This is a genomic window from Ruegeria sp. AM9 (assembly GCF_056540565.1).
The window spans coordinates 1-113162 of sequence record NZ_JBQFWY010000003.1 but is presented as its reverse complement, the minus strand read 5'-3'; the positions used below and the strand labels follow the sequence as shown (position 1 = coordinate 113162).

Below are 113162 nucleotides of genomic sequence, written 5' to 3'. Positions count from 1 at the left end.
GATCTGGCCCGAAAGGCAGGGTTCGATCCCAACGGCCTGTCCGATTTCTTCGAGCTGCTGGAACAGGAAATCGGCGATCAGGAAATGGACTGGCTCAGCACCCATCCCCGTTTCGAGGACCGTCAGCAAAACCTGAAATCCATGACCCAAGGTCACTAGGCGCAGACTATTGCCTGCGCCCCGACTGCCCCCTAACCCTTTGGGCTGAAACAGGAGGGACCCTATGACACTTGCCGCTATTGCCGATGGTATTCAGAAAAACCTGGTCGGGCGCAGCTTTGAAGGCTCGTTGAAATTTGACTGCGGCGATGACGGTGTCATCGTGCTGGCCGACAATCAGGCCTCGACCCAGGATCAGGAAACCGACTGCACCATCCGCATCTCGCAGGACAACCTGACCAAGCTGCTGACCGGCAAGCTGAACCCGATGACCGGGGTGGCATTGGGCAAGCTCAAGATCTCGGGCAATATGGGGGTGGCGATGAAGCTGGGGCAACTATTGGGCTGAGGCGATAAATTCGTCTCACCACCGCGTGACAAACCATGTCAGCGGATTGCGCCGGTGCATAAGTCAGGGCAGCCTGATCCCGAAAGGAGCCCTGCCATGACCCGCATCGCCTATTTCGACTTTGTCAAACCGACGCTGCTGTTTGTGCTGATCGCACTGGCCGCCCTGCTGCGCGCCGCGCCCGCACCCGCCGCCGGAACCGAGACCCTGACGGTTGCGGGGGGCTGTTTCTGGTGTGTCGAATCCGATTTCGAATCCGTCCCGGGCGTGATTGGTGCGGTGTCGGGCTTTACCGGCGGCAAAACTGCCAACCCGACCTATGATCAGGTCACCAAAGGCGGCACCGGCCATTACGAGGCCGTCCAGATCAGCTTTGACCCGGCCCGCGTTTCCCGTGAAACGCTGCTGAACATGTTCTTCCGCTCGGTCGATCCAACCGATGCGGGCGGTCAGTTCTGTGATCGGGGCAGCAGCTATCGCACGGCGATTTTCGTCTCTAACACAGGGGAAAAAGCGCTGGCACAACAGGCCAAGGCGGATGCGCAGCGCGCTTTGGGGCAAACGGTTGTCACCCCGATCCTGCAGCAGGGCGCGTTCTATCCGGCCGAGGCCTATCATCAGGATTACTACAAGGGCACCAAGCTGGTCCTGACCCGCTTTGGCCCCAAGCGCCAGCACAGCGCCTACAAAGCCTATCGCAAAGCCTGCGGCCGCGACGCCCGGGTCAAACAGCTCTGGGGCAGCGCGGCACCGTTTGCCGGGTCTTAATCGAACCGCGCCTCGTGCACCTCTTTGAGGTCGGGGATCACATCCGCCGTTCCGTGCCGCGTGACCATCAGGGCCGCGGCACGATTTGCCTGAGCAATTGCCTGCGCCATCGGCATGCCCCGATCCATTCCGGCCAGAACATAGCCAGTGAACGTATCACCGGCACCCGTGGTATCCACCGCCTGCACCTTATGGGCGGGAAAATCCGAGGCCTCGCCGCGATGGTAATACCGCGCGCCTTTTGAGCCCAGCGTGACGATCACGTGTTCGATCTTCAGGTCGGTCACCGATTGTCCGGTGGCATCGCGCAACTGCTCGGCCTCGACCTCATTCAGGATCAGGAAATCCAGATAGGGCAGCACGGCCTGTACTGCCTTAGCCTGAAAGGGGGCTGCGGCGTAACAGACTGTCAGGCCCAGCGCGCGGGCCATCTTTGCGGCCTCGACCTGCAGGGTGGTTTCGTTCTGCATCACCAGCAGATCACCCTGCGAAGCAGAGGACAGCGCCTGCCCCAGCTGGTCCGGCGTGATTGCGTGGTTCGAGCCGGGAAACAGGATGATGTTGTTTTCACCCTGCGCATCCACCGCGATGATGGCGTGACCGGTGGGCACTTCGACCCCGGCGATATGGCGCGTGTCCACGCCATATTCCGTCAACCGATCCCGCGCCCAGCGCCCGTCCGGCCCGACCGCGCCGATATGCGCCACCTGCACCCCGGCCCGGGCGGCGGCCACGGACATATTCGCACCTTTGCCGCCCAGAAACCGATCCAGTCGATTGGCCGAAAGGGTTTCGCCCGGCCCGGGCAGGTGCGGCACGTCATAGATCATGTCCGCGTTGATCGAGCCGAGATTCCAGATCGTCATGGTTTGCCCGAGATATCGCACGAGGCCAGGATGGCCATGTTCAGGATGTCATTCGCCGTCGACACGGTCGAACAGATCTGGATCGGCTTGTCGACACCCGACAGGATCGGGCCAATGACAGTCGCGCCGCCCATTTCCTGCATCAGCTTGGTCGAAATCGACGCCGAGTGCCGCGCCGGAACGATCAGGATATTCGCCGGTCCGGTCAGACGCTGGAACGGATAGCTTGCCTGCTGATCCACGTTCAGGGCCACATCCACGGTCATCTCGCCTTCGTATTCGAAATCGACGCCGCGCTGGTCCAGTACGGCGGGCGCGCGGTGCATTTTCTCGGCCCGTTCCGATACCGGATAGCCGAAGGTCGAGAAGCTGACGAAGGCCACCCGCGGCTCAAGCCCCATGTGGCGGGCCACGGCGGCGGAACGCTCGGCGATATTGGCCAGATCGTTTTGATCGGGCCATTCATGCACCAGCGTATCGCCGATCAGAACAATCCGGCCCTTGTGCAGCAGCGCGGTCACCCCAGCGGCACCATGCGCCGCGTCGGCGTCGAAAACGTGATTGATCCGGTCCAGCACATGCGCCGATTTGCGGGTGGCCCCGGTCACCAGACCGTCACCATGCCCATGCGCCAGCATCAGCGAAGAGAACACATGCCGGTCGCGCGCCGCCAGCCGGTGAATGTCCTTGCGATCAAACCCCTTACGCTGCAGCCGCTTGTAGAGAAAGTCGTTATAGGTATCGAGATGCGTGGTATTGGCGGCATTCACCACCTCGAGCTCGCGCACCGCGTCGCCCAGACCGGCCTCTTCCAGCTTTTGTCTCACGTCCTCGGGACGACCCACAACCAGCGCCTTGCCGAAACCGGACCGCTGATAAGTCACCGCCGCGCGCAGCACGCGGGGATCGTCGCCCTCGGCAAAGATCATGCGGCTTTGCGCCTGACGGGCGCGGGCGTTCAGACCGCGCAGAATGCTTGCGGTCGGGTCCATGCGGGATTTGAGGCTCAGCTCATAGGCGTCCATGTCGATGATCGGACGGCGCGCCGCCCCGGTTTCCATCCCGGCCCTGGCAACGGCGGGCGGAATGCGGTGGATCAGGCGCGGATCGAACGGAGTGGGAATGATGTAGTCGCGGCCAAAGGTCAGCGACTTGCCATAGGCCATCGCAACCTCGTCCGGCACATCCTCGCGCGCCAGATTGGCAAGTGCGTGGGCACAGGCGATTTTCATCTCGTCATTGATGGCGCGGGCGTGAATGTCCAGCGCGCCACGGAACAGGTAAGGGAAGCCCAGAACGTTGTTCACCTGGTTCGGATAGTCGCTGCGCCCGGTGGCCACGATGGCATCTACGCGAACCTCATGCGCCTCTTCCGGCGTGATTTCCGGGTCCGGGTTCGCCATGGCGAAAATCACCGGATTGTCGGCCATGCTGGCAACCATATCCTGCGTCACCGCGCCTTTGACCGACACGCCCAGGAACACGTCCGCGCCTTTCATGGCCTCTTCCAGCGTCCGCAGGTCGGTGGTGATCGCGTGGGCCGATTTCCACTGGTTCATCCCCTCGGTCCGGCCCTGATAGATCACGCCCTTGGTGTCACAGACGATACAGTTCTCATGCCGCGCGCCCATCGATTTGAGCAATTCGATACAGGCAATCCCTGCCGCACCCGCGCCGTTCAGAACGATTTTCACGTCCTCGATCTTTTTGCCCGAGATATGCAGCGCGTTCAGCAGACCCGCCGCACAAATCACCGCCGTGCCGTGCTGGTCATCGTGGAAGACGGGGATATCCATCTCTTCCTTCAGGCGCTGTTCGATGATGAAACATTCGGGCGCCTTGATGTCTTCCAGATTGATGCCGCCAAAGGTCGGACCCATCAGGCGCACCGCGCGGCAGAATTCATCCGGGTCTTCGGTGTCCAGCTCGATATCGATCGAGTTCACATCGGCGAACCGTTTGAACAGGACGGATTTCCCCTCCATCACCGGTTTCGAGCCCAGCGCGCCAAGGTTACCAAGGCCCAGAACCGCCGTCCCGTTCGAGATCACGGCCACCAGATTACCCTTGTTGGTATAGTCATACGCTGTCTCGGGCGCCTCGGCGATGGCTTCGCAGGGAACGGCGACGCCGGGGCTGTAGGCCAGCGACAGATCGCGCTGGGTGGTCATGGGAACGGTGGCCTGCACCTCCCACTTGCCGGGGGTCGGGTCCAGGTGAAAGGCCAGCGCCTCTTCTTTGGTGATCTTCGTTTTGGGCATCTTTTCGGTCGTTTCCATGACTTCGGGGCTGATGCGTCATAGCGCAGGCCGGGGCGCGCCTCAACGACAATGCGTTTTCACCTTTCGTCACGGTTGGGGGATTTGTAAGGTCGCCCCCGAACACGCCAGAAGGGAACAGCCTTGTCCACAGTCACGCCGATGATGGCGCAGTATCTCGAGATCAAAGAGGCCCACGCGGACGCCCTGCTGTTCTACCGCATGGGCGATTTCTACGAGATGTTCTTCGAGGATGCCGTCAACGCCGCCGAGGCGCTGGATATCGCTCTGACCAAACGCGGCAAGCACAACGGGGACGATATCCCGATGTGCGGCGTACCGGTCCATTCCGCCGAGGGTTATCTGCTGACCCTCATCCGTAAAGGCTTTCGCGTGGCCGTCTGCGAACAGATGGAAAGCCCGGCCGAGGCGAAGAAAAGAGGCTCTAAATCGGTGGTTCGGCGGGATGTCGTGCGGCTGGTGACACCCGGCACGCTGACCGAAGACGCGCTGTTGGAAGCCCGCCGACACAACTTTCTGGCCACCTATGCCGAGGTTCGGGATCAGGCCGCGTTGGCCTGGGCCGATATCTCGACCGGCGCGTTTCACGTGATGCCTCTGACCTCGGTCCGCCTCAGCCCGGAATTGGCGCGGCTGGCCCCGTCCGAGTTGATCGTGGCCGACGGGTCTGAGGCCGCGCTGCACGAACCCACCCGCGATCTGGGCATCTCGCTGACCCCCATCGGACGCGCCAGTTTCGACAGCACGGCGGCGGAAAAACGCATCTGCGGCTTGTTTCACGTGGGTGCGCTGGACGCGTTTGGGTCGTTTGGTCGCGCCGAGGTGTCAGCGATGGGCGCGCTGATCGACTATCTGGAGATCACCCAAAAGGGCAAACTGCCCCTGTTGCAGACGCCGCTGAAGGAATCCGAAGACCGTGTGGTGCAGATCGACGCCGCCACGCGCCGCAACCTGGAACTGACCCGGTCCCTGTCCGGAGGCCGCGCCGGATCATTGCTGTCCGTGGTCGACCGCACCGTGACGCCGGGCGGCGCGCGCCTGCTGGAACAACGCCTGTCCAGCCCCTCGCGCAATCTGGACGTGATCCATGCCCGGCTCGACGCGGTGAGTTTTGCCGCCGAAGACAGCCTCACCGCCTCGGACCTGCGCGAAGCGCTGCGCAAAACCCCCGATCTGGACCGCGCCTTGTCTCGCCTGTCGCTGGACCGCGGCGGCCCTCGTGATCTGGCCGCAATCCGCAACGGGCTGACCCAGGCCGCAGCGATCGCCGGGATTTGCGAAGGTCAGGACCTGCCGGTTCTGCTGGCGACCGCCCTGCAAAACCTCGTCGGCTTTGACGATCTGCTGAACTTGCTGGACGAGGCCCTGGTCGCCGAACCGCCCCTGCTCGCCCGCGACGGCGGCTTCATCGCCCCCGGTTTCGACACCGAACTGGACGAGGCCCGCACCCTGCGCGACGAAGGCCGCTCGGTCATCGCCGGGTTTCAGCAGAAATACGCGGAACATACCGGCATCACCTCGTTGAAGATCAAGCACAACAACGTGCTGGGCTATTTCATCGAAACCACGGCCACCCACGCCGAGAAGATGCTGAACCCGCCGTTTTCCGAAACCTATATCCACCGCCAGACCACGGCCAATCAGGTGCGGTTCACCACCGTAGAGCTTTCGGAAATCGAAACCCGCATCCTGAACGCCGGGAATCTGGCGCTGGAGATTGAAAAGCGGCTCTATCAAAGGCTTTCTGACGAAATTCTGACCCTCGCCGCCCGCCTCAACCAAGCCGCCAGGGGGTTGGCCGAACTGGATCTGACCACCGCGCTGGCTGATCTGGCACGCGAAGAAAACTGGTGCCGCCCGCAAGTGGACGCATCCCGCGCCTTCAATGTTCAGGGTGGCCGCCACCCGGTCGTCGAACACGCGTTGCGCCAGCAAAGCGGGGATGCATTTATTGCCAATGATTGCGACCTCAGCGCCGATCAGGGCGCGGCAATCTGGCTTCTGACCGGTCCCAACATGGCCGGTAAATCGACCTTCCTGCGCCAGAACGCCCTGATCGCCCTACTCGCCCAAATGGGCAGCTACGTCCCCGCCGAGCAGGCCCATATCGGCGTGGTCAGCCAGCTGTTCAGCCGAGTCGGAGCCTCGGACGATCTGGCCCGTGGCCGCTCGACCTTCATGGTCGAAATGGTCGAAACCGCCGCGATCCTCAATCAGGCCGATGACCGCGCGCTGGTCATTCTGGACGAAATAGGCCGCGGCACCGCCACCTATGACGGCCTGTCGATCGCCTGGGCCACGCTGGAACATCTGCACGCCGCCAACAAATGCCGCGCGCTGTTCGCCACGCATTACCACGAACTGACCGCGCTGGCCGGTAATCTTGAGGGCGTCGACAACGCCACAGTCGCCGTCAAGGAATGGGAAGGTGAGGTGATCTTCCTGCACGAGGTTCACAAAGGCGCCGCCGACCGGTCCTATGGGGTGCAGGTCGCACAGCTGGCGGGCCTGCCCGCTTCGGTCGTCGACCGCGCCCGCGTCGTTCTGGATCAACTGGAAAAAACCGAGCGGGAGGGAGGCAAGCAAAAGGCCCTGATCGACGACCTGCCCCTGTTCTCGGCGGCCCCGCCACCTCCGCCCCCCGCACCCAAAGCCTCACCGGTCACCGATATGCTGGACGAGATTCTGCCGGATGAACTGACCCCGCGCGAGGCGCTGGACCTGATCTACAAACTGAAAGAGGCGGCCAGATCCTGACCGCCCCTTCACTTTTTCAAAAATACTCTCGCCGAAGGCTTGGCTTCTTTGAAGCCAATCAGCTGGCTGGCGTCGAAGACACACCCACCTGCGCCGGGCGCAGCAAGCGGTCATGCAGCATGAAGCCTTCGGCCGAGACCTGAATGATGTCACCGGCACGGGTGCCCGGGACAGGGGCTTCGAACATCGCCTCATGCACATTCGGATCAAAGCGGTCGCCAACTTCGGGCGTGATCACCTCGATCCCGTGCTTCTGGAACACGTCTTTCAGCGCGCGCATGGTCAGCTCGACCCCTTCCAACAGACCGGCGGCAACTTCCTTCTGCTCATCGGTCGCGGCCTCAAGCGCGCGTTTCATGTTGTCATAGACCGGCAGCATGTCACGCGCCAGTTTCGACCCGCCATATTGTTCCGCATCGCGGCGCGCCTTGTCGCCGCGTTTGCGCGCATTCTCGGCATCGGCCAGCGCGCGCATGAACTTGTCTTTGTAATCGTCCCGCTCGGCGCGCAGCTCATCCAGCTCCAGCGCTTCATCGCTGAATTCCGCGATTTCTTCGGCCAGCTGTTCCGCCTCGGCGGTTGCGATATCGTCCAGAAATTCTTCGTTCTTGGGCTCTGCCATCTCTTACCCTCTAGCTCCGGTCGGATATCAGCTTGCCGACCAGTTGCGCCGTATAATCCACGATCGGCACGATCCGTCCATAATTCAGACGCGTGGGTCCGATGACCCCGACCGCACCAATTATCTTTCGATCAGCGTTCATATATGGAGACACCACCAAAGAGGAACCCGAAAGTGAGAAAAGTTTGTTCTCAGAGCCGATAAAAATGCGCACACCTTCGCCTTCTTCGGTCAATTCGAGGAATTCTGCGATGTCACGTTTGCGTTCCAGATCGTCAAACAGCGTGCGAATGCGATCCAGTTCCTCTTCCTGCGCAGGATCATGCAGCAGATTCGCCCGCCCCCGCACGATCAGACGGGCCGAGTCGCCCCCGTCCCCGTCCCAGGCGGCCATGCCACTTTCGACCATTTCACGCGCCAGCACGTCGATCTCTTGCTTGCGGGCATCAATCTGCGTCTGCATCTGACGGCGCACTTCGCTCAGCGTGCGCCCCTCGATCAACGCGTTCAGGAAATTTGCCGCCTCGCGCATCGAGCTGGGTGTTTGCCCGGGTGGTGGCGTGAACAGGCGGTTTTCAACATGTCCATCGGCAAACACCAGAACCACCAATGCACGATCATGGGCCAGCGAGACAAACTCGATATGTTTGATCTCGGATTCATGCTTGGGCGTCAAAACCAGCGAGGCCCCATGTGTCACGTGTGACAATGCCGACCCCACCCGGTCCAGCATCCCGCCCACATCGCCCGCGTTAGAGCCTAATGTCTCATCCAGTTTCTGCCGATCATCCGCGCCCAGATCGCCGACTTCTAACAACCCGTCGACAAACATCCGCAGCCCTTGTTGCGTCGGAATGCGCCCCGCGCTGACATGAGGGCTATCCAATAGGCCCAGAAATTCCAGATCCTGCATCACGTTGCGGACCGTCGCGGCGCTGACCTTTTCCGACAAAGTACGGGTCAGGGTGCGGCTGCCAACAGGTTCACCGCTGTCCAGATAACTTTCGACGATCAGCCGGAACACTTCACGCGACCGGTCATTCATCTCGTTCAGAATTTTGCTCGCTTCGCTCATCGGCGGTCCCCTGCTGGGTCGTCATTAAATCGCAGGCAGATGAAAGGTCAATCGGGGTTGCATCGTAACGCCGCGGGGCGTTATCCCCAACCCAGCAAACAAAGGATTTTCCATGCGACCCTCAGGACGTGATCTAAACGAAATGCGCGCCGTTTCAATCGAGACGGGCTTTACCAAACATGCCGAAGGTTCCTGCCTGATCAAAATGGGCGACACCCACGTGCTGTGCACCGCCACGATCGAGGATCGCGTGCCGCCGTTCATCAAGGGCTCGGGCCTGGGCTGGGTCACCGCCGAATACGGCATGCTGCCCCGCGCGACCAACACCCGGATGCGGCGTGAGGCCGCAAGCGGCAAACAAGGCGGCCGTACCGTGGAAATCCAGCGCCTGATCGGCCGCGCCCTGCGGGCCGGCGTGGACCGGGTTGCGCTGGGTGAGCGTCAGATCACCGTCGACTGCGACGTGATCCAGGCCGACGGCGGTACCCGTTGCGCCTCGATCACCGGTGGTTGGGTGGCGCTGCGCCTGGCGGTGAACAAGCTGATGAAGGCAGGTGACGTGATCTCTGACCCCTTGGTAGACCCTGTTGCGGCTGTTTCTTGCGGGATTTACGCAGGTCAGCCGGTGCTGGATCTGGACTACCCCGAGGACAGCGAAGCTGGCGTCGACGGCAACTTCATCATGACCGGTTCCGGCAAACTGATCGAAGTTCAGATGAGCGCCGAAGGTTCCGTCTTCAGCCGCGCGCAGATGGATCAGCTGATGGATCTGGCAGAAAAAGGCGTATCTGAACTGGCCGCCGCACAGAAAGCCGCCACCGCATGACCCGCAAGTTCGACGGCGACAGGCTGCTGGTGGCCACGCATAACAAAGGCAAGCTCGAGGAGATGGCGCATCTCCTCGAACCCTTTGGCGTGACCGTTGTTGGCGCGGCAGAGATGAACCTGCCCGAACCGGAAGAGACCGAGGATACCTTTGTCGGCAACGCCCGGATCAAGGCTCATGCCGCGGCCAAGGCGACCGGCCTGCCTGCCCTGTCGGACGATTCCGGCATCACCATCGACGCGCTGGACGGTGCACCCGGCGTCTACACCGCCGATTGGGCCGAAACCGGCAATGGCCGTGATTTCCTGATGGCAATGACCCGCGCGCATAATGAGCTGGAGGCGAAGAACGCCGCCCATCCCCGCACCGCACAATTCCGTAGCACGCTGGTTCTGGCCTGGCCGGACGGCCATGACGAGGTGTTCGAAGGCATCGCCCCCGGCCACTTGGTCTGGCCGATCCGTGGCGAAGGCGGGTTTGGCTATGATCCGATGTTTGTCCCGGACGGGTACGACGTTACCTTCGCGGAAATGGATCGCTGGGAAAAGAACAAGATCAGCCATCGCGGCCGCGCGGTGGATATGTTCGTGAAAGGCTGCTTTGGCGGATGATTGGCGCAACGGGGGCTTTGGCCTGTATGTGCATTGGCCTTTTTGCGAGGCCAAATGCCCCTATTGCGATTTCAACAGCCATGTATCCCGTAAAATTGATCAAAAACAATGGCTTAACGCATATTTGAGTGAGTTGCAGCGATCGGCCGCTGAAACGCCTGACCGCGTTCTGAACACCATCTTTTTTGGCGGCGGCACCCCATCCTTGATGGAGCCTGACACCGTTGCTGCGGTAATTGATGAAGCCCGCGCCCTCTGGCGCCCGGCCAATAACATGGAAATCACGCTCGAAGCCAATCCAGGCTCGGTCGAGGCCGGTCGCTTTGCCGCCTATCGCGATGCTGGCGTCAACCGCATCTCGATGGGTGTACAGGCCCTGAATAACGAAGACCTGCGCCGCTTGGGCCGCATTCACACCGTGGCCGAGGCCCGCGCCGCCTTTGACATTGCCCGCACTTGTTTCGACCGGGTGAGTTTCGACCTGATCTACGCCCGCCAGCATCAGACATTGGATGCCTGGCGCGCGGAACTGACCGAGGCGCTGTCGATGACCGCCGATCACCTGTCGCTGTATCAACTGACCATCGAGGATGGCACTGCATTCGGCGACCGCTATGCCATCGGAAAGCTGCGTGGCCTGCCCGAGGATGACAGCGCCGCCGACATGTATCTGGCCACGCAAGAGATCTGCGAGGCGCACGGCCTGCCCGCCTATGAGGTTTCGAACCACGCCCGGCCCGGCGCGGAATCGCAGCACAACCTGATCTATTGGCGCTATGGCGATTATGTCGGTATCGGGCCCGGGGCACATGGGCGCATCACACTGAACGGTCGAAAACTGGCAACCGAAACCTATCTGTCTCCAAAAGCGTGGTTGAACGCAGTCGAAAGCGGGTCCGGAGAAAAACAACGCGCCGCACTTTCATCGCAAGATCAGGCAAATGAATACCTTATGATGGGTTTAAGGGTTGCTGAAGGACTAGATATTGATAGGTTCAACGCATTGTCTGACCAAGCTCTGCCACGGGACACGCTTTCTGATCTGGCCGAATTTGGCATGATCGAACAGACAAATGGGCGGCTGGTTGCGACCAAAGACGGGCGCGCCGTGCTGAATGCGGTGATCCGGGAATTGTTGGGATAATTGATGCAATATATCTGGGCCATTCTGGGATTGATCTGCGTCGGGCTTGCGATGGTGGGCATCGTGCTGCCGCTGTTGCCGACGGTGCCGTTTCTGCTTTTGGCGGCGTTCTTCTTCGCCCGCTCGTCCTCGCGCCTGCATAATTGGCTGGTCACGCATCGCTCATTCGGGCCGCTGATCGTCGATTGGCAAAGCTCTGGCGCCATTCGTCCAGGCGCAAAAAAGGCGGCGACCCTTTCGATCGCCGCCGTGTTCGGGCTGTCTGTCCTGCTGGCCCTGCCCTCCCATGTCCTGATCATTCAGGCCGTGGTGCTGAGCGCGGTGATGATCTTTATCTGGACCCGTCCTAACGGCTGAGCTTGGCGCAAAGATCGTCCAGCTGATCCAGGTTTTCATAAGTCAGCACCACCTGACCGGTTTCGGTTCCGGCCTTGTGGTTGATCACAACCTTCATCGCCAGGATCGCGGAAAGGTCCTTTTCCAACGCCCGCGTGTCCGCATCCTTGCCCGCATCCAGGTTTCTGGACCGTGGCGCAGACTTGGCCGGATCACCCTGCTGTTTTTTCACCAGTGCCTCGGTCGCGCGCACCGAAAGCCCATCCCGCACAACGATTTTTGCCAGTTCAGACGGGTTTTCCGCCGTAATCAGCGCCCGCGCATGGCCTGCGGACAGCTTTCCTTCAATCACCAGCGTCTGCACATCCAGCGGCAGGGACAACAACCGCAGCAGGTTTGCGATATGGCTGCGGCTTTTACCCAGCGCTTCGGCGAGTTTTTCCTGCGTGTGCCCGAACCGGTCCATCAGTTGCTTGTAACCTGCCGCCTCTTCGACGGCATTCAGGTCTGCGCGCTGGATGTTCTCAATAATCGCGACTTCCAGCACTTCGGTATCGTCAAATTCGCGGACGATCACCGGAATATCGTGCAGCTGCGCCATTTGGGCAGCCCGCCAGCGGCGCTCACCTGCGACGATTTCATATTCACTGCCGTTGATTTCGCGCACGATCAGCGGCTGAATGATGCCCTTTTCTTTGACCGAGGCAGCAAGCTCGTCCAGTTGGTCCGGCGAAAACGTCCGGCGCGGCTGGTTCGGGTTGGCGCGCAGCTTTTCAATCGGGACTTTCATGTCCGGTCGACGAGGTTCTACCGGAACCAGACCTTCAGCTTCCTGCGTCACATCTGCCATCAGGGCCGACAATCCGCGGCCCAAACCTCGGGGTTTTGATTTCTTGACGGCCACTGAGCCCTCCTCACTGCCGCTCAGGCGGCGGCTTTCTTATTCTTATGAATGACTTCGCGCGCCAGATGCCGATACGCCATGGCTCCCAACGACCCCGAGTCATACTGCAGAACCGGCAAAGCGTAAGACGGCGCCTCACTGACCCGCACATTTCTGGGTATCTTGGTTTTAAATACCATCTCACCCAGATTGTCACGCGCGTCTTTTTCGACCTGACGGGACAAGTTGTTGCGGTTGTCATACATGGTCAACACAACACCTTCGATTCTCAGGTCCGGATTCGCGGTTTGGCGGACCTCTCGTATCGTCAGCATCAGCTGGGACAGGCCTTCCAATGCAAAGAACTCGCTTTGCAGCGGTACCAGAACGGAATGGGCCGCGACCATGGCGTTAACGGTCAGCAGATTTAACGATGGTGGGCAGTCGATGAGCACAAAATCCAGCTCGAACTTGTCGATTGGCGTCTGCCGCAGCGCATCATGCAGTAAATAGCTGCGCTTTTCGTTGGAAATCAGTTCGATATCTGCTGAACTCAGATCGACGGTCGCGGGGATCACAAAAAGACCTTCGATTTCAGTCTCTTGTACCACTGCCTCTAGCGGGGCATCGTCAAGGATCAGATCATAGGTCGTCCAATCCCGGTCCTCGACACCCAGACCGGTTGATGCATTGCCCTGCGGATCAAGGTCGACAACCAACACCCTGCACCCGGCTTCGGCCAGACCTGCAGCCAGATTGATCGCCGTCGTCGTCTTTCCCACCCCACCCTTTTGATTGGCAACCGCAATTATCCGGGGCCCTGAGGGACGAGACAGATCAACCACGCGATACTCCTTTGATCCTTAGGATAACAGCTTGGGGTTCAGTTAAACTTGTAATCGGCTCACACTCGAATTTCCATTCCTCGCGTGCGGCTTCCAGCTCTTTTTTCCAGCTTGCACCTTTCGGCAACAAAGCAATACCGGTTTTTCCTAAATGTCTGTCACAAAATGACAATAATACCTTAAGATCGGCAAGCGCCCGCGCAGACAAGACATCTGCCTGCAACGGCTCCACGGTTTCGATTCGCTTTGAAATGACAGTGCAATTTGCGCCGCATTCCCGTGCCACGCTGCGCAAGAACGCCGATTTGCGCTGATCGCTTTCCACGAATGTGAATTTGGATTCTGGCGCTTCTTCTATGGCCATGATTGCGCAGACCATACCGGGGAACCCGCCCCCGCTGCCCAAATCCACCCAGGTTTTGAACACATCTGCACAGCGGTAAACCTGTACGGAATCCAGAATGTGCCGCGTCCAGATGTCCATTAAACTGTTGCGGGATACCAGATTGATCTTGGGATTCCAGCGTTGCGCCAGATCTACATAGGTCTCGAGCCGCTCGAATGTTTCACGTGAAACACTCAAACCATCAAAGATCTCATGGCTCATGCCTTGCGTACCTTTTGCCCGCGCCTCAACTTGGCCAACAGCAACGTAAGTGCGGCTGGTGTCACCCCTTCGACGCGCCCGGCCTGAGCGATGTTCACCGGCCGGGCCTGAGAAAGCTTCTGTTTCATCTCGGATGACAGACCTTCCAGCGCAGAATAGTCGAAGTCCCGCGGTATTTCATAGGATTCATCGCGTTTCATCGCTTCGACATCCTTTTGCTGACGCGCAATGTAGTTCGCATAAAGCGCGTCCCGCTCGACTTGAAGGCGGATATCCGTTTCAACCTCTTCCAATTCCGACATAAGGGGAACCAGATCATCAAAGGAAACGTCGGGAAACGCCAGAAGCGCCATCCCATCCCGGCGGTTTCCATCCTGATTGACGTTGATTCCAACGGCGCGCACCTCTTTCGGCGTATATGTGCGATTGGTCAGCATGGATTTGGCGGCAGTGAGTTTTTCCATCTTTTCGCCGAACCGAATTTGGCGTTCCTCTCCGACACATCCGAGATTCGCGCCCAAGGGTGTCAGCCGCTGATCCGCATTATCCGCGCGCAAAGACAGTCGGAATTCTGCCCTTGAGGTGAACATACGGTACGGTTCGGCTACACCGCGCGTAGTCAGATCGTCGATCATCACGCCGATATAGCTGTCGGCCCGGGTGAAATGAACCGGATCGCGACCCAAAACGGACAGGGCGGCGTTAAGTCCGGCGACTAGGCCTTGCGCTGCGGCCTCCTCATATCCTGTGGTACCGTTGATCTGGCCCGCAAGATATAGACCAGGTGCATCTGGCAAGGACAGCGACGATGTCAGAACGCGGGGATCGACATAGTCATATTCAATCGCGTAGCCCGGTTGCAGGATTTCGGCCTTCTCCAATCCCTTGATTGAGCGCACATAATCCTGCTGCACATCCTGAGGTAAGGACGTTGAAATTCCGTTCGGATAGATCGTGTGGTCATCAACCCCTTCAGGCTCCAGAAATATCTGGTGCGTGTCCTTTTCCGCAAATCGAACGATCTTATCCTCGATCGAAGGGCAATATCTGGGCCCTACCCCATCTATATGCCCCCCATACATGGCGGAGCGGGACAGGTTCCTTTCGATGATCTCATGGGTGCGGGCGTTTGTATGCGTGATACCGCAGGAAATCTGCGGCGCAACAACCGAGGTGGAGAGAAATGAAAACAGCGTAGGATCGTCGTCCCCGTCCTGACGTTCGAGATCGGACCAATCAATTGTCCGACCGTCCAGCCTTGGCGGTGTCCCTGTTTTCAAACGCCCCATCGACAAATCAAGACTGTCCAAGCGTTCCGCCAGCTTGACTGAGGGCCGGTCCCCCATTCGCCCGCCCGGCCGGGAAACATCGCCAATATGGATAATGCCACGCAGGAAGGTCCCCGAGGTCAGGATAACTGCACCAGCGTGGATTTCGGAATCGTCGGCCAGCCTGATTCCAGCCACTCTGAGCCCGTCCATCAGAAAGTCGACCACCTCGCCCACTACGACCGTCAACCGATCCTGCGCCTGCGTCTCTTCTTGCATGGCAGCCCGATACAATGCACGGTCCGCCTGGGTTCTGGGACCCTGCACCGCTGGGCCCTTGCGACGGTTTAGCAGGCGGAACTGAATGCCTGCCTGATCCGCAACCCGGCCCATGACACCGTCCAGCGCATCAATCTCGCGTACCAGATGCCCTTTCCCCAAACCTCCGATGGCCGGGTTGCAGGACATCACGCCGATATCTGATGCGGACAGAGTGACCAAAGCCGTCTCGGCCCCCATCCGTGCGGCAGCATGTGCGGCTTCGGTTCCGGCATGACCGGCGCCAACTACAACAACATCGAACTTCGAATGTTTCACGTGAAACACTCCCTACTTACCCAGGCAGAAACTGGAAAATATCTCATCCAGCAGGTCTTCGACCCCAATCCTGCCAACCAGTGTTTCCAAGGCACGGATCGCCGTGCGCAGCTCTTCGGCAGCGATATCATACAGGTCCGGGCCCGATTCCAGAACCGCCATCGCCTCACCCAATGCTGCACTGGCATCAATCAGCGCGACGCGATGCCGTTCACGGGTCGCAATACCATGGCTAGTAGATCTCTCACCCAACACACACGATATATGGGATATTAGCTGATCAATCCCCTGCCCCGTTTTACCGGAAATCCCGCCATTGCCATCCTCACGGAGATCAGATTTCGGCAACATCTGAATGTCGCCCTCCAACATCTGAACGCCAAGCTCCGAGGTATCTTCGGTTAAAAACACCCGCAAATCGGCCGCATCGGCGCGTTTGCGGGCCAGTTCGATCCCAAGGTTTTCGACGTGATCCTCGGTTTCGCGCAATCCCGCCGTATCCAGCAGCGTCACAGGCAATCCACCAAGATCCATCCGAACCTCGATGACATCGCGAGTCGTCCCGGCATATTCCGACGTGATTGCCGCCTCACGCCCAGCCAAGGCGTTCAGCAAGGTCGATTTGCCCGCATTTGGCAGGCCAACGATGGCCACCTCGAACCCGGTCCGGATGCGTTCAGCGATCTTCACGCCATCCGCTTCGCGCTGCAGGTCCTGCATCACGCCGGTCACCAATGCGCGCACTTCCGGCGTAACGTCGGTGGGCACCTCTTCGTCGGCAAAATCAATGACAGCTTCCAGCAAGGAGGCCGCCCGGATCAGATCACGGCGCCAGCGTTCGGCCAATCCGCCCAGTTCCCCGGCCAGAATGGTCTGCGCCTGTTTCCGCTGCGCCTCGGTTTCGGCATCGATCAGGTCGGCAAGCCCTTCGACCTGGGTCAGATCCATCTTGCCGTTTTCCAACGCACGGCGGGTGAACTCTCCGGGTTCCGCCAGCCGCAGCCCATCCGTGTCCGACAGGCAGCGCATCACTGCATTGACCGAGGCGGTGCTGCCGTGAATCTGTAACTCAGCCACGTCCTCGCCGGTGAAACTGGCCGGAGCCCGAAAGGTCAGGATCAACCCATCGTCTAAACGCGAGCCATCGGTCGCATGCAAGCACCGAACCCGCATACCGCGGGGCGGCAACGGGCTGCCGGTCAGTCCAGCCGCAGCAGAATGCGCCAAAGGGCCAGAGAGGCGGATGACTGCCACCCCTGCTTTGCCCTGTGCGCTGGCCAAGGCGAATATCGTATCCATTCGAAGGCCTCGCGTCAGTTAAGACCTGTGTCAGGTATTCATCGAATCGAAGAACTCGCCGTTTGTCTTGGTTTGCTTCAACTTCGACAACAGGAATTCGATCGCGTCGGTGGTGCCCATCGGGTTGAGGATGCGGCGCAGGACAAAGGTCTTGGCCAGATCGCCCTTGTCGACCAGCAGGTCCTCTTTCCTTGTGCCGGACTTGAGGATGTCGATGGCCGGGAACACACGCTTGTCTGCAATCTTGCGATCCAGAACAATCTCCGAGTTGCCTGTACCTTTGAATTCTTCAAAGATAACCTCGTCCATCCGGCTGCCGGTATCGATCAGCGCGGTGGCGATAATGGTCAGCGAACCGCCCTCTTCAATGTTCCGTGCCGCACCGAAGAACCGCTTGGGCCGTTGCAAAGCGTTCGCGTCCACACCACCGGTCAGAACTTTACCGGATGAGGGTACCACAGTGTTAAATGCCCTACCAAGTCTTGTGATCGAATCAAGCAAGATCACAACATCTCGTTTATGCTCGACCAGGCGCTTGGCTTTTTCGATCACCATCTCGGAAACCGCAACGTGGCGCGTTGCCGGTTCATCGAAGGTCGAGGACACAACCTCACCCTTCACCGAGCGCTGCATGTCGGTCACCTCTTCCGGGCGTTCGTCGATCAGCAGAACGATCAGATAGCACTCGGGGTGATTTTGCTCGATCGAATGCGCAATATTCTGCAGAATCACGGTCTTACCGGTCCGTGGCGGTGCCACGATCAGCGAACGCTGGCCTTTCCCGATGGGCGAGACCAGGTCAATCACACGGGCCGACTTGTCCTTGATGGTAGGATCTTCGATCTCCATCTTCAGACGCTCATCCGGGTACAGAGGCGTCAGGTTATCGAACAGAATCTTGTGCTTGGCCTTTTCAGGATTTTCAAAGTTGATCTTGGTGACCTTGGTCAGCGCAAAATACCGCTCGTTCTCGTCTGGTGCCTTGATCTCACCTTCGACCGTGTCGCCGGTGCGCAGCGAATGCTGACGGATCATGTCGGGCGAAACATAGATGTCATCGGGACCCGGCAGATAGTTCGCCTCGGGCGAGCGCAGGAAGCCGAAACCGTCCTGCAGCACCTCAAGCACACCATCGCCACCGACGGTCCAGCCCTCATCCGCGCGTTCGCGCAGAATCTGGAACATCATCTCGCCCTTGCGCATGGTCGAGGCGTTTTCGATCTCCAGCTCTTCGGCCATTGCCAGAAGGTCTTTGGGGCTTTTGGCCTTCAGGTCGGCCAGATTCAGGGCATCAGTTGTCATGATATATACCTTCACCGCTGACAGCGCGGCACGAAGTGGAATTTCAGTACGGAAAATACGCCGCCCGGACGGGCGTGTTGATCCCTACATAAGCGCGGCAGCCGTCGGAGTCAAACCACTGCTCAGAACTTCAGAATGACCGCCAGAACGATGGCAACCATCAGAATGGTCGGAACCTCGTTCATCATGCGGTACTGCCGCCCAGTGAGCTTGTTTCGGCCCTCTACGAAGTCCTTGCGCCGCGCCATCAGCCAATGATGGAACCAGGTCATCCCAAGCACCGCTGCGCCCTTGACCCAGGGCCAGGACCAGTCCCAGCCGACAATGCCCGGCGTGAACACCATGATCAGCCCGCACACCCATGCCACGTACATCGCAGGCCGCATGATCACGCGCAACAGCTTGTCTTCCATTTCAAAGAAAATGGTCTCTGCCCCGTCGACGCTCTGGGCCTTTTCCACGTGATAGACGAACAGTCTGGGCAAATAGAACAGCCCCGCCATCCACGAGATCACGGCCATGATGTGTAAAGACTTCACCCACGGGTAAATCGTGAAAAGAAGATCGGTCATTCTGGCTCCGGGCGTTGCTCGGAACTCTCCCTAATAAAAAAATAAGAAAAGAAAAAGGATGATGGTTTTGTAGGGTGAACAAAATCCGTGGATTACTTTTTTACACATGTGTTTTCCCCAGGTGGAAAGTTACCCAGTTCAGCGGAGTGATTCTGTGAATGACAAAAATAACCATTTAATTTCATACAATTAACAATTACGCTCCATGATCTGTCTGGGGATAAAATCCTGGGTATCTGTGGAGTTCCCGCTTATCCCACCCATCCGACTTATCCTTGTCCCGGATGGACAGTGTTCGAGCGACTCAGGGAAGTTTTGGGCGAAATTCCCGGGGTTGCGTGTCAATCGGAAAACCATACAAACCGTTCAGGAACGCTCAACGATTTACACACGGGGTTGTCCACATGTCTGTCCCCATCATCCTGGCCTCAGGCTCATCCATTCGCGCGCAGTTGCTGGAAAACGCAGGCGTGCCATTTTCCGTTCAGGTCGCGCGTGTGGACGAGGATACCATGAAACGCGCGCTGCTGGCCGAAGGTGCCCCGCCCCGCGACATCGCTGATGCGCTGGCCGAGATGAAGGCCCGTAAGGTTAGCGACAAAACCCCCGGCGCGATGGTTCTGGGCTGTGATCAGGTGCTGGATTTCGACGGGCAGTTGCTGTCCAAGCCCGAAACCCCCGAGGACGCGCTGGCGCAGCTCAAGATGATGCGGGGTAAACGGCATATGCTGTTGTCGGCGGCGGTGATCTATCGGGATGGCGAACCGGTCTGGCGCCATGTCGGCCAGGTGCGTCTGCGGATGCGGATGAGTTCGGACGCTTATCTGCGTGACTATATCGACCGCAACTGGGACAGTATCCGCCACGCGGTGGGCGCCTATAAGCTGGAAGAGGAAGGCGTCCGCTTATTCGCCACCATTGACGGCGACTATTTTAATGTCTTGGGTATGCCCCTGTTGGAACTGCTTGATTTTCTGGCCGTCAAAGGGGTGATCGATCAATGACGCATAACCGTATTCCATTGGCCGGGGTGATCGGGCATCCGATTGCGCATTCCAGATCGCCGCAACTGCACGGACATTGGCTGAAGAAATATGGTCTGGCCGGGCATTACGTTCCGATGGATGTGGCTCCCGAAGATCTGGAGACGGTGCTGCGTACTCTGCCCAAAGCCGGGTTTGTCGGGACCAATGTCACGGTTCCTCATAAAGAAGCAGTGTTGCGCTTGGCCGACCATGTGACGGAACGCGCATCGCTGATAGGCGCGGCGAATACGCTTGCGTTTCAGGAGGATGGTTCGATCCACGCGGACAACACCGACGGCTATGGGTTTCTTGAGAACCTGCGCAGCGGTGCGCCGGACTGGACGCCCTCGGGCGGCTCGGCCGTGGTGTTTGGCGCAGGTGGCGCGGCGCGGGCGGTGTTGCAGAGTTTGCTGGAGGCCGGTGTGTCCCAGATCATGCTGACCAACCGCACCCGCGAACGTGCGGATCAGCTGCAGGAGGAGTTCGGCGACCGTGTTGCCGTGGTGGATTGGCTGCAGGCGGGAAATGTCATCGAAAACGCAGAACTGGTGGTCAACACGACCTCTTTGGGGATGCAGGGGCAGCCGGAATTACGCGTGCCGCTGGATGGGCTGCAGCCGGGTGCCGTTGTCACCGATCTGGTCTATGCCCCGCTGAAAACCCGCCTGCTGCAATCGGCGGAACAGGCCGGCTGCACCACCGTCGACGGGTTGGGCATGTTGCTGCATCAGGCGGTGCCCGGGTTTGAACGCTGGTTCGGCACCCGCCCCGAGGTGACAGATGATCTGCGCGCGGCGGTTTTGGGATGAGTTTCGCGCTTGGCCTGACGGGCTCGATCGGAATGGGCAAAAGCACCACGGCGCAGATGTTCGTGGACGAAGGCTGTGCGCTGTGGGATGCGGATGTGGCTGTACATAGACTCTATTCAAGGGGCGGAATAGCTGTCGAACCGATGCGCGCGGCTTTTCTGGACGCGATTGTCGATGGTGCGGTCAGCCGCGATGCGCTGAAACGGATCATCGCGCAGGACCCGTCTGCGTTGAAACGTATCGAGGCCATTGTGCACCCGCTGGTCGCAGCGGATCGGGCTGCGTTCCGGGAGCAGACCAAGGCGGATATTCTGGTATTCGATATCCCCCTGCTGTTCGAAACCGGTGGCGACGCGGCGATGGATGCGGTTGCCTGTGTGTCGATCCCCGCGGACGAACAAAAGCGCCGCGTGATGGAGCGCGGCACCATGACCGAGGCACAGTTCGAACAGATTCGCGCCAAGCAGATGCCGAATGACGAAAAATGCGCGCGGTCGGATTATGTTATCGTGACAGATACGCTGGACCACGCCCGCGCGCAGGTGCAGGATATGGTCAGGCAGATACGGGCGGGGCTGGCAGATGCGTGAGATTGTACTCGATACCGAAACCACAGGGTTTGACCCCGAAAGCGGCGACCGGATCGTTGAAATCGGTGCGGTCGAGCTGTGGAACCACGTGGCCACCGGTGAGACCTATCACGTCTATATCAACCCCGAACGCTCGATGCCCGAAGAGGCGTTTGGCGTGCATGGCATCGGCCCTGACCTGCTGGAAAACCCGCGCCCGCCGGAAAAGGGTGAGGTGACGCTGAAGGACAAGCCGGTCTTTGCCAAGGTCGGTCAGGGCTTTCTGGATTTCATCCAGGATTCCAAGCTGGTGATCCATAACGCATCCTTCGACATGAAGTTCCTGAACGCAGAACTCAGATGGTTGGGTCTGCCGCAGATCCCGATGGATCAGGCGCTGGATACGCTGGCGATTGCGCGCAAACGTTTTCCGGGTTCGCCCGCCTCGTTGGATGCTTTGTGCCGACGGTTCAATATCGACAACTCGAACCGGACGTTGCACGGAGCGCTGCTCGACTCGGAAATTCTGGCCGAGGTCTATCTGGAACTGATCGGCGGGCGGCAGCCGGATTTCGGACTGTCCACCTCCGCTGCTTCGGGTGCCGGAGGACAGGACGATTGGCGCCCGACGGCGCGCCCGACCCCGCTGGCGTCGAAGATCACCGACGAAGAACGTGCGGCGCATGAGGAATTTGTCGGGAAACTGGGCGAAAACGCCCTGTGGACCCGCGCCTGAGACCGATCCCGGCGCGGGTCAAACCGATCAAGCTTCGGCTTTTTGGGCTTCGGCCTGGCGACGCATCAGTTCGTTGCGATACAGCGAGACGAAATCGATGTTGTCCAGATTCACCGGCGGATAGCCACCGTCGCGGGTAATGTCGCTGACGATGCGGCGCAGGAACGGGAACAGCATCCGCGGGCATTCGATCATCAGGAACGGATGCAGCTGATCCTCGGCCACGCCTTCGATGTGGAACAGGCCGCAATAGTCGATCTCGCACAGGAACAGAACGTCCTCCATGCCCTTGGCTTTCGACTTGAGGTTCAGCTTGATCGCCACCTCGTACTGATGCTCGACCGAACGCTTTTTCGCGTCCAGGTTCACCTGAACCGCGATCTCGGGTTGAACGTCACCGGACACGCCTTTTTGCGCCATCACGTTTTCAAAGGACATATCGCGAATGAACTGTCCCAGAACGCGCATCTGAATTTGCGGGGCGGCCTGTGCCGCGGTGTTTTCTGCAGGGCTTTCGTCAGCCATGGATCTACTCCGAAAATGAAATTCGCTACTGCTTAGCAAGTTGGGCGCGGCACCTCAATGCGGGTCACGGGCCTTCGACCCATTTGGATGGCTTTGAGGGGTCCTGACGGGGCCGGACTTCGGTAAATTCGCCGTCGATCACATCATCATCGGTCGGCGCCGGCCCGGACCGGAACTGCGCCCCGCTGCCCATCTGGAATTGCGTGATCGTGACTTTCGACTTGAGATAACGGAAAACGGCCACCCGAATGCCCGGTACAAGCAGCGCAAAGCCGACCGCATCGGTGAAAAATCCCGGCGTCAGCAGCAGAACACCGGACAGCAGGATCATTGCACCATGGGCCAGAGGTTCGGTCGGGTCGTCCAGTTCGGCGAAGGATCGCTGCAGGTTGGCCAGTGCCATGCGACCTTGTGTCCTGACCAAAGCGGTACCCAGAATTGCGGTCAGAACCACGATCGCAAGCGTTGGCCACAGGCCGATCAGACCGCCAACCTGAATGAACAGGGCGATCTCGATGATCGGAACCAATAAAAATGCCAAGAACAGGTACATTTGCGTTATCCTTTACCTAAGGCCGGGCGGTGGACTTGCCACGAACTGTCACCTACATAGTGGCATGAGGCTGCGTATACAAAGCCGCAGTCTGAAAAGAGGATGAAATGAACGAACCGATGATCCAGTTGCTGGTCCTGGCCGGAATTGCCGTTTTCCTGATCCTGCGCCTGAAAAGCGTGCTGGGCACGCGTGAAGGTTTTGAAAAACCACCCGTGCAGCAGCAGCCCGATACACAGAACGCCCGCCGCGGGTTCGAGGTGATCGACGGTGGCCCGGATCACGACATCACAGACCACGTCGCCGAAGACAGCGAGCAGGCACAGACCCTGGCCGCGATGAAGCGGGTTGAGCCCAGCTTCTCGGTCAGTGAATTTGTGCAGGGCGCGCGCGGCGCCTATGAAATGATCGTCATGGGGTTCGAAAAAGGAAATCTGGACGAAATCCAGCCTTTCCTGTCCGAAGAGGTGTTTGACACCTTCGTTTCCGTTGTGGCCGCCCGCGAAGATCAGGGGCTGACCATCGAAGCCGAGTTCATCGGTGTCCGCGAAACCTCGCTGACCGATGCGAAATTCGACAAGGATACCAATCAGGCCGAGATCACCATGAAATTCGTGGGTGAACTGACCTCGGTCGTGCGGGATCGCGGCGGCGACATCATCGAAGGCAGCCCGAACACCGTCAAACGCCAAAAGGACAGCTGGACCTTTGCCCGTGTCATGGGCTCGGACGATCCGAACTGGCTGCTTGTTGCCACGGACGCATGATTGCCGCATTCCGGTCGCTCTTACTGGTGGGCGCAATGACCACCGCAAGCGCCGCCGGAGCCGAGGCGACGCGCTTGATCCTGTCTTTTGATGATCTTGAGGGCTGGGCCGCCGATGATCACGGCGCGGCCCTTTCGGTATTTCTGAATACCTGCGGTGATCTGGACGATCCGGACTGGCGTGCGCTGTGTGGTGTGGCACAGACCTATGAGGCCGATGCCGCACGCTCCTTCTTTGAGTTGTTTTTCCGGCCGGTTCTGGTCGAAGACGGCCAGGATGCGCTGTTCACGGGGTATTTCGAACCGGAACTGGACGGGTCGCGCACCCGGACGGATCGCTTCAAATACCCGATCTACAAAATGCCGCCCGAGGCGCGGACCGAAGGGCCGTGGCTCAGCCGCCGGGACATCCTGACCGGAGATGTCATGACCGACCGGGGCCTTGAAATTGCCTGGGTCGATGACCCGGTCGAGCTGTTCTTTCTGCAAATCCAGGGCTCGGGCCGTATTCGTCTGGCCGATGGCGGGGCTTTGCGGGTCGGCTATGGCGGGGCCAACGGGCATCCTTATCGCTCGATCGGCTCGGAACTGATCCGGCAGGGCGCGCTGGGGGCGCATCAGGTCAGTGCCCAGATGATCAAGGCCTGGGTGCGCAAGAACCCCGAGGCCGGGGCGGAATTGCTGTTTCACAACCCCTCTTACGTGTTCTTTCGCGAGGTGACCCGCGTCGCGCCAGAGTTCGGGCCGCTGGGCGCGATGAATCGGTCGGTCACCACCATGCGCAGCATCGCCGCCGATCCGGCTTTTACGCCGTTGGGGGCTCCGGTCTGGGTGGAAAAGGACGGGAAAGAACCGCTGCGCCGGCTGATGATCGCGCAGGATACGGGTGCGGCCATCAAAGGTGCACAGCGGGCGGATATCTTCTTTGGCACCGGGGATGCGGCGGGACAGGCCGCCGGACGTCTGAAAGATCCGGGCCGGATGATCCTGCTGTTGCCGACCCAGCGCGCCTATGCCCTGATCCCGGATGAATTCTGATGCCCCGCCGCAAACTGACCTCTGAAGAGATCGAGCTGTGGCGCAAGGTCACCAAACAGGCCGAACGCCTGCACCCCGAGCTGCCGCAATCGGTGCATCCGACCACCCTGCCCAAGCCAAAACCGTCGAAATCGCCAAAGATGCGTCTGGAGGGGTTTGAAGTCGGCCAGACCGCGCGGATCAAGCCGGTGCGTCATGCGCTGAAGCCGTCGGTGACTGACAGCCTGCGGGCCAGCCCGGTGCAGATGGACACCAAGGCCTTCGGGCGGATGAAACGCGGCAAGCTCAGGCCCGAAGGCAAGCTGGATCTGCACGGGATGCGGGTCGACACGGCGCATCCGGCGCTGATCCGCTTTGTCCTGACATCACAGGCGCAGGGCAAGCGGCTGGTTCTGGTCGTAACCGGCAAGGGCAAGGACCGGGATGAGCCCGGCCCGATCCCGACCCCGCGCGGCGTGTTGCGCAATCAGGTGCCGCACTGGCTGTCGATCCCGCCGCTGGCGCAGGCGGTGCTGCAGGTGACGCCCGCGCATATCAGCCATGGCGGCGATGGGGCCTATTACGTGTATCTGCGGCGCACCCGCTAGAACTCGGTCCGGGCGCGGCGGATACCGATCCATGCCAATACGCAGACCAGCACAAAGAAGACGGCGATCCACAGGAACTGAGTGCTCAGCGAAACACCCCGGTCGATCAGCACTCCGGTCAGCGCCGGGCCGATGGCTGATCCCAGCACCATAACCGCTGTGGCCAGCGCCTTGATCGCACCGATATGCCGGGTGCCGTAGAACTCGGCCCAAAAGGCGCTGGGAAGGGTGTTGTTGGCGCCGACGGTCAGGGCCAGAAAGATCAGGCCGATCAATGCTCCGCCGATCGTGTCCGTGACCGAGAGGATGGCAAAGCCGACCGCCATGGGCAGTTGGTAGAACGGCATGATCCGCGCGGTGCCCCATTTGTCCAACGCCCAACCCGCCGCAAACATCGACAGGATCGAAACCCCGGTGAAAACCGGGAACAGGGCCACCAGTTGGATATGCGGCCAGTCTTTGACCTCGGCCAGATGGACCTGATGAAAGAAGAAGGCGGTGATGAAGGCCGATGGTCCAAGGATCGCAGGCGCCATGAACCAGAACAGAGGATGAAGCAGCGCCGCACGCCGGGTCCAGTGCCGGTGCTGCATTCCGGTGGCAGCGTGATCGCCCGCCAGGCTTTGCGGCGTGCGTTCCTGCCGCAGCAAACGCATCAGGACCGGGATGCCCAGAATTGTCGCGCCTGCGGCTACCACCCACAACCAGCGCCAGTCCAGAAAACCCATCGCAGCCACAAAGATCAGCGGCAGCAGGGATTCCCCGATCGCATAGCCCAGCGAGGCGATGGACAGCGCCTTGCCCCGTGTCAGGGTGAACCAGCGCGCCATCGCGACCTGCGCCAGATGGACGCTCATCCCCTGCCCGAAGAGGCGCAGCAGAAAGATCACGAGGGGCAGCAGGAATAGCGCGCTGTTCGTTGCCATCGCCAGAGCCGCAAGCGCCAGACCGGACAGAACCACTGGCCCCAGCACCCGAACGCGGAAGATGTCCGTCAGCCCCCCGGCCCAGATCATCACAACGGCCGATACCGTGGTACCAAGCGAGTAGATCGCGCCCCATGATCCGTGGCTCAGGCCGAACTCGGCGCGAATATGGCCCGAGAAGATCGAGATGAAGAAAGTCTGCCCAAAGCTGGACATGAAGGTCAGAAGAACACCCGCGCTCAGCCAGTTCGCGTTTTCGGCCAGATACCGACGCAGGCTGAACGACGTCACGGAGTGGTCACCTGCGCCTGCCCGGTTTCCGTCAGCACAATCTCGGTCGCGCCATCGGGGTTGCGTTGGCTGCGCGGCACCAGAACGTCTATGCCGGGCCGCTCATCGGGGCCGAAGGTGCTGCTGACCCGCCGCACCGAACTGAGGATGGCCAACAGCGCCGGAGAGGTGGCGGCCACGAAATGCGACGACTGCGCATCGCTGTTGAACGCGGTGGTGTCGATCACGTTGATCGGAAACTCGGCCAGATCGTCGATCGAGCTGATATTGCCCAGCCGTTCGCCCCTGGCCGTTCCCCGCAGACGGGCCGAGATGTTCAGGATTTTGTCCTTCTGCGAAACCATGACCACAAACGGATCGGGCGGCGTGTCGATCCGCTCCATCTGCGAGCGGAACAGGTCCACGTCCAGATCGGGCGAAATCAGGATAATCCCTTCGAGGTTCCTGTTGGACCAGCCGGGTTCCTGCAACTCGGCCTGTCGCATCATCTCCATCGACAGGGCGCTGCCCATCGAATGCGCCACCAGAATGACGCGCTTGACGCCCATGGATTTCAGTTCGCGAATGGTCTGTTCCAACCCGTCGCGGGCATACAGCATACTGTCCAGATCGTAGGCATACCCGTACCCTGTCGCGCGGCTGGGCCAGGAATAGACAAGGATCTGTCCGGGCAGTCCGATGTCATGGGACAGCTGAGCGGCGCGGAAGATGGTTTCCGTCTGGGTCGAGTTATAGCCGTGCACAAAGATGGTAACGTCATCCTGACCGCGCAGATGTTCCCGCAAGCCTTGCGGGCCGTCCAGTTCAGTTATGCCTGCCAGAACAAATTCCTTTTGCGGATTCGGGTTAGCATAAGAAAACTCCAACGTCCCCGGCGTGTGGTTCGGAGGGATCGAAACCTTGGTTTCCAGGAATTGCAGCGTTTCGCCTCGCTGGAAACCGTATGATCCATCCGCCTCGCGGGCGCGGGTGGTGCTGGCAAACACGGTCAACGGCGTTCCCACGTTCACGGCCGAAGGCACGGTTTCCGTGATCGTCCGGTCAACGCAGGCAGTCAGGGACAGGGAAGCAATCAGAATGATAAAATAGCGCAGCACGGGGCAGACCTCGGAACCTTTTGCGCCAAGCTATCGATTTCTCGCCCCACGTCCAGCGACATGGGGCAAGGGGGGCGGCGAAAACCGGCTGGCGGTGTTACAGAACGTAACGGCTGAGGTCGGTGGACTTGGTCAGCTCGCCCAGATTGTCGTCCACGAACTGCGCATTCACGGTGATCTCGGCCCCGGCCTGATCGGGCGCGGTAAAGGACAACTCTTCGAACACCCGTTCCATCACGGTATAAAGCCGCCGCGCACCGATGTTTTCGATGGTCTGGTTCACATCTGCGGCGATGCGGGCCAGTGCCGCGATGCCGTCTTCGGTAAAGCTGACGGTGACCTCTTCGGTGCCCATCAGGGCGGTGTATTGCAGGGTCAGCGCGTTGTCGGTTTCGGTCAGGATGCGCACGAAATCCTCCTCGGTCAGTGCACGCAGTTCCACGCGGATCGGCAGACGGCCCTGCAATTCCGGCAACAGGTCCGAGGGTTTGGCGATGTGGAACGCACCCGAGGCGATGAACAGGATGTGGTCGGTTTTCACCGGGCCATGCTTGGTGCTGACGGTGGTGCCCTCGATCAAAGGCAGCAGGTCGCGCTGCACGCCTTCGCGGCTGACATCACCACCGCGTGCATCAGAGCGGGCGCAGACCTTGTCGATCTCGTCCAGGAACACGATGCCGTTCTGTTCGACCGACTCCAACGCCACCCGGTTGACGGTTTCATCATCCAGCAGCTTGTCGGCCTCTTCCCCGATCAGCGCGTCATAGCTTTCGGCGACGGTCATGCGTTTCTTGACGGTGCGCCCGCCGAAGGCTTTGCCGAAGATATCGCCCAGGTTCATCATGCCCATCTGGCTGCCGGGCTGGCCGGGAATGTCGAACATCGGCATCGGGTTCGAGCTGTCGGAAAGCTCCAGCTCGATCACCGTGTCATCCAGTTCCCCGGCTTTCAGCTTTTTGCGGAACATCTCGCGCGTGGCCTCGCGGGCGTCGGCACCGGCGATGGCTTCGATCACGCGATCCTCGGCAGCCTGATAGGCGCGCGCCTTCACATCCTCGCGCATGTATTCTCGGGTCTGGATGATGGCGGCATCGGCCAGATCACGGACGATCTGTTCCACGTCCCGGCCAACATATCCGACCTCGGTGAACTTGGTGGCCTCGACCTTGATGAAGGGCGCGCGGGCCAGTTTGGCCAGACGGCGGCTGATCTCGGTTTTGCCGACTCCGGTGGGGCCAATCATCAAGATGTTCTTTGGGTAGACCTCATCGCGGATGTCATCGGACAGTTGCTTGCGCCGCCAGCGGTTGCGCAGCGCCACGGCCACGGCCCGCTTGGCATCCTTCTGGCCGATGATGAAACGGTCCAGTTCCGAGACAATCTCGCGCGGGGTCAGGTCGGTCAAGGCGCAATCCTTTCGGTCGGCATAGCAAAACTTGGGCTTAGGTAATCACCGTTGAGGCGAAAACAACCAAGCCTTTTTCATTGGCAGCGTTGGTTAGCAATGCCCCACCCGGTTTGCAAATGCTTTCCATAGGTGAAACGTGCCCGCTCTGATACAATGATTTCAAGGCGTTGAGGGTCAGGAGCGCGGACATGACGAAAATTGCCAAGATCACCTTGCTGTTTGTGGTGTTTGTCGACCTGATCGGACAGGGGTTGGTTTTCCCGATCATCAACTCGCTGATCATGGAGACAAAATCCGGTTTCCTGCCCGAAAGCACGGCCATGGGCACGCGGCATCTTTACTATGGCCTGGTGATCGGATGTTTCTTTCTGTCCTGGTTTCTGGGCGTGGTCTACGTCTCGAAAGTGTCGGATTCGATCGGCCGCAAGAACGCGCTGCTGGTCTGTCTGAGTGGCGCGCTCGCCGGGTATGCGCTGACGATTGCGGCGCTTTATCTGAACAGCCTGCTGCTGCTGATTGTCGGGCGTTCGATCACCGGATTCACCGCCGGGAACCAACCCATCGCACAGGCGGCGATGATTGACGGCAGCACCGATGCCGCCGACCGGGACCGCAATATGGGCTATATCATCACCGGCGTCAGCTTCGGCCTTGTCGGCGGGCCTATCATTGGCGCGGTGTTGTCCGATGCAACGTTGCTGGGCAGCTTCGCGACGCTGAAAACCCCCTTTTACGGTGCCTTTGTTCTGGTGCTGATCGCGATTTTCCTTGTGTTGTTTTTCTTCAGGGACATGCGGACCGAGCGGACGGCCTTTGTCTTTCGCCCGCGCGACGTAACCGACAGCCTGATCGCCGTGCGCGAACATCCGATGGTTCTGAAAATCCTGCCGGTCTATGCGCTGTTCATGATCGCCAACGTGACCTTCTATGTGTTCGTTGACAATTTCCTGACCAGCGCCTGGGGATACGGTGTGATCGGCGGCAGCATGGCGATGGTGGTGATCGGCTTTGCGCTGGCGTTTTCCAGCACATTCCTGGTGAAACCGGCGCAGGAGAGGTTCAGCAAGCACCAGATCATCTATACCTCGCTGGTGGTGATGGTGATCTGCGGTTTTGGCTTTGCGTTCAGCCCCAGCGGCGTGCTCAGCTATGTGCCGGTGTTTTTCTTCTATTTCTTCTTCGGCGTGTCCTACCCGACCCTGCTGGGCCTGTTTTCATCAGCCGTCAGCGAGACCGATCAGGGTTGGGTCATGGGGGTGACCACGGCGGTCTTCTGCCTTGCGGGCGGGGTCATGTCCCTGATCGGCGGTGGATTGATGAGCTTTGATATCCGCCTGCCCTACTACATCGTCATCGCGACGGCCCTGATGGGCCTGATCGGGATGCACCTGCGCTGGAAGGGCAAAGAGATCAAGGCGCTGTTAGCTTGAAATAGTCTCAACCGTCAGATTGCCGTTGGTATAGACGCAGATATCGGCGGCAATCGCCATCGCCTCACGCGCGACCTGTTCCGCCGGTTTGTCCCCATCCATCATCGCACGGGCCGCGGCCAGCGCGAAGTTGCCCCCCGATCCGATGGCTGCCACGTTGTGTTCCGGCTCAAGCACGTCGCCTGCTCCGGTGATCACCAGCAGATCCTTGCCATCGGTGACGATCAACATCGCCTCAAGCTTTTGCAGGTACTTGTCGGTGCGCCAGTCCTTGGCCAGCTCGACCGAGGCGCGGGCCAGTTGACCGGGCGTCGCCTCAAGCTTGGCCTCCAGCCGTTCCAGCAGGGTGAACGCGTCGGCGGTCGATCCGGCGAAACCGGCCACAACCTCGAACCCGCCCGGCGACAGGCGGCGCACCTTGCGGGCGGTGCCCTTGATCACGGTCTGGCCCAGGCTGACCTGTCCGTCGCCGGCAATCACCACATGGCCGCCCTTCTTGACGCCAATGATCGTTGTGCCATGCCAACCGGGAAAATCGCTGTCTGCCATCAGGGCCTCCGTTCTTCGCTGGCATCCTATATGGGCCGGACCCGCCCGCAGCGCAACAGTTCACAAACTGCCTAAATGATATGCACAGAACGCAAATCGGGGTTACCGGACTAGCAATTGTGAGACTCAGCCCGCGGTCCTAAATGAAGCTCACAACCGACGAAGGGTCGGCTGTTTCAGTTTTAAGGAATGCGCAAATGGCAACCACCGCAAATATCCATGCGCCGCTCGGAGCAGCTACCATCCTGCATGTAGTGGACGCGTTCACCGCAGCTTTTGAAAAAGCAGCCGAATGGAACGAAGCCCGCAAGACACGCGCGCTGTTGGCCGAGCTGAGCGACGCACAGCTGGACGACATCGGCCTGTGCCGCGCGGATATCGACAATATCTGATCCGCGATCAGGACAACCGCAGAAGATGAGCCGCTCTTTCGAGCGGCTTTTTCTTTGTCAGGACAGTTTGTATTGGCCAGACAGATCGGGCAGGAACGCCTCGATGGCAGCGGTTGCCACGACATGCCGGGTTCCGGCCTCGATATCGGCCACGTCCAGACCACCCTTGACGGCCCGCACCTCGGCCCGGCCGCGGGGCAGATTTGCAGCGATCAGGTCGCAATCCACTTGATCCGGTTCCTGTACGCCAATCGTGACCATCACCCGCATCTCGGCATGATCGATGCCCAGCTTGGAAAACAGCGTGATCGAGGAATGGTGCAGCGCATCCTGCACCGCCCGCCGCGCCGCCTTGGTGTAATCCTGGCCGTACAGGTCGTTGCCGGTACCCATCTCAAGAATGATGCGTTTTTCGCTCATGCCACCGGCTCCATGTCGAATGAGACAACGACCGCCGCATTGGCAATGACGGTGTGCCCCCCGGTATGGGGTTTTTCGATATCCAACCCGCCCTGCGTGACAGTGATATTGGGCTGGCCATAGGGAAAGATGGCTTTCAGCGCATCCCGATCCACCTGATCGGGTTTCTGCACCCCGATCTCGGCATCGATGATCATCGCTTCCTTGGGGAAATCGAACAGCTCGGCCATGTTGACCGAGTTGTGCCACAGCGCGTCCTTGATCGCCCGCCGAGCGGCCTCGGTGTAATCCTGGCGCCGCAGCGATGTGCCCATGCCGAATTCAACAAGAACCCGTGTCTTTGCCATCTGACCCTCCGGCGAAAAAAAGGCGCCCGGTGCGGGGCGCCTTAGATCTGTGTGATCCAAACGGATCAGATGGATTCGTCGATCCAGCTTTGCAGCGCCGCTTTCGGAGCCGCACCAGCGCGGTTCGAAACAACCTGACCGTCCTTGAAGATGAACAGCGCCGGAATGCCGCGCACGCCCATGGCGGCGGCTGCGTTCGGGTTGCTGTCCACGTCTACCTTGGCGATTTTGATCTTGTCACCATATTCAGCGGCCAGCTCTTCCAGAGCGGGGCCGATCTGCTTACAGGGGCCACACCATTCGGCCCAGAAATCGACAACAACGGGGATGTCGGAATTCTTGACTTCTGCGTCAAAGGTATCGTCGGTTACGGCTACGGTCGACATTCTCTGTCTCCTGAATGGGGTAAACTCGGGAACAGAACGTAGGGGCCGGGCATGGTAAGGTCAAGATATCTGGGTGCAGGTCAGTGCATCCGTCACAAGATCGTGTGGCAACCACATGAGCTCTGCCGTTCGCGTCCACAGGATCGCCGTGCGGATTTCACGATCCGGATAGATCTGCGCAAGCGCCTGCGCATAGGCCCCCATCTGCCGCAGCAGGCCTTGGGGACAGGCCGCCGGGCTGTCGGGAACCGTGGCATTTGATTTGAAATCAATCACCTGCACGTCCACCTCGGTCATGATCAGCCGGTCGATCACGCCGTGCATCCGCCGCCCGTTCAGCGCGGCGGTGACCGGAACTTCGGCCAGCGCGTCAGCAGCAAATACGGCTTTCAAATGGTCCGCCGTCAGCACGGTTTGCGCTTCGGTCAGCAACTCCTGCCGGTCCGCGTCCTGCATATCGGGCAGAACCCGGACGCAGAGCTGAGGCCAGTTTTCCTGCGCAACCGAGGGCAAATGTTCCAGCAGCAAGTGCAAGCGCGTGCCGCGCAGCTTGGCAGCCTCTTCATCCTGACCGGTATCGCCGGGCAACGCCTTGGCCCCGCCCAGGTCCGATGGGCTGAGCGTTTCAGGTGCCGGCTCGGGCATCGCGGCAGGGGTCTGGAACCGGTCCGGCAAGGGAGTTTCTGCAATTTCGGTTTCCGCCTGTTCGACAATCGGCAGCGCGTCCCAATCCGCGTGGGACAGGCGCAGCGTGCCCGAGTCTGGCAGTTGCGTGGCCCCTGCCCGCGCCATTGCGGCCTCAACCATCTGATACCAGCTGGTTCCGTCCTTGCCGACATCCCCCGCTGCGCCCACGATCAACCACTTTTCAGCCCGTGTCAGAGCCACATATAGCAGGCGAAGACGTTCATTTTCCTCCCGCGCCCGCGCTTCGGCCCGCGCCTGGGTGATCAATGCCGGAGAGGCGTCGCCCGGGACTTTCCACAGCGGCGTACCCTCACCCACCATGATCTCGGCGTCACGCGGGGCCTGTCGTTTGCCGGTATCCGGCAGGATCACGATCGGCGCCTCAAGCCCCTTGGAGCCATGCACCGTCATCACCCGGATCATGTTTCCGACGCCGCTCATCTGCCGTTTGATTTCCAGATCGTCGGTCTGCATCCACACAAGGAATCCGGTCAGGCTGGGGATATCGGTCCGCTCATAAGCCAGCGCCTGCGACAGCAGCGCATTTATGCCGTCTTCGGCCTCGGCCCCCAACCGGCCCAGCAGTTTGCGCCGCCCGTCATGGCGGGTCAGGATGCGTTCGATCAGGTCATAGGGGCGCAGAAAGTCGATCTGACCGCGCAGATCGTTGAGGATGTCCAGCGTGTCCGGAAAGTCGTCGGCCCGTTGGCGCAGCGCTGCCCACAGGAATTGGTCCTGCCGCCTGTGCGCCAGATCGAACAATTGCTGTTCCGTCCAGCCAAACAGAGGCGATTTCAGCACGGTCGCCAGTGACAGGCTGTCCTCGGGCGTGGCCAGAAAGCTGAGCAGCGCAGCCAGGTCTTTCACGGCCAGTTCCGCACCCACTTTCAGCCGGTCGGCCCCGGCGATGGGCAGGCGCAGGGCCTTGCAGGCGCGGATGATCTCGGCAAACAGGTCAGATCGGCGCTGCACGAGGATCAGGAAATCCCCCGGCTGCACCTTGCGGCGAACAAATGTGCCGGGCGTGGCGCCATCCTCGGGGATCGTCTCACCCCTGTCGATCATGTCCTTGATCGACCGGGCCACCTTCTCGGCCAGAATGACGGTATGATGCCGCGCACCGGGGCGGTCGACCGGATCGGTCCAGTCGCCATCATCGTCGTCTTCGACTTTTTCAACCACCGGCCACAGATCGACCCGACCGGGCAGATCGGCCTTGAAGGCGCGGTGCAGGCTGTCTTTGTGAAATCCGGCCTCAGCCCGGTTTTCGAACAGAATATCGACCAGAGACAGGATCGCACTGGAGGACCGGAACGAGTATTCCAGCGTTGAATCCCACAGTTTAGAGCCTGATTCCGTCAGCCTGCGCCCAAATTCCTGCTGCATTCGGTCAAACGCCGCAGGGTCGGCCCCCTGGAAGGAATAGATCGACTGTTTCTTGTCGCCGACCACGAAAATCGTGCGCTCAACCCCGGATCTGGCTCCTTCCCCGCTGGTGAATTCCTGCGCCAGTTTCTCGACCACATCCCATTGGTCGGGACTGGTGTCCTGCGCCTCGTCGACCAGAATATGGTCAATGCCGCCGTCAAGCCGGTACAGGACCCATTCCGCCACCGCTGGATCGTTCAGCACCTGCCGCGCGCGCAGGATCAGGTCGTCGAAGTCCAGCCAGCCGCGCAGCTGTTTGCGCCGTTCGTATTCAGGCAGGAAGGCGGCTGCGAACCGGTGCAGCACATGTGTCTTGCGCGCCGCAACCAGCGCCAGCCGCTGCTCGCGCGCGGCCTCGACCCGCAACATCAAGGATTCCAACTGCGGCATCTGCGCAGCCAACACCCCTTCGCGCAGGGCTTTGGTGGGGAAACCGTTGATCTTGGCGGTAAAGGGTTCCTTTGCGGATTTTCCGGTCAGAAACACGCTTTCTAATACCGGCAGGTTACCGACATGCGCTTGGGTAAAGGTCGCCAGCTTGGCCGCCACTTTGGCGTTATTGCCGCCGCTTTCAGTCAGCGCGGGCAGGATCGAGCGGATCAGATCGACCTCACCGCCCATGAAAACGCGGGACTGCAGGGCGTCTTCGTCAAACTCCTCTGGCAGATCGAACCGGCGCAGCAGGTCGCGCCAGCCCAGCGGCTGTGCAAACAGGTTACGTTTATGGGTGATGGCGGCGGTCAGGTTGTCGAACCCCGTGTCGGTGACAAACCGGGCGGCATCCTCGATCAGCGCGGCCTGCGGGCCTTCGGCAAAATCCTCTACGATCTCTTCGCGCAACAGGGCGGCGGCGCGGTCCTCCATCTCGGAGAACTGAGGGCTGACCCCGGCCTCCAGCGGAAAGCGCCGCAGCAAAGAGGCGCAGAATGAGTGGATCGTCTGGATTTTCAACCCGCCCGGCGTCTCAATGGCGCGGGCAAATAGCGTGCGGGCCTGCGCCAGCCGGTCTGGGTCAATCACCCCGGGCACGCCCAGATCGGTCAGCTGGGCCAGCAGCGTGTCGTCGCCCAGCATTGCCCACTCACCCAGCCGTTTGAACAGCCGGTTCTGCATCTCGCTGGCGGCGGCCTTGGTATAGGTCAGGCAGAGGATGTGCTGCGGCTGCACCCCGCCCAGCAGCAGACGCGCCACCCGATCGGTCAGAACCCGCGTTTTGCCCGAGCCCGCATTGGCCGCCAGCCAGGTCGAGGCATCGGGCCGTGCGGCCTGCACCTGCCGTTCGGTCGCGTCGTTGCGCGCGTTCATTTCAGCACCTCTGGATCGGTCTCATCGGTGCGGTCCCATTCGCCGAAACGGGCCAGATGGTCATAGTCGCCAATGTCGGTGTCCTTGTGCAGCATCCGGCGGGATGTGAAGCCTTGATCAGGCTCTAAATAAGCGGAAATCAGCTCTTTCAGTTCGGTCAGGACCTTGTCTGGCGGTTCCTTGGCCAGCGGCGCTGCGACCTCTTTGTAGGTGCCGCCCATGCCGATAAAGACCGCCTCAGCCACGGGGAGCGGGTCGACCCCTTCAATCGCGCCCTGCTCGGCCATCGCCGCCTCGATCAGCAGCTGTTTGTCGAACTTGGACTGCTGGCTTTCGGTCGGAGGAGTGCCAGTCTTGTAGTCCACAATCCGCAGCGCACCGCGACTGTTGTGGTCGATCCGGTCAGCGCGACCGGCGATTGTAAAATCCAGCGGGCTTAGCACCAGTTTCATCCCGGCCTCGAACGCCACCGGCCCGCCGTCGCCGCGCCGGGCGGTTTCGGCGGTCAGGAAATCAACGGCAATGCGTTCCAGCCGGGCCAGCCATAATTTGCGGGCCGTGGGCCAGGCGACATGCTGATCCAGCAGGGTCTCGGCGCGCTTCAGGAAATTCTCGCGGGTCAGCAAGGCGCTGTCCAACACGCTGTCCTTGACGAAATGTTCAAGGATTTCATGGATGACGATCCCGCGCAGCAGGGCATCCGGGGCCTGCACCAACGGGTCCAGTGGCCGCAGGCGCAGCACATGCTTGGCGTAAATCGCATAAGGATCACGGATCAGGCGTTTGATCTCGGTCACGCTCAGACGGCGCGGGCGCGCGGCAACCGGCGGGCGCGGAGACGGGCGCGGGGCCGGGTCGATCCGGGGTGCGGCCTCCAGCTGTTCTGTCCACCGCAGATAAGTTTGCCCGCGGGCGCGCATCGCCGACAGGGCCTGTGGACCACCCTGCCCCGGCAAGCCCTGCAACAGGTTGGTCATCCGGTTCAGCCAGCGTGACGGCACGGTTTCGGCGTCATCCGACCGGGTTGCGCGGGTCAGCCAGACTTCGGGCGCGCCGACCGCTTGTTGAAAATCATGGGCCGACAGGCCGATCCGGCGTTCGGGCAGCAGTAAACCGGCCTTGTCACGCATCTGACGGTTCAGCCACGGGTCCGGCGCGGCGGCCTCGGGCCAACTGCCTTCGTTCAGGCCGCCGAGGATCAGCAGATCGGCGCCCTGCACCCGTGCCTCGAGCGTGCCCCAGATCATGATATGCGGATGCGGCGCATCGCGGTCGCGGACTTCTTCTCCGGCCAGCAGAGCGCCCAGCAGATCGGCGAAATCATGGGCGGTCATTGGGCCGCCATGTTCGGCCTCGTCTTCCAGCGCGGTCAGAACCTTCAATGCCTTTTGGCCGGCGTTCTTGTCCCATAGCGGCCCGGTATCGCCCTCGCTGCCGACAGAAATCGCTTCGGCCAGCGCACGCAGCCGCGCCACCCAATCCGACAATGGCAGTTCACCTGTCACATGCTGACCGCAGAAATGCGTGGTAAGCCAGCGCATCCAGCCCTCGGGCACTTCTTTGCGGATGGCAAAGGCGGTCAGGCTGGCGCTGTCGGGAAACGGAGGGCCATGCCGCCGCAGATCCAGCTCCAGATCGCGGCTGTGCAGCAGATGTGCGCCGCGATCGCCGCCACCATGGCAGAGCGGGTGCTTCAACAGAGTCAGCAGCGCCTCACCCTCCAGCCGCCGGGCGAACAGGCCCGCCACATGGCGCAGGAACCGGCCCGGAGGCGACAGCTGCAACGGCAGGCCCGCACTGTCATCGGGCAGGATGTTCCAGCGATCCAGCGCGGCGCTGACCTGACGGGTCAACATCCGATCCGGGGTGATCAGCGCGGCCGTCTGGCCGGTTTCGGCGGCTTCGCGCAGACGCAGCGCGATGGCCAGCGCCTCGGCCCGCGGCGATTGCGCCTCGACCAGTGTGAGGTCTTTTGTCGCCGCATCCAGATCGGTCAGTTGAGGACCTTCGGACATCCAGGCATCGGTAATCGGAGCGGGGCGTAGGGCCAGTGAAATCAGTCTGTTACGCGCAGGTGAGGGGGCCGGTGCATCAGTCCAAGGCGCGATTTGACCCGGGTGCATGTCCAGCCGCGTCATCAGCTTGCGGAACCGGTATTGCGGGTGATCTTCCGAGGTCAACGCGTCCTCCAGCCCCCGCCAGACATGATCCGGTTGGTCGAAATCATAGCCGGGCAGGATCAGCGCCCCTTGCGGCAGGCGGGCGACGGCCTCCATCAGCATCAGTGTGGTGCCGCGCGAGCCGGTGGACCCCGCGAGGATCACCGGATGCTGCGGTGGCGCCACTTGCCAGCGGTCGATCAGGTTTTCCACCACGCGCCGCTGCCGCGCCTGCGCGTCCAGCGCATCGGGGCCGGAGTCGATGAAGTGATCGGCAATCCCGATAAACGCCTGCGCGCGCGCCCAATGGCCGGACATGTCGCTGACATCCAGCTGACGGATGGCATCGGGGGGGACACCTTCGCCCTGCATCTCGTCAATCAGCGCGGCCAGACTGTCGGACAGATCAAACAGTGAGGACCGCGCGGCCAGATCAGGTTGTTGCTCCAACAGCTTGGCGATCAGTTGGGTCAGCTCCAACCGGCGCCGCAGGGCCGGGATGGCGGGCGGAATCTGTGCCAGATCGACGCTTTCGCCCAGATCGGTGACCAACGATAGGCGCGGCAACAGGCAGGCCGGGCCCTGATCGAAAAGATCGCGCACGCGGCGGGCCATGCGGCGGGTGTTCACGACAAGCTGCACCCGCGCCAGCGCCTCGGGCGGGTGTTGGGCGCTGCGTTGCCGCAGCCCATCCACCAGCACTTTGGGAAAATCCGATCCCGGCGGAACGGCAAAGACGCGGGGCGCGGCGCTGGGTTCAAACATCCGCGATCAGCCCCTCGGCCAGGGCAATCCCTTCGGGGCGGCCCACGTCACACCAGCGGCCGGGATAGGTGGCTGCGAACAGGCGGCCTTGGCTATGTATCTGATCCCACAGCAGGTTCAGCGAGAATGCTTTGTCGGGAATGGTCATCAGCCCTTGGGTCTTGAGGATCTGCGCCCCGCCATAAACCAAGCCGGGTCCGCGGCTGATCCGGCCGTCGGCATCGGCGGTGAAATCACCTGCGCCGGTGTGTCCGAGAGTCTGTTTGGTTGGAATACACATCAGCAACGCATCCATCCGATTCGGATCCCAGGCCTCGCGCAACAGGGTCAGAGGGTTCGGCCCGGCCCAGATTGCATCGGTGTTCAGGGTATAGACCGGGTCCGGTCCCAACAGGGGCAAAGCCGCCCGCAACCCGCCGCCGGTTTCCAGAATCTCGGGCTCTTCACGGGACAACAGCACACCTTTGGGGGCCAGATATGCCTCAAGCTGATCGGGCAGATAGTGCAGATTGGCCACCACGCGATCCGGGCCCAGATCATCCACCAGATCCAGCGCGTGATCGATCAGGGGGCGGCCCGCGACCTCGATCAGGGGTTTCGGGCGGGTTTTGGTCATCGCGCCCATACGGGTGCCGAACCCGGCGGCGAACAGCATCACTGCTTCGGGGTGTCGGGTCATGTCTGTCTGAGCCTGTCCAGGTTTTCCGGGGTTGGGGCGGGCAGGGCCGTGCGCAGCAGATCGGCCACGGTGGCCAGCGCCGGGTGATCCAGATCGCGCATCAGATGCGCCCATGTGGCCGGGATCAATTCAACATACTGAGGTTTGCCGAATTCTGTCGCCAGACGGGCAAACACGCCCAGAATCCGCAGGTTTCTCTGCGCCCCCAGCACGGCATAGGCGGTGCGAAAGTCGTGATCGTTCACGCCGGTTGCGGTGATATAGTGGTTGACCATCCGCATCTCGGTGCCCGGTGCCACATCGCGGCGGACATCCTGCAGCATCGACACAAGGTCATAGGCCGGATGCCCCAGCATGGCGGTCTGAAAGTCCAGCAGACCCACCCGCTTGACGTCGTCCCGGTCCGGCAGCCAGATCATGTTTTCGGCGTGGTAATCGCGCTGGATCACCACTTTGGTCCCCGAGGTTTCCCGATGCAGAATGTCCGAAAACCGGAATTCGAACTGTTCCCGCGCATCCCTGTCGTGCTGACCCTGAACCGCCTGCGCGTATTTGGTAAAGGACAGCGCCGCAAGCTCGGTCATCAGCGCCGGGCCGTAAGAGGGCAAGGACAGGGTGGGGGCCTTGTGCAGTGTGATCAGAACGTCGGTTGCGGCCTCGTATAGCTGCCGCTCCATCTTTGGGTCGTGTTGCAGGACGCGGGCAAACAGGTCGTCGCCGAGGTCCTCAAGCAGCAGAAAGCCGAATTCCGTATCCTCGGCGTAAATCTCGGGCGCGCTGAGGCCGACAGAACGCAAATGGTTCGCCATGCGCACAAAATCCTCGACCGGTTCGGCCTTGCCCGGCGGGGAATCCATCAGCACGGCGGTCCGGCCGGTATCGGGGTCGGTCAGACGCTCGTATCGACGGTTCGAGGCGTCCCCGGCCAGCGGTGCACGCCTTGCGTTGGCCCAAGGTGTTTGTGCAATCAGCGCCTCGGCCAGTACAGCCCGGTTGGTCATACGGCGCTCTCCAGCTTTTGGGGCCATTTCGGATCGGACCACGACAAGGTCAGGTGACGGTTTTCCATCGTATCAGAGTCTGTTTCAAAGCTCAGTTTCAGGGCGGTGTCAGGGCTCAGCGGGCCCAGTTTGTCGGGCCATTCGATCAGGCAGATGGCTGTTTCAAAGGCTTCAGTCAGACCCAGTTCCTCAATCTCTTCCACGGCGCTCAGCCGGTAGAGATCGCAATGCCAGATCTCACCCGCCGATGTGTCATAAGCCTGTACCAGCGTATAGGTGGGCGAGGGCACATCCTCGGGCACGGTCATCAGCGATTGGATCAGACTGCGGGCGAAATGGGTCTTGCCGCTGCCGATCTCACCTTCAAGCAGCACCACGTCGCCAGAACGCAATTCCGACCCCAGCCGGGCGGCGAATTGCGATGTTTCTTCGGGTGAAGTCAGGGTGATCGAACGAGAGTGCAACGTCATGGCGCCACAATGACCTCAGGCCCTGTCGGCTGCAACCCGGTTCAGGCGCTGATTTGGCGTATCGGCTGTGACGGCGCAAGCCGGTCCACCACGAACCGGACAATCGTTGCGCCGTTCTGCATCGGGCTGACAACACAGGTCAGTTCGGTGCCGTTGCGCATACGTATGTCACCGGACCATTCGGCACGATTGTCGCGCATCTCGACAAAGTCGCGCACCTCACCCAGCAGCGGCGTGGCGGCACATTGGTCCTGCCAGCTGCGGGTCACGTCCAGCACCGAGTCCGGTTCGAACCCGGCCTCGTCGGACTCGCCCCACAGTTTCTGATAAGCGCGGTTGGTGAAGGCCAGGGTTCCGTCATCGCCGAACACCGCGATGGCATCGGCCAGTTTGTCCAGAACCGATTGCATCAGGTCCATCTCTGACCGGAACCGGCGGGTCAGGGTAATCTCGGCCGTGATGTCTTCGAACAGGAATGCCACCGCCCCGTCGGGATGCGGGCGGCCGCTGACCGAATAGACCGACCCCGATGGCAGCGACCAAGTTTCCTGATAATTCCCGTCTTCGGCGGCCTCGAGCAGGTCGTTCATCTGGCTGCGCCAGCTACGGTAATTCTTGGGTTCCGGCATCATGTGCTGATCGCGCAGCCGGTCGAAAAAGCTGGACAGGCTGGGGCGGCAGCTGAGGAAGTCCGGGGGCAGGGTGGTCAGGTCGATCAGGGCCGGGTTGAACAGCGCCAATTGCCGGTTGCGGTCGAAGATCGCCAGCCCGATGGACAATTGTGCAAAGGTCTTCGTCATGGTCTGGACGAATTTTCGCTGGGCGGTTTCGGCAGCAACAATGGCATTGATATCAACCGCATAGCATAGGTGGCCTTCGGGGTGATCGACCAGCGTCAGGTCGAACCAAAGCTTGTTTTCGCTGCTCTCGGACGAGATCGAGATGCGGGTTTTTGCGCTTAGCCGCGCATCGCCATCCGCCCCGGGAAACAGTGGTGCGGTCAGATCGGTATCCGGACCACGGACCTTTCGGACCAAGGCGACATAGGCGGCATTGCACCAACGGACATTGCTTTGATGATCCAGCAGCCAAACGGGGTAGGGCGCCTGTTCCATCGCCAGACGGATCGGATCCTGCGCGTCACGCTGGACCGGGGTGGGCCGTTCGGCACTGTCGCGCAGCTGGACCCGGACGATACCGTCAATCCACTCGCACAGGATGTCCCGTTCGACGGTGCAGTCGATGGCCGGAATGACCAGCATGCCCTGACGCCGGATATGGTCGGGTGTTTCGGGAAAGCTGGGAAAATCCCGCTGCAGCAGACGGCGCAGGTCGGGCCAGTCGCGGACGGCTTCGAACCCTTCCAGCGCGATGTCGGAATGGCTGATCAGGCGGTTGCCGTCGAACAGAAATACCGCATCATACAGCGATGCAGGAGCGGACAAGCCGAAATTGTCGCCCCGCTGCCGGCGGCGGGGCAAAAGCCATTGCACCGCCAGGCTGGCAGACACCAGGCTGATCGCGGCCAGAATGATCCAGTCGACCATGCGCCCTCCGGAACTGATACCGGGGGAACTATGCGTGTTAATGGTTAACGGGGTCTTAACTCAGACCCGGATGTGCTGGTTTTCCCCGGACGGCACAGGGGTGTCCCCGGTCTGGGCATCCACCAGATTGCGCGGCCACGATACCTGCACAATCGCGCCTCGGCGTTCGGGGTTGTCACACAGCGTCTGGTAGGGGTCCGAGCCGTTGGCAAAGTCCAGCTCGGCGCCGCTGCGTTCCAGCAGGGTCTTGGCGATGAACAAGCCCAGCCCCATGCCCTCGTATTCCGGGCGGGTTCTTTGATCTTTCTCGGCCCGGCGGCGGCGCATGAAGGGGTCGCCGATGCGGCCGATCATCTGCGACGGGTATCCGCGCCCGTCATCCATGATGTTGACGGTGATCTGATCCGTGGTCCATTCGGCCTCGACCCAGACATTGGCGCGGGCGAAATCCACCGCGTTCTGGATCAGGTTGCGCAGCCCGTGAATGATCTCGGGCTTGCGCAGGATCGAGGGTTGCTGCACATCTCCGTCCCCGGCCGGGCCTTCGGCAAAGTGGACGGTCTTGCCCCGGTGGATATGCGGCTCGGCGGCTTCATGCACCACGGTGGACAGGGGGGCCTGCCGCAAATGCAGATCGTCTTTGCCTGCCCGGCCCATATCGCGCAGGATGTCGCGGCAGCGGTTGGCCTGTTCGCGGATCAGGGCGGCGTCTTCCTTCAGGTCGGGGCGGTCCTCCAGTTCCTCGATCAGTTCGGAACTGGTCAGCTTGATGGTGGCCAGCGGTGTGCCCAGCTCATGCGCAGCCGCCGCAACAACGCCGCCCAGATCGGTCAGCTTCTGCTCGCGCGCCAGGGCCATGTGGGTGGCGGCCAGTGCCTCGGACATGGACTGCACCTCGGAGCTGACGCGGTGGGAATAGGCGCCGATGAAAACGATGGCGATAACAACCGCCGCCCAATTGCCGAACAAAAGCAGGTCCGGAATCTGCAGTATGAGACCTTGTTCGGTGCGCAAAGGCAGGTGAAATTCAGCCAGCATGCTTGTCAGCGCAATTGCCACGGCGCCAACAATCACGGTCGAGCGTGTGCTCATCACATTGGCGGAAATCGTCACCGGACCCAACAGCAGCAGGGCAAAGGGGTTGTTCAGGCCACCGGTCAGGTACAGCAGGATGGCCAGCTGCGACAGGTCGAACAGCACCATCAGGAAGTTTTCGAACTCGGTCAGGCGCTTGTTTTTCGGGAACAGCAGAATGGCGGTCATGTTGCCCATGACCGACACGCCGATGGCCAAGTAACACAGCGCCAGCTCCAGCTGCACCTGAAAATACCGCTGCGCGACCGTGATGGCGGTGAACTGACCGATAATGGCCACCCAGCGCAGCAGGATCAGCGTGCGCAGCCGGATCCAGCTGCTGCGTTCCTGACTGCGCCATAATGTGATGTTGGAATTTGCCATCGGTCTATTATGTCCTGTTGCATCGGCTGATCATCTTGATAGGTGTCCCGGCCGAAACGATCAACAACCCCTCATCTCAGGATTGATGTCATGATCCGCCTTTACGCCATCCTTGCAACCGTTGTTCTGGCCGTCGGTCTGGGCGCCATGTGGCTGCTGACGCGGGGGGCGGGGTCGGACGATCAGTTCGCACAATGCCGGTCGGCCCAGATTGCCGGCGGCACGGCTGCAATCGGCGGTCCGTTCGAGCTGGTCAACGGCAAGGGCGAAACCGTCACCGACACCGATGTGATCACCGAGCCGACGCTGGTTTATTTCGGCTACACCTTCTGCCCCGATGTCTGCCCCTTTGATATGTCCCGCAACGCCGAGGCCGTGGATATCCTGGCCGAGCGTGGCCAGTCGGTGACACCGCTGTTCATCTCGATCGATCCGGATCGGGACACGCCGCAGGTGGTGGATGACTTTGCCTTCAATCTGGGCGGCAAGACCATCGCGCTGACCGGCTCGCCCGAGCAGGTCAAGGCCGCCAGCCAGGCTTACAAGACCTATTACCGGGCGCATGACAAAAGCGACGAGTTCTATCTGGTCGACCATTCCACCTTTACCTATCTGGTGACGCCCGAGCAGGGATTTCTTGAATTCTTCAACCGCGATGACACCGCCGAGCAGATGGCCGACAAGGTCGGGTGCTTTCTGGACAAGCTCTAGGACGCAACGGGTTGTTTGACCTTTGGAATGGCGCTGCTATTACTCATGTTTAAGCCAAAGGCGTGAAATAGCGGAAAGAACAGAATATGGCGGACAGCTCTGACCTCGATATCGGCCCCGATAAATCCCTGCTTTTGGTGGATGATGACGAGCCGTTTCTGAGGCGACTGGCGAAGGCCATGGAAAAACGCGGGTTCGAGGTTGAAACCGCAGGTTCCGTCGCCGCAGGCCGCGCCATCTCCACCGCCCGTCCCCCTGCTTATGCGGTGGTCGATCTGCGGCTTGAGGATGGCAATGGGCTGGATGTGGTCGAAGTGCTGCGCGAAAAACGCCCCGACAGCCGGGTTGTGGTTCTGACCGGATATGGCGCAATTGCCACCGCCGTGGCCGCCGTCAAGATCGGTGCGACCGATTACCTGTCGAAACCCGCCGACGCCACCGACATCACCAGCGCATTGCTGGCCAAGGGCGACGAACTGCCCCCGCCACCGGAAAACCCCATGAGCGCGGACCGCGTGCGCTGGGAGCATATCCAGCGGGTCTACGAGCTGTGTGACCGGAACGTCAGCGAGACTGCCCGCCGCCTGAACATGCATCGCAGGACGCTGCAGAGGATTTTGGCGAAGCGCAGTCCAAGGTAGAGAGCCGCCAATTGTGCCACTCTGAAACATGATCCCGTTCGGAGGATGCCAAGCAAGCTGGCTTAGGGGTCAAAGGTAACGTTCATTGGATGGTCCCAAGACTTAAGAAATTGAACTCGTAAATTCTTGAATTGAACAAAAACATGTTTTTATTGGATTGGCGGACGAAGGCTATAAAATGACCGAAACCAATAACAATAATCGCCCGAACTCGAACGACGTCGAAAAAACCAAAGGTTGGTTTTCATTAGGTGTTGCTTTGATTTCGGGGATATTTGGTGTTTTGGTTGCGCTTATTGGCGCAAGAACTCTGGGTTGGCCACCAAACGGCGAGAGCCAAGCATCGCACGAGTGCAGTTTTGAGCGCTTGGAGGGAAAAATTACAGGTTCTTCAATTGACGAATGGCAGTTTTCGCTGGTGAAAAATACTGGCGAATTCACAATGACGCGCAATGACATAGGCGGTAGAATGTCAGGAAAAGCCCCAATTGTCTGCGAGGGCGGAAAAATTGCGTTTGTCAGAAGTGGGTTGGCAGTTTGGAAGGATACCTCACCGGTTCAGAGAACTTGCTTCCATTTCGGCGAAATAAAAGGAAACAAGGTTTTCGGAAGCTGGGCTTGCCAAGAAGTACCAAGACAACAGGGGGAAGATTGGACATGGCAAGCGAGCATTGTTGAACCAAAAGAGTAGACAGAGTTCTGGAACTTGTATGCGGCTCATTTGTATATTGTGAGACCTTAACACATAGACGCAGAGAGCGTCTCAGGGTCGACACTAAATTAAGTTGGTATTCTAGAGAAGATTTATCAACGCCTTGTGCCGCGCCATATATGCCTGCCTGACCTCAACCGGCGGGCGCAAGGTAATCTCCAACCCCTCCATCACCGCCTTATCCGGGCGGCCAAAGAACTTTGTCGCCTCGGCCTCGGAAAAGCCCGCGATCTGGGTGGCCTCCATCCAGGCGCTGATCTTGTCGGCCTTTTTGATCTGCCGTTTCACCGTTTTCGGCACTGCCGCGGGCAATCCGAACCGGATATGGATCGCTGCCGCCAAGCGGTCATCCAGTGCGCCATAATCGGGGCCGACGGCGGATTTGACCGGTGAGATCATATCTCCGATCACATATTCCGGCGCATCATGTAACAAAGCCGCGAGGCGCCATTTCACCGGTGCTTTGGGCGCAATCCGGCCAAAAAGCTCCTCAACCAACAGGGAGTGTTCGGCCACGGAATAGGCGAAATCGCCGCGTGTTTGGCCGTTCCAGCGGGCCACAAAGGCCAGTCCGTGGGCGATATCTTCGATTTCGATGTCCACCGGGGTCGGGTCCAGCAGGTCCAGCCTGCGCCCCGACAACATCCGCTGCCATGCTCGTGCTTGTGTTGCCATTCTGCCATGCCTTGTGAAGTGGGACACGTAAGTTTCGCGTTTTTGTGTTATGATGTACCTGTCGAGATCACCGGCTGCCAACTTTTTCTTGACCAGACGTGCTTTGAACCGGCGCGTGGTGATACCGACATTTGTGCTGAGGGGGGTGCATGCTCCTCCTGGTGTGCCCCTCTCGGAACGTAACTCGTATCGGAAGGAGCTAGCTATGTTTAAGCGACTGTTTGGAATTGCCCTGGCCTTTGGAATGGCCGCCACTGCCCCACCCGCATTTGCCCAAAGTTGTGCACAGCGCGAACATGTGATCGCCAAGCTGCAGGACAGCTATTCAGAAGAGCTGGTCTTTGGCGGATTGCAGAAAACACGCGGTGCGCAGGCGGTCATGGAGGTCTGGACCTCGAAGGAAACCGGAAGCTATACGGTTCTGGTGACCCAGGCGAACGGCATTAGTTGTATTGTCGCCGTTGGCACCGATTTTTTTGAAGCGATCCCGAAGATTGCACTAAAGGGTGAGCCCAGCTGATTTAAGCGGCGGAAAACCCCGTTTCAGGCCATTCGCGTTGCCACCTGCCCCAAGTGATGCTAGGGGCAGCCCGTACGTGATTTACCTCAATGGAGCACCTGATGGCCGGGGACTATATAGTCAAAGACATTTCATTGGCCGGGTTCGGCCGCAAAGAGCTGGACATTGCCGAAACCGAGATGCCGGGCCTGATGTCCCTGCGGGCCGAATATGGCGAGGCCAAGCCGCTGAAAGGCGCGCGTATTGTTGGCTCGCTCCACATGACCATTCAGACCGCGGTTCTGATTGAAACGCTGGTCGCACTGGGCGCGGATGTGCGCTGGGCGTCGTGCAACATCTTCTCGACCCAGGACCATGCGGCGGCGGCGATTGCCGAAGCCGGTATTCCCGTTTTCGCCATCAAGGGCCAGACGCTGGAAGAGCATTGGGATTATCTGGACAAGTCCTTTATGTTCGAAGATGGCCCGAACATGATCCTGGACGATGGCGGCGACGCAACGCTGTACATCCTGCTGGGCGCACGCGCCGAAGCGGGTGAGGACATCATCCCCGTTCCCGGTTCGGAAGAGGAAGAGGTGATCAAGAAGCAGATCGCCAAGCGTATGGCCGCTTCCCCCGGCTGGTTCACCAAGATGCGCGACCAGATCAAGGGCGTGTCCGAGGAAACCACCACCGGCGTGAACCGCCTGTATCAGCTGGTGAAAGAAGGCCATCTGCCGTTCCCGGCGATTAACGTCAACGACAGCGTCACCAAGTCGAAATTTGACAACAAATACGGCTGTAAGGAATCGCTGGTCGACGGTATCCGCCGCGCCACCGACACCATGCTGGCCGGTAAGGTTGCCGTGGTCTGCGGGTATGGCGACGTGGGCAAAGGCTCGGCCGCTTCTCTGGCCGGTGCAGGCGCCCGTGTGAAAGTGACCGAAGTGGACCCGATCTGCGCCCTGCAGGCTGCGATGGACGGGTTCGAGGTCACGCTGCTGGAAGACGAAGTTGCCTCTGCTGACGTGTTCATCACCACCACAGGCAACAAGGACGTGATCCGCATCGAGCATATGCGCGAGATGAAGGACATGGCCATCGTCGGCAATATCGGTCACTTCGACAATGAAATTCAGGTGGCCAGCCTGAAGAACCACAAATGGACCAACATCAAGGAACAGGTGGACATGATCGAGATGCCCTCGGGCAACCGCATCATTCTGCTGTCCGAAGGCCGTCTGCTGAACCTCGGCAACGCCACCGGCCACCCGTCCTTCGTGATGTCGGCCTCGTTCACCAACCAGGTTCTGGCGCAGATCGAGCTGTTCACCAAAGGCGACGCGTACAACAACGACGTCTACATCCTGCCCAAGCATCTGGATGAGAAAGTTGCCCGCCTGCATCTGGACCGCATCGGCGTGAAACTGACCAAGATGGACGCCGAGCAGGCCGCCTATATCGGCGTGAAACCCGAAGGTCCCTACAAGCCCGAGCATTACCGCTACTGATTGCGGGTCGGGTATGACCAAACGCACGGGACGCCGTCGGATCTTGCATCTGGCGGCGTCTTTTCTTTTTACCTGTCTTGTCTTGCTGATCCTTGTGGGTGGTGGCGGGTGGTTGCTGCTCTCCCATCCGAAAACACCCCTACCGGCACATTGGAACCCGTTGCGGGATTTGGCTGTGACGGCCCCGGTGACCCCGATCACCCGATACCAGCTGAACCGGGCGCTGGCGGATGACGCCCAATGCCGTGCGGTTTTGTCAGGGGCCGGTGTTGCGTTCGCGCCGATGGGCGATCTGGTCGTCGATCGGAATTGCGGGGTTTCAGGCCGGGGAGAGTTGTCACAACTTGGCACGGCCCGCCTTGCACAGGTTGAGACCCGTTGCACCACCGCCCTGCGGTTGGCGATGTGGGAACACCACGTGGTTCAGCCCGCCGCCCGGGATATTCTTGCGACCAAAGTTCAGAGAATTCGCCATCTGGGCAGCTACAACTGCCGTCGCATGCGCACCGCTGAGGGTGAAAACAACCGGTGGAGCAGTCATGCGACAGCGGATTCGATCGATATCATTGGGCTGGAGCTTGAGGACGGGCGGAAGCTCAGCCTGCTTCACGACTGGTCAACACCCGGTCCCGAGGCCGAGTTTCTGCACCGCATCGGGCAGGGCGCCTGTGATTGGTTCCGGGTGGTGCTGAGCCCGAATTTCAACCGACTTCACGCGGATCATTTCCATCTGCAAGGACCCGGCTGGGGGTATTGCCGGTAACCCCTGCCATCGGCTGCCTCAGCAGGGGGGAGAAACTGCCGATTTTTTTCCTTTTGGGATGGCCATAGTCGCGGCTAGTCTTTTCCGGAACGGCGCAATGCGCCGTAACAACACAAGTTTAGGAGAATTGAATATGGGAAAACGCGACGAGCTGATCGCCAAATACGCTGAAGATCTGAAAGGCAAATGCGGGATGGACCCCGATATGGACCTGCTGACCAAGGTCACCATCGGTTGCGGTCCGGCGATCTATGACGCCGACGCGTCGACCGTGGCGGCCACGCAGGAAGCCGAGCTTGAGACCGTCAAGAACAACTACCTGATCAAGAAACTGGGTCTGTCGGACGGGCCGGAACTGATGGAAGCGATCAATTCGGTTCTGGAAACCTATGGCATGTCCGAGCGCAACAAATACCGCGCCGTGGTCTACTACATGCTGACCAAGCGGTTCGGAAAAGAGTCGGTCTACGCCTGATCCTTTGGTTTTCTGGCGCCCGCCCTGTGGCGGGCGTTTTCAATTTTAAGCACTTGGCGTTTGTGCCGGCCGCCAGAAATGGGCTAGTGTCAGAGTGCGACCAGGACGGTCAGAGCCAAAGATTTCCATATGCGTGTGGTGAGTAGGGAGCACGCGGGGTAGGGAAGGTTCTGCAACCGTCAGGGCCTTCCCTTTTAATCAATCCGCCAGCGTGCCACCCAAGGCGCAGATCACCTGCCATTCGGCCTCGCTGACCGGCTGAACCGACAAGCGCGAGTTCCTCACCAGCACCATCTCGGCCAAACGCGCGTCCGCCTTGATCTGGTCCAGTGTCACCGGTGTTGTGAACGGCCGCACCGCCTTGATATCCACGCAGTCCCAGCGCTCGTCATCGGTGGTGCTGTCGGGATGGGCCTCGGCGCAGACCTCGACGATACCGACAATCGCCTTGTCCTTTTGCGAGTGGTAGAAAAACCCACGATCCCCAACCGCCATCTGCCGCATGAAATTGCGCGCCTGATAGTTGCGCACGCCGTCCCATTCTTCGCCCGCATCGCCTTTGGCAACCTGCTGGTCCCAGCTCCAGGTCGACGGCTCGGATTTGAACAGCCAGTATGCCATCAGCCCACGACCTTCTTCCACGGGATCAGGTCGACGGATTGGAACAGCCCTGCCTTGGCATAGGGATCATTTTCGGCCCAGGTTTCCGCGGCGGCCATGTCCTCGACTTCGAGGATCACCAGCGAGCCGATCATCGCGTCACCATTCAGCAACGGACCGGCCTGCGAAACGACGCCGGTTTCCTCGACATAGGCCAGATGGGCGGCGCGGTTGTCCAGCCGGGTCTGCAGGGCGCCGTCCTTGTCACGGGCGATGAGGGCGATCAGCATGTTATTCCTCCTTCAGGGGGCGGTTGAGCAGGGTTTCGATGGCTTGCGCGACACTGTAGGCGCCATGGCTCAGGTCTGCCACTGTGGCACTGATGGGCATGTCCAGCCCCTCGTTTGCGGCAATCTCGGACATGGCCCGTGCCGTGGCGACGCCTTCGACCGTTGTCTGGGTGTCAAAGGGACGATTCAGACCCAAACTCAGGCCAAAACGATAGTTTCGGGACAATTCGGACGAGCAGGTCAATACCAGATCCCCCAGCCCGGACAGCCCCATCAGTGTTTCGGGTTGCGCACCGCGCATCAGGGCAAACCGTTGCATCTCGGCAAAACCACGGGTCATCAAGGCAGCGCGGGCGCTGTCACCGAGACCCGCCCCGATGGCGGCCCCGCAGCCAATGGCCATCACGTTTTTCAACGCGCCCCCCAGTTCCGCCCCGATCACATCGGTGGTGCGATAAAGGCGCAGGTTTGCGGTGGTCAGTTCGTGCTGCAGGGTCTGGCTGAGATCGTCATCGGCACAGGCCAGGGTCAGGGCCGTGGGCAGGCCGCGCGCGATGTCATCGGCAAAGCTGGGTCCGGTCAAAAGGGCTGGGTGCGCGTCCGGGATGGTTTCGCGGATCACGGAAATGGGGCCGAGGCCCGAGGACAGCTCGATCCCCTTGCAGCAGGCGACCAGCGTCTTCCCGGCCAGAACCGAGGCGTGTTCCTGCAACGCGCTGCGCAGTTTCTGCATCGGTACGGCCAGCAACAGCACGTCAGCGGCAACCGCGTCTTGAATATCGGCCGTCACCGATACCGCACCCGGCAGTGTCACATTCGGCAGGCGCGCAGTATTTTCGCGGCTGTTCTGCATGTGCCGGGCCTGTGCGGCGTCCCGTGACCACAGAGTAACTGGCCCGTTCCCGGCCAGTGAAATCGCCAGCGCGGTGCCGAAAGCACCCGATCCCAGTACCGAAACACTCATGCCTTGGCGCCTTTCTTGCCGCTTCCCAACATCGCGGGGCTGGTCCGGTCCAAGGGCCAGCGGGGCCGGGCCGTCAGGTCCAGACCATCGCGGGCACCGGAGCGAAAACGCTCCATCCCGGCATAGGCGATCATGGCCGCGTTGTCGGTGCACAAGGCCAGCGGCGGCGCCGTGAAACGCGCGCCTTTTTCGGCGCAAACAGTCTCTAACGCGGCTCGAATGGCAGAATTTGCCGCCACGCCGCCGGCCACGGCAATCACCGGATCAGAGGGGTTTTCCTCAAGATACAGATCCATTGCGCGGCGGGTTTTCTCGGCCAGAGTGTCCACGATGGCCTGCTGAAACCCGGCACACAGATCGGCACGATCCTGACGGGTCAGGCCGCCTTTTTCGGCGACGATCTGATCCCGCATCCGCATCAATGCGGTCTTGAGCCCCGAGAACGACAGGTCACATCCCGGCCGGTCCAGCAGAGGCCGGGGAAAGCGGAAGCGTTTGGGATCGCCCGCGCGGGCCTCGGCCTCGACCGAGGGGCCGCCCGGTTGCGGCAGGCCCAGCAAACGGGCGGTTTTGTCGAAGGCCTCGCCCGGTGCATCGTCGATGGTGCCGCCGAGGCGGGTAAATTGCTCTGGCCCGTGGGCGATCAGGTATTGGCAATGGCCGCCTGACACCAAGAGCATCAGATAGGGAAAGGCAATCCCGTCGGTCAGGCGTGGCGTCAGCGCGTGGCCCGCCAGATGGTTCACCCCGATCAGCGGCAGGCCGGTTGCGGCGCTCAGCCCCTTGGCGCACATCACGCCGGACATGACGCCGCCGATCAGGCCCGGCCCGGCGGTCACGGCAATGGCGTCCATATCCGTCAAAGCCAGGCCCGCGGCCTCAAGCGCCTGTACCACGCAGGTATCCAGTTTTTCCGCATGAGCACGGGCCGCGATCTCGGGCACCACACCGCCAAAGGCGCTGTGCAATTCGGTCTGGCCGTGCACGATGGATGACAGCACTTCGGCCCTGGCGCCATCGGCCTGGCGCACGACGGAGGCCGCTGTGTCGTCACAGCTGCTTTCCAGTCCGAGGACGGTAAGTGTTTGCACCATTGGCCCGATCCGTTACACCTTGATTGCCAAGCGGGGTATCACCCCGCGCGGATGCAAACAATCCCAAGGCGGAAGGCGCCGACTGTTGTATTTGCTGATGACCCGCCCGCGCGCTGCCTCTGAACGGTTTGTTGCGCAGCTGCCGACCCGCATCAGATCGCAGGTCGAGGTTATCTATTCCCCGATCCTTAAGATCAAACCCCTGCCGATCAGCGTCGATACCAACGGTGTGCGCGGGCTGATATTCACGTCGGCCAACGGGGTGAATGCCGCGGTGTCTCTGGGTTTGGCGCGCGACATGCCTGCCTTTTGCGTCGGCCCCGCCACCACCGGCACCGCAAAAGGCGCCGGGTGGGACGCGCAGATGGTTGGTGCCACCGCCGAGGAACTGGTGGCCCATCTGCTGAAGCATCGCCCTGAAAGCCCCTTGTTGCACCTGCGGGGTGAACATAGCCGGGGCAATATCGCCATCCGCCTGACCGAGTCGGGCCTGACCGTGCGTGAACAATCCGTCTATCAGCAGCGCCTGTTGCCGCTGACACCCGAAGCCGCTGCGGTCGCTGACGCAGATATACCGGTTGTCGCGCCGCTGTTTTCACCCAGAACGGCGCGACAATTTGCCGATATCTGGACCGGTTCAGCGCCCTTGTGGCTGGTCGCAATCAGCCAGGCGACGGCGGAACCCCTTTATTCCTTGGACTATGCGCATCTGAAGATCGTCAACGAGCCGACCCCGAAGAAAATGCAGAAAGCCGTTAAAAAACTTGTGAAACATGCGATGCGGGTTGAGGGCAGCGAGACCACCGACTAACCTAGAGTGGCCTGTTATTCATGTGAAATTGGATTCGATAAGGGGAACGTTGCGGTGGCTGGTAAGAAGAAAACCGATCGAAAGCCGGTGGAAGACCCCAAGTCGGATGAGGCGGTTGAAACCGTTTCCACACAGGATGATGCGCCTCTTGACGCGGTCGAGACTGTAGAAGAGGCCCTTTCCGAAGCCGAAGCCGAAGCCGAAGCCGAAGCCGAAGCCGAAGCCGAAGCCGAAGCCGAAGCCGAAGCCGAAGCCGAAGCCGAAGCCGAAGCCGAAGCGGTTGTGGAAGAGCCCGTCGCGGCGGTCGCAGACAAATCCGCCGAACCTGAACAGGAAAAACGCGGCGGCTTTGTGCCGGCGCTGCTTGGTGGTGTACTTGCGGCCGGGATCGGGTTTGCCGCGGGCAGCGCGGGCCTGTTCGGGTCCGGCGAGTCCGACGGCCTCGCGGCGCTTGAGGCGAAGCTCAATGATCAGTCCAGCCAGATCGAGGCGCTGACAAAATCTCTGGCCGACAGCTCGGACAGTTCTGATGTGGACAGCAAAATCGCCGCCCTGACCGATCAGGTCACACCGCTGGGTGCGGAACTTGAGGCGGTGAAATCCGGCCTTGACGGGTTGGCGGGCAAGATCGACCCTCTGGCCAGCCGTCTGAGCGATCTGGAAAGCGGTGCGCTGACGCAAGGCGCCTCTTCCGAGGCCTCGGCCGCGTTTGAGGCCGAACTGAAGAAACTGCAGGATTCGCTGGCCGCGCAGCGGGCCGAGGTCGAAAAAATGGTCACGGACGCACAGGCGCTAGAAGCGCAGGCCGCGGCCAAGGCGCAAGCGGCGAGCAATGCATCGATCCTGTCTCAGGTTCACAGCCAACTGGACGCGGGCCTGCCTTATAATGATCTGGTGGCTGAACTGACAGCTGGTGGCATGAGCGTGCCTGATGCTTTGTCAGCCCCGGCAAAAGAAGGTGTTGCCAGCCTGGCCGCGTTGCGAGAGTCTTTCACGCCCGCTGCCCGCGCAGCACTGGCCGATGCGCGCAGCGCGGACAAGGCCACGGGTCTGGTCGCCTTCCTGCAGCGCCAGACCGGCGCGCGCTCGGTCACCCCGCAAGAGGGCGACAGCCCGGATGCGATCCTGTCGCGGGCCGAGGCTGCGCTGGCTGGCGGTGATGTTGCAGCCGCGCTGAGCGAACTGAAATCCCTGCCCGAAGCGGCCCAAACAGCGATGGCCGATTGGGAGCAGGCGGCTCAGACCCGTGAGGCCGCCGTGGACGCCGCAAATGCGCTGCAATCCAGCGTAAACTCGAACTGAAGGACCTGCCATGCTGTGGTCATTGTTTAAGATCCTTGTTTTTGTAGCGATTATCGGCCTGCTGGCCATGGGCGCCATGTTCCTGATGGAAACCAGCGGCGGCGTACAGGTCACGGCGTGGGGCCAGGAATTTACCTTGGGGCCGCTGCAATCGGTGATCGCGCTGGGCGTTCTGGTTGTCTTGATCTGGGTGTTCTTCAAGCTGCTGACCCTGCTGATCGCGACGCTGAAATTCCTTAACGGAGATGAAACTGCGCTGTCGCGTTATTTCGATCGCAACCGCGAAAAACGGGGCTATCAGGCGCTGTCTGATGGTCTGATGGCGCTGGCCTCGGGTGAGGGGCGTGTGGCGATGAACAAGGCCTATAGAGCCGAAAAACTGCTGAACAAGCCCGAGCTGACCAACCTGCTGGTGGCCCAGGCGGCTGAGATGAACGGCGACACCAAAAAAGCCTCCGAGACCTACAAGAAGCTGGTCACCAACAATGCCACCCGCTTTGTCGGGGTGCGCGGTATCATGAAACAGAAACTGGCTGAGGGCGATGACGACACAGCCCGCAAGCTGGCCGAAAAGGCGCTGGCGATCAAACCGCGCCATGCCGAGACGCAGGACATTTTGCTGGGTCTGCAGACCAAGTCGCAGGACTGGGCCGGCGCGCGCTCGACCCTGACCGCCAAGCTGAAGGCCGGCCATCTGCCGCGCGACGTGTTCAAGCGCCGCGATGCGGTTCTGGCGCTGTCCGAGGCCAAGGATATTCTGGCCGAAGGCGCCACCGTCGAACAGCAGGAACACGCGATCGAGGCCAACCGCCTGTCGCCCGATCTGGTACCTGCGGCGGCCATGGCTGCGCGGGCCTATATCGAAAAGGGCAAACCGCGCGCCGCGACCAAGATTCTGAAAAAGGCGTGGGAGGTGCAGCCCCACCCCGATCTGGCCCATGTCTTTGCCGAAATTGCACCGGATGAAACGCCCCAGGCGCGGATCAAACGCTTTACGGCGCTGACCCGCATTCACCCGGAAAACCCGGAAACCCGCCTGATCCTGGCCGAGCTGAACATCGTCGCCGAGGATTTCCCCGAAGCCCGCCGGGCGCTGGGCGATGTGGTCGAAAAGCAAGCAGATGCACGCGCCTATACGCTGATGGCGGCGATTGAGCGGGGCGAGGGTGCCTCGGACGCGGTGGTGCAGGGCTGGCTGGCCAAGGCGCTGAACGCGCCGCGCGGGCCGCAATGGGTCTGCGACAACTGCCACGACATTCAGCCAGAATGGGGTCCGGTCTGTCAGAACTGCAGCAGCTTTGACACGCTCAGCTGGCAAACCCCGCAAACGCCCGAGATCGCAACGGCCACCGGCGTTCACATGCTGCCGCTGATCGTCGGCGCGCTTGAGGAAAAACCCGAGCCAGAACCCGAACCCGAGCCGGAGCCCGAAACCGAAGAGGTCGAGGAGACGGTCGAGCCTGAGGTCATCGAGATCGAGACGGAACCGGTCCGGCCCGATGTCGAGCCAGCGGTCAATGCCGAGGGAGAGCCCGTGGTCGAGAAACGGGCCTAGCGCGCGGTTTCCACGTCAAAGGCGTCGTTCCACAATTTGAACAGCTCTGCCCGGCGGTTCTGGTCCCGTGCGACCAGCAGCGCCGGGGACAGCGCGATAAAGCGGCGGGCGCTGGGGGTCAGGCCGGTCTCGGCCGCGTCCATCTGGGCCACAAGGCCCGAGGCTGCCAGCAGGTTCTGCGCCTCGGGTGACAGCAGGAAATCCAGAAACCCGGTCGCGGCATCCTTGTTGGCCGCCTGCGCCGGGATCATAAGGGCGCGGGACAGGACCAGCGTGTAATCCTCGGGCAGGATCACCCCCACGCCGGGCGCATCGGCATTGGCTACGTAGGACCCCAGAACGTTATAGGCGATCAGGAATCGCCCCTCGGCCACGTCGCGGATAATCTCGGATGAACAGCAGGTGGCCACGGCGTCGATGCGGGCAAACCCTTCGATCAGGGAACCAAAGGTCGTGGCCTCAAGGCTATCCCCATAGGCGAACAGATACCCCAGACCGGATGCCGCTATATCATAGGTCGCCACCCGACCCCGCAGCAGATCGGGCTGCGTGCGCATTGCGTCCAACAGGGCAAAGCGGTTGCGGGGGACGTGCTGATCGTCCAGCAGGGCTTTGTTATAGGCGATGACGGCGGGTTCGGTGGTGATGCCCCACAGCTCGTCCCGCCAGCGCCGCGCGTCCGGCAGGGCCTCGGTCAGGGGGGAACGGTAGCGGTGCGCGCAGGCGGAATTGACCAGCCACACCATCTGCTGAATGGCCGAGGAAAACACCACATCAGCGGGGTTCTGACCGTCCTTGCAGACCGTGCGGCTGTGCTGGAACAGCGCGTTCGAGCCCCATTGTTCATAGGTGATCCGCAAGTCGGGGTTCAGTTCGGCAAAGCGCTCCAGCACCGGGGCGATGATGGCGATATCGGTGGTCGACCGGATCAGCATCGGATCATTGCTGCGGCCGAAGCTGGCCGTGGCTTCTTGCGCCTGCAGGGTGCCGGGCAGGGCAAACAGAAGGCAGATCAAAAAGGTGCGGATCATTCCATCTCCCTTGTGGTCGGAAAACTGAGAGCTGCGCGAAATCCGGTATCGTTGCGGGCCATCTCAACCGTGCCGTCAAAGGCCTCGGCGGTGGATTTCACGATCGACAGACCCAGGCCGCTGCTGTCCTCGCCCGATCCGGTGGTGCGGTTGAACCGGTCTCCAATGTGATTGGCAATGGGCGTGGCGGGTCCGGGTCCGTGATCGCGCACCCACAGGACGGCGCGGGAACCTTCTTGCGTTGCGCCGATGCTGACAGGGGGTTCGCCATGTCGCAGCGCATTGCCCAGCAGGTTCTTGGCCGCCTCGCCAAGGGAAAAGGCATCCGCGTTCACCAGCACCGGGGATTCTCCGATCTCGAGCCGCACTTCGACGCCGGGGGCAACCAGTTCGTGGTCGCTCTGTTCCAAGACGTCCAGCGCCACCTCGCGCAGATCGACGGGGCGGCGGGGGGCGCTGTCGATGCGGTGGATCACCATGGCGCGCGATAGCAGCTGATCCAGCAGAGTGCCTAGTGACCGCGTGCGCCTGAGCAGCCGGTCCAATGCGCGTGCGCGGGCCGGGGCATCGGGGTCGTCCTGCGCGATCTCGGCCTGTACCCGGATGGCGGCGACCGGGGTGCGCAGCTGATGGGCGGTGTCGGCGATCAGGTTGCGCATCGTGTCCACCTGCCGGTCGAGCCGCCCCATGAAACGGTTCATCGCGGTCAGCATCACCTGCAGCTCTCGCGGCAGCCCGTCGCTGGCCATCGGCGTCAGGTCATGCGGGTCGCGGCGGGTGAGATCGTCGGACAGCGCCTCAAGCGGGCGCAGGGCGGATCGGGTGACGAACCACGACATGATCAGCAGCAAAATCCCCGCGACGGCCATCGGCAGCAGCGCGTCGCGCATCAGTCCGGCGGTCATCATCTGGCGCGCGCGCAGCGTCTGGCCGACCAGCACCTCGACCTCGCCCGAGAACTCCCGCTCGGCAAATAGGCGGGCCACGCGGACGAAACGGGCGGGTTCTCCGTTCAGGTCGGCGGTGAAATAGAAGGGCACGGCGCCGGGTTGTTGCGGCACTTCAATTATCGTATCGCGATCCAGCCCGGTGATGAACGGGCCACCGGGCACCTGCACCGCATAGAATATCCGGTCATCCGGGGCCTGTGCCAATAACTGAAAGGCCGAGACCGGCAGGTCGACAAAAGGTTCTCCGTCCTGAATGCGCACCGATTCCGCGATATCCGTGGCCGCGCCCAGCAGCAGCCGGTCATAGGCTTGCCGCGCCGCCAAGCGGCCATTGGCCCAGATCGACAGCGCCACCAGACAGCCACCGAGTATCAGGATCAGCAGCATTGCGCTGAGAACCCGCGCTGTCAGGCTGTGGGGCAGATAGGGCCTAGCCATCCAGACCGATCCGATACCCGACCCCGCGCTGGGTGGTGATGCTGACCGTGCTGCCGGCGAACTTCTTGCGCAGCCGGGCGATATACAGCTCGATGGCGTTTTCACCAACGTCGGCGTCCTCGAACCCGTAAAGAGAGTCATACAGCCGCGTTTTTGACAGGAACTGCCCCTCATGCCGGATCAGCGCGTCCAGCACGGCGGCCTCGCGCGCGGTCAGGTTCAGGCGTTTTCCGTCCAGCGCGGCGCTGCGGTCCTTGGGGGCGTAGATCAGCGGCCCCAGCGTAATCTGTTCACTCTTGCGGTCGGCATCGCGACGGACGAGGGCGCGCAGCCGGGCCTCCAGCTCGCGCTGATCAAAGGGCTTGCCCAGATAATCGTCGGCGCCCTTGTCCAATGCGGCGACGCGATCCTCGACCGAGGTCAGCGCCGTCAGCATCAGCACCGGCGTGCGATCGCCCGAGGCGCGGATCTTGCCCAGGAAATTCAGACCCGACCCGTCGGGCAGGTTGATGTCCAGCAGCATCGCGTCATAGCTTTGCACCGCGCGGAAATCGCGGGCAGATTCGACAGTGGTCGCCAGATCACACACCACGCCGGACCGGGCCAGATGGGCCACGACGCCCTCGGCCAGGTCCTCGGCATCTTCGATCATCAAAACGCGCATGACCCCTCCCCAAAGTCGGACGCCGGAACCGTGACAGGTTCATGACAGCATTATTCGGTAAACGGGTACGACCTGCAAGGACACGCGCCTGCGGGGATCGGTTTCGGCCGCTGGAATGCGGACCAAAAAGACCCAAGGAGGAGACACGAATGAAACTGTTTGGAACCAGTGGCGCGATTGCGGCTGCTGTCTTTGCCCTGTCCGGCGTGGCCGCCAGCGCACAGGAATGTATCGCACCGGCCAACCCCGGTGGCGGCTGGGATTTCACCTGCCGTCAGGTGGGTAAGTCGTTGCAGGATCTGGGCCTGATCGACCAGACCATGCAGGTGGTGAACCTTGCCGGTGGCGGCGGTGGCGTGGCCTTTGCCGAAGTGGTGAACAAGCGCGGCGAAGATAACGAGCTGATCGTTGCGGCCAGTGCCGCCACCGCAACCCGGCTGGCGCAAGGCGCCTATCCGGGCAACACCATGGATCAGGTGCGTTGGCTTGCAGCCATTGGGGCCGATTATGGCGTGATCGCCGTGGCGGCTGACAGCGCCGTCAACACCCTGCCCGAACTGCTGGACCAGATCAAAGCGGACCCGGCCTCGGTGTCGGTTGCAGGCGGTTCGGCCGTGGGTGGCTGGGACCACCTGAAAGTGCTGATCGCGGCCAATGCTTATGGCATCGAGGATGTGCGCTCGGTCAAATACATCGCCTTTGACGGCGGTGGCGAGGCGGTGACCCAGCTGCTGGCTGGTTCGGTTCAAGCCTTTACCGGCGATATCTCCGAGGCCAAGGGTTTCGTGGATTCCGGCGACATCAAGGTGATCGCAGTGCTGGCCCCCGACCGCCTGCCCGGCGAGTTCGCCGATTTCCCGACCGCCAAGGAACAGGGCGTTGACGCCATCGGTGCCAACTGGCGTGGGTTCTATGCTCCCGGCGGCATGACCGATGAGGCCTATGGTGATTGGGTCGGCAAGATCGGTGATCTTTACGCCTCGGACGAGTGGAAAGAGGTCATGGCCGCAAACGGTCTGGCCCCGCTGGACCTGCAGGGCGCGGACTTCCAGAACTTCGTGGCGGAATCTGTGGGCCAAATCCAGACCATCTCGAAAGAGATCGGGATCATCAAGTAACACCACTCACAGTGATCCGGGCACCGCACCACCGAACCGTGCCCGGATCCACCCTTTTACCCGAACAATAGGAGACACCGATGAGTGACCGTATCTTCGGGGTCGTCGGACTGCTAATCGCCATCGGATTTGCCTTTTCCGCATTGGCGATCGAGGAAAGCTTTCTGTCCGATGCCGTCGGACCCAAAGCCTTCCCGCTGATCATCGCCGCCATTCTGGGCCTGTCGAGCCTTGTCATCGCCATCCGCCCGGATGCTGAACCCGAATGGCCCGCGCTGGGCCGTCTGGTCGAGGTCGGCGCGGCAGTGGTCATGATGATCCTTTACGCCGAACTGCTGCCCGAAATCGGCTTTGTCATCGCCACCGCCTTTGCCGCCGCCTATCTGGCCTGGCGTCTGGGTTCTGGCCCGATTGAAAGCGTGCTGGTGGGCATCGGCACGTCCGTCGGCATCTACGTCATCTTCCATCTGGTTCTGGGCCTGTCGCTGGCCCGCGGCCCGCTGGGGTTCTGAGGAATAAACATGGAAACTCTTGCATCCCTCGGAGACGGGTTCGCCATCGCGCTGACATGGCAGAACCTGATGCTGGCCCTGCTGGGCTGTTTTCTGGGCACGATCATGGGCGCGCTGCCCGGTCTTGGCCCGTCGAACGGCGTGGCCATCCTGATCCCGCTGGCGTTCACGCTGGGGCTGGGGGCGACGCCCTCGCTGATCCTGCTGACCAGTGTCTATTACGGGGCAATGTATGGCGGGCGGATATCTTCGATCCTGCTGAACATTCCCGGCGATGAACCGGCCATGATGACCTGTCTGGACGGGCATCCCATGGCGAAAAAAGGCTTTGCCGGTGAGGCGCTGTCGCTGTCCGGTATCGCATCCTTTGTGGGCGCCTTTCTGGCCACATGGGGCCTGATCTTTCTGGCACCGCAGCTGGTAAAGATCGCGCTGCTGTTCGGACCGGCCGAGTATTTCGCCCTGTTCGCGCTGGCCTTCATGACGCTGGGCGGGGTGTCTTCGACCAATCAGGCGAAATCGGCCTTTGCCGCCGCGCTTGGCCTTGGGTTGGCGACCATCGGGGTGGATACCCAAACCGGCGTGCCGCGCTTCACTTTTGGCGAGGTGCATCTGTATGACGGGCTCGATTTCCTTGTGGCCATCGTTGGTCTGTTCGCCCTGTCCGAAGTGTTCATCTTCCTCGAACACCGCCACGGTGGATCGGATGCCGAAGGCCGCAAGCTGAACATCGGCCGCCTCTATCCGCCGATGTCGATGGTCAAGAAATGTACGCCAACCATGCTGCGGACCTCGTTCCTGGGCTTTATCGCCGGGGTTCTGCCGGGGGCGGGGGCGTCTTTGGGCTCGTTCATCTCGTATTCGATGGAGAAACGGCTGGTTGACAAGGAAAACACCTTTGGCACCGGCGATCCGCGCGGGGTTGCGGCACCCGAGGCCGGGAACAACGCCGCTGCTGGCGGAGCCCTGGTGCCGATGCTGGCGCTGGGCGTGCCGGGGTCGGGGACCACGGCCGTGTTGCTGGCAGTTCTGCTGGCGCTGAACATCACACCCGGTCCGCTGCTGTTCACCCAGAACCCGGATGTGGTCTGGGGCCTGATCGCGGCACTGTTCATCGCCAACTTCATGCTGCTGGCGATGAACATCCCGATGGTGGGGCTGTTTACCCGCGTGCTGATGATCCCCTCGCGCATCCTGATGCCGATCGTGGCAATGGTCAGCTTTGTCGGCATCTACGGCATCTCGGGCTCCAGCTTTGATCTGCTGGTGATGATCGGGTTTGGCGTCATGGGCTGGGTCCTGCGCAAGCTGGACGTGCCGTTGGTGCCGATCATTCTGGGCACGCTGCTGGGCAATTCGATGGAGAACAACCTGCGCCGCGCCGTGACCATCGACAACGGCAACTGGTGGACCCTGATCGACAGCCCGCTGTCCATCGCGCTGTGGTCCATCGCCATCATCGGCTTTGTCCTGCCCCTGATCGTGGGTGCACGGGTCAAGGCCAAGATGCACCAGCGCAAGGATGAGGAAGGCGCGATCAGCGACTGACACATCGGGCGCCGCCGGTCGGGGATTGGCGGCGCCGAAACAGACTCTGGAAAGATGCGGTGGAACCTGTAACTTTGCTGAACAAGGCAAGTCACCGATCAGAGGAAGCGCGCATGGACCTGAGTGATGAAATCCGCATCTCGGCACCACGGGATGTCGTGTACCAAGCCCTGAACAATCCCGAGATCCTGCAGGAGTGCATTCCGGGCTGCGAGGAGCTGACCCAGAACGCGCCCGATGAACTGGCGGCTAAGGTTGTGCTCAAGATCGGCCCGGTCAAGGCAAAGTTCGCCGGTGAGGTCACGCTGGACACATCCAATGCCCCCGACGGGTTTTCCCTGTCCGGCGAAGGCAAGGGCGGGGCGGCGGGCTTTGCCAAGGGCGGGGCCGACGTGACGCTGACCGAAGACGGGAATGAGACGGTGCTGTCTTACACCGCCAAGGTTGAAGTCGGCGGCAAGATCGCCCAATTGGGCAGCCGCCTGATCTCGGGCACCGCCAAAAAGCTGTCGGGCAAGTTCTTCACCCGGTTTGGCGAGATCGTGTCCGAGCAATCGGTGTCCTGACCGGCAGGACACCCCTCCCGCTACATGTGATAGAACTGCTGCGCGGTGCGTCCGAAAACCTGATCGTGATCGGCGTCGGGTACCAGCGCTTTGTGTCTGGCAATCAGGTCCGCGTATGTGGATGACAGGCTGTCGACCGGAAAGTTCGACCCGAACATGCACCGATCAGGCCCGAACTGAGTCAGGCAGGTTTCGACGATGGGCCTGACGCTGTCGGCGCTCCAATTGTGATCGAACATGCCAAGGCCCGAGAGTTTGCAGGTGACCTGCGGCAGTGTCGCAAGCGATTGCAGCGCCTTGGCCCAACCTTCCAGCCCCTGTTCGGATCGGTCATGCGGCGACCCGGCATGGCACAACGCCACTTGGGTTGCAGGTGCCTGATCTAGCACGGCGGCGGTCCGCTCCATCAATTCGGGTAGCAATTGCAGGTCAAAGGTCAGGCCGCGATCGCCAAGTTGTCTCAGCCCGACCAGAAACTTTGGACTGTCCAGCAGATCGTTGGTGCCCGATAGCTGATCCTCGCCCGGGGCGCGGCCGATGATCTGGCGCACGCCGCGCAGTGAGGGCAGGGATTGCAGCCGGTCCAGCTGTTCGGTCAGGTCGTCTGCGGTCAGGTCGCAATAGGCGACTTGCACCAACGGCCAGCCGGGAAACTGATCGGCGACGGACTGCACCCATTGCGCCTCGGCCCAGGGATCGGCGGCGCCAACCTGAATGTGGACCGAGGCCGAAAACCCTGCGGCCCCCGCATCTGCGCGAAACTCAGGCAGCAGATAGTCGCGCTGAATCGGGGTGGGATCGCCAAAGAACCGTACTGCGCCCTTTTCCATCAGCCACGGGTAATCCACAGCGTTCAGGTTCCACAGGTGGTGATGCGCATCGATCCTCATGGCGTTTCAATCCCTGTTGTGCGGGCCAGAATATCGACGCCCTGCTGTTTCCAGAAATGTAGCAGGTCGATGAAAATCCAGTTCTCGGCCAGTTTGTCCCCGGCGCGACGATAGATGTCGATCACCCGGAATTCGCCGGGTTTTCCGGTGGCGGGCATGCCCATGAATCCGCCCTTGGGCACGGCGGTGAAATTCGGCCAGCCAAAGAAACCGCCATAATGCCCTTCGGCCAGTCGGCAGATATGTTTGGTCTTGGAGCGGTCGGTGAACCCGGCGCGGAACGGGCCGGAATGTTGCTTGGCATAGCGTTCGATCGTGTAGGTGGCGCCGATCCCTTCGGGACCCCACCAGATCATGTCGTCATGCCATGTGCGGGCCAATTCGTCTTCCAGCGACAGGCCGCTGTTCCACTGACCAAGGTCCGAGATCATGGCGTTAATCGCTGCCAGCGTCTTGCGGCCTTCTTCCTCGGGCCGGTCTTCATACAGCAGACCGTCATGGGTCAGCGGCCCGGGTTGGATCAGATGGGCTGCGGTTTGCGGCGGAAACGGGTTTTGCCCGGCCTGCACCATCAGATGGGGGATGTCGAAATACAACGCTGTTTCGGCAATCTTGCCGCCCGCGACCCGGTGAAACTCGCAATAGCGCAGAAAGGCCATCTTGCCGGTGGGGCGAATCCCCAGCCATGGGGCATCGAACAGGCCCATCAGATGACCCATCGACACCACCCAGACATCGGCGCCCGGTTCCAGAGAGTTGCTGCCGGCGAAAAACACATCCTGACGGCGCTGCATCCGTTTCAGGCTGGATTTCAGCGGCTGCCAGAACCTCTGCGCTACCGTGTCTGGGCCGGTGATTTCGTCGAACGGGTGAAAGCCGCGCCACAGCAAATCTTCGGCGCAGAACTGCCTGAAGACGTCAGGCAGATTCGACTCACGGGCTGAGTCGAGGGTCCCGAAGAACGAGGAGACGAGTGTTTTTTCTTCCTGAAAGCTCACGTTTGCACCGTTTCGTTGATGGCTTGCTTTGGATTTAAGCGATTGAGAATCGCGGGTTAGGTCTTTTTTGCATACGTATGCAAAAATGTCTTGCCAGAAATGATGAGCGAAGAATACAGTTTTGCAAACGTATGCAAAGCGAATCCTTGCAGGGGGCACCATGGCGGAAATTCAACTGCGCAACGTCGGCAAACGCTGGGGGTCATTTGTCGGGGTCCACAATTTCGACCTGACCATCGCGGATCGCGAGTTTCTGGTTCTGTTGGGTCCGTCCGGTTGCGGCAAGACCACCACGATGCGGATGATCGCCGGTCTGGAAGACGTCACCGAGGGTGAAATTCTGGTCGATGGCAAAGTGGTCAACGATCTTGAGCCCAAGGACCGCGACGTGGCGATGGTGTTCCAGAGCTACGCGCTTTACCCGAACATGAACGTCTATGAGAACATCCGCTTTCCGCTGAAAGTGCGCGGTATCGATCCGGCGACCCATGATGAAAAGGTTCGCCGCGCCAGCGCGATGGTTGAGCTGGACGAGTTCTTGCACCGCAAGCCCGCCGAATTGTCTGGCGGTCAGCGTCAGCGTGTGGCTTTGGCCCGGGCCATTGTCCGCGAACCCAACGTGTTCCTGATGGATGAACCGCTGTCCAACCTCGACGCCAAGCTGCGGGTTTCAACCCGAGCGCAGATCAAAAACCTCAGCCACGAGCTGGCGGTGACTACCATCTATGTGACCCACGACCAGATCGAAGCGATGACCCTGGCCGATCGCGTTGTGGTCATGAAAAAAGGCGTGGTGCAGCAGGTCGGCAGCCCGACCGAGATTTATGACCGCCCCGCAAACACTTTCGTGGCCAGCTTCATCGGCTCTCCAGCGATGAACCTGATGGACGGTCAGGTTTCGGCCGGCGTGTTCCGCGCCGAGAATGTGGAGATTCCGGTCGATGCGCCGGACGGCCCGATGACGCTGGGCTTCCGCGCCGAGGATGCCAGCCTTGCCGAAGGGCAGGGTCAGATCACCGCACCGATTTACACGCTGGAATTGCTGGGCGACGCGACCATGATCTCGGTCCGGGTCGGCGGCGCGCTGGTGTCGGTCAAGGCCGACAAAGCTTTTCGCGCCGAGATTGGCGAGGCGGTCTCGTTCTCGGTGCCGACGGAAATCTGTCACCTCTTTGAAGCTGAAAGCGGTGCGCGGATCGGGGAGCAACCCCACAAGCAGCCCATTCGGGCATAACAGCGGTCCGGACGTCGACGACGGACCGATCCTGACAGGGAGAAACGCATGAAACTCAAATCACTCTTCATGGCAGGTGCCATGTCCCTCGCAGCAACCGGCGCATGGGCCGAATGTGCGTATGAAAACGAAGTGCCGCTGAAATCGCTCTCGGCTGGATTCGAGGCGTGGAAAGCCGTCACCGACGCGATGGCCGAGTGCGGCAACTTCAGCGCTTCGCTGGATCAGGAATTCCGCGAAAAGCAGCCCGAGGCCTTTGCAGCAAACCCCTCGCTGTATCAGATCGGTGGCGTTGCCAACGAGACCATGATCCCACTGCTGAACGCAGGCTCGCTGCGCCCTCTGGATGATCTGGTCGAGAAATACGGTCAGGACCTGCTGCCGAACCAGCTGATCAAGGTGGACGGCAAGGTTATGGCGATTGCCATGATGGTGAACGCGCAGCACCTGATGTATCGCAACGACGTTCTGGCAGATCTGGGCATCGAAGAGCCCAAGACCTATGACGACGTTCTGGCCGCCGCTGCCAAGATCAAAGAAGCCGGCGTCATGGAGTACCCGATCGGCGGCACCTTCAAGACCGGTTGGAACCTGGCTCAGGAATTCGTCAACATGTACATGGGCGAAGGCGGTCAGTTCTTTGGCGAAGGCAACATGCCGGCGATCAACAACGAACAGGGCGTCAAGGCGCTTGAGACCATGAAAGCGATGACCGAGTTCATGGACCCGGAATTCCTGGTATCCGACTCGACCTATGTTCAGCAGCAGTTCCAGCAAGGCAAGATCGCCATGGCGAACCTGTGGGCCAGCCGCGCCGCAGCGATGAACGACGAAGCCGAAAGCCAGGTTGTCGGCAAAGTGACCATGGCGTCGGCGCCGATGGGTGCAGCCGCTCCGTCGACCACCATCTGGTGGGATGGTGTCGTTCTGGCTGCAAACATGAGCGACGAAGAAGCGGATGCTGCGTTCCGTCTGGTTCTGGAAGGTATCGACGGTGACATGGTCAGCGCCAACAACGACGTCGCTGTCTGGCTGAGCCCCGCCTATACGCCGGGTGAACTGGCAGCCGGTGCCGCAGCTTCGGCAGAGAACGGCGCCAAGGCGTACCCTGCGTCGGCCCCGATGGGCGTTCTGCACAGCGCGCTGGGCAACGGTCTGGCCGACTATCTGACCGGTGCCAAGGATGCGGCGACCACTCTGGCCGATATCGAGGCCGCGTATGTGACCGCCGCCAAAGAAGCCGGCCTGATCAACAACTGATCCTCCCGGGGGGAGGGCTCCGGCCCTCCCATCCCCTCCTGATCCCTCGAGAACCATGAGAAAGGCAGAGCCATGAATTTCCGGACATTTGCCGCCTTTGTCGGCCCCTCTGTCTTTATGATGCTTCTCTTCATCGCTTTCCCGCTGGTCAGCGTGTTCAAGCAGAGCTTTTACATCACCCAGCCGATCTATGAGACGGTCGAGGTGGAAACCTGCACCCCCGGTTTCCTGACCCAGACCTGCACGACCGAGCTGAAATCGCAACCGAAGCTGGACGAGCGCGGCGAGGTCATTACCCAGACCCAATATGTGGGGCTGCAAAGCTATCGCAACGTGCTGGAACCCGAACGGGCCTGGCGCGCAATCAGCGAAGGCAGCCTGAGCGTTCTGTCCACCATCAACTTCTGGAAGGCGCTGCGGTTCACCCTGACTTTTACGCTGATCACGCTGCCTCTGGTGATCGTCTGCGGGCTGGGCATTGCGGTTCTGATCAACAACGCGGCGCGGTCGATCCGCGGGCCGGTGATTTTTATCTCGCTGCTGCCCTTCATCATCACGCCGGTGATCGGGGTGTTGTCGATCAACTGGCTGTTCCGGGGCGATGGTATCCTGACCGCGCTGATCGAATGGTGGCTGAACCGCGATATCGCCTTGTTTGCACAGGCGTGGACCATTGAAATCCTGATGATGCTTTACCGCGTGTGGCACGTGGCACCCTTTGCCGCCATCGTGTTCTATGCCGGTCTGCAGACCGTCAATCAGGACAGTCTGGAAAGCGCCGTGATCGACGGGGCCACCCGCTGGCAGCGGATGAAATACATCGTCATCCCGCACCTGATGCCGCTGATCATATTCGTGGCGATGATCCACCTGATGGACGCCTATCGCGTGTTCGAAGAGATTGTCGGTTTCTCAAGCCAGGGCTATGTCATCTCGTTGCAGTGGCTGACTTATGACTTCCTGGTGCCGGATCAGGCCGGTAACCGGTCGATCAGCCGGGCCTCGGCCAGCGCCATGCTGACCATGATCGGCATCGTCATCCTGCTTATCCTTCCGCTGCGCCGGACATGGCGCGATCACAAAGGGGGTCACTGATATGTCCTCGCGCGCGCTTCGCCAACCGTTCGGCCTGCGGCTGACCTCCAACGTCTTCCTGGTCTTCTGGTGCCTGGTCGCCGCCTTCCCGATCTTCTGGATCGCGGTGATGAGCTTCAAATCCCCCGTGGATGCCTTTGACAGCAACGCGCTGAACGTGATCTTCGGGCCTGAGACCCTGTCCAAGGGCAACGGCCTGTCGCTGCTGGATATCATTCTGGGCATCGCGGTGATCTGGGGCACGATCATTGTGGCGACCAAGACCCTGCCCTCGATGGTCAAATCCTATTCCAAACCCGGTCAGGAATGGATCGGTTGGATCATCGGAGTGCTCGCCGTCGCCCTGGGCTTTCTGGTGGTGTTCTTCGTGATCCTGCCTGCGATCCTTGGCGTGCTGAACCCGCTCTTTGGCCCCTTGGGCCGGGATGTGCTGGGCCTGACAACCGAACATTATAAAACCGTCTGGATCGACCGCGGTTTCTCGGACAACTTCCGCAACTCGCTGATCGTGACCATCGGGGTTGTGACCGTGTCGCTGACGGTTGGGACGCTGGCGGGCTATGGTCTGGCGCGCTCGGGGTCGACCTTCGCCTTCTGGATTCTGATCGTGGCGCTGGTGTTCCGCGCCCTGCCGCACTCGGTTCTGGTGGCGGGCTATTTGCCGGTCTTCATCAACTCGGCCGAATGGCTGAGCCCGATCCTCGGCGAAAACGCTCCGACACTGTACGGCAAGCCGTTTGCGGTGATTGCGGTTCTGGTTGCGATCAACCAGCCCTTTACTATCTGGATGCTGCGGTCGTTCTTCCAGAACATCCCGTCTGAGCTGGACGAGGCCGCCCGCGTCGATGGTTGCAGCCACTTCCAGGCCTTCCGCCGTGTCATCATGCCGGTGATGTGGCCGGGTGTGATTACCACGGGGCTGTTCAGCTTTTTGCTGGCGTATAACGACTTCCTCGTGACCTCACTGCTGCTGGACGCGCAGAACCAGACCATGGTTCCGGCCATCGTCGGCATGTTCAACCGCGAGACCACCACAACCGATCAGGTTGTCGCCGTGGCTGCCGCTGTCTCGATCACCGCGCCGCTGATCTTCCTTGTTCTGATCTTCCAGCGCCAGATCGTCAGCGGTCTGACCGCAGGCGCGGTGAAGGGCTGATGAGCAGTCGGTCGCGCAACAGTGCAGTATCGCGCCATCCGGCGCTGAACAGGATGCCGAGGGACTTTTTGTGATGGCGGGTCAGTGACCCCCTTACACACTCTTGCGATCTGAAAGGATAGAAAATGAAAGGTTCCCGTCCCGAACAAGCGGTTCTGACCCGCGACACGGACCTGAGCAAAACCGAAGACACCCGCCGCGTGATTGAAACCATGGTTGACGGTCTGAACGACCACCGCATCGACGACATCGGCGAGTTCTTCTCGGAAGGGTTCCGTTGGCTGGGCAATCAGGGCTGTGGCACCAAAACCGGCCTGAAAGAGTTCCAGGACAACTGGCAGCGCCCGTTTCAGGCCGCGTTTTCGGACAAGACCTGCATTGATGAGGCGCGCCTGTATATGGGTGAGTGGGCAGCGGCGTTCGGTCGCCAAGAGGCCACGCATTCCGGTGAATTCCTCGGCATCGCGCCCACCGGCAAGCGGGTCGAGATTCGCTACATGGACTTCTGGAAAGTGGTTGATGGCAAGATCGTCGACAACTGGGTGAACGTTGATTTTGCCCATGTCGCCGCCCAGTTGGGCGTCGATATCTTCAACGGCGAAGGCTGGGAAGCCTATGACCGTGGTGAAAAGACCGCTCCTCGTCCTGAATAAGAAGGGTTTAGACAATGGCAATTGAGTATCTCAAACGCGGTAAGTCTGATGCCGACCGGGCCGAGGATGACGCCAGGACCCGCGCCGTGGTGGAGGCCACGTTGAAAGACATCGAAACCCGCGGCGATGCCGCCGTGCGTGAGCTGAGTGAGAAGTTCGACAACTACTCGCCCGCCTCGTTCCGGCTGTCGCAGCAAGAGATTGACGATCTGATCGGTCAGCTGACCGAGCGTGAGCTGGCGGACATCAAGTTCGCGCAAGAGCAGGTGCGCAATTTTGCACAGGCGCAGCGCGACTCGATGCTGGATATCGAGGTCGAAACCCTGCCGGGCGTGATCCTGGGTCACAAGAACATCCCGGTGCAATCCGTGGGTTGCTATGTGCCCGGCGGCAAGTTTCCGATGGTGGCTTCGGCGCATATGTCCGTGGCGACGGCTTCGGTCGCGGGTGTGCCACGCATCATTGCCTGTACGCCTCCGTTCAACGGCAAGCCAAACGCGGCTGTGATTGCAGCAATGCATCTGGGCGGCGCGCATGAGATTTATGTCATGGGCGGCATTCAGGCCATCGGTGCGATGGCGATTGGGACTGAGACCATCGACCCGGTTCATATGCTGGTTGGCCCCGGCAACGCTTTTGTGGCCGAAGCCAAGCGCCAGCTGTTCGGCCGCGTGGGCATCGACCTGTTCGCAGGCCCGACCGAGACCATGGTCATCGCCGATGAAACCGCAGCGGATGCCGAGCTGTGTGCCACCGACCTGCTGGGTCAGGCCGAACATGGCTATAACAGCCCCTGCGTGCTGCTGACCAATTCTCGCAAACTGGCCGAGGACACTCTGTCTGAGGTCGAGCGCCTTCTGGGTATTCTGCCGACGGCTGGCACTGCGAAAGTGTCCTGGGACGAGTATGGTGAAGTGATTGTCTGCGACACCTATGATGAAATGCTGCAGGTCGCCGACGACATCGCGTCCGAGCACGTTCAGGTCATGACCGACCGCGACGACTGGTTCCTTGAGAACATGACCTGCTATGGCGCCCTGTTCCTTGGGCCGCGCACCAATGTGTCGAACGGGGACAAGGTGATCGGCACCAACCACACGCTGCCCACCAAGAAAGCGGGTCGCTATACCGGTGGTCTGTGGGTTGGTAAGTACCTGAAGACGCACAGTTATCAGAAAGTTCTGACCGATGAGGCGGCGACACTGATCGGCGAGTATGGCTCGCGCCTGTGCATGCTGGAAGGGTTTGTTGGCCATGCCGAGCAGTGCAACATCCGCGTGCGTCGCTATGGTGGGATCAACGTGCCTTACGGTGCGCCTGCGCCCTATCGGGACGCTGCAGAATAGGGGGCTTTGCCCCCGGCTTTCAGCCTCCCCCAGAGTATTTGGAAAAAGATGAAGTCTGATACGCATACCCGGAACAAAGCCGTAGTTTCGCCGCTGCGGGCGGCCATGTATGATTTTACGGAAACGGGTGTGCGGCGGGCGCTGGCAGATGTCAGCGCCCCGGATGCTGTTTACAGGTTGTGCCATCCTTTTGGGGACAGCACCGGCAGCGACGCGTACTACGATACCGCCTACAAAGATCTGCTGTCCGCGTGGCCTGATCTGGAACGCCGCGACTATATCGTTATCGCTGGCCCGGATGAGCATGGGGCTGATTGGGTCGGGTGTGGCGGCTATTACACCGGCACTTTCACCGGGCCGTGGCTGGATATCCCGCCGACCGGCCATCAAGTGACCATGCGGTTTCACGAGTTCTACCGTTTCGAAGACGGCAAAGTGGTCGAGATGCAGGCCCTGTGGGATGTCCCCGAGGTCATGATGCAAGCGAATGCCTGGCCGATGGCCCCCAGCCTTGGCCGCGAATGGCATGTGCCCGGACCAGCGACGCAGGACGGTTTTGTGCCCGGCCCCTACGATGCAGCCAAGGGTCAGGCGACCTGTCAGCACATTATTGACATGCTTGAATACCTCAAGAAGCACCCCTCGCAGGGCGGGCCGGAGGTGATGGAACCCGACCGGTTCTGGCATCCGCGCATGAATTGGTACGGCCCGGCGGGCATCGGTACCGGGCGCGGGTTTTCCGGGTTTCGCAACTGGCACCAGATTCCGTTTCTGAGCGGGATGCCGGATCGTGGGCAATATATCGACGACATCACCTATCACTTCTTCGGCGATGGTGATTATGCCGCCGTGACCGGCTGGCCCAACATGATCCAGACTGTGACCCATGATGGCTGGATGGGGATCGCGCCCTCGGGCATGCGGATCACCATGCGCAGCCTCGATTTCTGGCGGGTGGAGAACGGCAAGATCCGCGAAAACTGGGTACTGGTCGATCTTCTGGACGCGTATCGCCAGCTAGGCGTTGACGTTTTCGCCCGACTGCGGGAATTCAATAAGGCCCGCAACATGAGGCGTATCAATATACCGGATGGAATGAGCTGATGAGTGATCTGCCCCGCACCCCTTCGTTTTCCTTGGCGGGCAAGACCGCCCTTGTCACCGGCGCGTCCTCGGGCATCGGGCAGGGCTGTGCCGTGGCCTTGGCCGAAGCGGGTGCGCATGTGGTCTGCGCCGCGCGTGGCGCGGATCGTCTGAACGAAACCGTCGCCGCGTTTCAGGCGCAGGGCTGGTCGGCCGAGGCCGCCGTGATGGATCAGGGCGATCTGGACGCGCTGCGCGGTCTGTTCGACGGCCGCGTCTTCGATGTGGTGGTGAACTCGGCCGGAACCGCGCGTCATGGCCCGGCGGTTGAGACCACGCCCGAAGATTTCGACGCGGTGACCAACGTCAACCTGCGCTCGGCTTATTTCCTGTCATCCTATGCGGCCAAGGCGCTGATGGTGGCGGGTAAGCCGGGGTCGATCATCCATATCTCAAGCCAGATGGGTCATGTGGGTGGCGTTGACCGGGCGCTTTATTGCGCCACCAAGCACGGGTTGGAGGGTATGGTCAAAGCCATGGCGATCGAATGGGGCAAACAGCGCATCCGTATCAACACGGTGTGCCCGACTTTCATCCGCACGCCCCTGACCCAATCCACCTTCGACAACCCCGAACGGGCTGCGTGGATCATGGAAAAGATCAAGCTGGACCGGATCGGTGAGGTCGAGGATATCATGGGTGCGGTGACCTACCTGGCCTCGGACGCCTCGGCGCTGGTCACGGGCACCTCGATGCTGATTGACGGGGGTTGGACGGCGGACTGATGGTTGAAAAAGTCACCTCTCTTCAAGTTGCGCAACTGGCCGGTGTCAGCCAATCGGCGGTCAGCCGGGTGTTCACGCCCGGCGCGTCGGTCAGCAAGAAGACCGAAGAAAAGGTGCGCAAGGCCGCGGCCGAGCTGGGTTATCGCCCCAATGTTCTGGCCCGCGCGATGGTGTCGGGCAAAAGCCGGATCATCGGTTTGGTGGTCGGGTATCTGGACAACTACTTTTATCCCGAAGCGCTGGAGAAACTGTCGAACGCATTGCAGGAAAAGGGCTATCACGTCTTGATCTTCATGGCCTCACGGACGGCTGGAAACATCGAGGATGTGATGGCGGAAATCCTTGATTATCAGGTGGATGGCGTCATTCTGGCCTCGGTCGCGATGTCGTCGGAAATTGCCATGCGCTGCCAGCAGGCCGGGGTACCTGTGGTGCTGTTCAACCGCAGTCAGGATATCGAGGGCATCACCACCGTCACCTCCGACAACTATTTCGGCGGCCGTAAAGTGGCCGAGTTCCTTCTGGCCGGAGGGCATCAGCGCATCGGCTATATCGCCGGCTGGCAGGGTGCCTCGACCCAGCGCGACCGCGAGGCCGGGTTCCGCGCCGCACTGACGGAAGCCGGGCAGAGCCTGTTTGCCCATGATGTCGGTGACTTTCACACCGAAAAGGTGCGGGCGGCGGCGCGGCGTATGTTTGACGTCCCGCCCGAAAGCTGCCCGGATGCGGTTTTTGTTGCCAATGACCACATGGCTTTGGCGGTGATGGACGTGATCCGGTTTGAATTGGGTCTGCGCGTGCCAGAGGATGTCTCGGTCGTGGGATATGACGATGTGCCGCCTGCCGGATGGCCTGCGTACAACCTGACAACGATCCGCCAGCGCGCCAATCTCATGGTGGCGGAAACCGTCACCGCGTTGCTTGAACATATTGACGCCCCGGCATCGGCGAAGCCGCGCAAAGTGGCCATTGACGGGCCGCTGATCGTGCGGACCTCGGCCCGGTTGCCCAAAGGATGGACCCCACAAAGGACAGAGACATGAAGGGCTTTGACGCCAGGTTTCGGGATTTTCCCGACTATATCATCGGCATCACCAAAGAGATTTGGGAAGACCGGGGGATTTCCACCCTGCACGATTATTACGCGCCGGATATCGTGGTGCGGATGCCCGGCAGCGTGTCGACCGGCAATCAGGGTGTGATCGGCGCCACCATGGCCACGCTGGCCGAATTTCCCGACCGCACCCTGCTGGGCGAAGATGTGATATGGTCCGGCACGCCCGAAAAGGGGATGCTGTCGAGCCACCGCATCATGTCCACTGCCACCCATCTGGGCGATGGCATGTTTGGTCAGGCGACCGGTGCCAAGCTGCGCTATCGCATTCTGGCCGACTGCCATGCCCGCAACAACGCCATCGATGACGAGTGGCTGATCCGCGACAACGGCGCGGTGGTGCGTCAGATGGGATGGGACCCGCAGGATTTTACCCGCGATCTGATCGCGCGCGAAGGCGGGCCGGAAAACTGCGTCAAGCCGCTGACCCCGGCCAACGATCTGGAGGGTCCATATTCGGGCCGCGGTAACGACAATGAATGGGGTCAACGCCACGCCGATCTGCTGACCCGGATGATGGGCGCGGATATGGGCGCGGTCGAGCGTGACTATGACCGCGCGGTTCAGACCGAATATCCCGGTGGCGCAAGCGGTCATGGGCGCGGGCCGGTTGACCGTTTCTGGATGTCGCTGCGCGCGGCGATGCCCAGCGCGACCTTCACCATCCACCACCAGATCGGGCGCGATGACCCGAACATGCCGCCGCGCTCGGCCATCCGCTGGAGCCTGCACGGCAAGCATGACGGCTGGGGTGCCTTTGGCGCGCCCACCGGGGCCGAGCTGTATGTTCTGGGCATCAGCCACGCCGAATGGGGCGAGCTGATCGGCGGCGACATCCGGCTGCGCCGCGAATGGACCCTGTTTGATGAGACGGCGATCTGGAAACAGCTGTTTCTGGCGACCGGGGACGTGTAATGCAGGGTCATCTGACACACGGCGAAGGATCCCGGCGCTATCACTGCCACCGGGCCTCTTTGCGGGCGCGGCGGTTGAACAACCACCCTCCCGGGGCAACGGGTTGATCCCTGTTGCAACACAAATCCCGTCAGGAGACCAAAATGAGCACCATTCAACACCGCATTGTCCGCTATGGCGAGCTGCAGCCCTGCAAAACCGCCTTTATCGACGCCCACACACCGGGCAGCGATCAGAAAGAGAACTTTACCATCATCGGCGGCGGCGTATCGGAATCCCCCGATCAGCATGTCCACATCACCGACAAGATCGGCTTTAACATCGGTGCGGCGGGACAACCTCCGAAATGCCGCAACTCGCTGCACAGCCACACCACGGCCGAGGTCTTTTTTGTCGCCAAAGGCCGCTGGCGGTTCTTCTGGGGCCGCTACGGTACGGCGGGTGAGTTCATTGCCGAGGAAGGCGATATCTTCAACATCCCCACCGGCATCTTCCGCGGGTTCGAGAATGTGGGCGACGACTATGGCATGATCATGTCGATGCTGGGTGGTGATGACGCTGGTGGCGGTGTCACCTGGGCACCGCAGGTGATCGAAGACGCGCAGGCGCATGGTCTGATGCTGGGCGACAACGGCGTGCTGTATGACTCGAAAAAAGGTCAGGAGCTGCCGCATAACGTGCGCCCGATGCCTCTGCTGACCGAAGAAGAGCTGAAAGCCTATCCCGAAGTGCCCGTCGACGCCGTGATCGGCAAATACGTCGCCCGCTATTGGGACCTGATGGCGCTGGCCGCGGACAAACCCGCAACGGTGATCGGTGAGAATGGCATCATCAAAGACAAACCGGGTTTCGAGGTTGATTTCCTGACCCGTGGCTCGGCCGTCAATGATCTGGTCAAAGCCGAGAAGCCTGTGGTTCTGATGCCGGCCAGCGGCCATTGGCGCGTCGCGGTGGACGGGTATGAAACAACACTCTCCAACGGCGATACCGCGCTGGTGATGCCGGGTGAGGCCTACAGCGTCACGCCCTCCATGACCGGTCAGGCAGGCCTGTACCGTATCACGGCCACCGACGATCCCGCCGGTGCGACCTGGGTCGGATGACCGTCGATCCCGACGATACTCATGCCGTCTATGAACGGCAGGCCAGGGCCTATGATGAGCAACGCTCGAAGGCCCTGTTCGAAGCGCGCTGGCTGGCGCGCTTCACCGCCACCCTGAAACCCGGCGATCACGTGCTGGATCTGGGCTGCGGAACGGGAGAACCCATCGCCCGATGGTTCAAGGCCGAAGGGTTCACCGTCACCGGCGTCGATTTCTCGGAAGCCATGCTTGAGATCGCCCGCAGCCGTTGGCCCGATGGCGACTGGTTGCAGGCGGACATGCGGGACTTCGAATTGAATCGCCGCTTTGATGGCATCATCGCCTGGAACAGCTTTTTCCACCTGACGGCGGACGAACAGAAAGACTGCATCGCCCGCATGGCACGCCATCTGCGCCCCAGCGGGATGCTGATGCTGACCGTCGGCCCCAGCGCCGGTGAAGAGCAGGGAACCGTTGGCGGAGAGCTGGTCTATCACGCCTCCCTCTCGCCCGCAGCCTACGCCACCTGCCTTGAGGAAAACGGGATGATCCTGACCGGGTTTCTGGCCAAGGACCCGGAAACCCAACGCCACACCGTGCTGATGGCACGCAAGACATAACGGAGGTTCCATGACCGTAAAGACAACACATGTCGGGTCGCTGCCCCGCTCGCAAGAGGTGGTCGATTTCATCTTTGCCCGTGAACGGGAAGAACCTTTCGATCCGGCTGCTTTTGATGCGAGCATGGCCGCAGCCGTGTCCGAGACCGTACGCAAACAGGTTGAGGCCGGGGTGGATATCGTCAGCGATGGTGAGACCTCGAAAATCTCCTACGCCACTTACGTCAAGGATCGTTACACCGGGTTCTCGGGTGACAGCCCGCGTAATGCGCCCGCCGATCTGAAGATGTTCCCCGGCTTCCTGCAACGTCTGGCTGACGACGGCGGCACGCCGCAATATGCCCGCCCGCAATGTACTGGCGACGTCCGCTCCAAAGGGCAGGGTGAATTGGAGAAGGACATCGCCAACCTCAAGGCTGCGATGGCGCAGCACGGGGCCGAGCGCGGGTTCATGAACGCCGCATCTCCGGGTGTGATTTCGTTGTTCCTGCAGAACGATTTTTATCCCACGCGCGAGGCGTATCTGGCCGCGCTGGCCGACGCGATGAAGGACGAATACGAAACCATTGTGGCCGCCGGGCTGGACCTGCAACTGGATTGCCCCGATCTGGCGCTCTCGCGTCATATGCTGTTCACCGATCTGTCCGACGCGGAATTCGTCAAGATCGCTGACATGCATGTCGAGGCCCTGAACCACGCGTTGCAGAACGTGCCGCAGGATCGTGTGCGCGTGCATATCTGCTGGGGCAATTACGAAGGGCCGCATTGCTGTGACATCGCCATGGACAAGGTGTTCACGACCCTGATGAACACAAAATCCCGCTATGTGCTGTTCGAAACCTCGAACCCGCGCCACGCGCATGAATGGACCGTGTTCCGCGACCGCAAGGCTGAGATTCCGAACGACAAGGTTCTGGTGCCCGGCGTTGTCGACACCACAACGAACTTTGTCGAACACCCCGAGCTGGTTGCGCAGCGCATCGCGCGGTTCACCGATATCGTCGGCGCGGACCGTGTGATCGCGGGCAGTGACTGCGGTTTCGGCACATTTGCGGGCTTTGGCGCGGTCGATCCCGACATTGCTTATGCCAAGCTGACCGCGCTGTCCGAGGGCGCGAAACTGGCCTCGGCATGACACCACTGGTTCTTTTGCCCGGTATGATGTGCGACGCGCGGCTGTATCAGCCGCAGATCGCCGCCCTGTCCGGGTCCAGACCTTTGCTGACCTTCCCGTTGGCGATGCAGGACAGCGTGCAGGCGATGGCCGCCGATATCCTGGTCAACACGCCGCCGCTCTTTGCGCTGGCAGGGCTGTCGATGGGCGGCATCGTCGCAATGGAGGTCGTGCGGCAGGCCCCCGACAGGGTCGAAAGACTGGCCCTGCTGGACACCAACCCGCTGGCAGAAAAGCCCGAGGTCAAGGCGCGGCGCGGCCCGCAGATGGAGGCCGTCCGCAAAGGGAAACTGCGGCAGGTGATGCGGGACGAGATGAAGCCCAACTATCTGGCCGATGGACCCAATCAGGGCGCCATTCTGGACCTGTGTATGGCGATGGCCGAGGATCTGGGCTCTGACGTGTTCCTGCGCCAGTCTCGCGCTCTGATGGATCGTCCGGACCAGTCTGAAACCCTGAAAGCCTATACCGGCAAAGCGCTGGTTCTGTGCGGCCGCGAGGATGGCTTGTGTCCGGTCGAGCGGCACCAGTTCATGCACGATCTGCTGCCCGACAGCCGCTTTGATATCATCGAACAGGCCGGGCACCTGCCCACTCTGGAACAACCCAACGACACGACAGCGGCCCTGATCCGCTGGCTGGAGGCCACATGACACCGTCCCTTCTGACCCTGTTGCGCAAGGTCGATACCCCCACCGTCTGCAACGCCATCGAGGTGGCGCAGGGCAAGCGCGGGTTCGATGCGTTCACCCGCGGCACCATGCTGTGTTCGGCCCCGTCCGAACCCGCGATCGTGGGCTATGCCCGCACCGCCAAGATCGCCGCGGTACAACCGCCGTCCGAGGCATCAGAGGTCATCCGGGAACGCCGCATGGCCTATTACAAGTACATGGCCGAAGGCCCTGCGCCCTCGGTCGCGGTGATCGAGGATGTTGATTTCCCCAACTGCATCGGCGCCTATTGGGGCGAAATCAACACCACCGTACACAAGGGCTTTGGCATGTCGGGCGCCCTGACCAACGGCGTCATGCGCGACCTCGGCGATTTGCCCGAAAGCTTTCCGGTGGTTGCCGGATCGGTCGGGCCAAGTCATGGATTTGTCCATGTGCGTGAGATCGGTACGCCGGTGTCAGTTTTTGGTCTGACGATCAATCCCGGTGATCTGATCCACGCCGACCGTCATGGCGCGCTGGTGGTGCCGGTGGATGTTGTCGATCAGCTCGAGGCCGCGATCCGGAAATTGCTGACCACGGAACGCATCGTCCTGGATGCCGCCACCCAGCCGGGCTTTGATTTTCAGGCCTTTCAATCGGCCTGGGAGAAATTCGAAAAATCACGGGTGTGAAATAACCCCGGTCGCGCAATAATACCGGGGATCAGAAAGGTCGGGCGCGGACTACTTGCGCCCGGCTGGAAGGTCGTCGCGTTTTTCTTCCAGAACGGTTTGGAACAACGCGGTCAGTTCGGATTTCTTGATCGGGGGAATCCTGCGACCCAGTGCTGACGTGGTTTCCACATCTTCTGAAACAGCGCCCCGCCCCGGTTTGGCCGCTTTGAAGCGATTGAGAAACGTTCTGATCTGCATTGTCACTTTCCTCCAAAATTCCGGACTTAAAAAACTTGCCGCTGCGGACCTGATCCGAACCCGCTGGTTCCGGGCTCGAGGATCAATGATCCGTGAGCGGTGATCCGCAGCGACAGGGCGCATTTACGCACCGTGTTTTTTCGAACAAGGGGGAAGAAATTGACCTTTTGCGTCATTTTTTAACCGTTCAATCAAAAAATGATTTCAAACCTTACCTTTAGGTAAAGACGTTGAAGGAGAGGTTTACGTTTCGCGACGCCACGTCACTTTTGGAACAGCCGTTACAAGCGCCTGTGCGGGGCATTCGGACCAAAAGGGCTTGGCCGGAGTCGAAAGCAGAGTATTTGCCCCCGTTTGTGCAACACGAATGACAAAACCAGAAGATAAATCCCGCAGACGCAGGGGACCTCCGCATATGCGGATTGGTCTTTTTACTTTGTCGGGGATTTGGTGCCCAGGAGAGGACTCGAACCTCCACGTCCATACGGACACTAGCACCTGAAGCTAGCGCGTCTACCAATTCCGCCACCTGGGCAGGTGTCGTGGAGGGGCGTTTAAGCCTACTGGCGGGGGGCGTCAACAGGATTCGGGAGGATTTTTGAAAGTTTTTTGACCCATGCTTCAAACAGCCCGGATTCAGACGGTTTTTTCCCGGACGCGCGGCGTTATTGCGCCTTGTTTGCCGGGGCTTTGGGCGGTAGATCGGATCAAGACCCATCAGCAGGAGCCCTCGCATGTCCAAACTGGTCACGATTTACGGCGGATCGGGATTTGTCGGTCGTTACATCGCACGTCGCTTGGCGAACGAAGGATGGCGCGTGCGGGTCGCGGTACGCCGCCCGAACGAGGCGATGTTTGTCAAACCCTATGGTGTGGTCGGTCAGGTCGAGCCCATTCTGTGCAACATCCGCGATGATGCCTCGGTGGCTGCGGTCATGCAGGGCGCCGATGCGGTGGTGAATTGCGTCGGTGTGCTGAACGAACTGGGCAAGAACGAATTTGACGCCGTGCAGGCCGAAGGGGCCGAGCGCATCGCGCGGATCGCGGCCGAACAGGGCGTTGCGCGGATGGTCCATATCTCGGCAATCGGGGCGGACGCGGACTCGAACAGCGAGTATTCCCGCACCAAGGCGCAGGGTGAGGCTGGCGTGCTGGCGCATATGCGGAACGCGGTGATCCTGCGGCCCTCGATCGTTTTCGGGACCGAGGATCAGTTCTTTAACCGCTTCGCCGGCATGACCCGTATGGGGCCGTTCCTGCCTCTGGTCGGTGCCGACACCAAGTTCCAGCCCGTTTATGTGGATGATGTGGCCAAAGCCGCCGTTCAGGGGGTTCTGGGCCAGGCAGATGCCGGCATCTACGAACTGGGCGGACCCGAGGTGAAATCCTTCCGCGCGCTGATGCAGCAGATGCTGGGGGTGATTCACCGCCGCCGTGTCATCATCGGGGTGCCGTTCTTTGCCGCCCGGATCATGGCGGGTGTTCTGGATATCGCCAAATTCGTCAGCTTTCAGCTGTTCCCGAACCACATCCTGACCCGCGACCAGCTGAAGAACCTGCGCCGCGACAACGTGGTGTCCGAGGACGCCAAGGGCTTTGGTGATCTGGGAATCGAGCCGGCCACTTTGGAATCGGTGTTGCCGGATTACCTGTGGAAGTTCCGCCCGGCCGGTCAGTATGACGACATCCAGAATTCGGCCGACAACCTGCGGACCTGATCAGCTGTAGGCGATCACCAGCAGGATCGCGCCCAGGATCACGCGATAGATGACATAGGGCGTGAAACTAACGCTGCGCAGCAGGCGCATCATCAGGGACAGCGCCAGCAGGGCCGAGATAAAGGCGAAAAAGGCGGCAATCGCGCCGTCTTTGGCCAGCTGCACGTCCGCCTCTCGGATGACCTCTGCCGACAACAGCACGCCTGACGCCAGAATCGTCGGAATCGACATCAGCATCGCGATCCGGGCGCCGTCTTCGCGGCTGTAGCCCAACTGTCGCGCGCCGGTGATGGTGATGCCCGACCGCGAGGTGCCGGGGATCAGTGCCAGAACCTGCCACAATCCCATGATAAAGGCGTCGCGCAGCCCCCAATCTCCGGCTTGCTTGGTCTGAGGGCCTTTCTGGTCCATCCAGTACAGAAGCAGCCCGAAACCCAGCATGGTCCAACCGATCACCGCTATTGAGCGCAAGGATTGGCTGAGACCGGTTTTGAACAGGATGGTGCCGGCGATGACGGTGGGAATCGTGGCGATGATCAGGCCCATCGCCAGCCGGGCCTGCGGGGTATCGACCCGCCCGGTCATGGCGCGGGGCAGGCCCGCGACCGCCTGTTTCACGTCGGACCAGAAATACAGAACCACGGCCCCCAAAGTGCCCACATGTACCGCCACATCGATGGCCATCCCCTGATCGTCCATGCCGGTCAGGCTGGGCAGCAGGATCAGGTGGCCCGATGAGGAGATGGGCAAAAATTCGGTGATACCCTGAATAATTGCCGCGAGAATCAGTTGGAAAAAGCCCATTTAACCTGCCGTGCTGCCGTCACGTGTTCTTTGCGCGCAATGGGTATAAGTGTGGTGCCGAAAAGGAAAGCGCGTAAATGGGTCCGAATCGGAACTAAAAAACTGAGTATTTTTCATCAATTTCGGTTTTTGGCTCAGATTTTTTCAATTTAGGTCAGTATGATTGACTTTTCATCCGGAGCGGTATCTCTTAAAGAAACCCGACCAAGCCAATTCATGGAGTCTGACCCGTGGCCAAGCAACCGATGCTGAAATTTGTGCAGATCGACCGCGTCATGCCGGAAAAGCGTGCCGCCGATGTGCGCAAAGAAGACTTTGACGAGATTTATGCTGAGTTTGCGTCGGCCAAGGCGGAAGAACAAGCCAGCCGCTGCAGCCAATGCGGTGTGCCTTATTGCCAGTCGCACTGCCCGCTGCACAATAACATTCCCGACTGGCTGCGCCTGACCGCCACGGGCCGTCTGGAAGAGGCCTATGCGACCAGCCAGGCCACCAACACCTTCCCGGAAATCTGTGGCCGCATCTGTCCGCAGGACCGTCTGTGCGAAGGCAACTGCGTGATCGAACAGTCCGGCCACGGCACTGTCACCATCGGCACGATCGAAAAATACATCACCGACACCGCCTGGGACAAAGGTTGGGTGAAACCGGTTGCTCCGGGTGTTGAACGCAGTGAAAGCGTTGGCATCATCGGCGGCGGCCCCGGTGGTCTGGCTGCGGCGGATATGCTGCGTCGGGCTGGCATTCAGGTCACCGTTTATGACCGCTATGACCGCGCGGGTGGTCTGCTGATGTACGGTATTCCGGGCTTCAAGCTGGAAAAAGACATCGTGCAGCGCCGCAATGACCTGCTGGCCGATGGCGGCGTCGAATTCGTCTTGAACTGCGACGTGGATGCCGAAAAGTTTGCAGAAATCCACGCCAAGCATGATGCGGTGATCATCGCGACCGGTGTCTACAAGTCGCGTGACCTGTCCATGCCGGGCAGTGGCCTGACCGGAATCGAAAAAGCCATCGACTTCCTGACCGCGTCGAACCGCAAAAGCTTTGGCGATGACGTTGAGGATTTCGACAACGGCCGCCTGAATGCCGACGGCAAGAAAGTTGTCGTGATCGGCGGTGGCGATACGGCAATGGACTGCGTGCGCACCTCGATCCGGCAGGGTGCGACCTCGGTCAAATGCCTGTACCGCCGCGACCGCGCCAACATGCCGGGTTCGCAGCGTGAAACCCAGAACGCCGAGGAAGAAGGCGTGATCTTCGAATGGCTCAGCGCGCCCAAGGGCTTTACCGGTGACGACAAGGTCGCGGGCGTGATGGTGCAAAAGATGCGTCTGGGTCAGCCCGATGCGTCTGGCCGTCAGGCACCCGAAGTGATCGAAGGTGCGGATTACGTTGAAGAGGCCGATCTGGTGATCAAGGCGCTGGGATTCGAGCCCGAAGACCTGCCCACCCTGTTCGGACAGCCCGACCTGCCCGTGACCCGTTGGGGCACCGTCAAGGCGGCGTTCCAGACCGGAGAGACCGAGATGGACGGCGTCTATGCCATCGGTGACATCGTACGCGGTGCCTCGCTGGTGGTTTGGGCGATCCGTGACGGCCGTGATTGCGCCGATGCGATCATCGACCGGTTCAATGCCAAGGCTGCCATCGCAGCCGAATAACCCAATGCCCAGCGACAGGAGGGTTCGAATGCCCGAATTGCAAGGCCAATGCATGTGTGGCGCGGTCACCGTGACCGCAACCCCGGCGAAGGACTCGCTGGGCGCGTGCCATTGCGACCAATGCCGGCGCTGGACCAGCTCGATGCTGGTGACGTTTCAGGCCGAGCCCGGCTATGCCGCTTTGGGCCCGGTCAAAACCTATACCTCGTCTGACTGGGCCGAGCGCGCCTTTTGCGCCGACTGTGGTTCGGCGCTGTGGTACCGGGTCACCCTGCCGGGCGAGATGCACGGACACACTCAAATGGCAGCAGGCCTGTTCGAAGACACGGGAAACCCGCTGCAACTGGAACTTTATATCGACAAAAAGCCCGATGGGTACGCGTTCGCAGGCGAGCGCAAGCAGATGACCAAAATCGAGGTCGAAGCCATGTTTGCCCAGCCGGAAGAAGGAGACAGCCAATGACCAAATATGATGCCGATTGGGTGCGGGCCGAGGAAGCCAAGCGCAAATGGATGGCGGAAAACGGTCTCTATTCCGAGGAAGAAGAGCATTCCTCCTGCGGTGTGGGTCTTGTTGTATCCGTTGACGGCAAGCCGTCGCGCAAGGTGGTGGATGCCGGGATCGATGCGCTCAAGGCGATCTGGCACCGCGGTGCCGTGGATGCTGATGGCAAAACCGGCGACGGCGCGGGTATCCACGTGCAGATCCCGGTTCCCTTCTTCTATGATCAGATCCGCCGCACCGGCCACGAGCCCAACATGGATGAACTTGTCGCGGTTGGTCAGGTCTTCCTGCCCCGCACCGATTTCGGCGCACAGGAAAGCTGCCGGACCATCGTGGAAACCGAAGTTCTGCGCATGGGCTATTACATCTATGGCTGGCGCCACGTGCCGGTCGATGTCACCTGCCTGGGCGAAAAGGCCAACGCGACCCGTCCCGAGATTGAGCAGATTCTGATTTCGAACTCGAAGGGCGTGGACGAAGAGACGTTCGAGCGTGAGCTGTATGTCATCCGCCGCCGCATCGAAAAGGCCGCGCTGGCCGCGGGGATTTCCGGTTTGTATCTAGCCTCGCTGTCTTGCCGGTCGATCATCTACAAGGGCATGATGCTGGCCGAGCAGGTCGCCGTCTTCTACCCTGATCTGATGGACGAACGCTTTGAGTCGGCGTTCGCGATCTATCACCAGCGTTATTCGACCAACACCTTCCCGCAATGGTGGCTGGCTCAGCCGTTCCGCATGTTGGCCCATAATGGTGAGATCAACACGCTGAAAGGCAACATCAACTGGATGAAGAGCCATGAGATCCGCATGGCGTCCTCGACCTTTGGCGACTATGCCGATGACATCAAGCCGATCATCGCCGGTGGTTCGTCGGACTCGGCCGCATTGGACTCGGTATTCGAGGTTCTGGTGCGTGCGGGCCGTTCGGCTCCCATGGCGAAAACCATGCTGGTGCCGGAAAGCTGGTCCAAGCAGGCGGTGGAGCTGCCGCAGGCGTGGCGTGACATGTACTCCTACTGCAACTCGGTGATGGAGCCGTGGGACGGTCCCGCCGCGCTGGCCATGACCGATGGCCGTTGGGTCTGCGCCGGTCTGGACCGGAACGGCCTGCGCCCGATGCGCTATGTGGTGACGGGCGATGGCCTGGTTATCGCGGGTTCTGAGGCTGGCATGGTGCCGATTGACGAGGCATCTGTGACCGAAAAAGGCGCGCTGGGTCCGGGTCAGATGCTGGCCGTGGACATGAAGCGTGGCAAGCTTTACCGCGACACCCAGATCAAGGACAAGCTGGCACGCGCGCTGCCGTTCGGCGAGTGGGTCGGCAAGATCAACGATCTGGACGACACGCTGGGCGAGTTGGTCGAGGCGCCGATTTTCTCGGGCGAAGAGCTGCGCAAGCGTCAGATCGCGGCGGGCTATTCGATTGAGGAACTGGAACAGATCCTCGCCCCGATGGCCGAGGACGGCAAGGAATCGATTGCCTCGATGGGCGACGATACCCCGTCGGCGGTCCTGTCCAAGCAATACCGCCCGCTGAGCCATTTCTTCCGCCAGAACTTCAGCCAGGTGACCAACCCGCCGATTGACAGCTTGCGCGAATACCGCGTGATGTCGCTGAAAACGCGGTTCGGAAACCTCAAGAACGTGCTGGACGAAGACAGCAGCCAGACCGAGATCATCGTGCTCGGCAGCCCCTTTGTCGGCAACACGCAATGGGACAAGCTGGTTGAGAATTTCAATTCTCCGCTGGCCGAGATCGACTGCAGCTTTGAGCCCGGTCGAGGCGCGCTGAGCGCCGCTTTGGCCCGTGTTAGAGCCGAAGCAGAAGAGGCTGTGCGCTCGGGCGCTGGGCATCTGGTGCTGTCCGACATGAATTCGGGCCAGGGCCGTGTGGCGATGCCGATGATCCTGGCGACCAGTGCGGTGCATTCGCATCTGACCCGTCAGGGGCTGCGGACCTTCTGCTCGTTGAACGTGCGCTCGGCGGAATGTGTCGATCCCCACTACTTTGCCGTGCTGATCGGCTGCGGCGCGACCGTTGTGAACGCCTATCTGGCCGAGGATTCGCTGGCCGACCGTATCGATCGCGGCCTGCTGGACGGCACCCTGACCGAAAACGTGGCCCGTTTCCGTGAAGCCATCGATCAGGGTCTGCTGAAGATCATGGCCAAGATGGGCATCTCGGTGATCTCGTCCTATCGCGGCGGTCTGAACTTTGAGGCCGTGGGCCTCAGCCGTGCGATGGTGGCCGAGTATTTCCCGGGCATGACCAGCCGGATTTCCGGCATCGGTGTCACCGGCATTCAGACCAAGGCCGAGGAAATCCACGCCAAAGCCTGGACCAACGGTCTGGACGTGCTGCCCATCGGTGGTTTCTACAAGGCGCGCAAATCGGGTGAGACCCACGCGTGGGAAGCGACCTCGATGCACATGATGCAGATGGCTTGCAACCGCGCTTCGTACGAGCTGTGGAAGCAGTATTCGGCCAAGATGCAATCGAACCCGCCAATCCATTTGCGCGATTTGATGGATTTCAAACCGCTGGGTAAGTCGGTACCGATTGAAGAGGTTGAATCGATCACCTCGATCCGCAAACGGTTCGTTACTCCCGGTATGAGCCTCGGTGCGCTGTCGCCCGAGGCGCACAAGACGCTGAACGTGGCGATGAACCGGATCGGTGCGAAATCCGACAGTGGCGAGGGCGGCGAAGACCCGGCGCATTTCGTGCCGGAGCCGAATGGCGATAACCCCTCGGCCAAGATCAAACAGGTGGCCTCGGGCCGGTTTGGTGTGACTGCCGAGTATCTGAACCAGTGCGAAGAGCTTGAGATCAAGGTCGCCCAAGGCGCAAAACCCGGTGAAGGTGGTCAGCTGCCGGGCATGAAGGTCACCGACCTGATCGCGCGTCTGCGTCACTCGACCAAGGGCGTGACGCTGATCTCGCCGCCGCCGCACCACGATATCTACTCGATCGAGGATCTGGCGCAGCTGATCTATGACCTGAAGCAGATCAACCCGCGCTGCAAGGTGACGGTCAAGCTTGTGGCGTCCTCGGGCGTTGGCACGATTGCTGCCGGTGTGGCCAAGGCGAAGGCGGATGTGATCCTGATCTCGGGCCACAATGGCGGCACGGGCGCGTCGCCCGCGACCTCGATCAAATATGCTGGACTTCCGTGGGAGATGGGCCTGACCGAGGCGCATCAGGTTCTTGCCATGAACAACCTGCGCGACCGCGTGACTCTGCGCACCGACGGCGGGTTGCGCACAGGCCGAGACATCGTCATGGCCGCGATGATGGGGGCCGAGGAATACGGCATCGGTACCGCCGCGCTGATCGCGATGGGCTGTATCATGGTGCGCCAGTGCCAGTCGAACACCTGCCCGGTTGGCGTGTGCACGCAGGACGAAGACCTGCGCGCCAAGTTCACCGGCAACGCCGACAAGGTCGTAAACCTGATTACCTTCTACGCGCAGGAAGTGCGCGAGCTGCTGGCCAGCCTCGGCGCACGTTCGATTGATGAGATCATCGGCCGGGCCGATCTGCTGGCGCAGGTCAGTCGAGGCTCGGCGCATCTGGATGATTTGGACCTGAACCCGCTGCTGATTACCGTCGATGGCGCACAGGACATCGTCTATGACCGTCGCAAGGATCGCAATGCGGTGCCGGATACTCTGGATGCCGAGATCGTCCGCGATGCGGCACGGTTCCTGAAAGACGGTGAAAAGATGCAGCTGTCTTACGCGGTGCAGAACACGCACCGGACCGTGGGGACGCGGGTGTCCAGCCATATCGTGCAGAATTTCGGGATGCGGAACACGTTCCAGTCCGACCACCTGCATGTGAAACTGCAAGGTTCTGCCGGTCAGTCCTTGGGGGCCTTTGCGGCGCCGGGTCTGAAACTGGAAGTGTCGGGCGACGCCAACGACTATGTCGGCAAGGGTCTGTCGGGCGGCATGATCGTCGTGCGCCCGCCGCAGGTCAGCCCGCTGAAGGCGGATGACAACACGATCATCGGCAACACGGTGCTGTACGGTGCAACGGATGGGTACCTCTTCGCCGCTGGCCGCGCCGGTGAGCGGTTCGCGGTGCGCAACTCGGGCGCAACGGTGGTGATCGAGGGCTGCGGTTCCAACGGTTGTGAATACATGACCGGTGGTGTCGCGGTGATCCTGGGTGACATCGGTGCCAATTTCGGCGCGGGCATGACGGGTGGTATGGCCTATTTGTACGACCCCGAAGGCAAGGCCGAAAAGCTGATGAACATGGAAACACTGGTGACCTGTCCGGTGACCGTCGACCATTGGGAAGAGCAGCTGAAATCGCTGATCGAAACCCATCAGGTTGAGACCTTCAGCCGCAAGGCTGCGGACATTCTGCAGCACTGGGATGTTGAAAAGGCCAACTTCCTGCAGGTCTGTCCGAAAGAGATGCTGAACAAGCTCAGCCATCCTCTGACCATCGAGGTCGAAGCCGTCCCGGCTGAATAAGCCGCCAGCAGGGCCCTGCATCGAGAAACCCGCGTGTCACCTGAAACACGCGGGTTTTTTCCGATTTGGGGCAGCTTGACCGAGTTTATTGCGTTTTTTCTCCGTTCACGCCTAGCTATGGCCATAGTTTCTTCGGGATTTGCAGGCACACTGCTGTCCTACGCGACGAATAGGCAGGAGCAGACACATGCCAACGACCTATACAGACCAGTTTTTTGATATGGACCCGGCGAACCCGCCCGCGGCGGGCACGACGCTGACGGTGCAGAAATACGATCTGGTGGATCAGAATGACGACGGCGATATTGATCGGTTCAACAACGATACCGTCAACGGCGTGGATGTTACCCGCTCGTGGCCAGGGGATACGGTTACAATTAACGTACCCGGTCAGGGAAACGTAACCTACATCGGAACAACCTTTTATCTTGCGGACGGAACGCGGGTTTTTACTCCGACTGACGGTAAGGTGTTGCAAAGCGGCACCTTTGTCTCGTCGACCTTTGTCACCACGCAGGGGCCGCTGGATGTTGGTGATCTGGGCCCGCCCTGCTTCACGCCCGGCACCCTGATCGAAACGCCGGACGGTCCACGCCGGGTCGAAGACTTGCAGCCGGGGGACATGGTCACCACCGCCGATCACGGCGCGCAGCCTTTGCTGTGGGTGGGCAGCACCCGGGTGGAGGCGCGGGACAAACTGGCCCCGATCCGGTTCGAGGCCGGTGTGCTGGGGCTGGATCGTCCTCTGACCGTGTCGCCGCAGCACCGGATGCTGGTCGCGGATTGGCGCGCGCCTTACCTCTTTGGCCATTCCGAGGTTCTGATCGCCGCGCATTGTCTGGTCAATGACGACACGGTGACCCGCGTCGAAAGCGATGAGGTCGAATATATCCACCTGCTATTCTCGCGGCATGAGATCGTCATTGCCAACGGGGCGAAAAGCGAAAGCTATTACCCGGGACATGCGGTGACTCAGGCGGATCGTGACGCACAGGCCGAGGTACTGCGCCTGTTTCCGGAACTGCGCAGCCGCGATCCGGTGATGCCGGAAACCGCGCGCCCGGTCATCCGCCCGCGCGAGGCGCGCGCGCTGGCGATATAAACCGTTTCAAACCTCAACGCCGCGTCGTATAGCAACAACATGGCAAGAAAAGCAGCGCGCAAGTCGAGCAGTAAGAAAAGCAAGGCGTCAAAGGCAAAGAAACCAACCACATTGCGGATTCGCCGTTGGGTGACCCGGGCTGTGGTGGGGGGGATTGTCTTTGTGGTCGGGCTGGTGGCGCTTTATTCCGTTGTGAACCCGCCCGTGACCCATACGATCTGGTCCGAATGGCGTCGGCTGGGCAAGGTCGAGCGCGATTGGGTGCCGATCGAAGAGATCTCTCCGGTCATGGCCCGCTCGGTTGTGGCGGCCGAGGATGCCAATTTCTGCCTGCACTGGGGCTTTGACGTCGAAGCGATCCGTGATGCGCTGGAAAACGGCGGAACGCGCGGGGCATCGACCATCACGCAGCAGGTGGTGAAGAACGTGTTCCTGTGGCAGGGCCGCAGTTGGGTGCGCAAGGCGCTGGAAACCTCGATCACGCCGGTTGTCGAGATTTTCTGGAGCAAGGAACGCATTCTCGAGGTCTATCTGAACGTGGCCGAGACCGGGCAGGGCGTGTTCGGGGTCGAGGCCGCAGCCCAACGCAATTTCAGCGTACCCGCCGCTCGGCTGAGCCCGGTCCAGGCGGCCCGGATCGCGGCGATCCTGCCTTCGCCCCGCAATCGGTCGGTTACTGACCCCTCGGTGCGCACCCGCAGGCGGGCTGCGTCGATCCTGGACGGGGCGGCCACCATCCGCGCAGATGGTCGCGCGGATTGTTTCGAGGATTGAAACTCATCGCCCCTCAAGGCTAAAGCTGATGGGGTATTCACTGGTTCGATTAGGAAGCCCATGGCGCGTCTGTTTCACGTTCCCCTGTCCCCGTATTGCCGCAAGGTCCGCCTGTCCCTGGCGGAAAAGAAGATCGAGGTTGAACTGGTCGAGGAACGATATTGGGAGAAAGACCCGGATTTCCTGCGCCGCAACCCCGCCGGCAAAGTGCCGGTTCTGCGTCTGGACGGGCGGGTGATGTCGGAAAGTGCGGCCATTTGTGAATATATCGAGGACACCCGTCCAGAACCCCCGCTGATGCCCAAGACGCCCGAGGCCCGATACGAGGTGCGGCGTTTGGTCGGCTGGTTCGATGACAAGTTTCATCACGAGGTGACCTCGAAACTGTTGTATGAGCGGGTGAACAAGAAGGTCACCGGTGAAGGCTATCCGGACAGCAAGAACGTCAAGGAAGGTGCCCGCGCGATCAAATACCATCTGGATTACATGGCCTGGCTTTTGGATCACCGGCGCTGGCTGGCGGGCGATCAGATGACTTTGGCGGATTTCGCCGCCGCCGCGCATCTGTCGGCGCTGGATTATATCTCAGACGTGGATTGGAACCGGTCTGCCGCGGTCAAGGACTGGTACGCCAAAATCAAGTCACGCCCGGCGTTTCGGTCGATCCTGGCGGATCAGGTGCCGGGGTTCCGGCCGCCGGCCCACTACGCAGATCTTGATTTCTGATAAGGTGGCAGGGGGCTGTCTGCCCCCCATCGCGCCGGGGCGCGATTCCCCCCGAGGATATTTTTAGACAGATGAAAAGCGGATCGGGTTTAAAGGACAAGCTGGTGGCGCAGGCGCTAGGCGAGGGGTTCGTCTCATGCCGTGTGTGTCGGCCTTGGGATGTGCCAGAGGTTCCGGCCCGGTTGGAGGCGTTCCTGCAGGCCGGATACCACGGGCAGATGGGGTGGATGGCCGAGCGGACCCATTGGCGCGGCGATCCGGCGGCACTGTGGCCCGAGGCGCAATCGGTGATCATGCTGGCCGAAAGCTATACGCCCGAACATGATCCGACCGAAGTTCTGCAGCACTCGGACAAGGCGGCGATTTCGGTCTATGCGCAGAACAAGGATTACCATGATCTGGTCAAGAAACGGCTGAAACGGCTGGCGCGCTGGCTGATTGCCGAGGCCGGGGGCGAGGTGAAGGTTTTTGTCGATACGGCTCCGGTGCCGGAAAAGGCTTTGGGCCATGCTGCCGGCCTGGGTTGGCAGGGCAAACACACCAACCTTGTAAGCCGGGATTGGGGAAATTGGGCCTTTATAGGGTCTGTTTTCACAACTTTGGAATTGCCGTCAGACGTGGCTGAGGTGGACCATTGCGGCTCGTGCCGGGCCTGTTTGGATGCCTGTCCGACCGATGCCTTTCCGGCGCCGTATAAGTTGGATGCAACCCGGTGTATTTCCTATCTGACCATCGAGCACAAAGGCCCGGTTGACGAAGAACTGCGCGCCAAGCTCGGCAACCGTATCTATGGCTGCGACGATTGTCTGGCAGCCTGCCCTTGGAACAAGTTTGCCGTTGCGGCCAGCGACATGCGCTATGCCGCCCGGGAGGATCTGAAAGCGCCTGCGCTGACGGAGTTGGCGGTGCTGGATGATGCGGCGTTTCGTGCGAAATTTTCCGGATCCCCGGTCAAACGCATCGGGCGGGATCGGTTTGTGCGCAATGTGCTCTATGCCATCGGAAACTCGGGCCGGGCCGAGCTTCGGCCCGTCGCGCAGGGTTTGACGGATGATCCGGACCCCACGGTTTCCGACGCGGCGCGCTGGGCGGTGCAACGATTGCCATAAGTGCCGCAAACAGGCTGGACGTGTCGGCCCAAACCGCTAAACCCATTCGCAGCGAACAGGAAGGAGATCCCGATGGCGTTGGCTTTGGGGGTGGATACGGGTGGAACCTATACCGACGCGGTGCTGGTCCAGGATGAGCGTGAGGTGATCGCCTCGACCAAGTCGCTGACCACGCGGGCTGATCTGGCGATTGGCGTAGGCAAGGCGATTCAGGCGGTTCTGGACACGGCGCAGGTGGCGCCGGAACAGATCTCGATGGCGTCGCTGTCGACCACGTTGGCGACAAATGCTCTGGTCGAAGGGCAGGGTGGGCGCGTCGCGTTGGTCTATATCGGGTTCAGGGATGGTGATCTGGACAAACACGGGTTGCGGGACGCGTTAAAGGGTGATCCGGCCCTGGTTGTTGCGGGCGGTCATTCCCATGCCGGGGGCGAAGCTGCGCCGTTGGATGTGGCGGCGCTTGAGGCGTTTTTAGACTCTCATAAAGGTATTTCTGGCTATGCCGTCGCCGCGCAATTCGCCACGCGCAACCCGGCGCACGAGCTGAAAGCGGCACGGATCATTGCTGAACGGACCGGCGCTCCGGTCACCTGTTCGCATCACCTGTCGGCCAAGCTGAACGGTCCGAAACGGGCCGTAACTGCCGTGTTGAATGCCCGGCTGATCGGGATGATCGATCGGTTGATCGGGCGGGCGCAGGACCGGTTGCTGGAATTGGGTATCACTGCGCCGATGATGGTGGTGCGCGGGGATGGCGCCCTGATGAGCGCCGGGCAAGCCCGTGAGCGCCCGATTGAGACGATCCTCAGCGGCCCGGCCGCGTCGATTGTCGGCGCAAGCTGGCTGACGGACACCGAGAACGCCCTTGTGTCGGATATCGGCGGGACCACTACGGATGTGGCGCTGATCCGTGACGGTAAGCCTGCGATTGACCCGGCAGGTGCGCGGGTCGGTGGGTTTCGTACGATGGTCGAGGCGGTTGCGATGCGCACCCATGGTCTGGGCGGTGACAGCCAGGTGCATGTGATGACCGAGGGGCTGGGCGGTGGCGTCTTTCTGGGGCCACGGCGGGTGTTGCCGGTCTCGCTGATCGCATCTGAGGCGCCCGAGGCTGTCCATGCCGTGTTAGATACGCAACTGCGGGCAACAGCGGTGGGTGAGCATGACACCCGTTTCGCACGCCGCGTTCCCAGCATTCACGCCGAGGGGCTGGGCGCCCGGGAAGAGGCCCTGCTGGACCGGTTGGGTGACAAGGTCATGCCGCTCAGTGACCTGCTGCGGACCCGGATGGAAAACGGGGCTCTGGCGCGGCTGGTGGATCGCGGAATCGTTCAGGTCTCGGGGGTGACGCCATCGGATGCCAGCCATGTTCTGGGTCGGTTGGATGCCTGGGATCGGGATGCCGCGCACAAAGCGCTGGAACTGATCGCGCGCAAGCGGGTTGGCACCGGAGACCGGCTGGCCAAGACGCCGGAAGAGCTGGCACAAATCATTGTGGATCAACTGACCGAACAAACCACATTGACCTTGTTAGAGACTGCTTTTGCAGAAGAGGTCGAGGCGTTTGGTGTGCCATCGACCGAATTGGCGCGGCATGTTCTGACGCAAAAGGGCCTGTCCAGTCATCGCGGGCTGCTGGCGTTGGACACGGCACTGAACGTGGATGTGGTGGGCCTTGGGGCGTCGGCGCCCAGCTACTATCCGGCGGTCGGAGAGCGTCTGCGTTGTCGCATGATCCTGCCGGAACATGCGGGCGTGGCCAATGCCATCGGTGCCGTGGTGGGTCGCCTGACCCTGCGCAGAACGGGCACGGTCACATCGCCGTCCGAGGGCCGGTTTCGGGTTCACCTTGAGGACGGGCCGCAGGATTTCAACGAATCCAGCGCGGCGTTGGAATTGTTGGAATCCGTATTGCGCTCCGAGGCCGAGGGTGCTGTGCGTCAGGCCGGGGCCGAAGATATCCGGATCGTTGTCGACCGGGATATCCGAACCGCCCGGATCGAGGCGCAGGACGTGTTTGTCGAGGCCATGATAACCGTCGAGGCCAGTGGCCGCCCGCGGGTGGCGACGGGGTAGCCCCCGCAGGGGCCACGCCTTTATTCAGCCGCGTCGCGTTTGGGCAGAACCCAATCGGGGCGCGGGAAGTGGCAGGTATAGCCGTTCGGGATGCGTTCGAGATAGTCCTGATGCTCGGGCTCGGCCTCCCAGAAATCGCCGACGGGTTCGACCTCGGTCACCGCCTTGCCGGGCCAGATGCCGCTGGCATTCACATCGGCAATTGTGTCTTCAGCCAGCTGTTTCTGGGCGTCATCCACGTAGTAGATGGCGGATCGATAACTCATGCCGCGATCATTACCCTGACGGTTCAGCGTGGTCGGGTCGTGGATCTGAAAGAAGAATTCCAGCAGGTCGCGATAGGTGATTTTGGAGGGATCGAACCAGATCTCGATCCCCTCGGCATGGGTGCCGTGGTTACGATAGGTGGCGTTGGGCACGTCACCGCCGGTGTAGCCGACGCGGGTGCGCGACACGCCCGGCAGTTTGCGGATCAGGTCCTGCATCCCCCAGAAACAGCCCCCGGCAAGTACGGCGCGTTCTTCGGTCATTGGATATCCTCCACATGGATCAGGTATTCGCCATAGCCTTCGGCCTCCATCTCGTCGCGATGGATGAACCGCAGCGCGGCAGAGTTGATGCAATAGCGCAGCCCGCCATGTTCGCGCGGACCATCGGGAAAGACATGTCCCAGATGGCTGTCGCCGTGTTTCGAGCGGACCTCGGTGCGGATCATACCATGGGTAGCGTCGTGAAACTCTTCCACATGTTCATGGATGATCGGTTTGGTGAAACTGGGCCAGCCGCAACCGGATTCGTATTTGTGGGTCGAGGCGAACAGCGGCTCGCCCGAGACGATATCCACGTAAATCCCCGGTTCCTTGTTGCCCAAATATTTACCGGTGCCGGGACGTTCGGTCCCGCTGCGCTGGGTGACGTGGAACTCTTCGGGGGACAGGGCGGCGATGGCCTCGGGGTCTTTGGTGTATCGGGTCATGGCTCCTCCGGTCGTTTTTCTTGTGGCATAATCTGGGGGCAGGGGCGGGGAAATCAAAGCCCTATTTCAGCGGCCTCGCGCGTTCGTGCGGGTGATCTGCAGACGGGTTTGATACGTAATCTTAGCAAAGGGAGGCCAAATCATGCTCAGAATGTTTGTTTTGATGGTCCTGATCCTGTTCGGCCGCGCTGTGCAGGCTGCTCCGTTGGCAGGGGAGTTCGCGTCGATCGACGGCGGTACTTTGTCGATCGAAGATTGGAGAGGGCAGCCGGTTCTGGTAGTGAACACCGCCTCGCATTGCGGGTTCACCGGGCAATATGCGGCTCTGCAAAAGGTATATGAGGCGTATGCGGATCGCGGTCTTGTGGTTTTGGCGGTGCCATCGGATTCGTTCAACCAAGAGCTGGGCTCGGCCGAGGAGGTCAAGGAATTCTGCGATGTGAATTACGACCTGACCCTGCCGATGACCGATATCACTCCGGTGAAAGGCGCAAATGCGCATCCGTTCTACAAGGCGGTTGCAGCCCAGACCGGCTTCGAGCCCCGGTGGAATTTCAACAAGATTCTGCTGGACCCGCGTGGTGGGGTTGTTGCCACCTATGGCGCGAACACGAAACCGGATGCGCCCAAACTGCTGCGTCAGGTCGAGGCCTTGCTGCCCTGAGCGGGCTGCCGCGCCAGCTGAACCGCCAGAATTCCGAGTGTCGTGATCCCGACCCCAACCGCATCCAGCGGACCCAGTTTTTCACCCAGCAGGATGGCGGCGATGGTGACGCCGAAGACCGGGTTGAGGAAATGGAAGGTCGCCGCGCGGGTGGCGCCGATCCGGTCCAAAAGTAGCACCCAGATCAGTGTCGCCAAAAGGCCGGGGAACAGGGTCGTGTAGGTGAAGGCCAGCGCCAGCGGCACGGTCGGGTGGATGTAGATTGTTTCGAACAGCGGAGCCGCGACGAACAGAACGGCAGACCCCACCAACATCTGCAACCCGACCACCATCATGAAGTTGCCGCCCGAGGTGGCGCCGCGAATGGACAGTGTGGCAAAGGTCAGCGCCAAGGCCCCGAGGCAACACAGGGCCACGCCGAACATGTCAACGCCACCGCCGATCCGCGTGCTCATGATCAGGGCCACGCCCGCAAAGCCGGCAAACAGGCCCAGCACCGCAATGGGTCGCAGCTTTTCACCCAGAAACACCCATCCCGCCAGCGCCACCAGCAGCGGCATGGTGGAAGCGATGATCGCGGCAAGCGAGGCCTCGACCGTTTGCATCGCATAGAAGTTCAGACCCAAATAAAGGGCATTCTGACAGATTCCGAACAGGATCGTCGCCCGCCATTGGGGCCGGGTCAGATTCCAGCTCTGACCCATGGCACGCGCAATGGCGACCCCCAGAAGCCCCGAGATCAAAAACCGCAAGGCCAGCGAAAACAGCGGTGATGCGTCCGCAACGATGATCCGGGCCGAGGTGAAAGCCGAGGACCAGATGAACGCAAATGTCAGCCCCATGGCAATGGCGCGAAGGTCCATTCCACTCCCCTCTCAGCACTTTCGCGCACTGTTTATCAATTTCGCATTTACCGCAAGGCGGGTCGCTTTTTTGCGTCAAAAAAGGCACATCCGGTCTGCAGCATTAACCCATCAGTCGTTTTTATTGATTGACTCGCCAATAAAAGATAACAGCAGGCGCATCTGAAACATAATGGGAGGTGTGTTAAGTGTTGTTGGAGTACATCCTGTCGTTCGGCGTCCTGCTGGCTTTGGGCCTGGTCGCTTTCTTTGTGGTGAAGTGGTGGAACCTGCGCTGTGTTGGCGTAACCCCCGTTCATCTGTTCACGTTCATCGCGATCCTGTTCACGTCCGGCCTGGATGTCGGTCTGATCATGTTCCCGCTGACCGAGTTTGGCGGTTATGCCGAAGACCCGGCTTATGCCTTCGCCAATCCTCTGGCCATCGAGTTCGGCTTCTGGGGCTTCCTGATTTGGGCGTTCTACTTCCTGACAGCGTTCTATTTCTGCGTGATCGAGCCGCGGGTGAAGTTCTTTGAGATCCCGCTGGTCAAACTGGTCAACAACGTGGTCATCATCGGCACCTGCGCCTTCACCGCCAGCCTGTTCCTGATCTACCTGCCGGGTTACCTGCCCGAGGTGGGCGACGGTGAGTCCGTGGTCGGCACCTTCTATATCATCGTATTCGTCGTCATTCTGGCAGCGGCCTATTCGTCGACCGACCTGAAATACGTGCGCATTCTGTCGGTGGGTTCGACCTTCCTGTTCCTGGCGCTGATCCTTGGCATGTGGGCGGCCGCAGGTATGGGTGTTACCGGGTTCCTGGAAACCGGCAGCAACATCGGTGCCTATTTCGCGAACATCCACAAGTTCGTCCTGCCGCTGACCGACTATCACGCCTTCTACCTGTTCTGGTGGTTCGCATGGTCGATCATGATCGGCCAGTTCACCTCGCGCTTTGTCGGTGGTCTGACCACATGGCAGCTGCTGGCGGCGCTGCTGATCTTCCCGTCGATCCCGCTGGGGATCTGGTTCACCGTTCTCTACTACTTCCACCTGAACGGCATCCAGACTGCGGGCATTATCAACATCGCAATGGTGATCGTGGGTGTGACCTTCGTGATCAACTCGCTGGACTCGCTGATCCGTCTGTATACCGACAACCTGAACATGACGGTCGAGCGGTTCGGCAAGGCCCCGTACGTTGCGGGCAACGTTGCGCTGCTGTTCATCCTGACCCTGCTGTTCCAGAGCCAGTGGCTGCAGATTCAGTGGATCGGCGCCGTGGTCGTCGGCCTGTACCTGGCCTGCGTGGTCTATATCCTGATCGCCAAGCGCAAAGAGGTGCTGTGCATCGATTCAATGCCGGAAGATCGCGATCTGGATTTCCACAAGGTTGAGACGGTTCACTGAACGGAGCCGGTCATAAATACTTAAAACGGGCGCTTCTGGCGCCCGTTTTCTTTTGGAGAGGCGTCTTGTCGCGACTGGGTCCGTTATGCGGACAAAAGCTGAGGTTCAATGCATTGAGAATGAAATACGGAAAAGGCTGCGAAGCTACCCGCTACTCCGTTGGCAACGACTCGCAATCCATTCAAGATTAGCTGGTTCACCACAATGGAAGCCTAACGTAATTGGCATTTCAATCTCAGGACAAAATGTGAATTCAAACGTGGCATATCTGGTGGAAGCGTGTTCAAAACTCATGGCTGGTCCGTTCACCTCAAGAAGTTTGATTGCACTAATAATTTCAGGTTCAGAAACTCCTAGTGACGTCCAATCACTTTCGCTTCTTCGGAAGATTTGTCTTCCAATGTGCACTTCTGCATCCGCAATGGTTCTTGGCAACGCCCCGTTTCGGAAGCATGTCGCCCTGTTAATTTGCGCAGCGGCAAAGCCCACGACGAGTACGGAGAAAATGATGGAAAAAGTGATGATGAACAGGCGCTTCATTCGACAAACATAGCGACCCGCGTAAGTTGCGAAAAGGGCTCAAAGCCGACAAACGCAAAGGTCAGAATCCAATAGACGAAAAGAAAAAGGGCCCCCAATTGGCGGCCCTTGATCATATCGCGGTGAAAGCTGAAATCAGCCGTTCACGCTGTCTTTCAGTGCCTTGGCGATGGTCATCTTGACCACTTTGTCGGCTTCTTTCTTGAACTGCTCGCCGGTGGCGGGGTTGCGCACCATGCGCTCGGGGCGTTCGCGGCAGTAGATTTTGCCAACGCCGGGCAGGGTCACCGCACCGCCAGCCGAAACTTCGCGGGTGATCAGGCCGGTTACGGCCTCCAGCGCGGCGTTTGCGGCTTTCTTGTCGGTCCCCATTTCCTCAGCGAGAGCAGCAACCAGCTGAGTCTTTGTCATAGGCTTTGCCATTTCTTGGTCTCCTTAACGTGCCCGATAATTTGGGCCTCACCGCGTAACTGTAACGGGATATTGTGGACGAACACAACGAATAGTAGCGCGGAAAACCCTAAAAATAGGGGGAAAACGTTGCTTTTTTGCTTCAGAGAAAGGCCGTTTCGTCAAACGAACGCAATTTCCGGCTGTGCAGGCGCTCTAACGGCATCCCGCGCAGGTGCTCCATTGCGCGTATTCCGATCGCCAGATGGCGGCTGACCTGTGTGGTATAGAACGCCGAAGCCATGCCGGGAAGCTTTAATTCACCGTGCAAAGGCTTGTCCGACACACACAGCAAAGTGCCATAAGGAACTCGGAATCGATAGCCATTGGCGGCGATTGTGGCGCTTTCCATATCCAGTGCAATCGCGCGGGATTGGCCGAGGCGCTGCACCGGGCCGGACTGATCGCGCAGCTCCCAGTTGCGGTTGTCGACCGATGCGACGGTGCCAGTGCGCATGATCCGTTTCAGCTCATAACCTTCCAGTTCCGTGACCTCGGCCACGGCCTGTTCCAAAGCCACCTGAATCTCGGCCAGTGGCGGGATCGGCACCCAGACGGGCAGGTCATCGTCCAGCACCTTGTCCTCGCGCAGATAGGCATGGGCCAGCACGAAATCCCCCAGCGCCTGCGTGTTGCGCAGCCCGGCGCAATGGCCGACCATCAGCCAGGCATGCGGGCGCAGCACCGCGATATGGTCGGTGGCGGTTTTCGCATTCGACGGCCCGACCCCGATATTGACCAGAGTGATCCCGGCCCCGTCCGCGCGTTTCAGGTGGTAGGTCGGCATCTGAGGCAGTTTCAGGGGTTGTTCCAGCGTTCCGTCCGGGGTCGTGATCTCGACATTCCCGGTCGAGACAAAGCTGGTGTATCCGCTATCCGGGTCGGCCAGTTGCTCGCGCGCGTAGTTTTCGAATTCGGAGACATAGAACTGGTAGTTGGTGAACAGGACGTGGTTCTGGAAATGACTCGGGTCGGTCGCAGTGTAGTGCGACAGCCGCGCCAGCGAGTAATCCACACGTTGCGCGGTGAACAGGGCCAGCGGGCCGATCTCGTCATTTGTGTCATAGACACCGTTGACGATGTCATCATTTGTGGTGGTTAGATCCGGAACATCGAACACGTCGCGCAGGGTGAACCCGGCGGCACCCTGATGCGGCACCACCAGATCGGGGTTGTTGGCCACGGCGAAATGCACCGGGATTGGCGTGTCGGATGCCTGAATCGTCACCGGCTGATCATGGTTCCTGATCAGCAGAGCGATCTGTTGCGTCAGGTAGGATCGGAACAGGTCGGGCCGTGTCACCGTTGTGGCGTGAGTTCCGGGCTCGGACACGTGGCCAAAGCTCAGCCGACTGTCGACCTGCGCATAGGAGGACGTCTTGATGCGAATTTCCGGGTAAAAGGCCCGGTACCGTTCGGCCGGAGTACCCTGTTCCATCGCTTTGGCAAAGCTGTCGCACAGGAACTGCGTCGCCTTTTCGTACAGCTCTTCCAGACGGGCCACGGCGGCGGCGGGGTCGGTGAACTTTTCAGGCGTGGGGACGTCGGGTGTTTTTATTATTGTCATGCAAGAGGTTCCAGAAGCTCGATCTTTTCAAATGTGCGCACATCCACCAGCCCAAGGTCGGAAATCCGCAATTCCGGGATCACGACCAAAGCCAGCAACGAGTGCTGCATGTATGCGTTGTTCAACTGACAGCCGCAGGCCTGCATCGCCGCAACCATCTTGTCCGCCTTGGCGGCAACGTCAGCGGCGGGGCTGTCGGACATCAGCCCGGCAATCGGCAGTTCCACCAGCGCCAGTTCTTTTCCATCACGGAAAATGGTGATGCCGCCGCCAACCTCGGCCAGACGGTTTGCAGCCAGCGCCATCTGCTCCCGGTCGGTGCCAACAACGATCATATGGTGGCTGTCATGGGCCACGGTCGAGGCCATCGCCATTTGGCCCTGATAGCCAAAGCCCGAGACAAAGGCGTTGGTCACCCCTCCGGTCCCGCGGTGGCGTTCGACCAGCGCGATCTGGCAGACGTCGCCTTCGCCTTCGACCAACCCGCCGATGATCGGCAACTCGGCCTTCAGAGCCTTAGTCGGGGCCTGATTTTCCACCACACCGATGACGTTTGCCTGAACCCGGTTGGCGCCAGCGGGCGCTTTGATTTCGAAGTCCGCATCGGTCAGCGTATGACCCAGATGCACAGTGTTGCGGGCACTGTCGGGCCAGTTCAGATGCGGACAGTCGACGGTGATCGCCCCATTCTCTGCCACCACTTGCCCACGGGCGACGACCAGTTCGATGGGCAGTTCCGTCAGGTCCGAACTGAGGATGACGTCCGCCCGTCGTCCCGGCGTGATTGATCCGATCTCGCGCTCCAAACCAAAATGTGTTGCGGTGTTGATCGTGGCCATCTGCAGGGCGATCAGTGGATCACAGCCGCAGGCAATCGCATGGCGCACCACCCGATTCATATGTCCGTCATTCACCAAAGTGCCGGAATGGCAGTCATCTGTGCACAGGATGAAATTGCGTGGGTCGAGCCCCTTTTCGGTGACGGCCGTGATCTGGCTTTCGACGTCGTACCAAGCCGACCCCAGCCGCATCATCGACCGCATCCCTTGGCGGACGCGCGCAATGGCGTCGGCCTCACAGGTTCCTTCGTGGTCATCTGCCGGGCCGCCCGCGACATAGGCCGCGAAATCGGGCCCCAGATCCGGCGAGGCATAATGCCCGCCCACCGTCTTGCCTACCCGTTGGGTTGCGGCAATCTCGGCCAGCATCTTCGGGTCGCCATGGATCACACCGGGGAAATTCATCATCTCACCCAGCCCGATGATCCCTGGCCAGTTCATCGCCTCGGCCACGTCTTCGGGGGTGATCTCATATCCGGTGGTCTCAAGCCCCGGGGCAGAGGGCGCACAGGACGGCATCTGGGTGAAGATGTTCACCGGCTGCATCAGCGCCTCGTCATGCATCATGCGCACGCCGTCCAGCCCCAGCACATTGGCAATCTCGTGTGGATCGGTGAACATCGAGGTCGTGCCATGCGGGATCACCGCACGGGCGAACTCGGCCGGGGTCAACATGCCCGATTCGATATGCATATGGGCGTCGCACAGGCCCGGCACCATGTAACGTCCGTTTGCTTCGATGATCTGCGTGTCGGGGTCAATGCAATGCGATGCGTCCGGCCCGACAAAGGCCACGCGCCCTGCTGCAATAGCAATGTCATGGTCGGACAGCGCCTCGCGGCTGTGGACATTCACCCAGACCCCGCTGCGAATGACCAAATCCGCAGCCTCGCGTCCTGCGGCAACTGCAATCAATTGGGGGGCGACATCGGGCCAGCTTGGGAAGGGCGTGTATTCCATGGCTCAACTTTCCCGAATGCACAAAAAGGTGCAACCCCCGGCGCACAGCTATCATGAAACCGTCACGCAGCGCGTCAGCGCTGCCCGGCCCAACCAGAGGAGGTGCCGCGCAGCGGCATTGACGATGGACGGGAGTGCTCCGGTCACGCCAGCCGGTCCGTCTCCATCTCGTGGCGCAGCCAATCGGCAAAGGCCAGCGCTCCCGGCGTTTCCTCGGCCTGTGGGGACAGCAGCAGGTAATAGGCCTCGGGCATTGCTGCGCGATGGACGAAAGGCGCCACCAATCGCCCTTGCCGGATCAGGTCGCGGGCGATGGTGTCATGGGTCAGGCACAAGCCCCCTCCGGCCATCGCCACGGACAGGCTGACCAGGTAGGTGGTCGAATAGGTAATTGGCGGGTTTTCCCAGGTCAAAGGCTGATCCTCTGCCCAATTCGCCCAGTTGGACAAAAGGTTGGAACAGTCAAACAGCGGCTGTTGCTGCAACGTGTCCAATGTCACCTCGTAACCGGGGGCGCAGACCGGGTAATAGTGGTCGGTCCGCAGCAACTCTGTTCGCACAGTGTCCGATGGCCGCAGGGAATAGCGGATTTCCACCGCGGCGCCCTCGGCCATCTCACGCGGCTCCCACAACTCGGTAAAGATGTTCAGCTGCACGTCGGGGTGCTCGGATCGAAACTGCGGCAGGCGCGGGGCCAGCCAGTTGACGGCAAAACTGATGTTGCTTTGCACCTGCACCGCGTTCTGCTGCGCCCCGGTGACGGCTTGTGTGCCGCGCACCAGTGTCCGGAACGCATCGCGCACCACCGGCAGATAGGTGATGCCGGCCTCGGTCAGCTCCAGCGAGCGCGGGCGGCGTACGAACAGGGGCTGACCCAGATAGCCCTCCAACGATTTGATCTGCTGGCTGACCGCGCTTTGGGTCATGTTCAGATCCCGGGCCGCCCCGGTGAAAGACAGATGCCGGGCCGAGGCCTCGAACGTGCGCAGCCAACCCAGTGGAGGAAGCGAATTCTGCATGTGCATAACCCTGTCATTAGTCCAGCTAATGAATTAGGTCTGTTTTTTTCGTTGGTCAAACATTCGCGCCGCAGGCACGCTTTTGCCAAGCCCGAGCCAGTCCAACAGGAGCCCGAAATGACCGTCACCAACCTGCGCCCCAATATCGATCACTGGGTGGAACGCGTGGACCTTGCGGCCGCTTTCCGCTGGACCGAGCGGCTGAACATGCATGAAGGCGTGGCCAACCATTTCAGCCTTGCGGTGAACGAGGACGGCACGCAGTTCCTGATGAACCCCAACCAGATGCATTTCGCACGGATCAGGGCGTCGAACCTGCTGCTGCTGGATGCCAAAGATCCGGACGTGATGTCCCAGCCCGGTGCGCCCGATCCGACCGCCTGGGGGTTGCACGGATCGATTCACCGTCAATGCCCGCACGCGCGCTGTGTGATGCATGTGCATTCGATCTTTGCCACAGTGCTGGCGTCGCTGGCGGACAGCACCCTGCCGCCGATCGATCAGAACACGGCCACCTTCTACAACCGCTACGTGATCGACCAGGAATTCGGCGGTTTGGCTTTCGAAAGCGAGGGCGAACGTTGCGCCGGGATGCTGTCGGACCCGAAGAAAAAGGTCATGATCATGGGCAACCACGGTGTGTTGGTGATCGGCAGTGACCCCGCGGATACCTTCAACCGCCTTTATTACTTCGAACGCGCGGCGGAGACCTATATTCGCGCGCTGCAAACCGGCCAGCCCCTGCGCGTGCTGTCTGACGAGATCGCCGAGAAGACAGCGCAGGAACTGGACGGCTATCCCGATCAGGCCGAGGCACATCTGCGCGAAATCAAGGCTCTGCTGGATGCCGAAGGCTCCGACTACGCCACATAAAGGGTACTGCCATGACCGACACCGCTCAGGACCCCGAAGCCGCCCGCTGGCACTATCACCCCGAGGGGCCGGTTGGGCTGAATCCGCTGTTCAACTGGCCTCTGCGCCCTGCTGCCGTGTTGAAATGGTATAGCGGCGCGTGGCTGCAGATCACGGCGCTGACATTATGCATGGCGCTGGCCGTTTCAGCCTACGTGTTCTTCTTTCCGGCGTTGGAGACGATGCAAAGCTTTGCGCCCGGTTGGATGTTCCGCATCTGGCTGCTGAACATGGTGCCGCAGATTCTGGTCGCAGGCAGCCTGCATTGGTGGCTCTACATGCGCAAAGGTCAGGGCATGTACAAGAAGTTTGACCGACGCGACCTGACCCGCGACAATGGCAACTTCACCTTCCGCAGTCAGGTCTGGGACAACATCTGGTGGACGTTGGGCAGCGCCATGACGGTGGCGACCGTTTATCAGTGGATCATCTACTGGGCGATGGCCAACGGGTATGTTCCCACCGTCACATGGGCCAGCGCGCCGGTCTGGTGTGTGGTCTGGATGTTGTTCATTCCGATGTGGTCGGGGCTGCATTTCTATTGGGTGCACCGGCTGGAGCATCATCCCAAGCTTTATAAACACGTCCATGCGGTGCATCACCGGAACGTCAATATCGGGCCGTGGTCGGGGATCTCGAACCATTGGTATGAAAACCTGCTGTATTTCACCACCTACTTCATCCACCTGATCGTGCCGTCGCACCCGCTGCATGTGCTGTTCCACACGTATTTCCAACAGATCAGTCCGGTCTTGTCGCATTCCGGCTTTGAGAAGCTGAAGGCCGGGGACACCGATGCCGCCCGTGCCGGGGATTTCTTTCACCAGCTGCACCACCGGTATTTCGAGTGCAACTACGGCACGTCCGAGATTCCCTTCGACAAGTGGTTCGGCACCTATCACGACGGTTCAGCCGAGGCGACGACGCGGACCCGGGCGTTCAAGAAGCAGATGTATACGTAACGGTCACGTCCGCTCGAACAAGGCAATCAGCGCGGTGTCGTCCTTGTTGGGACCCACGGCCAGATCGCCATAGATTCGCACTTCGGGCAGGGTCAGGTTCTGTATCTGGCCCTGCGCCAGCCTGTGCAGCGCCTCGGCAAAACCCAGTTTTTCATAATGCTGCGCGTTGATTGACAGGGCGAATTGCGCGCCCGGGCGGGCAATGCGCAGCAGGGCGGGCAGGGCCTCGGGGCCCAGATGGCCATGGGTGAAGGTGCCCGAGGATACAATGCCGGAATAGCTGTCGCGCGGAACCGGGATGCCCTGGTTCAGATCGGCCTCGATCGCATCGCGGTAGATATCCTTGCGCATCGCCTGATCCAGCATCTCGGTGCTGATATCGGTGGCGTCGATAGGCCCGACGCCCAGCCCGGCCAGAACCGCGCCGCATAATCCGGTGCCCGCGCCGACATCCAGAACCGGGCCTTGCCCACCGGCGGCCACAAAGGCACGGGCCGTGTGAATATAGAGCTGGTAATCCTCGCGCGCGGCGAAGGTTTCGTCATAATCTCCGGCCCATTCGGCATAGAGCTCTTTGTGATCCTCGGGCGAGTCCAGAGAATACGCGGTGTGCAGGTTCGGAGTTTTTTCAGCCATGATTAAAAGAAAGGCGCATCAGGGGATTCGAATCAAGTATTCAGACGCAGGTGCTTGCATCCGCCGGGATTGCGGATCATCAAAGGTGACATGACAGGAACTCTTTTTTCGTTCGGCCACGGATATTCGGCGCAAGCCTTGTCCCAGCTACTGAAACCCCAAGGGTGGCGCATCGTCGGCACCACCCGCGATCCCGCTCAAGCCGCCACCATTCGCGCATCCGGCGCCGAGCCGTTGATCTGGCCGGGGCAGACACCGGATCTGGACGGGGTGACGCATCTGCTGATTTCGACGTCTCCCAACAAAGGTGGTGATCCGGTGCTGGCTGCGTTGCAGGACGAGATCGCCGCACGGGCCGCGCAATTCCAATGGGTCGGTTACCTGTCGACGACCGCGGTTTATGGCGATCATCAGGGGGAATGGGTGGATGAATCCACTCCGCCCGCCCCCACGGCCGAACGAGGCCGGTGGCGGGTGAAGGCCGAGGAGCAATGGCGGAACATCCCCGGATTGCCGGTCCATGTCTTCCGGCTGGCCGGTATCTATGGCCCTGGTCGTGGCCCGTTTTCCAAGCTCAAGCGGGCGGGGATGCGGCGCATCATCAAGCCCGGCCAGGTGTTTTCCCGCATTCATGTGGCGGACATCGCGCAGGTTCTGGCCGCGTCGATGGCTGCACCCAATCCCGGCGCCATATATAATGTCTGCGATGATGAGCCGGTTCCGCCTCAGGACGTCATCGCCTATGCCGCCGAGTTGCAGGGCCTGCCTTTGCCGCCCGCGGTTCCCTTTGACGAGGCTGATATGACCCCGATGGCGCGCAGCTTTTACAATGAGAACAAGCGCGTCCGGAATGACCGGATCAAGGATGAGCTGGGCGTACGCCTGCTGTATCCGGACTATCGCACCGGGCTGGAGGCCCTGATGAAAGACGTCTGACGCTCAGCCGGCGGCCTTGATCAGGTCGGCGGCTTTCTCAGCAATCATGACGGTCGGCGCGTTGGTGTTGCCCGAGATCAACGTCGGCATGACCGAGGCATCGACCACCCGTAGCCCCTCGATCCCGCGCACGCGCAGTTCGGGATCAACCACGGCCATCTCATCCACCCCCATTTTGCAGGTTCCAACCGGGTGATAGATGGTGTCGGCGCGGTCGCGGATGTGTTTTTCCCAATCGGCGTCGGTGCGGGCGGTGTTGGTTCCGAACATCTCTTTGTGGCGGTATCTGGCCAGCGCCGGGGCCTCAAGGATTTCTCGCATCATCCGCGCGCCCTTGATCATCGTGTCCAGATCGCGGTCGTCCGACAAAAACGCCGGATCGATGGCAGGTGCGGCAAAGGGATCAGGGCTGTTCAGGCCAATTGTTCCACGGCTTTCGGGGCGCAGTTTGCAGACGTGGCAAGTGAACCCATGACCATAGTGCAGTTTGCGGGCGTGATCATCGACCAGCGCGATGGTGAAGTGCAGCTGAATGTCGGGCCGGTCCAGATCGGCCGAAGTCTTCAGAAACCCTGCCCCCTCGGCAAAGGGCGTTGCCGCCATCGACACGCCGGTCTTGCGCCAGCGCAGAAGGTGACGGGTCAGCTTTGCCGACGCGACCGGGCTGATCCCGAAATTGTCGGTGTCCCTGGTTTTGTAGGACAGGATGAAATCCAGATGGTCCTGCAGGTTCTTGCCCACACCGGGCAGGTTGTGGCGCACGGCAATGCCGTGTTTGGTCAGATCCTCTGCGGCCCCGATCCCGGACAGTTGCAGAAGGTGCGGGGATTTCAGCGCTCCGGCGCAGATCAGCACCTCGCGCTTTGCCGTAACCGTGATGTCGGGACCTTTGGCCTTCTTCTTATAGATCACCCCGGTCGCGCGCTTGCCGTCAAAGGTCAGCTCTTTGGCATGGGCCTGGGTGATCACCGTCAGGTTGGGGCGGCCCAGAACCGGAAAGACATAAGCCGCCGCGGCCGAGCACCGCTCGCCGTTTTTGGCCGGGTCGTGAAACTGCGTCACCTGATACAGGCCGACCCCTTCATTGTCGCCGCGATTGAAATCATCGGTGCGGCGGTGCTGCATCTGCTCGGCCGCCTCAACGAAGGCATGGGTGATCGGGCGCGGCTCTTTCTGGTTTGATACCTGCAGCGGGCCGCTGGCGCCATGCAGGTCATCGGCACCGTCCTCATTGTTCTCGGACCGTTTGAAATAGGGCAGGACACTGTCCCAGCCCCAGCCGGTGCAGCCCAGTTCGGCCCAGCCGTCATAGTCCTGACGATGGCCCCGCACATAAAGCATCGCATTGATCGCGCTGGATCCGCCCAGTGCCTTGCCACGCGGCTGATAGCCCCGACGCCCGTTCAGCCCCGGTTGCGGCACTGTTTCAAAGGCCCAGTTGTTGATCTTGGGACGTCCGGGCAGGGCAGCAACAACGGCCGAGGGCATCCGGACCAGTATACTGTCGCCGCGTCCGCCAGCCTCAAGCAGGCAAACGCGTTTGCTTGGGTCTTCGCTGAGACGGCTGGCAAGCACCGAACCTGCGGACCCGCCGCCGACAATGACATAGTCGAATTCCATTCCGATTTCCCCCTCCTGCCCGACCGGTCACGGCGATGTCTGGGTCAGCCTTGTCCAAGACTGTGGCCGAGCGATGGGAAAAAACAATCGCCGTATCCGGGATGTGACCCAAGGTTATTACGGTTGGTCTGACTCATTCTTAAAATATCATAATTAAATCCTATCAAATTCATCACCAAACAAAACTTTTTTGCATGGCTTTGGTTTGCTACGTCTTGAAGGGACAAGACGAAAGAGTCGCCGATACCTTGCCCAGGACGCGCCGCGCATCCTTGGCGGGGTAAAGGTGCCCTCTGCATGTGCTCTTGATCGACCGAGTTTTGACCGCGCGAACCTGCCGGAAATTAGCCAGGATTGGAGATCGATATGGACGGAAGTGATAACCCCAAAACGGGCGGTTGCCCGGTAATGCATGGCGCCGGAACCCGGTCGAACCGGGATTGGTGGCCGAACCAGCTGAACCTGTCGATCCTACATCAGAACGCGCCCGCGTCGAACCCGTTGGGTGCGGATTTCGACTATGCCGACGCATTCAAGACGCTGGACATGAAAGCGCTGAAAGAAGACCTCTATGCGCTGATGACGGATTCGCAGGACTGGTGGCCGGCGGATTATGGTCATTACGGCGGCCTGTTCATCCGCATGGCTTGGCACAGCGCGGGCACCTACCGGACGGCGGATGGCCGCGGCGGTGCCTCGACCGGCAACCAGCGGTTCGCGCCGCTGAACAGCTGGCCGGATAACGGCAACCTGGACAAGGCGCGCCGTCTGCTGTGGCCGATCAAGCAGAAATACGGCAACCAGATTTCCTGGGCTGACCTGATGATCCTGGCCGGAAACTGCGCCATCGAATCCATGGGCGGCAAAACCTTCGGTTTCGCCGGTGGCCGTGAAGATATCTGGGCGCCCGAGGAAGACATCTATTGGGGCGCCGAAACCGATTGGCTGGCCCCGACCGACAACCCGCACAGCCGTTACTCGGGTGAGCGCGATCTGGAAAACCCGCTGGCCGCCGTGCAGATGGGCCTGATCTATGTGAACCCCGAAGGCCCGGATGGCGAGCCGAACGTCTTGGCCTCGGGCCGCGACATCCGTGACACCTTTGGCCGGATGGCAATGAATGACGAGGAAACCGTTGCTCTGGTCGCCGGGGGCCACACCTTTGGCAAGGCGCATGGTGCGGGCGATCCGGATCTGGTCGGCCCCGAGCCCGAAGCCGCCCCGATCGAGGATATGGGCTTTGGCTGGATCAACAAGTTCGGCTCGGGCAAGGGGGATGACACCACCACCAGCGGAATCGAGGGCGCATGGACCGCAAACCCGATCAAATGGGACAATGGCTATTTCGACCTGCTGTTCCGCTATGACTGGAACCTGACCAAAAGCCCCTCGGGCGCTTATATCTGGGAACCGGTTGGCGTTAAGGAAGAAGACATGGCCCCGGCGGCGCATGATCCGTCGAAAAAGGTCAAGACCATGATGACCACCGCCGACATGGCGATGCGCATGGACCCGATCTATGGCCCGATCTCGAAGCGTTTCCACGAGAACCCGGAAGAGTTCGCTGATGCCTTCGCCCGCGCCTGGTTCAAACTGACTCACCGCGACATGGGTCCGCGTTCGGCCTACATCGGCCCGGAGGCCCCGGCCGAGGAACTGCTATGGCAGGACAACGTTCCGGCGGTGGATCACGATCTGGTTGACGACGCGGATGTGGCCGACCTGAAAGCCAGAGTCGCCGCGACCGGCCTGTCGGTGTCCGAATTGGTCTCGACCGCGTGGGCCTCAGCGTCGACCTTCCGCGGGTCGGACAAGCGGGGCGGGGCCAACGGCGCCCGTATCCGTCTTGCACCGCAGAAAGACTGGGATGTGAACGAGCCGATGAAACTGTCCAAGGCGCTGGGCGCTCTGGAGGGTGTTCAGACCGCGTTCAACGACGCGCAGTCTGGCAACAAGAAAGTGTCGCTGGCCGACGTGATCGTGCTGGCCGGAGCGGTCGGTGTCGAACAGGCGGCCAAAGCCGGCGGTCAGGATGTCGAGGTTCCGTTCACCCCGGGCCGCACCGATGCGACGCAAGAGCAGACGGATGTGGACAGCTTCTCGGTGATGGAGCCGATTGCTGACGGTTTCCGCAACTATCAGAAGGCCGATTATACAGTGTCACCCGAAGAACTGCTGGTCGACCGGGCGCAATTGCTGACCCTCTCTGCGCCCGAAATGACGGTGCTGGTCGGTGGCCTGCGGGTTTTGGGTGCCAATTTCGGCGACAGCACGCACGGCGTGTTCACCGATCGCGTCGGAACGCTCAGCAACGACTTCTTCACCAGCATTCTGGACATGGGCACAGAATGGAAGCCCGCGGGCAAAGGCGTCTATGAGGGCCGCGACCGCGCCAGTGGTGAGGTCAAATGGACCGGCACCCGCGTCGATCTGGTCTTTGGTTCGAACTCGCAACTGCGGGCGCTGGCCGAGGTCTATGGCCAGGCCGATGCCGAGGGCAAATTCGTCTGTGACTTTGTCTCGGCCTGGAACAAGGTGATGAACGCGGATCGGTTCGATCTGAAGTAAACAGGACGACCACTCACGAAATGACGCCGCCCGGCGAGACTCGGGCGGCGTTTTCTTCCGCCCGAGTCTCGGGCGCCTACCAAGCATTGGGTACGATTCCACCGAAAGGCCAATCTTTCCGAGGTTTCCACCGGCAATAACAGGTCTCAGCGAAGGAAATTCTAAAGCCAACCTGTTGTTTTTATTAAGGTGAGTGAGTTTCTGCCGATAAATGTGAAGTTTTTTCAAAATGGGGGTTGCAGGTCCCGGGCCCAATCCGTAAATACCCCTTCACCGGCGCTGCTGAGGCGGTGCTGACGGGTCGGAGAGACGGCCTGACGGACTGGAAAGACGGTTGAGACGCATCGGAGAGACGG

The 113162-nt window shown here is 60.8% G+C and carries 109 protein-coding genes, 1 tRNA gene and 1 pseudogene (1 of these 111 running past the window's edge); 61 read left to right on the top strand and 50 right to left on the bottom strand.

The genetic code is table 11. The annotated features are described in order from the left end of the window. The 3 genes from ACR0DO_RS07770 to msrA (ACR0DO_RS07760) form a co-directional block, all read left to right on the top strand. Positions 1-159: the 3' portion of a M48 family metallopeptidase gene (locus ACR0DO_RS07770; protein WP_480557666.1), read on the top strand. The gene continues 885 nt to the left of window position 1, outside the view; only the last 159 of its 1044 coding nucleotides appear in the window; its start codon lies beyond the left edge, outside the window; it ends in the stop codon at positions 157-159. Positions 160-223: 64 nt separating this feature from the next. Then, positions 224-508 carry an SCP2 sterol-binding domain-containing protein gene (locus ACR0DO_RS07765; RefSeq protein ID WP_170404801.1) on the top strand — a complete coding sequence of 95 codons (285 nt, stop codon included), beginning with the start codon at positions 224-226 and terminating at the stop codon, positions 506-508. 96 nt (positions 509-604) lie between these two features. Next, entirely contained in the window at positions 605-1276 is a 672-nt protein-coding gene (gene msrA, locus ACR0DO_RS07760) for a peptide-methionine (S)-S-oxide reductase MsrA (RefSeq protein ID WP_480557664.1), read from the top strand. Here the strand turns inward: msrA (ACR0DO_RS07760) and ACR0DO_RS07755 are convergent. Together ACR0DO_RS07755 and ACR0DO_RS07750 are read right to left on the bottom strand one after the other, a co-directional pair. Further along, positions 1273-2142: a ribokinase gene (locus ACR0DO_RS07755; RefSeq protein ID WP_480557662.1), complete on the bottom strand. Its 870-nt coding sequence runs from the start codon at positions 2140-2142 to the stop codon at positions 1273-1275. The two genes, msrA (ACR0DO_RS07760) and ACR0DO_RS07755, sit on opposite strands and share 4 nt — an antisense overlap. Further along, complete coding sequence (locus ACR0DO_RS07750; protein ID WP_480557660.1) at positions 2139-4403, bottom strand: NADP-dependent malic enzyme; 2265 nt, start codon at positions 4401-4403, stop codon at positions 2139-2141. The genes ACR0DO_RS07755 and ACR0DO_RS07750 overlap by 4 nt, the downstream gene beginning before the upstream one ends. 159 nt (positions 4404-4562) lie before the next feature. On the opposite strand from ACR0DO_RS07750, the gene mutS reads away from it, so the two are divergent. Then, a complete protein-coding gene (gene mutS, locus ACR0DO_RS07745; protein WP_480558165.1) occupies positions 4563-7178 on the top strand; it encodes a DNA mismatch repair protein MutS in 2616 nt (871 codons plus the stop codon). A gap of 58 nt (positions 7179-7236) precedes the next feature. Here mutS and ACR0DO_RS07740 read toward each other — a convergent pair whose 3' ends face one another. Together ACR0DO_RS07740 and hrcA are read right to left on the bottom strand one after the other, a co-directional pair. Beyond that, positions 7237-7800, bottom strand: coding sequence for a nucleotide exchange factor GrpE (locus ACR0DO_RS07740; protein ID WP_170444723.1), 564 nt, complete (start codon positions 7798-7800; stop codon positions 7237-7239). Between the two features lie 10 nt (positions 7801-7810). Then, positions 7811-8875 carry a heat-inducible transcriptional repressor HrcA gene (gene hrcA, locus ACR0DO_RS07735; RefSeq protein ID WP_480557658.1) on the bottom strand — a complete coding sequence of 355 codons (1065 nt, stop codon included), beginning with the start codon at positions 8873-8875 and terminating at the stop codon, positions 7811-7813. Positions 8876-8987: 112 nt separating this feature from the next. On the opposite strand from hrcA, the gene rph reads away from it, so the two are divergent. The 4 genes from rph to ACR0DO_RS07715 are packed head-to-tail and all read left to right on the top strand — an operon-like array spanning position 8988 to position 11813. Continuing rightward, complete coding sequence (gene rph / locus ACR0DO_RS07730; protein WP_480430059.1) at positions 8988-9701, top strand: ribonuclease PH; 714 nt, start codon at positions 8988-8990, stop codon at positions 9699-9701. Continuing rightward, positions 9698-10312, top strand: coding sequence for an RdgB/HAM1 family non-canonical purine NTP pyrophosphatase (rdgB, locus tag ACR0DO_RS07725; RefSeq protein ID WP_480557656.1), 615 nt, complete (start codon positions 9698-9700; stop codon positions 10310-10312). Before rph ends, rdgB begins: the two co-directional genes overlap by 4 nt. Continuing rightward, positions 10302-11456 (top strand): radical SAM family heme chaperone HemW, encoded by a 1155-nt coding sequence (gene hemW / locus ACR0DO_RS07720; protein WP_480557654.1) that lies wholly within the window; start codon positions 10302-10304, stop codon positions 11454-11456. Before rdgB ends, hemW begins: the two co-directional genes overlap by 11 nt. Before the next feature lie 3 nt (positions 11457-11459). Next, positions 11460-11813, top strand: a complete 354-nt coding sequence (locus tag ACR0DO_RS07715; protein ID WP_480557652.1) for a YbaN family protein — start codon at positions 11460-11462, stop codon at positions 11811-11813. Here ACR0DO_RS07715 and ACR0DO_RS07710 read toward each other — a convergent pair. The 7 genes from ACR0DO_RS07710 to ACR0DO_RS07680 all read right to left on the bottom strand — a co-directional run bounded on the left by ACR0DO_RS07710 (position 11803) and on the right by ACR0DO_RS07680 (position 19165). Further along, positions 11803-12696: a ParB/RepB/Spo0J family partition protein gene (locus ACR0DO_RS07710; RefSeq protein WP_480557650.1), complete on the bottom strand. Its 894-nt coding sequence runs from the start codon at positions 12694-12696 to the stop codon at positions 11803-11805. The genes ACR0DO_RS07715 and ACR0DO_RS07710 overlap by 11 nt on opposite strands. 20 nt (positions 12697-12716) lie before the next feature. Continuing rightward, positions 12717-13520 (bottom strand): ParA family protein, encoded by an 804-nt coding sequence (locus ACR0DO_RS07705; RefSeq protein ID WP_170334297.1) that lies wholly within the window; start codon positions 13518-13520, stop codon positions 12717-12719. Beyond that, positions 13513-14127, bottom strand: a complete 615-nt coding sequence (rsmG, locus tag ACR0DO_RS07700) for a 16S rRNA (guanine(527)-N(7))-methyltransferase RsmG (protein ID WP_480557647.1) — start codon at positions 14125-14127, stop codon at positions 13513-13515. The genes ACR0DO_RS07705 and rsmG overlap by 8 nt, the downstream gene beginning before the upstream one ends. Further along, on the bottom strand, positions 14124-15992 hold the full coding sequence (gene mnmG, locus ACR0DO_RS07695; protein WP_480557645.1) for a tRNA uridine-5-carboxymethylaminomethyl(34) synthesis enzyme MnmG: 1869 nt from the start codon (positions 15990-15992) through the stop codon (positions 14124-14126). Before mnmG ends, rsmG begins: the two co-directional genes overlap by 4 nt. 12 nt (positions 15993-16004) lie before the next feature. Beyond that, complete coding sequence (mnmE, locus tag ACR0DO_RS07690; protein WP_480557643.1) at positions 16005-17291, bottom strand: tRNA uridine-5-carboxymethylaminomethyl(34) synthesis GTPase MnmE; 1287 nt, start codon at positions 17289-17291, stop codon at positions 16005-16007. Between the two features lie 30 nt (positions 17292-17321). Then, positions 17322-18593 (bottom strand): transcription termination factor Rho, encoded by a 1272-nt coding sequence (gene rho, locus ACR0DO_RS07685; RefSeq protein ID WP_170444757.1) that lies wholly within the window; start codon positions 18591-18593, stop codon positions 17322-17324. A 122-nt stretch (positions 18594-18715) separates the two neighbouring features. Further along, the gene (locus ACR0DO_RS07680) at positions 18716-19165 is read right to left on the bottom strand and encodes a CopD family protein (RefSeq protein ID WP_170444760.1); all 450 of its coding nucleotides are present in this window, start codon (positions 19163-19165) and stop codon (positions 18716-18718) included. Between the two features lie 404 nt (positions 19166-19569). On the opposite strand from ACR0DO_RS07680, the gene ACR0DO_RS07675 reads away from it, so the two are divergent. Genes ACR0DO_RS07675 through dnaQ form a run of 4 tightly spaced genes read left to right on the top strand, consistent with a single transcriptional unit; the run spans position 19570 to position 22304 of the window. After that, positions 19570-20169, top strand: a complete 600-nt coding sequence (locus ACR0DO_RS07675) for a Maf family protein (protein ID WP_480557640.1) — start codon at positions 19570-19572, stop codon at positions 20167-20169. After that, positions 20166-20999 (top strand): shikimate dehydrogenase, encoded by an 834-nt coding sequence (locus ACR0DO_RS07670; RefSeq protein ID WP_480557638.1) that lies wholly within the window; start codon positions 20166-20168, stop codon positions 20997-20999. The genes ACR0DO_RS07675 and ACR0DO_RS07670 overlap by 4 nt, the downstream gene beginning before the upstream one ends. Beyond that, a complete protein-coding gene (gene coaE / locus ACR0DO_RS07665) occupies positions 20996-21589 on the top strand; it encodes a dephospho-CoA kinase (RefSeq protein WP_480557636.1) in 594 nt (197 codons plus the stop codon). Before ACR0DO_RS07670 ends, coaE begins: the two co-directional genes overlap by 4 nt. Further along, entirely contained in the window at positions 21582-22304 is a 723-nt protein-coding gene (gene dnaQ, locus ACR0DO_RS07660) for a DNA polymerase III subunit epsilon (protein ID WP_480557634.1), read from the top strand. The genes coaE and dnaQ overlap by 8 nt, the downstream gene beginning before the upstream one ends. Before the next feature lie 27 nt (positions 22305-22331). On the opposite strand, the gene secB is transcribed toward dnaQ, so the two are convergent. Then, positions 22332-22829: a protein-export chaperone SecB gene (gene secB, locus ACR0DO_RS07655; protein WP_170444774.1), complete on the bottom strand. Its 498-nt coding sequence runs from the start codon at positions 22827-22829 to the stop codon at positions 22332-22334. 64 nt (positions 22830-22893) lie between these two features. Further along, positions 22894-23382 carry an FxsA family protein gene (locus ACR0DO_RS07650; RefSeq protein ID WP_170444777.1) on the bottom strand — a complete coding sequence of 163 codons (489 nt, stop codon included), beginning with the start codon at positions 23380-23382 and terminating at the stop codon, positions 22894-22896. Between the two features lie 107 nt (positions 23383-23489). On the opposite strand from ACR0DO_RS07650, the gene ACR0DO_RS07645 reads away from it, so the two are divergent. Genes ACR0DO_RS07645 through ACR0DO_RS07635 form a run of 3 tightly spaced genes read left to right on the top strand, consistent with a single transcriptional unit; the run spans position 23490 to position 25773 of the window. Then, entirely contained in the window at positions 23490-24149 is a 660-nt protein-coding gene (locus ACR0DO_RS07645; protein WP_480557632.1) for a Tim44/TimA family putative adaptor protein, read from the top strand. Then, on the top strand, positions 24146-25186 hold the full coding sequence (gene mltA, locus ACR0DO_RS07640) for a murein transglycosylase A (protein WP_480557630.1): 1041 nt from the start codon (positions 24146-24148) through the stop codon (positions 25184-25186). Before ACR0DO_RS07645 ends, mltA begins: the two co-directional genes overlap by 4 nt. After that, positions 25186-25773, top strand: coding sequence for a Smr/MutS family protein (locus tag ACR0DO_RS07635; protein WP_480557628.1), 588 nt, complete (start codon positions 25186-25188; stop codon positions 25771-25773). Before mltA ends, ACR0DO_RS07635 begins: the two co-directional genes overlap by 1 nt. Here ACR0DO_RS07635 and ACR0DO_RS07630 read toward each other — a convergent pair. The 3 genes from ACR0DO_RS07630 to hslU all read right to left on the bottom strand — a co-directional run bounded on the left by ACR0DO_RS07630 (position 25770) and on the right by hslU (position 29492). After that, the gene (locus tag ACR0DO_RS07630) at positions 25770-26990 is read right to left on the bottom strand and encodes an MFS transporter (RefSeq protein ID WP_480557626.1); all 1221 of its coding nucleotides are present in this window, start codon (positions 26988-26990) and stop codon (positions 25770-25772) included. The genes ACR0DO_RS07635 and ACR0DO_RS07630 overlap by 4 nt on opposite strands. Further along, the gene (locus ACR0DO_RS07625) at positions 26987-28087 is read right to left on the bottom strand and encodes an alpha/beta hydrolase (protein ID WP_480557624.1); all 1101 of its coding nucleotides are present in this window, start codon (positions 28085-28087) and stop codon (positions 26987-26989) included. Before ACR0DO_RS07625 ends, ACR0DO_RS07630 begins: the two co-directional genes overlap by 4 nt. A 97-nt stretch (positions 28088-28184) precedes the next feature. Then, entirely contained in the window at positions 28185-29492 is a 1308-nt protein-coding gene (hslU, locus tag ACR0DO_RS07620) for an ATP-dependent protease ATPase subunit HslU (RefSeq protein WP_480557622.1), read from the bottom strand. 191 nt (positions 29493-29683) lie between these two features. On the opposite strand from hslU, the gene ACR0DO_RS07615 reads away from it, so the two are divergent. Then, complete coding sequence (locus ACR0DO_RS07615) at positions 29684-30925, top strand: MFS transporter (RefSeq protein ID WP_170672576.1); 1242 nt, start codon at positions 29684-29686, stop codon at positions 30923-30925. Here the strand turns inward: ACR0DO_RS07615 and hslV are convergent. After that, positions 30917-31474: an ATP-dependent protease subunit HslV gene (hslV, locus tag ACR0DO_RS07610; RefSeq protein ID WP_170444797.1), complete on the bottom strand. Its 558-nt coding sequence runs from the start codon at positions 31472-31474 to the stop codon at positions 30917-30919. The two genes, ACR0DO_RS07615 and hslV, sit on opposite strands and share 9 nt — an antisense overlap. Before the next feature lie 197 nt (positions 31475-31671). Here hslV and ACR0DO_RS07605 point away from each other — a divergent pair, with 197 nt between their 5' ends. Continuing rightward, positions 31672-31866, top strand: coding sequence for a DUF1127 domain-containing protein (locus ACR0DO_RS07605; RefSeq protein WP_170444800.1), 195 nt, complete (start codon positions 31672-31674; stop codon positions 31864-31866). Between the two features lie 57 nt (positions 31867-31923). Here ACR0DO_RS07605 and ACR0DO_RS07600 read toward each other — a convergent pair whose 3' ends face one another. The 10 genes and pseudogenes from ACR0DO_RS07600 to regB form a co-directional block, all read right to left on the bottom strand. Next, positions 31924-32286 carry a Lin0512 family protein gene (locus ACR0DO_RS07600; RefSeq protein ID WP_480557619.1) on the bottom strand — a complete coding sequence of 121 codons (363 nt, stop codon included), beginning with the start codon at positions 32284-32286 and terminating at the stop codon, positions 31924-31926. Beyond that, positions 32283-32633 (bottom strand): Lin0512 family protein, encoded by a 351-nt coding sequence (locus tag ACR0DO_RS07595; RefSeq protein WP_480557617.1) that lies wholly within the window; start codon positions 32631-32633, stop codon positions 32283-32285. The genes ACR0DO_RS07600 and ACR0DO_RS07595 overlap by 4 nt, the downstream gene beginning before the upstream one ends. A 65-nt stretch (positions 32634-32698) precedes the next feature. Next, positions 32699-33037 (bottom strand): annotated as a pseudogene (trxA, locus tag ACR0DO_RS07590) (thioredoxin); the annotation flags it as partial. A gap of 42 nt (positions 33038-33079) precedes the next feature. Further along, positions 33080-36439, bottom strand: a complete 3360-nt coding sequence (addA, locus tag ACR0DO_RS07585; protein WP_480557615.1) for a double-strand break repair helicase AddA — start codon at positions 36437-36439, stop codon at positions 33080-33082. Next, on the bottom strand, positions 36436-39363 hold the full coding sequence (gene addB, locus ACR0DO_RS07580) for a double-strand break repair protein AddB (protein WP_480557613.1): 2928 nt from the start codon (positions 39361-39363) through the stop codon (positions 36436-36438). Before addB ends, addA begins: the two co-directional genes overlap by 4 nt. Then, a complete protein-coding gene (locus ACR0DO_RS07575) occupies positions 39356-40042 on the bottom strand; it encodes a nucleotidyltransferase family protein (protein ID WP_480557611.1) in 687 nt (228 codons plus the stop codon). The genes addB and ACR0DO_RS07575 overlap by 8 nt, the downstream gene beginning before the upstream one ends. After that, positions 40039-41043, bottom strand: coding sequence for an aminoglycoside phosphotransferase family protein (locus ACR0DO_RS07570; RefSeq protein ID WP_480557609.1), 1005 nt, complete (start codon positions 41041-41043; stop codon positions 40039-40041). Before ACR0DO_RS07570 ends, ACR0DO_RS07575 begins: the two co-directional genes overlap by 4 nt. Further along, positions 41040-41513: a tRNA (adenosine(37)-N6)-threonylcarbamoyltransferase complex ATPase subunit type 1 TsaE gene (tsaE, locus tag ACR0DO_RS07565; RefSeq protein ID WP_480557608.1), complete on the bottom strand. Its 474-nt coding sequence runs from the start codon at positions 41511-41513 to the stop codon at positions 41040-41042. Before tsaE ends, ACR0DO_RS07570 begins: the two co-directional genes overlap by 4 nt. Positions 41514-41554: 41 nt before the next feature. Then, the gene (locus tag ACR0DO_RS07560) at positions 41555-43060 is read right to left on the bottom strand and encodes a PAS-domain containing protein (RefSeq protein WP_480557606.1); all 1506 of its coding nucleotides are present in this window, start codon (positions 43058-43060) and stop codon (positions 41555-41557) included. 60 nt (positions 43061-43120) lie between these two features. Further along, positions 43121-44518 carry a sensor histidine kinase RegB gene (gene regB / locus ACR0DO_RS07555; protein ID WP_480557604.1) on the bottom strand — a complete coding sequence of 466 codons (1398 nt, stop codon included), beginning with the start codon at positions 44516-44518 and terminating at the stop codon, positions 43121-43123. Between the two features lie 90 nt (positions 44519-44608). Between regB and ACR0DO_RS07550 the strand changes: the two genes are divergently transcribed. From ACR0DO_RS07550 to ACR0DO_RS07540, 3 genes are all read left to right on the top strand, one after another. Continuing rightward, the gene (locus ACR0DO_RS07550) at positions 44609-45229 is read left to right on the top strand and encodes an SCO family protein (protein WP_170444833.1); all 621 of its coding nucleotides are present in this window, start codon (positions 44609-44611) and stop codon (positions 45227-45229) included. Between the two features lie 86 nt (positions 45230-45315). Then, entirely contained in the window at positions 45316-45870 is a 555-nt protein-coding gene (locus ACR0DO_RS07545) for an ActR/PrrA/RegA family redox response regulator transcription factor (RefSeq protein ID WP_058283361.1), read from the top strand. 178 nt (positions 45871-46048) lie between these two features. Beyond that, positions 46049-46561, top strand: coding sequence for a hypothetical protein (locus ACR0DO_RS07540; protein WP_480557602.1), 513 nt, complete (start codon positions 46049-46051; stop codon positions 46559-46561). Positions 46562-46663: 102 nt separating this feature from the next. Here ACR0DO_RS07540 and ACR0DO_RS07535 read toward each other — a convergent pair whose 3' ends face one another. After that, a complete protein-coding gene (locus tag ACR0DO_RS07535; RefSeq protein WP_480557600.1) occupies positions 46664-47257 on the bottom strand; it encodes an HD domain-containing protein in 594 nt (197 codons plus the stop codon). Positions 47258-47462: 205 nt separating this feature from the next. Here ACR0DO_RS07535 and ACR0DO_RS07530 point away from each other — a divergent pair, with 205 nt between their 5' ends. The 4 genes from ACR0DO_RS07530 (at position 47463) to ACR0DO_RS07515 (ending at position 50505) form a co-directional block, all read left to right on the top strand. Next, positions 47463-47777, top strand: coding sequence for a hypothetical protein (locus tag ACR0DO_RS07530; protein WP_170444842.1), 315 nt, complete (start codon positions 47463-47465; stop codon positions 47775-47777). 101 nt (positions 47778-47878) lie between these two features. Further along, complete coding sequence (gene ahcY / locus ACR0DO_RS07525; RefSeq protein WP_480557598.1) at positions 47879-49267, top strand: adenosylhomocysteinase; 1389 nt, start codon at positions 47879-47881, stop codon at positions 49265-49267. 13 nt (positions 49268-49280) lie between these two features. Then, the gene (locus ACR0DO_RS07520) at positions 49281-50030 is read left to right on the top strand and encodes an extensin-like domain-containing protein (protein WP_480557596.1); all 750 of its coding nucleotides are present in this window, start codon (positions 49281-49283) and stop codon (positions 50028-50030) included. Between the two features lie 133 nt (positions 50031-50163). Next, positions 50164-50505, top strand: coding sequence for a DUF2853 family protein (locus ACR0DO_RS07515; RefSeq protein WP_170444850.1), 342 nt, complete (start codon positions 50164-50166; stop codon positions 50503-50505). Between the two features lie 198 nt (positions 50506-50703). Here the strand turns inward: ACR0DO_RS07515 and ACR0DO_RS07510 are convergent, their stop codons facing one another. Genes ACR0DO_RS07510 through tsaD form a run of 4 tightly spaced genes read right to left on the bottom strand, consistent with a single transcriptional unit; the run spans position 50704 to position 53453 of the window. After that, positions 50704-51126 (bottom strand): EVE domain-containing protein, encoded by a 423-nt coding sequence (locus ACR0DO_RS07510; RefSeq protein WP_480557594.1) that lies wholly within the window; start codon positions 51124-51126, stop codon positions 50704-50706. Then, entirely contained in the window at positions 51126-51395 is a 270-nt protein-coding gene (locus ACR0DO_RS07505; protein WP_480557592.1) for a YciI family protein, read from the bottom strand. Before ACR0DO_RS07505 ends, ACR0DO_RS07510 begins: the two co-directional genes overlap by 1 nt. A gap of 1 nt (position 51396) precedes the next feature. Continuing rightward, the gene (locus tag ACR0DO_RS07500) at positions 51397-52359 is read right to left on the bottom strand and encodes an NAD(P)H-dependent glycerol-3-phosphate dehydrogenase (RefSeq protein ID WP_480557590.1); all 963 of its coding nucleotides are present in this window, start codon (positions 52357-52359) and stop codon (positions 51397-51399) included. Next, the gene (tsaD, locus tag ACR0DO_RS07495) at positions 52356-53453 is read right to left on the bottom strand and encodes a tRNA (adenosine(37)-N6)-threonylcarbamoyltransferase complex transferase subunit TsaD (protein WP_480557589.1); all 1098 of its coding nucleotides are present in this window, start codon (positions 53451-53453) and stop codon (positions 52356-52358) included. The genes ACR0DO_RS07500 and tsaD overlap by 4 nt, the downstream gene beginning before the upstream one ends. A gap of 85 nt (positions 53454-53538) precedes the next feature. Here tsaD and ACR0DO_RS07490 point away from each other — a divergent pair, with 85 nt between their 5' ends. From ACR0DO_RS07490 to ACR0DO_RS07480, 3 genes are read left to right on the top strand one after another with little or no spacing between them, the layout of a single operon-like run. Then, positions 53539-54264, top strand: a complete 726-nt coding sequence (locus tag ACR0DO_RS07490) for a uroporphyrinogen-III synthase (RefSeq protein WP_480557587.1) — start codon at positions 53539-53541, stop codon at positions 54262-54264. A gap of 54 nt (positions 54265-54318) precedes the next feature. Next, positions 54319-55566 carry a COG4223 family protein gene (locus tag ACR0DO_RS07485; RefSeq protein ID WP_480557585.1) on the top strand — a complete coding sequence of 416 codons (1248 nt, stop codon included), beginning with the start codon at positions 54319-54321 and terminating at the stop codon, positions 55564-55566. Between the two features lie 10 nt (positions 55567-55576). Beyond that, positions 55577-57121, top strand: a complete 1545-nt coding sequence (locus ACR0DO_RS07480) for a heme biosynthesis HemY N-terminal domain-containing protein (RefSeq protein ID WP_480557583.1) — start codon at positions 55577-55579, stop codon at positions 57119-57121. Here ACR0DO_RS07480 and ACR0DO_RS07475 read toward each other — a convergent pair. From ACR0DO_RS07475 to ACR0DO_RS07465, 3 genes are read right to left on the bottom strand one after another with little or no spacing between them, the layout of a single operon-like run. Then, positions 57118-58152: an ABC transporter substrate-binding protein gene (locus ACR0DO_RS07475; RefSeq protein WP_480557581.1), complete on the bottom strand. Its 1035-nt coding sequence runs from the start codon at positions 58150-58152 to the stop codon at positions 57118-57120. The two genes, ACR0DO_RS07480 and ACR0DO_RS07475, sit on opposite strands and share 4 nt — an antisense overlap. After that, on the bottom strand, positions 58149-59540 hold the full coding sequence (locus ACR0DO_RS07470) for a sensor histidine kinase N-terminal domain-containing protein (RefSeq protein WP_480557579.1): 1392 nt from the start codon (positions 59538-59540) through the stop codon (positions 58149-58151). The genes ACR0DO_RS07475 and ACR0DO_RS07470 overlap by 4 nt, the downstream gene beginning before the upstream one ends. Further along, complete coding sequence (locus ACR0DO_RS07465; protein WP_480557577.1) at positions 59533-60204, bottom strand: response regulator transcription factor; 672 nt, start codon at positions 60202-60204, stop codon at positions 59533-59535. The genes ACR0DO_RS07470 and ACR0DO_RS07465 overlap by 8 nt, the downstream gene beginning before the upstream one ends. 149 nt (positions 60205-60353) lie before the next feature. Here ACR0DO_RS07465 and ACR0DO_RS07460 point away from each other — a divergent pair, with 149 nt between their 5' ends. The 4 genes from ACR0DO_RS07460 (at position 60354) to ACR0DO_RS07445 (ending at position 63948) form a co-directional block, all read left to right on the top strand. After that, positions 60354-61322, top strand: coding sequence for a Bug family tripartite tricarboxylate transporter substrate binding protein (locus ACR0DO_RS07460; RefSeq protein WP_480557575.1), 969 nt, complete (start codon positions 60354-60356; stop codon positions 61320-61322). A gap of 80 nt (positions 61323-61402) precedes the next feature. Then, on the top strand, positions 61403-61834 hold the full coding sequence (locus ACR0DO_RS07455; RefSeq protein ID WP_170444884.1) for a tripartite tricarboxylate transporter TctB family protein: 432 nt from the start codon (positions 61403-61405) through the stop codon (positions 61832-61834). A 9-nt stretch (positions 61835-61843) separates the two neighbouring features. After that, positions 61844-63382 (top strand): tripartite tricarboxylate transporter permease, encoded by a 1539-nt coding sequence (locus ACR0DO_RS07450; protein WP_480557573.1) that lies wholly within the window; start codon positions 61844-61846, stop codon positions 63380-63382. A 113-nt stretch (positions 63383-63495) separates the two neighbouring features. Continuing rightward, complete coding sequence (locus ACR0DO_RS07445) at positions 63496-63948, top strand: SRPBCC family protein (protein ID WP_480557571.1); 453 nt, start codon at positions 63496-63498, stop codon at positions 63946-63948. A gap of 20 nt (positions 63949-63968) precedes the next feature. Here the strand turns inward: ACR0DO_RS07445 and ACR0DO_RS07440 are convergent, their stop codons facing one another. Then, the gene (locus ACR0DO_RS07440; protein WP_480557570.1) at positions 63969-64838 is read right to left on the bottom strand and encodes an amidohydrolase family protein; all 870 of its coding nucleotides are present in this window, start codon (positions 64836-64838) and stop codon (positions 63969-63971) included. Next, on the bottom strand, positions 64835-65836 hold the full coding sequence (locus ACR0DO_RS07435) for an ester cyclase (protein ID WP_480557568.1): 1002 nt from the start codon (positions 65834-65836) through the stop codon (positions 64835-64837). The genes ACR0DO_RS07440 and ACR0DO_RS07435 overlap by 4 nt, the downstream gene beginning before the upstream one ends. Before the next feature lie 160 nt (positions 65837-65996). Here ACR0DO_RS07435 and ACR0DO_RS07430 point away from each other — a divergent pair, with 160 nt between their 5' ends. From ACR0DO_RS07430 to ACR0DO_RS07360, 15 genes are all read left to right on the top strand, one after another. Further along, the gene (locus ACR0DO_RS07430) at positions 65997-67070 is read left to right on the top strand and encodes an ABC transporter ATP-binding protein (RefSeq protein WP_480557566.1); all 1074 of its coding nucleotides are present in this window, start codon (positions 65997-65999) and stop codon (positions 67068-67070) included. A gap of 48 nt (positions 67071-67118) precedes the next feature. Beyond that, positions 67119-68330, top strand: a complete 1212-nt coding sequence (locus tag ACR0DO_RS07425; RefSeq protein ID WP_480557564.1) for an ABC transporter substrate-binding protein — start codon at positions 67119-67121, stop codon at positions 68328-68330. Positions 68331-68402: 72 nt separating this feature from the next. Then, positions 68403-69425, top strand: coding sequence for a carbohydrate ABC transporter permease (locus tag ACR0DO_RS07420; RefSeq protein WP_480557562.1), 1023 nt, complete (start codon positions 68403-68405; stop codon positions 69423-69425). Position 69426: 1 nt separating this feature from the next. Further along, positions 69427-70581: a carbohydrate ABC transporter permease gene (locus ACR0DO_RS07415; protein ID WP_480557560.1), complete on the top strand. Its 1155-nt coding sequence runs from the start codon at positions 69427-69429 to the stop codon at positions 70579-70581. Positions 70582-70706: 125 nt separating this feature from the next. After that, entirely contained in the window at positions 70707-71234 is a 528-nt protein-coding gene (locus tag ACR0DO_RS07410) for an ester cyclase (protein ID WP_475212169.1), read from the top strand. A 14-nt stretch (positions 71235-71248) separates the two neighbouring features. Then, positions 71249-72580: a histidinol dehydrogenase gene (gene hisD / locus ACR0DO_RS07405; RefSeq protein WP_480557558.1), complete on the top strand. Its 1332-nt coding sequence runs from the start codon at positions 71249-71251 to the stop codon at positions 72578-72580. Positions 72581-72628: 48 nt separating this feature from the next. Then, complete coding sequence (locus tag ACR0DO_RS07400; RefSeq protein ID WP_480557556.1) at positions 72629-73684, top strand: ester cyclase; 1056 nt, start codon at positions 72629-72631, stop codon at positions 73682-73684. Continuing rightward, complete coding sequence (locus ACR0DO_RS07395; protein WP_480557554.1) at positions 73684-74448, top strand: SDR family NAD(P)-dependent oxidoreductase; 765 nt, start codon at positions 73684-73686, stop codon at positions 74446-74448. The genes ACR0DO_RS07400 and ACR0DO_RS07395 overlap by 1 nt, the downstream gene beginning before the upstream one ends. Next, the gene (locus tag ACR0DO_RS07390; RefSeq protein WP_480557552.1) at positions 74448-75491 is read left to right on the top strand and encodes a LacI family DNA-binding transcriptional regulator; all 1044 of its coding nucleotides are present in this window, start codon (positions 74448-74450) and stop codon (positions 75489-75491) included. Before ACR0DO_RS07395 ends, ACR0DO_RS07390 begins: the two co-directional genes overlap by 1 nt. Further along, entirely contained in the window at positions 75488-76477 is a 990-nt protein-coding gene (locus tag ACR0DO_RS07385; protein ID WP_480557550.1) for a nuclear transport factor 2 family protein, read from the top strand. Before ACR0DO_RS07390 ends, ACR0DO_RS07385 begins: the two co-directional genes overlap by 4 nt. A gap of 143 nt (positions 76478-76620) precedes the next feature. Continuing rightward, the gene (locus tag ACR0DO_RS07380; protein ID WP_480557548.1) at positions 76621-77580 is read left to right on the top strand and encodes a cupin domain-containing protein; all 960 of its coding nucleotides are present in this window, start codon (positions 76621-76623) and stop codon (positions 77578-77580) included. Then, positions 77577-78179: a class I SAM-dependent DNA methyltransferase gene (locus ACR0DO_RS07375; RefSeq protein WP_480557547.1), complete on the top strand. Its 603-nt coding sequence runs from the start codon at positions 77577-77579 to the stop codon at positions 78177-78179. The genes ACR0DO_RS07380 and ACR0DO_RS07375 overlap by 4 nt, the downstream gene beginning before the upstream one ends. 10 nt (positions 78180-78189) lie before the next feature. Continuing rightward, entirely contained in the window at positions 78190-79314 is a 1125-nt protein-coding gene (locus tag ACR0DO_RS07370; RefSeq protein WP_480557545.1) for a cobalamin-independent methionine synthase II family protein, read from the top strand. Next, positions 79311-80006: an alpha/beta fold hydrolase gene (locus ACR0DO_RS07365; protein ID WP_480557543.1), complete on the top strand. Its 696-nt coding sequence runs from the start codon at positions 79311-79313 to the stop codon at positions 80004-80006. Before ACR0DO_RS07370 ends, ACR0DO_RS07365 begins: the two co-directional genes overlap by 4 nt. Continuing rightward, entirely contained in the window at positions 80003-80698 is a 696-nt protein-coding gene (locus ACR0DO_RS07360; protein ID WP_480557541.1) for an RraA family protein, read from the top strand. Before ACR0DO_RS07365 ends, ACR0DO_RS07360 begins: the two co-directional genes overlap by 4 nt. A gap of 51 nt (positions 80699-80749) precedes the next feature. On the opposite strand, the gene ACR0DO_RS07355 is transcribed toward ACR0DO_RS07360, so the two are convergent. Next, positions 80750-80938 (bottom strand): hypothetical protein, encoded by a 189-nt coding sequence (locus ACR0DO_RS07355; RefSeq protein ID WP_480557539.1) that lies wholly within the window; start codon positions 80936-80938, stop codon positions 80750-80752. Positions 80939-81386: 448 nt separating this feature from the next. Then, positions 81387-81473, bottom strand: a tRNA-Leu gene (locus tag ACR0DO_RS07350). 199 nt (positions 81474-81672) lie between these two features. On the opposite strand from ACR0DO_RS07350, the gene ACR0DO_RS07345 reads away from it, so the two are divergent. After that, the gene (locus ACR0DO_RS07345) at positions 81673-82656 is read left to right on the top strand and encodes a complex I NDUFA9 subunit family protein (protein WP_480557537.1); all 984 of its coding nucleotides are present in this window, start codon (positions 81673-81675) and stop codon (positions 82654-82656) included. On the opposite strand, the gene ACR0DO_RS07340 is transcribed toward ACR0DO_RS07345, so the two are convergent. Then, a complete protein-coding gene (locus tag ACR0DO_RS07340; protein ID WP_480557535.1) occupies positions 82657-83460 on the bottom strand; it encodes an undecaprenyl-diphosphate phosphatase in 804 nt (267 codons plus the stop codon). 230 nt (positions 83461-83690) lie between these two features. Here ACR0DO_RS07340 and ACR0DO_RS07335 point away from each other — a divergent pair, with 230 nt between their 5' ends. From ACR0DO_RS07335 to ACR0DO_RS07300, 8 genes are all read left to right on the top strand, one after another. Next, positions 83691-85124: an NAD(P)-dependent oxidoreductase gene (locus ACR0DO_RS07335; protein ID WP_480557533.1), complete on the top strand. Its 1434-nt coding sequence runs from the start codon at positions 83691-83693 to the stop codon at positions 85122-85124. A gap of 28 nt (positions 85125-85152) precedes the next feature. Next, positions 85153-85587: a GFA family protein gene (locus ACR0DO_RS07330; protein ID WP_480557531.1), complete on the top strand. Its 435-nt coding sequence runs from the start codon at positions 85153-85155 to the stop codon at positions 85585-85587. Further along, the gene (gene gltB, locus ACR0DO_RS07325) at positions 85584-90116 is read left to right on the top strand and encodes a glutamate synthase large subunit (RefSeq protein ID WP_480557529.1); all 4533 of its coding nucleotides are present in this window, start codon (positions 85584-85586) and stop codon (positions 90114-90116) included. Before ACR0DO_RS07330 ends, gltB begins: the two co-directional genes overlap by 4 nt. A gap of 187 nt (positions 90117-90303) precedes the next feature. Then, the gene (locus ACR0DO_RS07320; protein ID WP_480557527.1) at positions 90304-91218 is read left to right on the top strand and encodes a Hint domain-containing protein; all 915 of its coding nucleotides are present in this window, start codon (positions 90304-90306) and stop codon (positions 91216-91218) included. A gap of 39 nt (positions 91219-91257) precedes the next feature. Beyond that, a complete protein-coding gene (gene mtgA, locus ACR0DO_RS07315) occupies positions 91258-91992 on the top strand; it encodes a monofunctional biosynthetic peptidoglycan transglycosylase (protein ID WP_170444958.1) in 735 nt (244 codons plus the stop codon). Positions 91993-92052: 60 nt separating this feature from the next. Further along, positions 92053-92718, top strand: a complete 666-nt coding sequence (fzlA, locus tag ACR0DO_RS07310) for an FtsZ-binding protein FzlA (protein ID WP_480557525.1) — start codon at positions 92053-92055, stop codon at positions 92716-92718. Between the two features lie 71 nt (positions 92719-92789). After that, a complete protein-coding gene (gene queG / locus ACR0DO_RS07305) occupies positions 92790-93827 on the top strand; it encodes a tRNA epoxyqueuosine(34) reductase QueG (RefSeq protein WP_480557523.1) in 1038 nt (345 codons plus the stop codon). Positions 93828-93899: 72 nt separating this feature from the next. Next, entirely contained in the window at positions 93900-95903 is a 2004-nt protein-coding gene (locus ACR0DO_RS07300) for a hydantoinase/oxoprolinase family protein (protein ID WP_480557521.1), read from the top strand. A 20-nt stretch (positions 95904-95923) separates the two neighbouring features. Here the strand turns inward: ACR0DO_RS07300 and msrA (ACR0DO_RS07295) are convergent, their stop codons facing one another. Both msrA (ACR0DO_RS07295) and msrB read right to left on the bottom strand, forming a co-directional pair. Continuing rightward, positions 95924-96433 carry a peptide-methionine (S)-S-oxide reductase MsrA gene (gene msrA, locus ACR0DO_RS07295; protein WP_480557519.1) on the bottom strand — a complete coding sequence of 170 codons (510 nt, stop codon included), beginning with the start codon at positions 96431-96433 and terminating at the stop codon, positions 95924-95926. Continuing rightward, the gene (msrB, locus tag ACR0DO_RS07290) at positions 96430-96879 is read right to left on the bottom strand and encodes a peptide-methionine (R)-S-oxide reductase MsrB (protein WP_170334459.1); all 450 of its coding nucleotides are present in this window, start codon (positions 96877-96879) and stop codon (positions 96430-96432) included. The genes msrA (ACR0DO_RS07295) and msrB overlap by 4 nt, the downstream gene beginning before the upstream one ends. A gap of 142 nt (positions 96880-97021) precedes the next feature. Here msrB and ACR0DO_RS07285 point away from each other — a divergent pair, with 142 nt between their 5' ends. Continuing rightward, positions 97022-97543: a glutathione peroxidase gene (locus ACR0DO_RS07285; RefSeq protein WP_170444974.1), complete on the top strand. Its 522-nt coding sequence runs from the start codon at positions 97022-97024 to the stop codon at positions 97541-97543. Here the strand turns inward: ACR0DO_RS07285 and ACR0DO_RS07280 are convergent. Then, complete coding sequence (locus ACR0DO_RS07280) at positions 97519-98406, bottom strand: DMT family transporter (RefSeq protein WP_480557516.1); 888 nt, start codon at positions 98404-98406, stop codon at positions 97519-97521. The genes ACR0DO_RS07285 and ACR0DO_RS07280 overlap by 25 nt on opposite strands. A 194-nt stretch (positions 98407-98600) precedes the next feature. On the opposite strand from ACR0DO_RS07280, the gene ACR0DO_RS07275 reads away from it, so the two are divergent. Then, positions 98601-99797 (top strand): BCCT family transporter, encoded by a 1197-nt coding sequence (locus tag ACR0DO_RS07275; protein ID WP_480558163.1) that lies wholly within the window; start codon positions 98601-98603, stop codon positions 99795-99797. Between the two features lie 144 nt (positions 99798-99941). Here the strand turns inward: ACR0DO_RS07275 and ACR0DO_RS07270 are convergent, their stop codons facing one another. From ACR0DO_RS07270 to ACR0DO_RS07250, 5 genes are all read right to left on the bottom strand, one after another. Beyond that, positions 99942-100337, bottom strand: coding sequence for a hypothetical protein (locus ACR0DO_RS07270; protein WP_480557514.1), 396 nt, complete (start codon positions 100335-100337; stop codon positions 99942-99944). 135 nt (positions 100338-100472) lie between these two features. Beyond that, positions 100473-100760 (bottom strand): HU family DNA-binding protein, encoded by a 288-nt coding sequence (locus ACR0DO_RS07265; protein WP_170349467.1) that lies wholly within the window; start codon positions 100758-100760, stop codon positions 100473-100475. 130 nt (positions 100761-100890) lie between these two features. Further along, positions 100891-102354: an AMP nucleosidase gene (locus ACR0DO_RS07260; protein WP_480557512.1), complete on the bottom strand. Its 1464-nt coding sequence runs from the start codon at positions 102352-102354 to the stop codon at positions 100891-100893. Next, positions 102351-104153 (bottom strand): adenine deaminase, encoded by a 1803-nt coding sequence (ade, locus tag ACR0DO_RS07255; protein ID WP_480557510.1) that lies wholly within the window; start codon positions 104151-104153, stop codon positions 102351-102353. Before ade ends, ACR0DO_RS07260 begins: the two co-directional genes overlap by 4 nt. Positions 104154-104296: 143 nt before the next feature. Beyond that, a complete protein-coding gene (locus ACR0DO_RS07250) occupies positions 104297-105172 on the bottom strand; it encodes a LysR family transcriptional regulator (RefSeq protein WP_480557508.1) in 876 nt (291 codons plus the stop codon). A gap of 117 nt (positions 105173-105289) precedes the next feature. Between ACR0DO_RS07250 and ACR0DO_RS07245 the strand changes: the two genes are divergently transcribed. Together ACR0DO_RS07245 and ACR0DO_RS07240 are read left to right on the top strand one after the other, a co-directional pair. Continuing rightward, positions 105290-106045 carry a class II aldolase and adducin N-terminal domain-containing protein gene (locus tag ACR0DO_RS07245; protein WP_480557506.1) on the top strand — a complete coding sequence of 252 codons (756 nt, stop codon included), beginning with the start codon at positions 105290-105292 and terminating at the stop codon, positions 106043-106045. A gap of 11 nt (positions 106046-106056) precedes the next feature. Further along, on the top strand, positions 106057-107046 hold the full coding sequence (locus ACR0DO_RS07240; RefSeq protein ID WP_480557504.1) for a sterol desaturase family protein: 990 nt from the start codon (positions 106057-106059) through the stop codon (positions 107044-107046). A gap of 3 nt (positions 107047-107049) precedes the next feature. Here ACR0DO_RS07240 and ACR0DO_RS07235 read toward each other — a convergent pair whose 3' ends face one another. Beyond that, complete coding sequence (locus tag ACR0DO_RS07235) at positions 107050-107682, bottom strand: class I SAM-dependent DNA methyltransferase (protein ID WP_480557502.1); 633 nt, start codon at positions 107680-107682, stop codon at positions 107050-107052. Between the two features lie 90 nt (positions 107683-107772). Between ACR0DO_RS07235 and ACR0DO_RS07230 the strand changes: the two genes are divergently transcribed. Continuing rightward, positions 107773-108618 (top strand): SDR family oxidoreductase, encoded by an 846-nt coding sequence (locus ACR0DO_RS07230; protein WP_480557500.1) that lies wholly within the window; start codon positions 107773-107775, stop codon positions 108616-108618. Positions 108619-108621: 3 nt separating this feature from the next. Here the strand turns inward: ACR0DO_RS07230 and ACR0DO_RS07225 are convergent, their stop codons facing one another. Continuing rightward, positions 108622-110238: a GMC family oxidoreductase gene (locus tag ACR0DO_RS07225; RefSeq protein ID WP_480557498.1), complete on the bottom strand. Its 1617-nt coding sequence runs from the start codon at positions 110236-110238 to the stop codon at positions 108622-108624. Positions 110239-110604: 366 nt separating this feature from the next. On the opposite strand from ACR0DO_RS07225, the gene katG reads away from it, so the two are divergent. Beyond that, positions 110605-112806 (top strand): catalase/peroxidase HPI, encoded by a 2202-nt coding sequence (gene katG, locus ACR0DO_RS07220; RefSeq protein ID WP_480557496.1) that lies wholly within the window; start codon positions 110605-110607, stop codon positions 112804-112806. Positions 112807-113162 lie beyond the last annotated feature (356 nt).

Bases quoted from the DNA above. Each gene is read 5' to 3' on its own strand.
- ACR0DO_RS07250 (WP_480557508.1), bottom strand. From the start codon at position 105,172: ATGCAGAATTCGCTTCCTCCACTGGGTTGGCTGCGCACGTTCGAGGCC.
- ACR0DO_RS07515 (WP_170444850.1), top strand. From the start codon at position 50,164: ATGGGAAAACGCGACGAGCTGATCGCCAAATACGCTGAAGATCTGAAA.
- msrA (WP_480557664.1), top strand. From the start codon at position 605: ATGACCCGCATCGCCTATTTCGACTTTGTCAAACCGACGCTGCTGTTT.
- addB (WP_480557613.1), bottom strand. From the start codon at position 39,363: ATGTTTGAACCCAGCGCCGCGCCCCGCGTCTTTGCCGTTCCGCCGGGA.
- ACR0DO_RS07635 (WP_480557628.1), top strand. From the start codon at position 25,186: ATGCCCCGCCGCAAACTGACCTCTGAAGAGATCGAGCTGTGGCGCAAG.
- ACR0DO_RS07605 (WP_170444800.1), top strand. From the start codon at position 31,672: ATGGCAACCACCGCAAATATCCATGCGCCGCTCGGAGCAGCTACCATC.
- secB (WP_170444774.1), bottom strand. From the start codon at position 22,829: ATGGCTGACGAAAGCCCTGCAGAAAACACCGCGGCACAGGCCGCCCCG.
- ACR0DO_RS07375 (WP_480557547.1), top strand. From the start codon at position 77,577: ATGACCGTCGATCCCGACGATACTCATGCCGTCTATGAACGGCAGGCC.
- hisD (WP_480557558.1), top strand. From the start codon at position 71,249: ATGGCAATTGAGTATCTCAAACGCGGTAAGTCTGATGCCGACCGGGCC.
- ACR0DO_RS07540 (WP_480557602.1), top strand. From the start codon at position 46,049: ATGACCGAAACCAATAACAATAATCGCCCGAACTCGAACGACGTCGAA.
- ACR0DO_RS07530 (WP_170444842.1), top strand. From the start codon at position 47,463: ATGTTTAAGCGACTGTTTGGAATTGCCCTGGCCTTTGGAATGGCCGCC.
- ACR0DO_RS07575 (WP_480557611.1), bottom strand. From the start codon at position 40,042: ATGACCCGACACCCCGAAGCAGTGATGCTGTTCGCCGCCGGGTTCGGC.
- ACR0DO_RS07440 (WP_480557570.1), bottom strand. From the start codon at position 64,838: ATGAGGATCGATGCGCATCACCACCTGTGGAACCTGAACGCTGTGGAT.
- ACR0DO_RS07560 (WP_480557606.1), bottom strand. From the start codon at position 43,060: ATGGTCGACTGGATCATTCTGGCCGCGATCAGCCTGGTGTCTGCCAGC.
- mltA (WP_480557630.1), top strand. From the start codon at position 24,146: ATGATTGCCGCATTCCGGTCGCTCTTACTGGTGGGCGCAATGACCACC.
- ACR0DO_RS07455 (WP_170444884.1), top strand. From the start codon at position 61,403: ATGAGTGACCGTATCTTCGGGGTCGTCGGACTGCTAATCGCCATCGGA.
- ACR0DO_RS07475 (WP_480557581.1), bottom strand. From the start codon at position 58,152: ATGATCCGCACCTTTTTGATCTGCCTTCTGTTTGCCCTGCCCGGCACC.
- ade (WP_480557510.1), bottom strand. From the start codon at position 104,153: ATGGAATACACGCCCTTCCCAAGCTGGCCCGATGTCGCCCCCCAATTG.
- ACR0DO_RS07480 (WP_480557583.1), top strand. From the start codon at position 55,577: ATGCTGTGGTCATTGTTTAAGATCCTTGTTTTTGTAGCGATTATCGGC.
- ACR0DO_RS07765 (WP_170404801.1), top strand. From the start codon at position 224: ATGACACTTGCCGCTATTGCCGATGGTATTCAGAAAAACCTGGTCGGG.
- ACR0DO_RS07355 (WP_480557539.1), bottom strand. From the start codon at position 80,938: ATGCAGATCAGAACGTTTCTCAATCGCTTCAAAGCGGCCAAACCGGGG.
- msrA (WP_480557519.1), bottom strand. From the start codon at position 96,433: ATGACCGAAGAACGCGCCGTACTTGCCGGGGGCTGTTTCTGGGGGATG.
- ACR0DO_RS07465 (WP_480557577.1), bottom strand. From the start codon at position 60,204: ATGCGCGTTTTGATGATCGAAGATGCCGAGGACCTGGCCGAGGGCGTC.
- ACR0DO_RS07535 (WP_480557600.1), bottom strand. From the start codon at position 47,257: ATGGCAACACAAGCACGAGCATGGCAGCGGATGTTGTCGGGGCGCAGG.
- ACR0DO_RS07615 (WP_170672576.1), top strand. From the start codon at position 29,684: ATGACGAAAATTGCCAAGATCACCTTGCTGTTTGTGGTGTTTGTCGAC.
- mnmE (WP_480557643.1), bottom strand. From the start codon at position 17,291: ATGGATACGATATTCGCCTTGGCCAGCGCACAGGGCAAAGCAGGGGTG.
- ACR0DO_RS07320 (WP_480557527.1), top strand. From the start codon at position 90,304: ATGCCAACGACCTATACAGACCAGTTTTTTGATATGGACCCGGCGAAC.
- ACR0DO_RS07410 (WP_475212169.1), top strand. From the start codon at position 70,707: ATGAAAGGTTCCCGTCCCGAACAAGCGGTTCTGACCCGCGACACGGAC.
- ACR0DO_RS07510 (WP_480557594.1), bottom strand. From the start codon at position 51,126: ATGGCATACTGGCTGTTCAAATCCGAGCCGTCGACCTGGAGCTGGGAC.
- ACR0DO_RS07285 (WP_170444974.1), top strand. From the start codon at position 97,022: ATGCTCAGAATGTTTGTTTTGATGGTCCTGATCCTGTTCGGCCGCGCT.
- ACR0DO_RS07470 (WP_480557579.1), bottom strand. From the start codon at position 59,540: ATGGCTAGGCCCTATCTGCCCCACAGCCTGACAGCGCGGGTTCTCAGC.
- hrcA (WP_480557658.1), bottom strand. From the start codon at position 8,875: ATGAGCGAAGCGAGCAAAATTCTGAACGAGATGAATGACCGGTCGCGT.
- ACR0DO_RS07545 (WP_058283361.1), top strand. From the start codon at position 45,316: ATGGCGGACAGCTCTGACCTCGATATCGGCCCCGATAAATCCCTGCTT.
- ACR0DO_RS07740 (WP_170444723.1), bottom strand. From the start codon at position 7,800: ATGGCAGAGCCCAAGAACGAAGAATTTCTGGACGATATCGCAACCGCC.
- ACR0DO_RS07600 (WP_480557619.1), bottom strand. From the start codon at position 32,286: ATGAGCGAAAAACGCATCATTCTTGAGATGGGTACCGGCAACGACCTG.
- ACR0DO_RS07400 (WP_480557556.1), top strand. From the start codon at position 72,629: ATGAAGTCTGATACGCATACCCGGAACAAAGCCGTAGTTTCGCCGCTG.
- rph (WP_480430059.1), top strand. From the start codon at position 8,988: ATGCGACCCTCAGGACGTGATCTAAACGAAATGCGCGCCGTTTCAATC.
- ACR0DO_RS07715 (WP_480557652.1), top strand. From the start codon at position 11,460: ATGCAATATATCTGGGCCATTCTGGGATTGATCTGCGTCGGGCTTGCG.
- ACR0DO_RS07415 (WP_480557560.1), top strand. From the start codon at position 69,427: ATGTCCTCGCGCGCGCTTCGCCAACCGTTCGGCCTGCGGCTGACCTCC.
- ACR0DO_RS07460 (WP_480557575.1), top strand. From the start codon at position 60,354: ATGAAACTGTTTGGAACCAGTGGCGCGATTGCGGCTGCTGTCTTTGCC.
- ACR0DO_RS07550 (WP_170444833.1), top strand. From the start codon at position 44,609: ATGATCCGCCTTTACGCCATCCTTGCAACCGTTGTTCTGGCCGTCGGT.
- ACR0DO_RS07245 (WP_480557506.1), top strand. From the start codon at position 105,290: ATGACCGTCACCAACCTGCGCCCCAATATCGATCACTGGGTGGAACGC.
- ACR0DO_RS07300 (WP_480557521.1), top strand. From the start codon at position 93,900: ATGGCGTTGGCTTTGGGGGTGGATACGGGTGGAACCTATACCGACGCG.
- ACR0DO_RS07280 (WP_480557516.1), bottom strand. From the start codon at position 98,406: ATGGACCTTCGCGCCATTGCCATGGGGCTGACATTTGCGTTCATCTGG.
- ACR0DO_RS07425 (WP_480557564.1), top strand. From the start codon at position 67,119: ATGAAACTCAAATCACTCTTCATGGCAGGTGCCATGTCCCTCGCAGCA.
- ACR0DO_RS07260 (WP_480557512.1), bottom strand. From the start codon at position 102,354: ATGACAATAATAAAAACACCCGACGTCCCCACGCCTGAAAAGTTCACC.
- ACR0DO_RS07505 (WP_480557592.1), bottom strand. From the start codon at position 51,395: ATGCTGATCGCCCTCATCGCCCGTGACAAGGACGGCGCCCTGCAGACC.
- regB (WP_480557604.1), bottom strand. From the start codon at position 44,518: ATGGCAAATTCCAACATCACATTATGGCGCAGTCAGGAACGCAGCAGC.
- ACR0DO_RS07755 (WP_480557662.1), bottom strand. From the start codon at position 2,142: ATGACGATCTGGAATCTCGGCTCGATCAACGCGGACATGATCTATGAC.
- gltB (WP_480557529.1), top strand. From the start codon at position 85,584: ATGACCAAATATGATGCCGATTGGGTGCGGGCCGAGGAAGCCAAGCGC.
- rdgB (WP_480557656.1), top strand. From the start codon at position 9,698: ATGACCCGCAAGTTCGACGGCGACAGGCTGCTGGTGGCCACGCATAAC.
- ACR0DO_RS07340 (WP_480557535.1), bottom strand. From the start codon at position 83,460: ATGGGCTTTTTCCAACTGATTCTCGCGGCAATTATTCAGGGTATCACC.
- ACR0DO_RS07225 (WP_480557498.1), bottom strand. From the start codon at position 110,238: ATGGAATTCGACTATGTCATTGTCGGCGGCGGGTCCGCAGGTTCGGTG.
- ACR0DO_RS07445 (WP_480557571.1), top strand. From the start codon at position 63,496: ATGGACCTGAGTGATGAAATCCGCATCTCGGCACCACGGGATGTCGTG.
- hslV (WP_170444797.1), bottom strand. From the start codon at position 31,474: ATGGCAGACAGCGATTTTCCCGGTTGGCATGGCACAACGATCATTGGC.
- ACR0DO_RS07240 (WP_480557504.1), top strand. From the start codon at position 106,057: ATGACCGACACCGCTCAGGACCCCGAAGCCGCCCGCTGGCACTATCAC.
- addA (WP_480557615.1), bottom strand. From the start codon at position 36,439: ATGAACGCGCGCAACGACGCGACCGAACGGCAGGTGCAGGCCGCACGG.
- katG (WP_480557496.1), top strand. From the start codon at position 110,605: ATGGACGGAAGTGATAACCCCAAAACGGGCGGTTGCCCGGTAATGCAT.
- ACR0DO_RS07390 (WP_480557552.1), top strand. From the start codon at position 74,448: ATGGTTGAAAAAGTCACCTCTCTTCAAGTTGCGCAACTGGCCGGTGTC.
- ACR0DO_RS07420 (WP_480557562.1), top strand. From the start codon at position 68,403: ATGAATTTCCGGACATTTGCCGCCTTTGTCGGCCCCTCTGTCTTTATG.
- ACR0DO_RS07650 (WP_170444777.1), bottom strand. From the start codon at position 23,382: ATGTACCTGTTCTTGGCATTTTTATTGGTTCCGATCATCGAGATCGCC.
- tsaE (WP_480557608.1), bottom strand. From the start codon at position 41,513: ATGACGTTGCACTCTCGTTCGATCACCCTGACTTCACCCGAAGAAACA.
- ahcY (WP_480557598.1), top strand. From the start codon at position 47,879: ATGGCCGGGGACTATATAGTCAAAGACATTTCATTGGCCGGGTTCGGC.
- rho (WP_170444757.1), bottom strand. From the start codon at position 18,593: ATGACAACTGATGCCCTGAATCTGGCCGACCTGAAGGCCAAAAGCCCC.
- ACR0DO_RS07750 (WP_480557660.1), bottom strand. From the start codon at position 4,403: ATGCCCAAAACGAAGATCACCAAAGAAGAGGCGCTGGCCTTTCACCTG.
- fzlA (WP_480557525.1), top strand. From the start codon at position 92,053: ATGGCGCGTCTGTTTCACGTTCCCCTGTCCCCGTATTGCCGCAAGGTC.
- ACR0DO_RS07395 (WP_480557554.1), top strand. From the start codon at position 73,684: ATGAGTGATCTGCCCCGCACCCCTTCGTTTTCCTTGGCGGGCAAGACC.
- ACR0DO_RS07570 (WP_480557609.1), bottom strand. From the start codon at position 41,043: ATGACCAACCGGGCTGTACTGGCCGAGGCGCTGATTGCACAAACACCT.
- ACR0DO_RS07345 (WP_480557537.1), top strand. From the start codon at position 81,673: ATGTCCAAACTGGTCACGATTTACGGCGGATCGGGATTTGTCGGTCGT.
- ACR0DO_RS07595 (WP_480557617.1), bottom strand. From the start codon at position 32,633: ATGGCAAAGACACGGGTTCTTGTTGAATTCGGCATGGGCACATCGCTG.
- ACR0DO_RS07230 (WP_480557500.1), top strand. From the start codon at position 107,773: ATGACAGGAACTCTTTTTTCGTTCGGCCACGGATATTCGGCGCAAGCC.
- ACR0DO_RS07365 (WP_480557543.1), top strand. From the start codon at position 79,311: ATGACACCACTGGTTCTTTTGCCCGGTATGATGTGCGACGCGCGGCTG.
- ACR0DO_RS07235 (WP_480557502.1), bottom strand. From the start codon at position 107,682: ATGGCTGAAAAAACTCCGAACCTGCACACCGCGTATTCTCTGGACTCG.
- ACR0DO_RS07270 (WP_480557514.1), bottom strand. From the start codon at position 100,337: ATGAAGCGCCTGTTCATCATCACTTTTTCCATCATTTTCTCCGTACTC.
- ACR0DO_RS07520 (WP_480557596.1), top strand. From the start codon at position 49,281: ATGACCAAACGCACGGGACGCCGTCGGATCTTGCATCTGGCGGCGTCT.
- ACR0DO_RS07670 (WP_480557638.1), top strand. From the start codon at position 20,166: ATGACGCATAACCGTATTCCATTGGCCGGGGTGATCGGGCATCCGATT.
- ACR0DO_RS07330 (WP_480557531.1), top strand. From the start codon at position 85,153: ATGCCCGAATTGCAAGGCCAATGCATGTGTGGCGCGGTCACCGTGACC.
- rsmG (WP_480557647.1), bottom strand. From the start codon at position 14,127: ATGAGCCATGAGATCTTTGATGGTTTGAGTGTTTCACGTGAAACATTC.
- ACR0DO_RS07500 (WP_480557590.1), bottom strand. From the start codon at position 52,359: ATGAGTGTTTCGGTACTGGGATCGGGTGCTTTCGGCACCGCGCTGGCG.
- ACR0DO_RS07450 (WP_480557573.1), top strand. From the start codon at position 61,844: ATGGAAACTCTTGCATCCCTCGGAGACGGGTTCGCCATCGCGCTGACA.
- ACR0DO_RS07675 (WP_480557640.1), top strand. From the start codon at position 19,570: ATGTCTGTCCCCATCATCCTGGCCTCAGGCTCATCCATTCGCGCGCAG.
- mtgA (WP_170444958.1), top strand. From the start codon at position 91,258: ATGGCAAGAAAAGCAGCGCGCAAGTCGAGCAGTAAGAAAAGCAAGGCG.
- ACR0DO_RS07385 (WP_480557550.1), top strand. From the start codon at position 75,488: ATGAAGGGCTTTGACGCCAGGTTTCGGGATTTTCCCGACTATATCATC.
- ACR0DO_RS07380 (WP_480557548.1), top strand. From the start codon at position 76,621: ATGAGCACCATTCAACACCGCATTGTCCGCTATGGCGAGCTGCAGCCC.
- ACR0DO_RS07680 (WP_170444760.1), bottom strand. From the start codon at position 19,165: ATGACCGATCTTCTTTTCACGATTTACCCGTGGGTGAAGTCTTTACAC.
- ACR0DO_RS07645 (WP_480557632.1), top strand. From the start codon at position 23,490: ATGAACGAACCGATGATCCAGTTGCTGGTCCTGGCCGGAATTGCCGTT.
- ACR0DO_RS07265 (WP_170349467.1), bottom strand. From the start codon at position 100,760: ATGGCAAAGCCTATGACAAAGACTCAGCTGGTTGCTGCTCTCGCTGAG.
- msrB (WP_170334459.1), bottom strand. From the start codon at position 96,879: ATGACCCGATACACCAAAGACCCCGAGGCCATCGCCGCCCTGTCCCCC.
- tsaD (WP_480557589.1), bottom strand. From the start codon at position 53,453: ATGGTGCAAACACTTACCGTCCTCGGACTGGAAAGCAGCTGTGACGAC.
- ACR0DO_RS07360 (WP_480557541.1), top strand. From the start codon at position 80,003: ATGACACCGTCCCTTCTGACCCTGTTGCGCAAGGTCGATACCCCCACC.
- coaE (WP_480557636.1), top strand. From the start codon at position 20,996: ATGAGTTTCGCGCTTGGCCTGACGGGCTCGATCGGAATGGGCAAAAGC.
- dnaQ (WP_480557634.1), top strand. From the start codon at position 21,582: ATGCGTGAGATTGTACTCGATACCGAAACCACAGGGTTTGACCCCGAA.
- queG (WP_480557523.1), top strand. From the start codon at position 92,790: ATGAAAAGCGGATCGGGTTTAAAGGACAAGCTGGTGGCGCAGGCGCTA.
- ACR0DO_RS07370 (WP_480557545.1), top strand. From the start codon at position 78,190: ATGACCGTAAAGACAACACATGTCGGGTCGCTGCCCCGCTCGCAAGAG.
- mutS (WP_480558165.1), top strand. From the start codon at position 4,563: ATGATGGCGCAGTATCTCGAGATCAAAGAGGCCCACGCGGACGCCCTG.
- ACR0DO_RS07430 (WP_480557566.1), top strand. From the start codon at position 65,997: ATGGCGGAAATTCAACTGCGCAACGTCGGCAAACGCTGGGGGTCATTT.